The sequence below is a fragment of the Actinacidiphila sp. bgisy167 genome (assembly GCF_057707665.1).
Genome location: NZ_JBYIQP010000007.1, coordinates 1 through 115,343, shown reverse-complemented (window position 1 = coordinate 115,343; position 115,343 = coordinate 1). Strand labels below are relative to the sequence as shown.

At 72.7% G+C, this 115,343-nt stretch carries 90 protein-coding genes, 5 tRNA genes and 2 pseudogenes (1 of these 97 running past the window's edge); 38 read left to right on the top strand and 59 right to left on the bottom strand.

The features are described from left to right. A protein-coding gene (locus AC3ET4_RS04765) for a hypothetical protein (protein WP_431946206.1) crosses the window boundary here: on the bottom strand, window positions 1-39 show its beginning. Its footprint begins 885 nt before the window's first position; 39 of the gene's 924 nt are visible here — the first part of the coding sequence; the start codon lies at window positions 37-39; its stop codon lies off the left edge, out of view. Window positions 40-229: 190 nt separating this feature from the next. Between AC3ET4_RS04765 and AC3ET4_RS04760 the strand changes: the two genes are divergently transcribed. Further along, the gene (locus AC3ET4_RS04760) at window positions 230-1,009 is read left to right on the top strand and encodes an HAD-IIA family hydrolase (protein ID WP_431946204.1); all 780 of its coding nucleotides are present in this window, start codon (window positions 230-232) and stop codon (window positions 1,007-1,009) included. 103 nt (window positions 1,010-1,112) lie between these two features. Here the strand turns inward: AC3ET4_RS04760 and AC3ET4_RS04755 are convergent, their stop codons facing one another. Beyond that, on the bottom strand, window positions 1,113-2,753 hold the full coding sequence (locus AC3ET4_RS04755; RefSeq protein ID WP_431946202.1) for a carboxylesterase/lipase family protein: 1,641 nt from the start codon (window positions 2,751-2,753) through the stop codon (window positions 1,113-1,115). 281 nt (window positions 2,754-3,034) lie between these two features. Here AC3ET4_RS04755 and AC3ET4_RS04750 point away from each other — a divergent pair, with 281 nt between their 5' ends. Beyond that, window positions 3,035-4,051: a helix-turn-helix domain-containing protein gene (locus tag AC3ET4_RS04750; protein WP_431946200.1), complete on the top strand. Its 1,017-nt coding sequence runs from the start codon at window positions 3,035-3,037 to the stop codon at window positions 4,049-4,051. A 127-nt stretch (window positions 4,052-4,178) separates the two neighbouring features. Here AC3ET4_RS04750 and AC3ET4_RS04745 read toward each other — a convergent pair whose 3' ends face one another. Next, complete coding sequence (locus AC3ET4_RS04745; RefSeq protein WP_431946198.1) at window positions 4,179-5,189, bottom strand: hypothetical protein; 1,011 nt, start codon at window positions 5,187-5,189, stop codon at window positions 4,179-4,181. A gap of 55 nt (window positions 5,190-5,244) precedes the next feature. Next, window positions 5,245-6,402 (bottom strand): ROK family transcriptional regulator, encoded by a 1,158-nt coding sequence (locus tag AC3ET4_RS04740; RefSeq protein WP_431946196.1) that lies wholly within the window; start codon window positions 6,400-6,402, stop codon window positions 5,245-5,247. A gap of 55 nt (window positions 6,403-6,457) precedes the next feature. Between AC3ET4_RS04740 and AC3ET4_RS04735 the strand changes: the two genes are divergently transcribed. Further along, the gene (locus tag AC3ET4_RS04735) at window positions 6,458-7,528 is read left to right on the top strand and encodes a Gfo/Idh/MocA family oxidoreductase (protein WP_431946194.1); all 1,071 of its coding nucleotides are present in this window, start codon (window positions 6,458-6,460) and stop codon (window positions 7,526-7,528) included. Between the two features lie 288 nt (window positions 7,529-7,816). Here the strand turns inward: AC3ET4_RS04735 and AC3ET4_RS04730 are convergent. Both AC3ET4_RS04730 and AC3ET4_RS04725 read right to left on the bottom strand, forming a co-directional pair. Further along, window positions 7,817-7,889 (bottom strand) — tRNA-Lys (locus AC3ET4_RS04730). Beyond that, window positions 7,852-8,208: a LuxR C-terminal-related transcriptional regulator gene (locus AC3ET4_RS04725; protein ID WP_431946250.1), complete on the bottom strand. Its 357-nt coding sequence runs from the start codon at window positions 8,206-8,208 to the stop codon at window positions 7,852-7,854. Before AC3ET4_RS04725 ends, AC3ET4_RS04730 begins: the two co-directional genes overlap by 38 nt. Between AC3ET4_RS04725 and AC3ET4_RS04720 the strand changes: the two genes are divergently transcribed. After that, entirely contained in the window at window positions 8,134-8,853 is a 720-nt protein-coding gene (locus tag AC3ET4_RS04720; protein WP_431946192.1) for a hypothetical protein, read from the top strand. The two genes, AC3ET4_RS04725 and AC3ET4_RS04720, sit on opposite strands and share 75 nt — an antisense overlap. 748 nt (window positions 8,854-9,601) lie before the next feature. Then, window positions 9,602-9,674 (top strand) — tRNA-Lys (locus AC3ET4_RS04715). A 74-nt stretch (window positions 9,675-9,748) separates the two neighbouring features. Here the strand turns inward: AC3ET4_RS04715 and AC3ET4_RS04710 are convergent. Beyond that, entirely contained in the window at window positions 9,749-10,504 is a 756-nt protein-coding gene (locus AC3ET4_RS04710; protein ID WP_431946190.1) for an IclR family transcriptional regulator, read from the bottom strand. A 478-nt stretch (window positions 10,505-10,982) separates the two neighbouring features. Between AC3ET4_RS04710 and AC3ET4_RS04705 the strand changes: the two genes are divergently transcribed. Both AC3ET4_RS04705 and AC3ET4_RS04700 read left to right on the top strand, forming a co-directional pair. Then, a complete protein-coding gene (locus tag AC3ET4_RS04705) occupies window positions 10,983-12,467 on the top strand; it encodes an NAD-dependent succinate-semialdehyde dehydrogenase (RefSeq protein WP_431946188.1) in 1,485 nt (494 codons plus the stop codon). Window positions 12,468-12,657: 190 nt separating this feature from the next. Beyond that, the gene (locus AC3ET4_RS04700) at window positions 12,658-13,005 is read left to right on the top strand and encodes a DUF1330 domain-containing protein (RefSeq protein WP_431946186.1); all 348 of its coding nucleotides are present in this window, start codon (window positions 12,658-12,660) and stop codon (window positions 13,003-13,005) included. 63 nt (window positions 13,006-13,068) lie between these two features. Here AC3ET4_RS04700 and AC3ET4_RS04695 read toward each other — a convergent pair whose 3' ends face one another. Next, window positions 13,069-14,160, bottom strand: a complete 1,092-nt coding sequence (locus AC3ET4_RS04695) for an LLM class flavin-dependent oxidoreductase (RefSeq protein ID WP_431946184.1) — start codon at window positions 14,158-14,160, stop codon at window positions 13,069-13,071. A gap of 66 nt (window positions 14,161-14,226) precedes the next feature. Next, window positions 14,227-16,161: a putative bifunctional diguanylate cyclase/phosphodiesterase gene (locus AC3ET4_RS04690; RefSeq protein ID WP_431946182.1), complete on the bottom strand. Its 1,935-nt coding sequence runs from the start codon at window positions 16,159-16,161 to the stop codon at window positions 14,227-14,229. A 360-nt stretch (window positions 16,162-16,521) separates the two neighbouring features. Between AC3ET4_RS04690 and AC3ET4_RS04685 the strand changes: the two genes are divergently transcribed. Together AC3ET4_RS04685 and AC3ET4_RS04680 are read left to right on the top strand one after the other, a co-directional pair. Then, on the top strand, window positions 16,522-17,727 hold the full coding sequence (locus tag AC3ET4_RS04685; RefSeq protein WP_431946180.1) for a M6 family metalloprotease domain-containing protein: 1,206 nt from the start codon (window positions 16,522-16,524) through the stop codon (window positions 17,725-17,727). 4 nt (window positions 17,728-17,731) lie between these two features. Next, a complete protein-coding gene (locus AC3ET4_RS04680) occupies window positions 17,732-18,964 on the top strand; it encodes a M6 family metalloprotease domain-containing protein (protein ID WP_431946178.1) in 1,233 nt (410 codons plus the stop codon). A 316-nt stretch (window positions 18,965-19,280) separates the two neighbouring features. Here AC3ET4_RS04680 and AC3ET4_RS04675 read toward each other — a convergent pair. The 7 genes from AC3ET4_RS04675 to AC3ET4_RS04645 form a co-directional block, all read right to left on the bottom strand. After that, window positions 19,281-19,353: transfer RNA gene (locus tag AC3ET4_RS04675), tRNA-Lys, on the bottom strand. A 53-nt stretch (window positions 19,354-19,406) separates the two neighbouring features. Continuing rightward, complete coding sequence (locus AC3ET4_RS04670; RefSeq protein WP_431946176.1) at window positions 19,407-19,955, bottom strand: bifunctional DNA primase/polymerase; 549 nt, start codon at window positions 19,953-19,955, stop codon at window positions 19,407-19,409. 112 nt (window positions 19,956-20,067) lie between these two features. Then, window positions 20,068-20,439, bottom strand: a complete 372-nt coding sequence (locus AC3ET4_RS04665) for a hypothetical protein (RefSeq protein ID WP_431946174.1) — start codon at window positions 20,437-20,439, stop codon at window positions 20,068-20,070. Between the two features lie 85 nt (window positions 20,440-20,524). Further along, window positions 20,525-21,850 (bottom strand): AAA domain-containing protein, encoded by a 1,326-nt coding sequence (locus tag AC3ET4_RS04660; protein WP_431946172.1) that lies wholly within the window; start codon window positions 21,848-21,850, stop codon window positions 20,525-20,527. Then, window positions 21,847-23,439, bottom strand: coding sequence for a hypothetical protein (locus tag AC3ET4_RS04655; protein WP_431946170.1), 1,593 nt, complete (start codon window positions 23,437-23,439; stop codon window positions 21,847-21,849). The genes AC3ET4_RS04660 and AC3ET4_RS04655 overlap by 4 nt, the downstream gene beginning before the upstream one ends. Continuing rightward, entirely contained in the window at window positions 23,430-24,521 is a 1,092-nt protein-coding gene (locus AC3ET4_RS04650) for a hypothetical protein (RefSeq protein WP_431946248.1), read from the bottom strand. The genes AC3ET4_RS04655 and AC3ET4_RS04650 overlap by 10 nt, the downstream gene beginning before the upstream one ends. Window positions 24,522-24,669: 148 nt before the next feature. Then, window positions 24,670-25,554 carry a phosphatase PAP2 family protein gene (locus AC3ET4_RS04645; RefSeq protein WP_431946168.1) on the bottom strand — a complete coding sequence of 295 codons (885 nt, stop codon included), beginning with the start codon at window positions 25,552-25,554 and terminating at the stop codon, window positions 24,670-24,672. Between the two features lie 261 nt (window positions 25,555-25,815). Here AC3ET4_RS04645 and AC3ET4_RS04640 point away from each other — a divergent pair, with 261 nt between their 5' ends. Next, a complete protein-coding gene (locus tag AC3ET4_RS04640; protein ID WP_431946166.1) occupies window positions 25,816-26,499 on the top strand; it encodes a TetR/AcrR family transcriptional regulator in 684 nt (227 codons plus the stop codon). A 474-nt stretch (window positions 26,500-26,973) separates the two neighbouring features. On the opposite strand, the gene AC3ET4_RS04635 is transcribed toward AC3ET4_RS04640, so the two are convergent. Together AC3ET4_RS04635 and AC3ET4_RS04630 are read right to left on the bottom strand one after the other, a co-directional pair. After that, window positions 26,974-27,837: a spermidine synthase gene (locus AC3ET4_RS04635; protein WP_431946164.1), complete on the bottom strand. Its 864-nt coding sequence runs from the start codon at window positions 27,835-27,837 to the stop codon at window positions 26,974-26,976. A gap of 34 nt (window positions 27,838-27,871) precedes the next feature. After that, a complete protein-coding gene (locus tag AC3ET4_RS04630; RefSeq protein WP_431946162.1) occupies window positions 27,872-28,270 on the bottom strand; it encodes a hypothetical protein in 399 nt (132 codons plus the stop codon). Window positions 28,271-28,448: 178 nt separating this feature from the next. On the opposite strand from AC3ET4_RS04630, the gene AC3ET4_RS04625 reads away from it, so the two are divergent. Further along, on the top strand, window positions 28,449-29,771 hold the full coding sequence (locus AC3ET4_RS04625) for an NsdA family TPR-like regulatory protein (RefSeq protein ID WP_431946160.1): 1,323 nt from the start codon (window positions 28,449-28,451) through the stop codon (window positions 29,769-29,771). Window positions 29,772-29,780: 9 nt separating this feature from the next. Here the strand turns inward: AC3ET4_RS04625 and AC3ET4_RS04620 are convergent. Continuing rightward, window positions 29,781-30,251 (bottom strand): annotated as a pseudogene (locus AC3ET4_RS04620) (SUKH-4 family immunity protein); the annotation flags it as partial. A gap of 358 nt (window positions 30,252-30,609) precedes the next feature. Between AC3ET4_RS04620 and AC3ET4_RS04615 the strand changes: the two are divergent. The 4 genes from AC3ET4_RS04615 (at window position 30,610) to AC3ET4_RS04600 (ending at window position 33,564) form a co-directional block, all read left to right on the top strand. Continuing rightward, window positions 30,610-31,371 carry a GNAT family N-acetyltransferase gene (locus AC3ET4_RS04615; RefSeq protein WP_431946158.1) on the top strand — a complete coding sequence of 254 codons (762 nt, stop codon included), beginning with the start codon at window positions 30,610-30,612 and terminating at the stop codon, window positions 31,369-31,371. Between the two features lie 208 nt (window positions 31,372-31,579). Then, window positions 31,580-32,608, top strand: a complete 1,029-nt coding sequence (locus AC3ET4_RS04610) for a LacI family DNA-binding transcriptional regulator (RefSeq protein ID WP_431946156.1) — start codon at window positions 31,580-31,582, stop codon at window positions 32,606-32,608. 207 nt (window positions 32,609-32,815) lie between these two features. Further along, the gene (locus tag AC3ET4_RS04605) at window positions 32,816-33,004 is read left to right on the top strand and encodes a hypothetical protein (protein ID WP_431946154.1); all 189 of its coding nucleotides are present in this window, start codon (window positions 32,816-32,818) and stop codon (window positions 33,002-33,004) included. A 56-nt stretch (window positions 33,005-33,060) separates the two neighbouring features. Next, the gene (locus tag AC3ET4_RS04600; RefSeq protein ID WP_431946152.1) at window positions 33,061-33,564 is read left to right on the top strand and encodes a pyridoxamine 5'-phosphate oxidase family protein; all 504 of its coding nucleotides are present in this window, start codon (window positions 33,061-33,063) and stop codon (window positions 33,562-33,564) included. A 7-nt stretch (window positions 33,565-33,571) separates the two neighbouring features. On the opposite strand, the gene AC3ET4_RS04595 is transcribed toward AC3ET4_RS04600, so the two are convergent. Then, window positions 33,572-34,345 carry an isocitrate lyase/PEP mutase family protein gene (locus tag AC3ET4_RS04595; protein WP_431946150.1) on the bottom strand — a complete coding sequence of 258 codons (774 nt, stop codon included), beginning with the start codon at window positions 34,343-34,345 and terminating at the stop codon, window positions 33,572-33,574. Window positions 34,346-34,468: 123 nt separating this feature from the next. On the opposite strand from AC3ET4_RS04595, the gene AC3ET4_RS04590 reads away from it, so the two are divergent. Further along, window positions 34,469-34,678 carry a hypothetical protein gene (locus AC3ET4_RS04590; RefSeq protein ID WP_431946148.1) on the top strand — a complete coding sequence of 70 codons (210 nt, stop codon included), beginning with the start codon at window positions 34,469-34,471 and terminating at the stop codon, window positions 34,676-34,678. Between the two features lie 67 nt (window positions 34,679-34,745). After that, a complete protein-coding gene (locus tag AC3ET4_RS04585; protein ID WP_431946146.1) occupies window positions 34,746-35,255 on the top strand; it encodes a flavoprotein in 510 nt (169 codons plus the stop codon). Window positions 35,256-35,427: 172 nt separating this feature from the next. Here the strand turns inward: AC3ET4_RS04585 and AC3ET4_RS04580 are convergent. The 3 genes from AC3ET4_RS04580 to AC3ET4_RS04570 all read right to left on the bottom strand — a co-directional run bounded on the left by AC3ET4_RS04580 (window position 35,428) and on the right by AC3ET4_RS04570 (window position 37,738). After that, a tRNA-His gene (locus AC3ET4_RS04580) sits at window positions 35,428-35,500 on the bottom strand. Between the two features lie 91 nt (window positions 35,501-35,591). Beyond that, window positions 35,592-36,203: an oligoribonuclease gene (orn, locus tag AC3ET4_RS04575; RefSeq protein WP_431946145.1), complete on the bottom strand. Its 612-nt coding sequence runs from the start codon at window positions 36,201-36,203 to the stop codon at window positions 35,592-35,594. Between the two features lie 5 nt (window positions 36,204-36,208). Next, window positions 36,209-37,738: a helix-turn-helix domain-containing protein gene (locus AC3ET4_RS04570; RefSeq protein WP_431946143.1), complete on the bottom strand. Its 1,530-nt coding sequence runs from the start codon at window positions 37,736-37,738 to the stop codon at window positions 36,209-36,211. Between the two features lie 714 nt (window positions 37,739-38,452). Here AC3ET4_RS04570 and AC3ET4_RS04565 point away from each other — a divergent pair. Then, on the top strand, window positions 38,453-38,974 hold the full coding sequence (locus AC3ET4_RS04565) for a universal stress protein (RefSeq protein WP_431946141.1): 522 nt from the start codon (window positions 38,453-38,455) through the stop codon (window positions 38,972-38,974). Between the two features lie 107 nt (window positions 38,975-39,081). Continuing rightward, entirely contained in the window at window positions 39,082-39,678 is a 597-nt protein-coding gene (locus AC3ET4_RS04560) for an acetate uptake transporter (protein WP_431946139.1), read from the top strand. Between the two features lie 81 nt (window positions 39,679-39,759). Here the strand turns inward: AC3ET4_RS04560 and glmS are convergent, their stop codons facing one another. The 6 genes from glmS to AC3ET4_RS04530 form a co-directional block, all read right to left on the bottom strand. Continuing rightward, the gene (glmS, locus tag AC3ET4_RS04555) at window positions 39,760-41,574 is read right to left on the bottom strand and encodes a glutamine--fructose-6-phosphate transaminase (isomerizing) (RefSeq protein WP_431946137.1); all 1,815 of its coding nucleotides are present in this window, start codon (window positions 41,572-41,574) and stop codon (window positions 39,760-39,762) included. A gap of 43 nt (window positions 41,575-41,617) precedes the next feature. Then, window positions 41,618-41,893: a hypothetical protein gene (locus tag AC3ET4_RS04550; protein WP_431946135.1), complete on the bottom strand. Its 276-nt coding sequence runs from the start codon at window positions 41,891-41,893 to the stop codon at window positions 41,618-41,620. Between the two features lie 73 nt (window positions 41,894-41,966). Next, on the bottom strand, window positions 41,967-43,133 hold the full coding sequence (locus AC3ET4_RS04545; protein WP_431946133.1) for an acyl-CoA dehydrogenase family protein: 1,167 nt from the start codon (window positions 43,131-43,133) through the stop codon (window positions 41,967-41,969). A gap of 7 nt (window positions 43,134-43,140) precedes the next feature. Next, entirely contained in the window at window positions 43,141-44,097 is a 957-nt protein-coding gene (locus AC3ET4_RS04540) for a hydroxymethylglutaryl-CoA lyase (protein WP_431946131.1), read from the bottom strand. Then, the gene (locus AC3ET4_RS04535; protein WP_431946129.1) at window positions 44,094-46,091 is read right to left on the bottom strand and encodes an acetyl/propionyl/methylcrotonyl-CoA carboxylase subunit alpha; all 1,998 of its coding nucleotides are present in this window, start codon (window positions 46,089-46,091) and stop codon (window positions 44,094-44,096) included. Before AC3ET4_RS04535 ends, AC3ET4_RS04540 begins: the two co-directional genes overlap by 4 nt. 20 nt (window positions 46,092-46,111) lie before the next feature. Further along, window positions 46,112-47,740: a carboxyl transferase domain-containing protein gene (locus AC3ET4_RS04530; protein ID WP_431946127.1), complete on the bottom strand. Its 1,629-nt coding sequence runs from the start codon at window positions 47,738-47,740 to the stop codon at window positions 46,112-46,114. A 141-nt stretch (window positions 47,741-47,881) separates the two neighbouring features. Here AC3ET4_RS04530 and AC3ET4_RS04525 point away from each other — a divergent pair, with 141 nt between their 5' ends. Genes AC3ET4_RS04525 through AC3ET4_RS04515 form a run of 3 tightly spaced genes read left to right on the top strand, consistent with a single transcriptional unit; the run spans window position 47,882 to window position 50,627 of the window. Then, complete coding sequence (locus tag AC3ET4_RS04525) at window positions 47,882-48,505, top strand: SACE_7040 family transcriptional regulator (protein WP_431946125.1); 624 nt, start codon at window positions 47,882-47,884, stop codon at window positions 48,503-48,505. A gap of 50 nt (window positions 48,506-48,555) precedes the next feature. Continuing rightward, window positions 48,556-49,713, top strand: coding sequence for an acyl-CoA dehydrogenase family protein (locus tag AC3ET4_RS04520; RefSeq protein ID WP_431946123.1), 1,158 nt, complete (start codon window positions 48,556-48,558; stop codon window positions 49,711-49,713). A gap of 32 nt (window positions 49,714-49,745) precedes the next feature. Further along, the gene (locus tag AC3ET4_RS04515) at window positions 49,746-50,627 is read left to right on the top strand and encodes an acyl-CoA thioesterase (protein WP_431946121.1); all 882 of its coding nucleotides are present in this window, start codon (window positions 49,746-49,748) and stop codon (window positions 50,625-50,627) included. Between the two features lie 54 nt (window positions 50,628-50,681). On the opposite strand, the gene AC3ET4_RS04510 is transcribed toward AC3ET4_RS04515, so the two are convergent. After that, a complete protein-coding gene (locus AC3ET4_RS04510; protein WP_431946246.1) occupies window positions 50,682-51,488 on the bottom strand; it encodes a phosphatase in 807 nt (268 codons plus the stop codon). Window positions 51,489-51,945: 457 nt separating this feature from the next. Here AC3ET4_RS04510 and speB point away from each other — a divergent pair, with 457 nt between their 5' ends. Next, window positions 51,946-52,908, top strand: a complete 963-nt coding sequence (gene speB, locus AC3ET4_RS04505) for an agmatinase (protein ID WP_431946119.1) — start codon at window positions 51,946-51,948, stop codon at window positions 52,906-52,908. Between the two features lie 385 nt (window positions 52,909-53,293). Next, the gene (locus tag AC3ET4_RS04500) at window positions 53,294-57,070 is read left to right on the top strand and encodes an ABC transporter ATP-binding protein (RefSeq protein WP_431946244.1); all 3,777 of its coding nucleotides are present in this window, start codon (window positions 53,294-53,296) and stop codon (window positions 57,068-57,070) included. 199 nt (window positions 57,071-57,269) lie between these two features. On the opposite strand, the gene AC3ET4_RS04495 is transcribed toward AC3ET4_RS04500, so the two are convergent. The 5 genes from AC3ET4_RS04495 to AC3ET4_RS04475 all read right to left on the bottom strand — a co-directional run bounded on the left by AC3ET4_RS04495 (window position 57,270) and on the right by AC3ET4_RS04475 (window position 63,005). Next, a complete protein-coding gene (locus AC3ET4_RS04495) occupies window positions 57,270-59,063 on the bottom strand; it encodes a glycoside hydrolase family 3 protein (protein ID WP_431946117.1) in 1,794 nt (597 codons plus the stop codon). Window positions 59,064-59,141: 78 nt separating this feature from the next. After that, complete coding sequence (locus tag AC3ET4_RS04490) at window positions 59,142-60,176, bottom strand: hypothetical protein (protein ID WP_431946115.1); 1,035 nt, start codon at window positions 60,174-60,176, stop codon at window positions 59,142-59,144. A 4-nt stretch (window positions 60,177-60,180) separates the two neighbouring features. Then, window positions 60,181-61,092 carry a LysR family transcriptional regulator gene (locus AC3ET4_RS04485; protein ID WP_431946113.1) on the bottom strand — a complete coding sequence of 304 codons (912 nt, stop codon included), beginning with the start codon at window positions 61,090-61,092 and terminating at the stop codon, window positions 60,181-60,183. A gap of 118 nt (window positions 61,093-61,210) precedes the next feature. Beyond that, on the bottom strand, window positions 61,211-62,005 hold the full coding sequence (locus tag AC3ET4_RS04480; RefSeq protein ID WP_431946111.1) for a sugar phosphate isomerase/epimerase family protein: 795 nt from the start codon (window positions 62,003-62,005) through the stop codon (window positions 61,211-61,213). 556 nt (window positions 62,006-62,561) lie between these two features. Continuing rightward, on the bottom strand, window positions 62,562-63,005 hold the full coding sequence (locus AC3ET4_RS04475) for a DUF937 domain-containing protein (protein ID WP_431946109.1): 444 nt from the start codon (window positions 63,003-63,005) through the stop codon (window positions 62,562-62,564). Between the two features lie 450 nt (window positions 63,006-63,455). Between AC3ET4_RS04475 and gndA the strand changes: the two genes are divergently transcribed. Both gndA and AC3ET4_RS04465 read left to right on the top strand, forming a co-directional pair. Then, a complete protein-coding gene (gene gndA / locus AC3ET4_RS04470) occupies window positions 63,456-64,898 on the top strand; it encodes an NADP-dependent phosphogluconate dehydrogenase (protein WP_431946107.1) in 1,443 nt (480 codons plus the stop codon). A 24-nt stretch (window positions 64,899-64,922) separates the two neighbouring features. Beyond that, window positions 64,923-65,651: an SDR family NAD(P)-dependent oxidoreductase gene (locus tag AC3ET4_RS04465; RefSeq protein ID WP_431946105.1), complete on the top strand. Its 729-nt coding sequence runs from the start codon at window positions 64,923-64,925 to the stop codon at window positions 65,649-65,651. Window positions 65,652-65,842: 191 nt separating this feature from the next. Here AC3ET4_RS04465 and rbsD read toward each other — a convergent pair whose 3' ends face one another. The 5 genes and pseudogenes from rbsD to AC3ET4_RS04440 form a co-directional block, all read right to left on the bottom strand. Further along, window positions 65,843-66,232, bottom strand: a complete 390-nt coding sequence (gene rbsD, locus AC3ET4_RS04460; RefSeq protein WP_431946103.1) for a D-ribose pyranase — start codon at window positions 66,230-66,232, stop codon at window positions 65,843-65,845. Continuing rightward, window positions 66,229-67,131, bottom strand: coding sequence for a ribokinase (rbsK, locus tag AC3ET4_RS04455; protein ID WP_431946100.1), 903 nt, complete (start codon window positions 67,129-67,131; stop codon window positions 66,229-66,231). Before rbsK ends, rbsD begins: the two co-directional genes overlap by 4 nt. Before the next feature lie 40 nt (window positions 67,132-67,171). Continuing rightward, window positions 67,172-69,140 (bottom strand): annotated as a pseudogene (locus AC3ET4_RS04450) (ABC transporter permease/substrate-binding protein). Next, window positions 69,130-70,650, bottom strand: a complete 1,521-nt coding sequence (locus tag AC3ET4_RS04445) for a sugar ABC transporter ATP-binding protein (protein ID WP_431946242.1) — start codon at window positions 70,648-70,650, stop codon at window positions 69,130-69,132. The pseudogene AC3ET4_RS04450 and the gene AC3ET4_RS04445 overlap by 11 nt, the downstream one beginning before the upstream one ends. A gap of 26 nt (window positions 70,651-70,676) precedes the next feature. Continuing rightward, window positions 70,677-71,690, bottom strand: a complete 1,014-nt coding sequence (locus tag AC3ET4_RS04440; RefSeq protein ID WP_431946098.1) for a LacI family DNA-binding transcriptional regulator — start codon at window positions 71,688-71,690, stop codon at window positions 70,677-70,679. 191 nt (window positions 71,691-71,881) lie between these two features. Here AC3ET4_RS04440 and recD2 point away from each other — a divergent pair, with 191 nt between their 5' ends. From recD2 to AC3ET4_RS04425, 3 genes are all read left to right on the top strand, one after another. After that, window positions 71,882-74,101 (top strand): SF1B family DNA helicase RecD2, encoded by a 2,220-nt coding sequence (gene recD2, locus AC3ET4_RS04435; RefSeq protein WP_431946096.1) that lies wholly within the window; start codon window positions 71,882-71,884, stop codon window positions 74,099-74,101. A 131-nt stretch (window positions 74,102-74,232) separates the two neighbouring features. After that, window positions 74,233-75,522 carry a citrate synthase gene (locus AC3ET4_RS04430; protein WP_431946094.1) on the top strand — a complete coding sequence of 430 codons (1,290 nt, stop codon included), beginning with the start codon at window positions 74,233-74,235 and terminating at the stop codon, window positions 75,520-75,522. A gap of 423 nt (window positions 75,523-75,945) precedes the next feature. Beyond that, window positions 75,946-76,692, top strand: coding sequence for an SDR family NAD(P)-dependent oxidoreductase (locus AC3ET4_RS04425; protein ID WP_431946092.1), 747 nt, complete (start codon window positions 75,946-75,948; stop codon window positions 76,690-76,692). A gap of 64 nt (window positions 76,693-76,756) precedes the next feature. On the opposite strand, the gene AC3ET4_RS04420 is transcribed toward AC3ET4_RS04425, so the two are convergent. Then, window positions 76,757-76,960 carry a MarR family transcriptional regulator gene (locus AC3ET4_RS04420; RefSeq protein WP_431946090.1) on the bottom strand — a complete coding sequence of 68 codons (204 nt, stop codon included), beginning with the start codon at window positions 76,958-76,960 and terminating at the stop codon, window positions 76,757-76,759. A 290-nt stretch (window positions 76,961-77,250) separates the two neighbouring features. Here AC3ET4_RS04420 and AC3ET4_RS04415 point away from each other — a divergent pair, with 290 nt between their 5' ends. Together AC3ET4_RS04415 and AC3ET4_RS04410 are read left to right on the top strand one after the other, a co-directional pair. Further along, window positions 77,251-79,272, top strand: a complete 2,022-nt coding sequence (locus AC3ET4_RS04415; protein ID WP_431946088.1) for a M3 family metallopeptidase — start codon at window positions 77,251-77,253, stop codon at window positions 79,270-79,272. 263 nt (window positions 79,273-79,535) lie between these two features. Then, window positions 79,536-80,051, top strand: coding sequence for a hypothetical protein (locus AC3ET4_RS04410; RefSeq protein ID WP_431946086.1), 516 nt, complete (start codon window positions 79,536-79,538; stop codon window positions 80,049-80,051). 295 nt (window positions 80,052-80,346) lie between these two features. On the opposite strand, the gene AC3ET4_RS04405 is transcribed toward AC3ET4_RS04410, so the two are convergent. From AC3ET4_RS04405 to AC3ET4_RS04390, 4 genes are all read right to left on the bottom strand, one after another. After that, a complete protein-coding gene (locus AC3ET4_RS04405) occupies window positions 80,347-81,027 on the bottom strand; it encodes a hemerythrin domain-containing protein (protein WP_431946084.1) in 681 nt (226 codons plus the stop codon). Window positions 81,028-81,449: 422 nt separating this feature from the next. Continuing rightward, a complete protein-coding gene (locus tag AC3ET4_RS04400) occupies window positions 81,450-84,233 on the bottom strand; it encodes an ATP-binding protein (protein ID WP_431946082.1) in 2,784 nt (927 codons plus the stop codon). Between the two features lie 347 nt (window positions 84,234-84,580). Continuing rightward, a complete protein-coding gene (locus tag AC3ET4_RS04395; protein WP_431946080.1) occupies window positions 84,581-86,638 on the bottom strand; it encodes a multicopper oxidase family protein in 2,058 nt (685 codons plus the stop codon). A gap of 1,411 nt (window positions 86,639-88,049) precedes the next feature. Then, a tRNA-Arg gene (locus AC3ET4_RS04390) sits at window positions 88,050-88,122 on the bottom strand. Between the two features lie 322 nt (window positions 88,123-88,444). On the opposite strand from AC3ET4_RS04390, the gene AC3ET4_RS04385 reads away from it, so the two are divergent. From AC3ET4_RS04385 to AC3ET4_RS04355, 7 genes are all read left to right on the top strand, one after another. Further along, window positions 88,445-90,088 (top strand): dynamin family protein, encoded by a 1,644-nt coding sequence (locus AC3ET4_RS04385; protein WP_431946078.1) that lies wholly within the window; start codon window positions 88,445-88,447, stop codon window positions 90,086-90,088. Between the two features lie 4 nt (window positions 90,089-90,092). Next, a complete protein-coding gene (locus AC3ET4_RS04380) occupies window positions 90,093-91,691 on the top strand; it encodes a GTPase (protein ID WP_431946076.1) in 1,599 nt (532 codons plus the stop codon). A gap of 115 nt (window positions 91,692-91,806) precedes the next feature. Next, window positions 91,807-92,253, top strand: a complete 447-nt coding sequence (gene ssb, locus AC3ET4_RS04375) for a single-stranded DNA-binding protein (RefSeq protein WP_431946074.1) — start codon at window positions 91,807-91,809, stop codon at window positions 92,251-92,253. A 233-nt stretch (window positions 92,254-92,486) separates the two neighbouring features. Continuing rightward, window positions 92,487-93,941, top strand: a complete 1,455-nt coding sequence (locus tag AC3ET4_RS04370; protein ID WP_431946072.1) for an LAETG motif-containing sortase-dependent surface protein — start codon at window positions 92,487-92,489, stop codon at window positions 93,939-93,941. Between the two features lie 384 nt (window positions 93,942-94,325). Continuing rightward, the gene (ettA, locus tag AC3ET4_RS04365) at window positions 94,326-95,990 is read left to right on the top strand and encodes an energy-dependent translational throttle protein EttA (RefSeq protein ID WP_431946070.1); all 1,665 of its coding nucleotides are present in this window, start codon (window positions 94,326-94,328) and stop codon (window positions 95,988-95,990) included. Window positions 95,991-95,997: 7 nt separating this feature from the next. Continuing rightward, complete coding sequence (locus AC3ET4_RS04360) at window positions 95,998-96,450, top strand: acyl-CoA thioesterase (protein WP_431946068.1); 453 nt, start codon at window positions 95,998-96,000, stop codon at window positions 96,448-96,450. Beyond that, window positions 96,447-97,142, top strand: coding sequence for a DUF8185 domain-containing protein (locus AC3ET4_RS04355; protein ID WP_431946066.1), 696 nt, complete (start codon window positions 96,447-96,449; stop codon window positions 97,140-97,142). The genes AC3ET4_RS04360 and AC3ET4_RS04355 overlap by 4 nt, the downstream gene beginning before the upstream one ends. A gap of 63 nt (window positions 97,143-97,205) precedes the next feature. On the opposite strand, the gene AC3ET4_RS04350 is transcribed toward AC3ET4_RS04355, so the two are convergent. From AC3ET4_RS04350 to AC3ET4_RS04285, 14 genes are all read right to left on the bottom strand, one after another. Further along, window positions 97,206-97,619, bottom strand: coding sequence for a globin (locus AC3ET4_RS04350; protein ID WP_431946064.1), 414 nt, complete (start codon window positions 97,617-97,619; stop codon window positions 97,206-97,208). A gap of 170 nt (window positions 97,620-97,789) precedes the next feature. Then, window positions 97,790-98,776, bottom strand: a complete 987-nt coding sequence (locus AC3ET4_RS04345; RefSeq protein ID WP_431946062.1) for an FHA domain-containing protein — start codon at window positions 98,774-98,776, stop codon at window positions 97,790-97,792. 53 nt (window positions 98,777-98,829) lie between these two features. Further along, entirely contained in the window at window positions 98,830-100,197 is a 1,368-nt protein-coding gene (locus AC3ET4_RS04340; protein WP_431946060.1) for a vWA domain-containing protein, read from the bottom strand. Between the two features lie 62 nt (window positions 100,198-100,259). Further along, window positions 100,260-101,453: a PP2C family protein-serine/threonine phosphatase gene (locus AC3ET4_RS04335; protein ID WP_431946058.1), complete on the bottom strand. Its 1,194-nt coding sequence runs from the start codon at window positions 101,451-101,453 to the stop codon at window positions 100,260-100,262. A gap of 5 nt (window positions 101,454-101,458) precedes the next feature. Then, complete coding sequence (locus tag AC3ET4_RS04330) at window positions 101,459-104,239, bottom strand: serine/threonine-protein kinase (RefSeq protein WP_431946056.1); 2,781 nt, start codon at window positions 104,237-104,239, stop codon at window positions 101,459-101,461. After that, a complete protein-coding gene (locus AC3ET4_RS04325; protein WP_431946054.1) occupies window positions 104,236-105,492 on the bottom strand; it encodes a hypothetical protein in 1,257 nt (418 codons plus the stop codon). The genes AC3ET4_RS04330 and AC3ET4_RS04325 overlap by 4 nt, the downstream gene beginning before the upstream one ends. 76 nt (window positions 105,493-105,568) lie before the next feature. After that, on the bottom strand, window positions 105,569-106,609 hold the full coding sequence (locus AC3ET4_RS04320) for a glutamate ABC transporter substrate-binding protein (protein WP_431946052.1): 1,041 nt from the start codon (window positions 106,607-106,609) through the stop codon (window positions 105,569-105,571). A 17-nt stretch (window positions 106,610-106,626) separates the two neighbouring features. Next, a complete protein-coding gene (locus AC3ET4_RS04315; RefSeq protein WP_431946050.1) occupies window positions 106,627-107,946 on the bottom strand; it encodes a hypothetical protein in 1,320 nt (439 codons plus the stop codon). Between the two features lie 296 nt (window positions 107,947-108,242). Then, on the bottom strand, window positions 108,243-109,259 hold the full coding sequence (locus tag AC3ET4_RS04310) for an N-acetylglucosamine kinase (RefSeq protein ID WP_431946048.1): 1,017 nt from the start codon (window positions 109,257-109,259) through the stop codon (window positions 108,243-108,245). Beyond that, window positions 109,250-110,512, bottom strand: coding sequence for a 6-phospho-beta-glucosidase (locus tag AC3ET4_RS04305; RefSeq protein WP_488175904.1), 1,263 nt, complete (start codon window positions 110,510-110,512; stop codon window positions 109,250-109,252). The genes AC3ET4_RS04310 and AC3ET4_RS04305 overlap by 10 nt, the downstream gene beginning before the upstream one ends. Further along, window positions 110,509-111,414, bottom strand: a complete 906-nt coding sequence (locus AC3ET4_RS04300; protein ID WP_431946046.1) for a carbohydrate ABC transporter permease — start codon at window positions 111,412-111,414, stop codon at window positions 110,509-110,511. The genes AC3ET4_RS04305 and AC3ET4_RS04300 overlap by 4 nt, the downstream gene beginning before the upstream one ends. 5 nt (window positions 111,415-111,419) lie before the next feature. Next, window positions 111,420-112,367 (bottom strand): carbohydrate ABC transporter permease, encoded by a 948-nt coding sequence (locus tag AC3ET4_RS04295; RefSeq protein WP_431946044.1) that lies wholly within the window; start codon window positions 112,365-112,367, stop codon window positions 111,420-111,422. Next, on the bottom strand, window positions 112,367-113,704 hold the full coding sequence (locus AC3ET4_RS04290; protein ID WP_431946042.1) for an ABC transporter substrate-binding protein: 1,338 nt from the start codon (window positions 113,702-113,704) through the stop codon (window positions 112,367-112,369). The genes AC3ET4_RS04295 and AC3ET4_RS04290 overlap by 1 nt, the downstream gene beginning before the upstream one ends. A gap of 134 nt (window positions 113,705-113,838) precedes the next feature. Further along, complete coding sequence (locus AC3ET4_RS04285; RefSeq protein WP_431946238.1) at window positions 113,839-115,014, bottom strand: ROK family transcriptional regulator; 1,176 nt, start codon at window positions 115,012-115,014, stop codon at window positions 113,839-113,841. Window positions 115,015-115,343: the final 329 nt, after the last annotated feature.

Sequence of the window (115,343 nt, the reverse complement as noted above, 5' to 3'; positions counted from 1 at the left end):
GCACAAGGGAACGCGGGCGGCCCCCATGACTGAGCCCATGATCACTACCTCCACTCACCCGGGCTCATGCCGTCGGATCGGTCGCCCCGGTCCTCCGAAGGTCCCTTCCCGCGCGGGCCCTCGCATGCGGTGGTGCTCCGGACGGGTCGGGAGATCGCCCGGTTCGGGGAACAGGGCGGACAAGGCGCTCCTGTGCACAGGTCACCCGGCCGGACTAGAGTCCGCAGCCATGACAGCACGCAAGCCCATCGAATCCTGGCTCACCGACATGGACGGCGTCCTCATGCACGAGGGCGTCCCGGTGCCCGGCGCCGACGCCTTCATCAAGCGGCTGCGTGACTCGGGCCGTCCGTTCCTCGTCCTGACGAACAACTCGATCTACACCCCTCGCGACCTGGCGGCCCGGCTCAGCCGCATCGGCCTGGACGTGCCGCCCGAGAACATCTGGACCTCGGCGCTGGCCACCGCCCGCTTCCTGGACGACCAGCATCCCGGCGGGACGGCGTACGCCATCGGCGAGGCGGGGCTCACCACCGCCCTGCACGACGCGGGCTATGTGCTGACCGACCACGAGCCGGACTTCGTGATCCTCGGCGAGACCCGGACCTACTCCTTCGAGGCCCTGACCAAGGCGATCCGCCTGATCAACGCCGGCTCCCGGTTCATCGCCACGAACCCCGACAACACCGGGCCCTCGCCCGAGGGGGCGCTGCCGGCCACCGGCTCGGTGGCCGCTCTGATCACGAAGGCGACCGGGAAGGACCCCTACTTCGTCGGGAAGCCGAACCCGCTGATGATGCGCACCGGCCTCAACACCATCGGCGCGCACTCCGAGACCTCCGCCATGATCGGCGACCGCATGGACACCGACGTGCTGGCGGGCCTGGAGGCGGGGATGCAGACCTTCCTGGTGCTGACCGGCCTGACCGAGGCGGGCGACGTCGACCGCTTCCCCTACCGGCCGACCACCGTCGTGAACTCCATCGCTGACCTCGTCGACCTCGTCTGACGAGGTCCGCCCCCGGCCCCGACGGATGGGGGGGCCGGGGGACGTGCGCGCGTCCGCGGGTCGGTGTGCCGTTGGCCCGCCGCTTCGACGGATCTGGCGGGGCTCACCGAGGCAGGCGGTCCCAGAACGAGCAGTGGTGCGCGGTGTACGCGTCGACGGGCCGGATCCCCCCTGGCCCCGGAGCCAGCGACTGCACCGACCGCGCGTGAGGTGACGAAGCGCGGAGCAGCGGCCAAAGCGGGGCGCCGGGGGTGTTCGGGTCGCCGGTGTGCGCGAAGCTGGTCCAGTAGCCGACCATCCGGTCCGCCAGGGCGCGCTGGGTGTCGGTCAGCGGCCGCTCGGTGGGGAAGGCGGAGAACAGGAACGGCATCTCGAACCCGTGCGCCGCACCGTAGGGGAAGTCCGGGTTCGCCGGCAGCCCGGAGAGGACGGGGGCGTTCGGGTCGTCGAACTCGTAGCCGTACAGGGGGAGGCGGGGGGCGTGGGCGGCGATGGCCCGGCCGGCTGCCAGGGTGGTGCAGGTCAGGGACCGGTCGGTGAGCACCGCGGCCCAGGCGAGTGCGGGCGTGGGGTGGTCCGCCGCCGGGTACGCCGCCTCGACGGCCGGGGCCGCGGACCCGAAGGCGTCCACCAGACGGGCCCGGTAGTCGCTCTCGGTCCGGATCGGGAACGCGGCGAGCGACAGGCCGACGAACATCCGCATCTCGTCGTGGTTGGTGCCCTGGAGGACCGGTACGCGGTGGAAGCGTCCCGACGCCAGCGCCTGTTCCGGCGCCTCGGGCAGCAGCGTGTTGCCGTAGGCGGGCCGGTTGAAGGACTGCATCAGCTGCGCGGTGGCGAGACGGTCCGTGCTCTGCCCGCGCAGGCAGGCCAGCTCCTCCTTCTCGCCGCCCATCGCGCAGCCCAGTTGCCGGCCGGCTTCCGCGCCGGCCGCCTGGACGTCGCGCTCTGCGGCGAACGGCTCGTACGCAGGCGTTCCGGGTCCGAGGGCGCCGCGGGGGAAGGACATGAGGCAGGAACCGCTCTGGAGCACGGCCCGCTGGAAGAGCCCGGCAGCGGACGGCGAGGTGAGGTGCGCGCAGATGCCGAGGGCGCCCGCGGACTCACCGAACAGCGTGACCCTGCCCGGATCGCCGCCGAAGTGCTCCGCGTTCGCCCGTACCCAGCGCAGGGCGGCCTGCTGGTCCGCCAGGCCGAACGGAGGGGCGGCGCCCAGGCCGGGGTGGCCGAAGTAACCGAAGATCCCCAGCCGGTAGTTGACCGTGACGACGACCGTGTCACCCCGGACAGCGAGGTCCGCGGCGCTGTAGTCACCGCCGGAACCGCCCAGGAAAGCGCCCCCGTGCAGCCACACCAGCACGGGGCGCTTCTGCCCCGCCGGCTTGCGCGTGGGCGCCGTGACGTTGAGATACAGGCAGTCCTCCGACCCGAGAACCGCGCCCGCACCCGGTTCCGGCATCTGCACGCAGCGCTGAGCCGCCGTCGTCGCGTCCCTGACGCCGTGCCACGCGGCGACGGGCGCCGGGGGACGCCAGCGCAGCGGTCCGGTCGGCGGCGCGGCGTAGGGAACGCCGTCGAAGGTGGCGTACGAGCCGTGCGACACTCCGCGGACCAGGCCGTGGTCGGTCCGTACGACGGGACCGCTCTGCCGCGCGGAGACCGGGGAACGGGATGGTGCGCCGTTCGCCGGTACGGCGGTGGCCGCGATCAGCGCCGCCGCGCAGAGCAGGGGGAGGAACAGCACGCGGAGCAGTGCTCCCGGGCTCGACCGCGGTGCCGGCGCGGCCGGAGACGTGGTCGGGGACGTGGCCGGGGCCGTTGGGGACATGGTCGAGGACATGGAGGTACCCACCGTTCTTCGTCGGAGGGGATCGGACGGGGCCGCACGAGCGGCACGGACCGGTGGGGCCCGCACGAGGCCGGTTCGGCCGTGACGGGGCGCGAGTTGGTCGGGGAGCGGTGCGGGCCGACCCGGTCAGTGCTCACTACGCTAGGAGCTCCCGCGCGCTGGAGGTTCAAGAGACCGTGACGCACGACACATGGAGCATCGGCGAGCTCGCGGCCGGCACGGGGGTCTCGGTGAAGACCCTCCGCTACTACTCCGACAGCGGTCTGCTGCCCGTGGCCGGCCGCAGCGCGGGTGGTCATCGGCGCTACGGTCCCGAGGCGTGGGAGCGGATCCATCTCATCCGGCGCTTACGGGCGCTGGGCACCCCGATCGCCGCCATCACCCAGGTGGTCACCGGCGAGCGCACCCTGGGCGAGTTCGTGACGGCCGAGCTGGAAACGGTGCAGGATCGGCTGACCGAACTGCGCTGGCGCCAGGCCACCCTCGAGTCCCTGGACGACTGCCCGGGCGAGGAACGCCTGCGGCGCCTGGAGGTCCTCTCCCGCGTGCCGCGGCTTCCGCAGGCGCGGCGCACCCTCACCGACCACTGGTACCGCGAGCTGCCCGCGGCCATGCCCAGGCGCCGACTCGACATCATGGTCGCGATGCTGTCGCCCGAGCCGCCGCAGGACCCCGACGCGACCACGGTCCTGGCCTATGCCGAGCTCCATCTGCTCATCTCCACGCCGGGTTTCACCCGCTGGACCCAGGACCACGCCGAGGAGATGAGGGACGCCCCGGCCTTCTACCAGGAGGTCGACGAGGCCGCCGCGCTGACGGCCACCGCTGTGGCCCTGGGTCTGCCACCCGGCCCGGGGGATGCGGTGGACGCCTTCGTGTCCGCCCACGCGAGGGCCCGCCGGGAGGCGGACACCCCCGCATTCCGTGCGCACCTGCATGAGCTGGTGTCGAGGTCGTCCGGCTTCGACCCGCGTCTGGAACGTTATTGGGCGCTGGTCGGCACGGTCACCGGCGGGCGTGTGCTGAACATGACGGTGGCTCACCAGTGGCTGACGGACGGGCTGGCGCTCTCGACCGCCGGCGCGACACCTTCGACGCCTTCGCTTTCGACGGCTTCCATGCCGTCCGTGCCGACGGGCTCGACCGCCGCGGGAGCCCCGTCCAAGAGCGGGAGCCCGGGGAGACGGCGCTGAACGGGGCACGTGGGAGGTCCGGGGTCCGGCGCGGCTCGGCGGCTCGTGTTCCCGGAGGCGGGTCTGCGGGACGTCGAGCACGGGAGCGCGGCGGCCTCGAGACGGGGCCGCCCCCGTTGTGCCCGCCTCACCCCCGGCGGCTGAACCTCAGGGCCGCCCCGCCCATCACCATGAGCACCCCGGCGCCCGTGAGCACCAGCGCGGGCGCCCGGTGCTGGTCGCCCGTGGCGGCGAGGCCCGGGAGGGTGCCGGGGCCGGTCCCGTCGTCCTTGCCCCGCTCGCCCGGGGCGGCTCCCGTTCCGGGACGGGAGCCGCCCCGGCCCGCTTCCGGCCCCGCTTCCGGCCCCGCTCCGGCGCCGGGTCCGGGCCTCGCGCCGGCCCCGGTGCCTGCGGAGGGGCGCGGTGCCGGGGCCGTGCCCGGGTTCTCGCCGGGGCCGGTGCCCGTGCCCCCGTCATTCCCGTCCCCGGCCCCGTCTCCGTCGTCGGGCCGTCGCTCCTCGCCGGTGCGGCCCGGGTCCGGAGGCCGGGGCCCGGCCGCGGCGTCCGGTGACGGCAGGACGTCGAAGTCGTAGCCGGCGGACTCCCCGACCCAGTCGCCGTCCCGGCCGCGGCGCTCCATGACCGTGGCCGACGCCGTGACCGGTCCGGCGGAGGCGGCCGCCGTGAAGCGCAGCCGCAGGGCGATCGCCACCTTGCGCCCCGGAGGCAGCGTGGTGCCGGGCCCGTCCTCGCCGCCCACCACGGCGATGTTCTCGTCGTTGTCCGTGTGCTCGACGGCCACCGGCCGCCATACGCGGTCCGGTGTGCTCCCGGCGCCGGCGACGGGTGCCGGCGCACGGTACTCCAGCCGGATCTGCTCGGCCGCCAGCGCGCGCCCGCGGTCGACGAAGACGAGGACCGGGTGGACGTCCCGCAGCGGATCGTGCGAGGTGTTCTCCAGCTCCACCCGCAACTCCCGGGGCGCGGCTCCCGCCGTGTAGGCGGGGGGGCCGCCCAGCAGCCGGGCGGTGACCGGGAAGGGCTCCGCGGCTGCCGGGGCCGGGGGGACCGCAGCCAGGGCCGCGGCCGCCGTGACGGCAAGACGACTGACGGCCGGAGCGCTGCACCACCTCATGGACAGCGAAGCTCTCACGGTCATCCGCTGATATCACCGCGCGACGCGGCGCCGGCCGGCCGCTCACCCGTACGGGCGGTCAACGCACCGCCGTCTGGCCGAAGAGGGGGGCCAGCGCCAGCAGCGCCGCTCCCTCGGCCACCGCGCGCCGCCCGGCCGGGGCGACGGTGACCGGTACGGTGCGGCCGGCCGCGCGCATCGTGCGCGGGTCCATGGCGGCGGCCACCTCGCGTACGAACAGCCCCGGGTCGGCCAGCACCGTACGGCCGCCGAGCACCACCCGGTCGATGTCCAGCAGGGAGACCAGGTTCGCCGCGCCCACGCCGAGCAGCCGCGCGGCCTCCGCCGTCTCTCCGCGGCCGACGGCGGCCAGGCACAGCGCCTCCAGGCAGCCCCGGTTGCCGCAGGCGCACGGCGGGCCGTCCAGGGCGACGGCCTGGTGGCCGAACTCCCCGGCGCCCGTGCGGGCGCCGCGGTGCAGGGTGCCGTCGAGGACGAGGCCCGCGCCGAGGCCGGTGCCCAGGTGCAGGTAGCCGAAGGAGTCCCCGGCGCCCGGGACCGCCCCCGTGCCGGCGCCTCCCGCGGTCGCTTCGCCTCCGGCGCCCGGCGGGAGCACGGCGAGGGCCGCCGCGTTGGTGTCCTTGTCCAGCACGACCGGCAGCCCGAGGCGTTCGGCCAGCGCGTCGCGCAGCGGGTAGCCGTCCCACCCCGGCAGGCCCGTGACGCGGTGCAGCACCCCCGCGGCGTGGTCGAGCGGGCCCGGGCAGGCGAGCCCGGCGCCCAGCAGAGCGCCCTTGGCGCCGGGCGTCGCGTCGACAGCCGTCCGGACCAGTCCGGCCACCGCCTCCAGTACCTCCTCGGCCGGGCGGCCGAGATCCAGCGGGACGGTCCTGGCGTCCACCACGCCGCCCGCCAAATCGGTGAGCACGACGGTCAGTTCGTCACGGTCCAGGTGCACTCCGGCGGCGAACCGGGCGCGGCGCGCCAGCCGCAGCAGGGTGCGCGGCTTGCCTCCGGTGGGGGCGCCCCGTCCGGCCTCGTCGACCAGCCCGTCGGCACGCAGCCGCGCGGTGATCTTGCTGACGGCCTGGGGGGTGAGCCCGGTGCGCTCGGCCAGCTCCAGACGGCTGATGCCCCTTCCGCCACCGGCCGTCGCCGTCCGCAGCAGGCCCAGCACGAGGGCGGTGTTGTGGCTGCGCAGCGCGGGCAGGTTGGCCCCGGAGTTTCCCCTGTTCACCTCTCCATTGTCGGACTCCCTTGCGCTTTGGCAACAGCGTTGCTTAAGTGGGCGCATGTCTTCCGCACCTCTTCGCGTCGCTCTGGTCGGCTACGGTCTGGCCGGCTCGGTCTTCCACGCCCCGCTGATCGCCACCACCGACGGCCTCGTCCTGGACACCGTCGTCACCGGCAACCCGGAGCGCCAGGCGCAGGCCCGCGCCGAGTACCCGGACGTCCGCCTGGCCGACCGGCCGGACGAGCTGTGGAAGCGCGCCGGCGAGCTGGACCTGGTCGTCGTGGCCTCGCCGAACAGGACCCACGTCCCGCTGGCGACCGCCGCCCTGGAGGCCGGGCTCGCGGTCGTCGTCGACAAGCCGGTCGCCGGCACCGCGGCCGAGGCGCTCGCCCTCGCCGACCTCGCCGACGAGCGCGGTCTGCTGCTCTCGGTCTTCCAGAACCGCCGCTGGGACAACGACTTCCTCACCCTGCGCGGCCTGCTGGAGCGCGGTGAACTGGGCGAGGTGTGGCGCTTCGAGTCCCGTTTCGAGCGGTGGCGGCCCAGCCTCAAGGGCGGCTGGCGCGAGTCCGGCGACCCGGCCGAGGTCGGCGGTCTGCTCTACGACCTCGGCAGCCACCTCGTCGACCAGGCGCTCACCCTCTTCGGGCCGGCCGTCTCGGTGTACGGAGAGCTGGACGCGCGCCGGCCGGGAGCGCAGGTGGACGACGACGCCTTTGTGGCGATCACCCACGCCGGGGGCGTCCGCTCGCACCTGTGGATGAGCGCCACCACCGCGCAGCTCGGCCCCCGCTTCCGGGTGCTCGGCAGCGCCGCCGGATACGTCAAGCACGGCCTGGACCCGCAGGAGGCCGACCTGCGCGACGGCGCCCGCCCGGCGCCCGGCGAGGCGTGGGGCGCGGAACCGGAGGCCGAGTGGGGCGTGCTGGGGGCGGGCGGCGACCTGCGCTCCGTACCGACCCTGCCGGGCGACTACCCCGCGTACTACGCCGCCGTCGCCGCCGCCCTGCGCGACGGCACCGCCCCGCCGGTCACGGCCCGCGAGGCCGCCGCCGCGCTCACCGTCATCGAGGCCGCCGCCGCATCGGCCCGCGAGGGGCGGACCGTACGGCTCACGCCGACGGCATGACGCGCTGAGCCCTGCACCCGAGCCGGGGTGGCGCGAGCCGGCCGGCCCCTGCTCGGCGCCGGTCGCGCGGTGCCGGTGCGCTTCATCGACCTGCCCCCGGACTCGGCCGGGCCCGCCTGCCCGTGCCGGGCGGCGGATCGTGCGCGCGCATGGCCTCCTCGTGAGCCCCGCGTAGAGCTCCCACAACCATCGTTACGGGCCATCTTCGCACCGACTCGACCGGGACGCCGCCCTTGCCGCACACACGAACGAGGGCGCCCCTCCTGGAGGAGGGACGCCCTTTCGCTGTGCGCCGCCAGGGACTCGAACCCCGAACCCGCTGATTAAGAGTCAGCTGCTCTGCCAGTTGAGCTAGCGGCGCTCATCGACAGAGAGGATCCTACCTGACCGGCGGAGGTGCTCTGGACCGCGTCCTCGAGGAGCGCGGGATCATCGTCCAGCCAGCCGAGGCGGACCATCTTGACTCCGGCCTGGAACCGGCTGTCGGCCCCTATCTGCTGCATCAGCTCGGCCACTATCCGCCGCACCGTGCGGTCGGACAGGCCCAGCTTCCGGCCGATGGCCTCGTCCGTCAGGCCCGAGGCGAGCAGCCGTACGACCTCCCGGTGCCGCGCGACGGGCGCGGCGCCGACGTCGTCGGTGAACAGGTCCGAGGCGGCCGCCCAGCAGTGCTCGAACATCTGCCGCAGCACGGCCACCATGGCGGGGCTCCGCAGGACCATGGCGGAGCCCTCGGCCCCGTCGCCGGCCCGCTCGTCGAGGCCCAGGGCCGGCACGACGGCGAGCGTGTGGTCGACGATGATCAGTTTCATGGGCAGCGTCGCGGCCGTCCGGACCTCGCCGCCGTCGTTGGCGTAAGTCCTCAGGTGTGCCCGGACATTCGGCACGGCTGCTGCCGTGGCGAGGTAGATCGAACGTTGCCGGACTCCGCGGTTGAAGAGTTCGCGGTTGCGGTCGTCGGCCTTGAACAGGGGGATCTCCCCCGGCACAGTGGGGTGCATCGAGAGGATCTCGGTCGTGGCGGTACTGGCCCCCTCGTCGAGGATCGCCGCGATCTGCGCGGGCTGGGCGGCGACCTCGATCCGAGCCTCCGCCAAGTGCCTCATGTGCACTGGTTGAAATTCGCCGGCCACCTGGCTGAGCGCCGCGTGGGCGTCCGTGATCGTCCTGACCAGTTCCTCGGTGCGCCGCCGGCTGCCCTCGATGAGCTGGGCCATCGCCGTCGCGGGGGAGTGCACCGACCAGCCGCTACGGGAGGAGGGGAACGCGGTGGTGAGGCCGAGGGCCGCGAGGGTGCGGAGGGCGTCGTCGAGTTCGGCGCGTGACCAGCCGGTGAGTGAACAGACGCTCTCGGGCGTCCAGTCGGCGTCCGCCAGAGCTAGGGCGTACAGTTCCTGCGCTCTGGCGCGCAGGAGGTCGTCGTCGGTCACTGTAGGCACCCCCAATGCTTCACGTCACCCCCGGGCATCGATCAGGTTACGGTGCAGGGCTGCCGTATGGACCCTTCGGGGGTCATCCGGTCCCATGTGTCCGCATAGGGCCATGTCCGAATCCGGAACGGGAAAACTACAGACCAGCGGCTCGTGATCCGACAGAATTCAGTCAGCCGTACGGTTCCTCCAGATCGGAGTAGCTCCCTCGGTCCCGTAAAACCCCAGCTCAACCTACTGGACAGGTCTGCCATGTCATCGATTCGCCGCAACGTCATTCGTGCCGTGGTGGGTGTCGTAGCCACCATTTCATTGGGGCTGATCGGAGCGGCCACAGCGTCCGCTCAGCCCATGCCGGGTGACCTCACCTGGGCGGTTGCCAGCGACCTTACCTGGTGAACCCGGTGGGCAGGCCCCCAAAGACAACATCACCCCCATAGCCACACCCCCTCCCCCCACGCTGATGGGCCCGGCATACCTCCCCCCTCTTGCCGGGCCCATCAGCATGCCCGCGTGCGGAGCGTCGCCGCTCGGGACGCGCGACGGTGCGGGGGCCGGTTCCGGGCCGGATCCGGGCCGGGGCCTCCCGGCCCGGGTGCGTGGTCATGAGCACCCCCTCGGACCCCGTATGATTGTTCTGCACGCGCCGCTAGCTCAACTGGCAGAGCAGCTGACTCTTAATCAGCGGGTTCGGGGTTCGAGTCCCTGGCGGCGCACAGCGAGAGGGCGCCCCTCCTTCGGGAGAGGCGCCCTCGTGCGTGTCCCGGTGGACGCGGTTGCGCCGCAGGCCTCAGAGGGCCAGCGAGAGCAGCACCGGCGCCGCGCGCTCGTTGAGCGTGTCGGCCGCGCCCTTGAGGCGGTGGGCCTGGGTGACGGGTAGCGAGAGGGCGAGGCAGCCGACCGAGGCCCCGACGGTGATCGGGATCGCGGCGCAGACGGTGCCGATCGCGTACTCCTGCAGGTCCAGGGTGGGCGCGCTGGCGGGCTGGCTGTCCAGCTTGGTCAGCAGCACCTTCTCGTTGATCGTGGTCCGGGATGTGAGCCGTACCGTCTTGTGCCGGGACAGGTGGTCCCGGCGTCCGTTGTGGTCGAGCTGGGTGAGCAGGCACTTGCCGACCGCGCTGGCATGGGCGGCGAAGCGGAAGTCCACCCACTCGTTGACCTTGGGCGCCTCCGGGCCGTCCGCGAAGTCGACGATCTTGACCTCGCCGTCGTCGTAGCGGCTGAAGTAGACGGCGGCGCCGACCTCGTCGCGCAGGGCCATGAGGATTCTCTTGATCTTCTCGCCGAGCGCCAGGTCGCGGCTGGCGCTGCCGAGCAGGACGAGCGACTCGCCGACCGCGTACCCACCGCCGGGCAGGGCGTTGAGATAGCGCTCGCGATTGAGCATCGCGAGGAGTCGGCCGAGATAGCCGATGGGCACCCCGATCTCGCGAGCGAGTTGCTCGGCGGTGACGCCGTGCCTGTGTTTGTCCACGGTCTCCAGCACGCGCAGGGCGTGCTGGACGGCGTGGACCGGCGCGACCTGTCGGTACTCAAGCGCCACGGTGTCCCCCTACAGGTGTGACCGTCTGCGTGCTTGCTGCGGCTGCCGGTCGCGGCTGCTGGTCAGGTCAGCCGGCCCGGCAGTCGGGTCGGATTCCACGATAGCCTCAATGTCCTTTGCAGTAGGCGTTGTTGGTGCTTTATGGAGGGCGCCGCACACGTATATGCAGGAACGCGCCACTCTGGCATATGCCTGAGGCATCGCCCAATCTTCGGAAGGGCCGCCGTGCCGGGGCAGCGCGTCCGTTCCGCTCGGCTTCGCGGAGCCGCGACCGTGCTCCGGCGGGAGCGCCTCGCGCCTGCCCCAGTGCGCCCCGCCACGCCTCTGCGCGCCCCCTCGCGCCCCGCCGCGCGAGGGACGGGCCGCACGCCGCGCGCGAGCGCCGCGCCGACCCCGGCGTGCCGGGGGCATCCATGCGAATCTGGTGGGGTACCCGATGTGCGGAACGTCCTCGTGACGCGGGAGGCAGGGAGCTGCCATGAGCGAGAGCACCGAAGGGAACGGCAAGCGCGAGCAGATGGTCGTCGAGCGGGTGCCCAAGGCCCTGCTCGTCGGCGGCCGCTGGCGGCCGGCGAGCGACGGTCGCGAGTACGAGGTGGAGGATCCGTCCACCGCGCGGCCGCTGTGCGCCGTTCCGGACGCCGGCGCCGAGGACGCCGAAGCGGCCATGGACGCCGCGGCCGCCGCGCAGGAGGGATGGGCGGCCACGGCCCCGCGTGAGCGCGGCGAGATCCTGCGCCGGGCCTTCGAACTCATCGTGGAGCGGCAGGACGACCTCGCCCTGCTGATGACCCTGGAGATGGGGAAGCCGGTCGCCGAGTCGCGCGGCGAGGTCCTCTACGCCGCCGAGTTCTTCCGCTGGTTCTCCGAGGAGGCGGTGCGGATCGAGGGCGGCTGGCGCACCGCGCCCGACGGCAACGGCCGCATCTGGGTGATGCGCCGGCCGGTGGGACCGGCGCTGCTGATCACTCCGTGGAACTTCCCCATGGCGATGGGCACCCGCAAGATCGGTCCCGCTGTCGCGGCCGGCTGCACCATGATCGTCAAGCCGGCCCACCAGACGCCGCTGTCCATGCTCGCCCTCGCCGAGATCCTCGGCCAGGCCGGGCTGCCGGACGGGGTGCTCAACGTCCTCACCAGTTCACGGCCCGCGCAGATCAGCGGCCCCCTGACGGAGGACCCACGCCTGCGCAAGCTCTCCTTCACCGGCTCCACGGAGGTCGGACGCAAGCTCATCGAGCTCAGCGCGCGGCAGGTGCTGCGCACCTCCATGGAGCTGGGCGGCAACGCCCCCCTGGTCGTCTGCCGTGACGCCGATCTGGAGAAGGCCGTCGAGGGCGCCGCCATCGCCAAGATGCGCAACATCGGCGAGGCCTGTACGGCCGCCAACCGGATCTACGTCCACCGCGAGCTGGCCGAGGCCTTCACCGGGCGCCTCGCGCAGAAGCTGGGCTCCATGGTCGTCGGCCGCGGCAGCGAGCCGGGCACCCAGGTCGGCCCGCTCATCGACGGGGCGGGCCTGGACAAGGTGGACCGCCTGGTGCGCGACGCCGTCTCGGCCGGCGCCCGCGCCGTCACCGGCGGCGCCCCGCTCTCGGACCGCCCCGGGTACTTCTACCCGCCGACCGTGCTGGCCGACGTGCCGCCGGACGCGGCGATGCTCCGGGAGGAGATCTTCGGCCCGGTCGCGCCGGTCGTCACCTTCGAGGACGACGACGAGGCGATCCGAATGGCCAACGACACCGAGTTCGGCCTCGTCGGCTACGTCTTCACCGAGAGCCTGCGGCGCGGGATCCGGTATGCCGAGGAGCTGGAGACGGGCATGCTCGGACTCAACAAGGGCGTCGTCTCCACGCCGGCGGCGCCCTTCGGTGGAGTCAAGCAGTCCGGGATCGGTCGCGAGGGCGGGGCCGTGGGGATCGACGAGTACCTGGAGACCAGGTATGTGGCGGTCGACGTCTGATCCGGGGCCGCACGGGTCCTCGACGGCCCGTGCCCCCGGCCGGTCTCCGCGCTCTGCCGGCGAACGGGCGGGAAGCAACGGGGAGTTTCCCGGCGACGAGGTCGCCGTGCAGGCCCTTGCCGACGGGCCGTCACCCCTGATCCGTGTGCCATGATCGGCGGGACAGGAGCCCGACCGACCGGAGGACACCATGCCCGCGTACGCCATAGCGCACTTGCAGGAGGCCGCCCCGCACCGCGAGGTCCTCGAGTACATCGAGCGCGTCACCGCCACCTTCGAGCCGCATGGCGGCCGCTTCCTCGTGCACGCCGCCCAGCACGAGGTGAAAGAGGGCAGTTGGCCCGGGCACGTCGTGGTGATCGGCTTCCCCGGGATCGCCGAGGCGAGGGCCTGGTGGGACTCGCCCGCGTACCAGGAGATCGCCCCACTGCGCTCACGGCACATCAGGGGCGACATCATCCTGGTCGAAGGCGTCCCCGAGAACTACGACGCGTCGGCCACCGCCGAGGCCATGCGCGCGAGCCTGCCGACCGAGTAGGCGGAAGCCCGGGCGCGGGCCCAGGCCCGCACACGGCGTAGGCGGTGGAGGCGTCCCGGGTCGTCAGGCGCCGGGCAGGCCGTACGCGTCGGCGATGAGCTCGTAGGAGCGCAGCCGTGTCGAAGGCGTGTGGGCGTTGGCCGTGATCATCAGCTCGTCGGCGCCCGTACGGCGCACCAGCGCGTCCAGGCCGTCCCGTACCGCGTCCGGCGTGCCGTACACCACATTGCCGAGCCAGGCGTCGACGAAGTCCCGTTCGGCCGGGCCGAACTCGTAGGCCGCCGCCTCCTCGGGGGAGGGCAGCAGGCCCGGGCGTCCCATCCGCAGGCGCAGCATGCCCAGGGCGCCGCCGAGCACCTGCAGGTAGGCGTCCTTCTCGTCCTCCGCGGCCAGCGCCGAGACGCCGATCAGGGCGTAGGGCTCGGCGAGCACCTGCGAGGGGCGGAAGTTCCTGCGGTACATCTCCAGTGCGGGTTCGGTGTTGGCCGCGGAGAAGTGGTGTGCGAAGGCGAAAGGTAGTCCCAGCACGGCGGCCAGCCGGGCGCTGAAGGTGCTGGAGCCGAGCAGCCAGATCGGCGGGCGGGCTGCCGACTGCACACCGCCCGGGACGGTGCCCTGCACGGGGCCGGGGATGGCGTGGATGCGGGCGTAGGGGTGGCCGTCGGGGAAGTCGTCGTCCAGGAAGCGGATGAGCTCCGCGAGCTGCTGCGGGAAGTCGTCGGCGCCCTCGTTCAGCCGGTCGGTGCGGCGCAGCGCGGCGGCGGTGGCGCCGTCGGTGCCGGGGGCGCGGCCGAGGCCGAGGTCGACGCGGCCCGGTGCCAGGGCCTCCAGGGTGCCGAACTGCTCGGCGATGACGAGTGGTGCGTGGTTGGGCAGCATGACGCCGCCGGAGCCGAGGCGTATCCGCTCGGTGTGGGCGGCGAGGTGGGCCAGGATCACGGCGGGGGAGGAGGACGCCACCCCGGGCATCGAGTGGTGCTCGGCGACCCAGTAGCGGTGGTAGCCGCGGGCTTCGGCGAGCCGGGCGAGCGCGACCCCGGCGACGAGGGCGTCCCTCGCGGTCAGGCCGCTGCCGACACCCACGAGGTCGAGGACGGAGAGCGGTACGGGTGCGCTGCCGAGGACGGTGCCTCGTATCGGGTCGTTCGTGTCCACGTGCGTGCGTCGCCTCCTGCGCCGGTTCCTCGCCTACGGCAGCGGTCAACCGGATTCCGGCGCGGGCTATTCCCCGGAGCCGGGGGCCGAGCCGCAGCCGTCGCCGGGGCCGGGTCGCAGGTCAGGCCCCCGGTCGGGCCCGGCCTCCGGCCCCGGGTCCGGCCCCGGGTCCGGCCCCGGGCCCTGTCCCGGGCAGGGCCCGGGGACGCGCAGCGCGGCGATCCCCTCGGCCGGCACGGGGCGCGAGTAGAGCCACCCCTGCCCGGTGTCGCAGCCGATCCGGCGCAGCCGTTCCGCCTGCTCGGCGTTCTCCACGCACTCGGCGGTGACGGTGAGCCCGAGCCGGTGCGCGAGTTGCACCAGTGCCTCGACGATCGTCTCGTCGGCCGGGTTGGGGTGCAGGCTGTCACGGAAGCCGTGCACGAAGCTGCCGTCGAGCTTGAGCGCGGAGACCGGGAGACGGCTGAGGTAGGCCAGGTTGGAGTAGCCGGTGCCGAAATCGTCGATGGCGATGCGCACCCCCATCTCCTGCAGGGCGTGCAGGGCCTGCAGCGGGCGGCCGGCCGAGCCCATCACCGCCGATTCGGTGAGCTCCAGTTGCAGCAGTCCGGCCGGCAGCCCGGTGTCGTCGAGGATCTCCGCGACGTCGGCGACCAGGTCGGAGTCCCAGACCTGGCGCACGGCCACGTTGACACTGACGAAGATCGGGTCGTCCGGCCAGTCCTTCTGCCACTGCCGGGCCTGGCGGCACGACTCGGCGAGCACCCAGCGGCCCAGCTGGACGATGGAGCCGTTCTCCTCCGCCAGTGGGATGAACCGGTTCGGCCCGAGCCGCCCGAAGTGCGGGTGCTGCCAGCGCACCAGGGCCTCGACCCCGCGCAGACTGCCGGTGCCGAGCTCCACCAGCGGCTGGTACTCCAGGGCGAACTCCCCGCGCTCCACGGCTTGCCGCAGGGTGCTGGACAGTGCCTGCTTGGTCATCCGGTGTGCGTTGCGCTCCGGGTCGAAGAGCGTCCAGCGGGCCTTGCCGTCGGCCTTGGCCCAGTACAGCGTGGTGTCCGCGGCCTGCATGATGCCCGTGGCGGTGGCGCCGGCGGCCTCGCGTTCTACGACGCCGATGCTGGCCGAGACCGCCAGGCGCTGCCCGGCGAGGTCGAAGGGCGGCTGCAGCGCGGTCAGCAGGGATTCGGCGAGCCCGGTGGCCTGTCCGGTGCCGGTGGAGTCCTCGACGAGGACGGCGAACTCGTCGCCGCCCAGCCGGGCGACGAGCGTCCCGCCCCGCCCGAGGCGGGCCGCGCAGTCCGAGAGCCGGCCGGCGACCGCCTTCAGCAGCCGGTCGCCGACCCGGTGCCCCAGGGTGTCGTTGATCGCCTTGAACCCGTCGAGGTCGAGGTAGCACAGGCCGATCCGGCCGGTGCGGCTCTCGGAGCCCTCCAGCGCGGTGGCCAGCCGCTCGAAGAACAACTGCCGGTTGGGCAGCCGGGTGACCGGGTCGTGCATCCGCAAGTGCCGCAACTGCTCGCGTAGGTCGCGGGTCTCGCCGAGGTCCTCCACGGACATCAGGACGCCGCCGGGCACGGGCACCACGACGACCTCGGCCCAGACCGTGCGCCCGTCCGGTCCGCGTACGGGTCTGGTGCGGCGCAGCTCCCCGCGCCGTCCGCTCAGCACATCCTCGTACTCGGCGTACTCCGGGCTCCGCTCGGGCGGGGGCGCCTCGCCGCCGGCGAGGCCGACCAGCTCCGCCGCGGCGCGGGCGGTGAGCCGCAACGGGTCCGCGCCGAGCAGGGCGCCGAGCGCCGCGTTGGCCTCGCGGACCCGGCCGTCGGCGCCGACCAGTGCCATCGGCAGGCGGGCCAGGGAGAAGGCGGCGCGGTAGTCGCGCACCTCCGATGCCGACCTTTCCGGGGCCGGAGCGTGACGCTCGGTGACCGCCGTACCCGTCGCCTCGGGTTCGAGGTCCGGGCCTCCCGAGGGTCCGCCCACCGCTGGCTCCCGCATAGCTGTCGTCTCGCACACATGGTCGTGGAGTAATCGATGGACCGCCAGGAGGCGGCGTTCATGCTGGAAATGTGCCGATCATAGACGTTGCGGAAATGCCGCGGCCACCGCCGTCGTGGTGATTCTCGGCACGCGCGCCGCGATTTCGATCGTTTGTGAATGGCCGCTGCGCTTCGTTGACCGCTTTCTGTCACCCATCACGCACTGTAGTGATCGGATGGTCATCCGAGCGGCGCAGCATAACAGGGCAAATCCGAGCAAACCATATCAGCGTGATGTGGGTGTCCCGACCCCGTACGGGAGGTCCATGTGCCGCTGTCAGGGCTACCCATACGTGCGCATCGGCGGTTCCGCCGGAGCGTGCACGGGCATGCCCCCGACGGGCTCCGGGCGGTCATCGCCGCTGTCAGCGTCTTCGCGGCCGTCGTCGCGTGGACGCTGGTCACCGGCCCCGCGGCCGGGGGCTCCGACTCCTCGCTGTGCGCCCTCCCGCGCACCCGGGCGCACCACTCCGAGGGCGTCAGCGCCTGGAACGCGGCCTACCCGCGGCCCGACGGCGAGGTTGACGCCCTGATGGTGTTCCTGGCGTTCCCCGACGCCGTTCCCACCCTCAGCCCCGGCGAACTGGCGTCCGACCACTTCCCGGCCACCGCCGACTTCTTCGCCCGGGCCTCGTACGGCTCGTTCCGGTTGCGGCCGCGCCTCCTGCCGTACTGGCTGCGCATGCCCGAGGCCTCCACGGCGTACGGCATCGGCCGGGACTGGCACCCCGACCTGCGCGCCCGCTATCTGCGGGACGCCGTGGTGGCGGCCGACGCGCAGGTGGACTTCTCCCGGTACGGGATCGTCTACCTCGTTGCCGACCCCGACGCACCCGGCGTCGACCCGGACGCGACCAAGGTGGTCAACCTGGGCAGGCCCGTCCGCATCGACGGCGCGGACCTGCACCGCTTCGTCACCGTCTTCGAGGGCCACCCGCCGGACATCAACGTGCTGGCCCATGAGACCGGGCACGCCTTCGACCTGCCCGACCTCTACTACCGGCCGCCGCGCGGCAGCAGCGCCGACTGGGACACCCACGTCGGGGACTGGGACCTCATGGGCAGTCAATTCGGCCTGTCACCCGACTTGTTCGCCTGGCACAAGTGGAAGCTGGGCTGGCTCCGGCCGCCGCAGGTCCGCTGCGTCACCGAGAGCGGCACGCACACCTTCCGCCTGAGCCCCGTCGAACAGCCCGGCGGCACCAAACTGCTGGTGCTGCCCGCGGGACTGGAGGGCGTCGTCGCCATCGAGGCCCGCGCCGCCGTCGGCAACGACCGCCTCACCTGCAGCGAGGGCGTGCTGATGTACCGGGTCCGCGCCGACGTGTCGTCAGGCGACGGCCCCGTCGACGTCATCGACGCCCATCCGGGCAGCGACGGCTGCCAGGAGTCCTCGGTGTACCCGCCGCTCGCCGACGCGCCCCTGCGGGCGGGGGAGACCCACATCCTCGGCCGGTCGGCGCGCGTCCACGTCGTGGGCCGGCACTCCGACGGATCCTGGACCGTCCAGGTCACCCAGGGCTGATGCGATGCGCGGTCCCCGGGCGCTCGCGGTCCTGGCCTCGGTGTTCCTCCTCGCCTCCGGCAGCGCCGCCGTCCCCGAGGGCGCGCCCGCCGCGGCCCCGCCGGCGGACCGTCCCTGCGCGCTGCGTGCCGCCCCCGGCGTGACGATGTCCGAGGGGTTCGGCGGCGCCGACGGCCGTGAGTTCGCCCGGGCCACCGGCGAGGTGCGGGCGCTGACGCTGCTCGTCGACTTCCCCGACAAACCCGCCCCCTACAGCGCCGCCGAGCGCTACAGCGAGTTCTTCCCCGCGGTGCGGCACTGGTTCTACCGCGCCTCGTACGGGAAGCTGCGCTACGTCTCCACGCCGGTGTTGCGCTACCTCCGTATGCCGCGGCCCTTCCACTCCTACGGGATAGGGCGCGGCTACGGCTGGCGCACCCACACGGCCATGATGCGGGACCTGCTGCGCGTCGCCGACCGGACGATCGACTTCTCCGGCTACGACCTGATCAACGTCCTGGTGACACCCAACGCCGGGCCGCCCGCCGAGGAGGCCGTGCTGTCGGTGACCTGGACCGGGGCCTCGGCCGCCACCACCGACGACGGCACCCGCCTGGACCGGGTCTCCCTCGTCTACGGCCACGACCAGTCCGGCGCACGGGTGCTCAGCCACGAGAACGGCCACGCCTTTGGGCTGCCCGACCTGTACTCCGTCGAGGACTTCGTGCGCACCGACGCCCTCGCGGGCCAGTGGGACGGCATGTCGCTGGACTGGGGGCTGCAGGGCGACCTCTTCGCCTGGCACAAGTGGCGGCTGGGCTGGCTGGAGGACTGGCAGGTCGTCTGCGTCCGCGATCCGGGCGCCCGGTCGGTGCATCTGACGCCGGTCGAGGTGGCCGGCGGCCGCAAGGCGGCCGTCATCCCCCTGGGACGGACCCGGGCGTACGTCGTCGAGGCGCGCGCCGCACGCGGCAACGACAACGAGGCCTGCCGCGAGGGAGTGCTGATCTACCAGGTGCGCACCGACGTCGACTCCGGGCACGGACCCGTCACCGTCGAGGACGCCCACCCGCGCACCACCGCCTGCGAGTACAGCAGCGCCACCTTCAACGCGCTCAACGACGCCCCGTTCTCCTCCGGAGAGCGCTTCACCGACCGGGCCCGCGGGCTGACCGTCGACGTCCTCGGCCGGGACCCGCACGACGAGGGCTGGACGGTGCGGATCACGAACGCGCGCCCTCTGTGGGACCGTCCCTGAGGTGCGTCCCGGCGGTGACGGCGGCCTCCCGGAGGGCGGGGTCCGCGGTTCCACCGGATCGGTTCTGCGGTGCCCGGCGTCCGCCGACGGACACCGGGCCAGCCGTGCCTTCGCCCGGTGTCGCGCACGTTCGCCACCGTGTCGTGCGCACCACAGCACCAGCAGCCCCCGCAGCGCCGAGGGCCGGGCCGGCGCGGGAACCGCCGCCGCTCCGTGCGGTCCGGTCCTGCCCTGCGTCCCTTGTCCGAGCCGTCACAGGCGCCCGAAAACGACTGGAGGCCGTTCGTCCTCAGGACGAACGGCCTCCAGTCGTTTGTGCGCCGCCAGGGACTCGAACCCCGAACCCGCTGATTAAGAGTCAGCTGCTCTGCCAGTTGAGCTAGCGGCGCTCGCTGACGTCGTAGACCTTAGCATCCGCTCGCGGGCGGGTGAAAATCGATAATCAACGGTCCTGCGCGCGGGCCGCTCGGACGCAGGCCCACAGAAGGTCACCGGCCGCCGGGAGCCAGGGGCGGCGGGTGTCGGGGGCCACCAGCCAGCGGGAGCGGCCGCTGCCGGTGTCGCCGTAGGGCGGGGGCAGCGCCACCGACTCCCCCGCGCCGTGGCACAGCACCGGCGGCACCGCCACGCCCCACTCGTCCCAGCCCAGCAGCGCGGGGAGGCGTGCGGCGGTGCCCGGTTCGGCGAGCAGCAGCAGCCGTCCGCGCAGCGCGGCCGCCGGGCCGGAGCCGGGGCCCGCGGACCACAGCTCCTCCAGGACCCGGCGCCCGAAGAGGTCCGGCAGGTTCACCACGTCGAAGGCGGTGCCGCAGGGCAGCACGCTGGGCGCCGTGGGCCGTGCGGACCACAGCGCCCGCACGCTGCGCGGGAAGGCGCTGGCGGAGGCGAGCCAGTCGGCCCCGTCGGGGGTGGGGTACTGCGCGTACGGATATGGGTGGGAGGCGGACTCCGGCACGCCCCCCGGCCATGTGTGCCACTGCCGATCACTCATGACACCAACAACTACCGTGAGTGAACGTCGCGCGACGCGACATCGCCGGAAGGCCGGACACACACGCCATGTGTCAGGTACCTTGCCCCGATCGCATATGCCAGGTGCGCCGTCAGGACAGCGCCGCGTCCCCGCCCCGCATCAGGCCCTCGCCGAACTCGATCATCCGCTTGGCGTAGTCCTCCGACCAGCCCGCCTGCTCGCCGATCGCGGCGGGGGTCAGCCGGTCGAAACGCCTGGGGTCGGCGAGCTGGGCCGCGGCTATGGCCTGGAACTCCGTCGCCCGGTCCGCGGCCGCGCGGAAGGCCAGGGTGAGCTCCGAGGCGCGGGACAGCAGCTCCCGGGGGTCCTCGACGGACTCCAGATCGAAGAAGTGCTCCTCGTCCTCGGCCAGGGCGGCCGGCTCGAACAGCAGCTGGGCGGGTTTCAGGCGCGGGGCGGGTTGCTTGCCCGCCGCGCTGTGAGCCGACTGCGGCTCGGACATGAACGTACCTCCAGGATCGTCGCGCCTTCCATTGTCCCGCCTCGCGCAAGAACGCCGCGGCGGTGGCGCGGAACGCCGGCCCGCGCTACGGCCGCCAGGCCACGCGGTGCTCGGACAGGTGGGCCAGGACGGCGTGGTTGGCCTCCCAGCCGTCCGGGAACTTCACCGTCACCCCCAGCTGCACCGGCTCCGTCGAGGGGTGCTCGTCCAGCAGCTCCGAGACCCCCGCCCGGCACACCACGATGCACGCGTGCCGGTGGCGAGAGGCGAGCACGCACAGCCGGCCGGTCTCCAGGTGGAACGCGGTGGCGTCGGGACGCCCCGACAGCGGGTGCAGCACCACGGTCACGTCGAACTCCCGGCCCTGCAGCCGGTTGGCGGTGTCCACGGTGATACCGGTCACACCCAGCTCCGCCAGCGCCGCGCGGACGGCCGCCGCCTGGTCGCGGTGTGCGGTGCCCACCGCGATCCGGTCCGGGCCCACCGGCGCGGTGCCCCGCTCGGAGACCGCCACGCCGCCGCGGTCCAGCAGCCGCCGGACGACCAGCGCGACCGCGCGCACCGCCTCGGGATCGGTCCGCGGGGTGCGCCGCGCGGGCAGCTCCAGCAGGCCCCAGCCGGACACGGCGGCCTCGTCCACCACCCGGTCCACGCCCGAGCCGTCGCCGGGAACGCCGAAGGACAGCCGCCGGTCCCCGTGGCCGGTGCCGCTGCGGAACGGGGTGTACGGGTAGAAGGCGTCCGAGACCAGCGGCGCGGCGGAGGCCGGCAGCCGCCAGGAGACCGGCAGCCGGTGCTGCGGAAGCCCCGGGTTGTGGGCCAGCAAGGTGACCACGGCGCTCGCCGACGGGTCGTAGCTGAGCCCCGCCCACTGCTCGGCGCCGACGACGCTGAACGGGTCGAGCTGGCCGGGGTCGCCGACGAACAGCGCCCGCTCGAACAACCCGGCCACCTGCAGCAGCGCGTCCGAGCGCATCTGGTACGCCTCGTCGACGATGGCGTGCCGCCAGGGCTCCGCGTCCTTCACGTAGGCCCACTTCGCCGCGGTCGCGATCACCACCTTGGCGCCGGTGAGGTCGGCCGCCTTGGTCGACTTCAGCACCGCCTCGTGGCGGTCGAGCCCCCGGTCCGGCGGCGAGTCGCTGCCGTGCAGCCGGCCGATCGGCAGGCCGGGGTCGGCGGTGGCCAGCCGGTCCACCAGATCGTCCACCTGCGCGTTCGTCTGGGCGACCACCATCAGGGACTCGCCCGCCGCGACCAGCTCCCTGGCGGCGCGCACCACCAGCGTGGACTTGCCCGCTCCGGGCGGCGAGTCCACGACGACGCCGCGATGCGTGCCGTGCAGGGTGTCGTGCAGGATCCGGTCGGTCGCGGTGCCGGCCGCCAGGGCGGCGTCGCTCACCGGGCTCACAGATAGTCCTCCGAGGTCAAGGGATCGGGGTGCTCGGCGACGGCGCCCGCCGTCGTGCCGGCCGCTGTGCTCGCCGTCGCGGCCGCCGTCGCGCCTGCGGTCGCGGCGCCCGGAGGCCCGCCGTGCGTCCACGGCGTGTCCTCCGGCTCCGGCAGCCCGGCGCCGCCGCGCGGCGCGTGCTCGAACAACGTCCAGCACACCTCCTCCCCTTCCTCCGGCACCGTGCCGGGGGCGGGGACCTTGCCGCGGCCCATGCCGTTCACCACCCGCAGGAGCACCGCCCCGGGCCCGGCCCACTCCACGAACTGGGCCTGCTGGGTGCGGCCGTCCGGCAGCGCGCGGAAGACCTTCGCGTCCTCGTCCAGATGCGGCCGGTCCTGGGTGAGGACCGTCACCAGCGGACGCGGCTTGGGCACCTTGCCCTCGCTCATCGCCATCTCCACCCGGTCCACCTGGCCCGCGAACGCCTCTCCGGCCAGCCGCCGCCCGGCCATCACCAGCGGGTCGTCGAGTGCCTCCTGGGCTTCCAGCCGCACCTGCGCGGTCTCCCGGCCGGCGAGCTTCTGGGCCGCCGACACGGCGTCGTCGCGGCGGGGCTGGGGCGGTTCCCCGGCGCGCACCCGGTCGCGGTGGGAGGTGTACGACCAGCGGTCGCGCCGCCAGCGGTCCGCGACATGGGCGCCCTCGGGCAGCTCGCGCACCAGGTCCAGGGAGCGCCAGACCGCGTCCCAGGTGGGGCGCATCTGGGCGGCCAGCAGGCGGCGGATCTCCTCCCCGGCGCCGGTGATCCCGGCGTCGTAGCGGGCGATGGCCGGGGCGAGCACGGCGTTGTCGAAGACCGGGTCCGTCGCCGGACCGGCGGGCGGGAACACCAGCAGGCCGTCCGGGCCGCGGTGGGACTCCGCGCGGCGGGCCGCCTCGCTGCCCGTCATGCCCTCCACGGGCGCGTCGATCCAGGCCAGCAGGGCGCCCAGGTGCTGGTCCTCGAGGTTGCTCTGGCCGGTCGCCCAGTGCCGGCCGAGCAGTTCGGTCGCGGACAGCAGCAGCGCGGAGCCGGGGGTGCGGGCGCGCTCCCCGTAGTGGGTCAGCCAGCGGCCGAGCAGCGGCACCCGGGCCGGCACCGGATGCGGTTCGTCGGGGTCGTCCTCGAAGGTGCGGCGGAAGCGCGTGGAGCGCCCGAGCAGACGCACGTACTCCACGGCGGAGGTGTTCGGGACGACGATCTGGGGAGCGTCCGCGCAGACCTCCGACTCCTCCTCGGGCGCCGCCCCCGCCTTGGCACGACCCGCCGGCTCGGTCTCGGTGTCGTCCGCGTAGGACTCCAGGTACGGCAGCACGGCCTGCGCCAGTTCGGCGAGGAAGGCGAAGCGCAGATCGCGGTCGCGCGGCTGCGGCACCGCCAGCAGCCGCGGCTCGTCGCGGTCGGTGCCGACCAGGGCGCCCAGCGGCGCGCCCACCTCGCCCGCGGTGGTCAGCGGGACGAACACCAGGGGACGGTCCGACAGATGGCGGTGGCGCACCGTCGCGAGCGGGGTCGCACGGCCGGTCGCCATGGCCTCCGCCCGGGCCAGCACGGAGATCAGCGACATCCCAGTGCCTCCGCCCGCAGGGCCTGCGCCCGCCGCAGCGCGGCGACCCCGGGATCCGTGAGATCGCCGAGGTCCACATGGTCCGCGACGTCCCGGGAGGGCTCCTCGCCGTCGGAGTCGCCGGAGGCACCGTCCCGTGTGCCCAGCGCCGCAGCCAGCACCTGCTCCACGGTGGTCAACGCGCCCAGCTCCCCGCGCACTCCGCGGCCGAGGACCTCCACCGCGCCGCAGGCCCGGGCCTGTTCGCGGCAGTGGAAGGACAGCTCGCAACTGGCCAGGCACTCGGGCGCGTACGCCGCGGGCAGTCGGTCCACCGCGTCGGCGAGCTCCGCCGGCGGGCGGGTCGCCGTCCGGCCGTCGTCGGCGAGCCGCAGGTCGAAGGTGGTGCCCTCCGGGAGGGAGGCGGCGATCTCCTCGATCCGGGTCAGCCGGGCCAGCTGGCGGCGGGTGACCGACAGCTGCTTGCGGATGTCGACGAACTCGGCGGCGGGCAGGTTGGAGAAGTCCTTCGGGCACACCAGCAGCACCCGGTGCTCCGGGGTGCCGAACCCCAGCCGTTCCAGAGCCAGGACGTAGACCGCGGCCTGGCGGGCCGCGGCGCCGACCTTCACCGAGTCCGCGGAACCGTCCAGGATCGGGAAGGACTTGACCTCCACCACCGTCCACGAGCCGTCCGGCCGCACGGCGATGACGTCCGGCTCGAGGTGGACCGGGGAGTCGGCGACCTCCAGCGCCAGCAGGGGGTGGTCCAGCAGGGTCCACCGTCCCGCCGCGGTCGCCTCCTTGAGCGCGAGGCGGGTGCGGGCCAGCCGGCCCTCGGGGCCCGGGGCGGACAGGTCGGGGAGCACGGCGCGGGTGCCCTCGGGCGCTCCCAGCAGACGCAGCAGCTCGGCGCACCCCTCGGCCTTCACCCGGGCCTCGAAGGCATGGCCGCGCACGAAGGCGAACTGCGACTGCCCGAAAGGAGCGGGGTTGCCGAGCACGCGCGCCACCGCCGCCTTGTCCACGCCGGCGGCGTCCAGCAGCGCCCGGCGCCGGCACCCGGGGTTCGCGGCGAGCGCCGCCAGGGCGCGCGCGTCCATCGGACGCGGCACGGTCGTCGGGCCACGCAGCGCGGCCAACCGCTCTCGCAGATCGTGCGTAGTGCTCACCCGCGCAAGTCTCGCACCCCGCACCGACAACGCGGGCCGCAATGCGGGCGGGCGCAGGTGTGCGGTCCTGCCCGGAGCATCAGTGGCGTGGTTCGACCGCCGTTCCCGGCAGGATCCCCACGTCCGCCGGGGCGACGGCGCGGGAGGTCTCGGCGAACGCGGAGGCCGGCCGCCGCGGGGTAGCGGACCGGGTGGCCACGGCGTCGCGTACGAGGTCCACCACGCGCAGCGCGGGGCGCGTGAGCAGGCATCCGACGCCCATCACGACGATGCCGGCGAGGGCGTCCAGCAGATAGTGGTTGGCGGTGCCCATGACCACGAGGGCGGTGCCGAGGGGATAGAGGACCCCGAGGGCGCGGACGAAGGCGGTGCGTCCGTGGCGCCAGAGCATGATGCCGCACCACAGGGACCAGCCGACGTGCAGGCTCGGCATGGCCGCGTACTGGTTGGTCATCCCGCCGAGCCCGCGCGGCGCGCTCGCGTCGGCGCCCCACCAGCCGTAGGAGCCGTACTCCGCCATGGTGTCGACGAAGCCGTGGCCGGCGGCCAGCAGCCGTGGCGGGGCGGTGGGCAGCAGCGTGAAGCCGATCAGCCCGACGAGGGTGGACACCAGCAGCCATGTGCGGGCGAAGCGGTACGCGGTCGGCCGCCGGCGCCACAGCCAGACCAGCACCAGCGGGGTGGCCAGGTAGTGGAGCGAGGCGTACCAGAAGTCGGCGGGCACCCCGAGCGTCCGGTAGCGGCTGAACACGGAGTTGAGCCAGCGCTCTGGGTCGATGTTGAGCACGTTCTCCAGGCGGAGTATGGCGACGCCGTGGTCGGCTGCCCGGCTCACGTCGCCGCGCACGAGGAGTCGGCCCGCGGTGTAGAGGCCGTAGACGACCGCGATCAGCGGCAGTTCGGTCCACCAGCGAAGCCCGCCCCCGTAGGCGGACGCCCGTGGGGCGGTGATGCTCGTGGTCATCCGGCCGTTCCCCCCCCATTTCTCCCTGTGTGAGTCACATCGGTCTACCGTACGACGTACGCTAGGCAACCTGGACACCGCCCCCGCCTATTCCTCCCTTCGCCTCCGCTTCATCCTGGATTCAGGTGGCCGTGCTTCCTGAGACGTGCGAAATGACGCCCCGCGCCAGGCCCGGGTTGCCCGGAAACACGGGAGAATCAAGAAAACCGCTCGACCTGCCGACCGCTCACGACGATCCCCACGACCGGACACGCATCCCTCATGACTGTCACCCCGCCGGCCCGCTCCCCACGGCGCCGCGTCCCCCGCAACACCCTGAACCCCGACCGCATCCTCGGCGCCGCCGTCGCGCTCCTCGACCGCCGCGGGACCGAGGCCCTCACCATGCGCGCGCTCGCCCAGGAGCTCGGTGTCGGCACGATGGCCGTCTACTCCCACTTCAAGGGCAAGGACGAGATCATCGACGCGGTCAACGAACGGCTGATCGGCGAGATCGAGCTGCCCTCCGGCTCCGGCGCGCCGCGCGAACAGCTCATCGAACTCTGCCTCGGCGTGTACCGGCTGTTCAGCGAGCATCCCTCCGCCCTGCAGCTGCTCACGAGCCGCCCGCTCCGCGGCGACGAGGCCGTCGCCGTCATCGACCGCATGCTCTGCCTGCTGATCGAGGCGGGACTGGAACCTTCCGCTGCCGTGCGCGCCCAGGTGGCGCTGATGCAGTACACGATCGGCGCCTCCCTGTGGGCGGTCCGCCGCAGGCGCGCGGAGTGCGGTGAGGCCGAGGCCGGGCTGCAGGAGAGGATCCGCCGCCGCCTCGCCGACCTGCCGCCGGACAGCTACCCCTCGCTCGCGGGGCTGGCACCCGAACTCGTCACGGCCCAGCAGTCCGGCCGCGCGCAGTACGAGGCCGGGCTCGCCGCGCTGCTGGACGGTCTGCTCCGCACCTGAGGACGCGGCGCCGGGTCCGCGGGCACGCCCTGCCGAGGGCGCGTCCGCGGGCGAGGTCCGTGCACGCCCGCGCGGGGAAGGGCTCCGCTGCCCGCGGCCCCGGATGTCCATGCCCCCTGGGCGTCGGGCCTTCGGCCGCCTCGACATCCCCGCCCCGGATCGTCCACGGCACCTGACGGCACCGCTCCGGCCGAACGGGGGCAGCACCGCGGGCGATTGCAGCCGGAGCCGGTGTGGCGGCCGATCGAGTCGGTCGACGACAGCTGGGGAAGCCGTCAGCGCGCGAACAACGCGGCGGACCGCCTTCGACGGTGTCGCCGTCCGGATCGCCCAGCGCGTCCTCCCGATGCCGCCGCGATCCGGCACAAGCGCAGGACCGGCGCACCGCCCTACGGCCACTGATCGCGTTACGCCACCGGCCGTCACGGTCGGCCGGTGGCCGGCTCGGGCGGGCCGGCCACGCGCCCGACGGCCCTAGCGGAACACCGATTCCGGGGGAGCGGGGGAGGCCGCCGCCGTGGCGTCGGTGACGGCCGCCGCACCACCCGCGAAGGCGTCCAGCTCCCGGCCGTGTTCGACCCGTCCCGGATGGGGGTCCGAGGCCACGCGCCGGGTGAACTCCGCGACGGGCAGCTCGCCGTCCGCGGCCACCAGGATCACGTTGCCGAAGCGCCGCCCGCGCAACACGGCGGGATCCGCCGCCAGGCACGCGTGCGCGAAGCACGCCCGCACCGTCGCGATCTGCGACCGCAGGAAATCCAGCCGCCCCCCGTCCGCCACATTGGCGGCGTACAGCCCGCCGGGCGCCAACGCGCGCCGCGCCTGGGCGAGGAATTCCGTGCTGGTCAGGTGGGCGGGCGTACGAGCGCCGCCGAAGACGTCGGTGATGATCAGGTCCGCCCAGGCCTCCGGGACCTTGGCCAGCCCCTCCCTGGCGTCGCCGCCGCGCACCTTGATGCGCCAGGTGCGGTCCCAGGGCAACTCCCGCCGCACCAGGTCGACCAGCGCGGTGTCCAGCTCCACCACCTGCTGCGTCGAACGCGGCCGGGTCGCCGCGGTGTAGCGGGCCAGGGTCAGTGCGCCGCCGCCGAGGTGCAGCACGCGCAACGGGCGGCCGGGCGGCGCGGCGAGGTCGACGACGTGACCGAGTCTGCGCTGGTAGGAGAAGTCCAGGTACTCCGGGTCGTCGAGGTCGACGTGCGACTGCGGCGCCCCGTCGATCAGCAGCGACCGTCCGCGCGGCCGGTCCCGGTCCGGCACGAGCTCGGCCAGGCCTCCGCCGACCTGCTCGCGTATGCCTTCCGGCGCCTTCGTCGTCCTCGTCCTGCGCGCTGCCATGCCACCCAGTATGGGCGGTGGCCGGCGGGCGGACTCAGAGCCGGTCGGCCAGTTCGATCATCCGGGCCGCCTCACCGAGGGCGTCACGGAGCACCGCCGGGTCCGTCACCGCGCTGTCGTCGCGCGGCGGCACCAGCCAGCCGCTGCCCGCCACCGGCGGCTCCCGCAACTCGCCGGGGACGGTGAACCCGGCGCCCGAGGTCTGCGTACAGGCGCTGCCCGGCAGGTCCCAGCCGTCGGCTGTGCCCGGCGGCACCAGGAAGCCGAGGCTGTCACCTGAGCCGTCGTGCAGCACCGGTCCGAGACCGGTGCGCAGGCGCAGGATGTCCACGGCCTCCAGTCCCTGCCGGGCCGGGACGGTGACCAGATCCCATGGCTCGTCCAACAAGGCGCATCCTCCCTGGGGTCGGACAGTCGGTTGCACGGTGTCCAACGCGCGCGGACGTCAACGGCTACGCCTTTGTGACGCCGTCAGGGGTGGCGTTTCATGGCGAATGGAGGATGAGATATCCCTTTTGTAACTAAACCTTCGGTGCTGGGGCCTTCGCAGCGAGTACGGTCGTCGCGCCGCCACACCGGCACCGCACCGACCGTCCAACGGGAGCCCGGCGATGCAGTCGTCACCTTCCACCCCCAACACGGCCTTCCGGCGCCTGCGCGGAGACCGGTCCCCCGGTGAGTTCGCCGCCGCCGTACGCCGCGCGGGACGGGACATCGGCGAGCAGGTCAGCTGCGACGCCCGCTACATCGGCCGGGTGGAGTCGGGCGAGATCCGCTGCCCCAACTACGCCTACGAGCGGGTCTTCCGGCACATGTTCCCCGGCCGGGACCTCGCCGAGATGGGCTTCGAACCGCGGGAAGTGGTCCGCGGCAGGCGCACACCGGCAGCACCGGCCCCCGGGCCGGCCCAGAACGAGACCGCAACCGACGAGGAGAGCGACGTGCTGCGTCGCGCGTTCATGACCGGCGGCCCGGCCGCCATCGCCACCACCCTGATCCCGGCGCCCGCCGCCGGGGCGAAGACGACGCACAAGGTCGGCAGTTCCCAGGCGCGAGCCGTCCGCGCGGCCGTCCGCGAGATCCGCCTGCACGACGACCGGCACGGCGCCGGCGCGCTCTACCGCCAGGCCGGCCACTCCCTCGGCGCCGCCTACCGCCTCCTCGACGAAGGCACCTACAGCCAGGCCGTCGCCGAGGACCTGATGGGCGGCGCCGGGGAACTCGCCATCTCCGTCGGCTGGCTGGCCCACGACTCGGGGCGCCTCGCCGACGCCCGCTCCTTCTACGGCGAGGCCCTCGCCACCGCCCGCATGGCCGGCGACCGGGCCCTGGAGGCGCACGCCTTCTGCAACGCCTCCTTCCTCGCCCGCGACGCCGGCCGCCCGCGCGAGGCCGTGCGGGCCGCACAGGCCGCCCAGCGGGCCGCGCGCCACCTCGGTTCGCCGCGGCTGCTCTCGCTGCTGGCGCTGCGCGAGGCAGGCGGCTGTGCCGGGCTCGGCGACCGATCCGGCTGCGAACGCGCCCTCGGCCGCGCCCACAGCCTCTTCGGCCGCGGCTCCAGCGCCGCGGACCCGGAGTGGATGACCTTCTACGGCGAGGCCGAACTCGCGGGCCTGGAGGCCCAGTCCTGGTCCGCCCTCGCAGACCACTGCCGAGCGGCCGAACACGCCCGGCGCGCGGTCGACCTGCAGGCGCCGCACTTCACGCGCAACGCCGCGCTGTACACCGCGGAACTCGCGGGCAACCTCGCCTCCGCCCGGCGCGTCGACGAGGCCGCCGACGCCGGCATCCGCGTCCTCGACCTCCTCGGCCGCGTCCAGTCCCCGCGCGTACGGGGCATGCTCTCCTCCGCCGCCCAGACCCTCCAGCCGTACTCCCGGCGCAAGGACGTCGCCGAATTCCTGCGCCGGCAGGCGGAGTCACGGCCGGCGTGAACGGGGCCGCTACGCGGGCAGCGCCTCGCGGACGTGATCCAGCACCCGGCCCCACGTCCCTCCCGGCCGGTTGAGCGAGGTGGGGTCGACGCGGGCGAACAACTCAGCGAGCCGGTGCGCGGCCCCCTCGGGATCCGCCACCTCACCGGCGACCGCGAGATCGTAGCCGGGACGCTCCGTCTCCAGGGCACACAGGAACACCGCGAAGGCGTGGATGATGTCCCGGTTGAGCGGGTAGGACTCGGCCGAGCCGTCGGGCAGTCAGTACACGGTGCCGGTGACGTGGTCCACGGCGATGTCGTCGTAACCGATGACACCCAGCGAGACCCAGTCGGCGGCTGAGGCCGGGAGTCCGGGGTAGTGCTGTGCCAGGTCCGGATAGGCGTCCCCGAGCCTGATCGCGCCCTCGGCGAGACCCTCGTCCGCCTCGAACCAGCCGCCGGGCCGGTCGGGAATCCCGACGTCGGCCAGAAAGGCCCGGGTCGGCTCGTGCCGTACGCCGCCGAGTCACGTGCGACCGGCGCCCGGGCCGGGGGAGGTCGATGTCCTCGTACGGCCAGGGGCGCGCGGGCTCCGGCTCCCCGGACGGGTCTCGTGGCAGCGCCGCCGGCGCATCCCACGTCGGGGCGGCTGCCGCCATGCGTCGACGCCCGAAGACGGGTCCCTCCTCCGCGTCCTCCGGAAACCCCCTGCCGCCGCGCACGATCGCGTCCTCGACCGCGGGCAGGCTCCGCGGCGAGTCCGCGAGCGCGTCCGTCCTGTCCGCGAAGTCCGCGGCCGGGCCGAACAGTTGGATCGCCCCGGGCCGCGGCCCCGGCGCGCCGTCTAGGCTGCCCCCATGACAGGCCCCGAAATGCCGCGGATCCGCGCCTTCGTCGCCGCCTTCGCGCGCCGCCGGGCCGCCCGCACCGTGGAGTTCCCCGGCGGCTTCGCCGCCCTCGACGAGGCCTTCCCGGCCTCGCACGGCGACAACCACCTGGTCCTCGAGGGCGCCGTCGACCCCGAAGCGCTTCCCGCCCTCGCCGACGAGGCCATGGCCCATCTGGCGCACCGCGCGATCACCGTCCTGGACGACGCCATGGGCACCGCCTGCGCCGGGCCCCTGATCCGGGCCGGCTACACGCACTCCACCGAGCTCGTGATGCTGCACACCGGCCCGGTGCCGGAGGGCGGGTCCGCCAAGGAAGTCGGCCTCGACGCCTTCCGCGAGCCCCTCGCGCGACGCTGGCGCGGCTTCCTACCGGAGGCCGACGAGGAGTCCGTCCGGCAGTTGGTCGACCGCCGCGAGGCACGGCGCCGCGGCGCGGACATCGTCCGCTTCATCGGATCGCGGACACCTGAGGGCCAGGTAGCGTCCTGGGCGGACCTCTACGCCGACCGCGCCTCCGGCATCGCCCAGATCGAGGACCTCATCACCTCGGAGGAGCACCTGGGCCGCGGCCACGCCGACGCCGTCCTGGCCACGGCGGTCCGCCAGGCCGCCGACGCGGGCTGCTCCACGCGTTTCCTCATCGCCGACGCGGACGGCTGGCCCCGGCACTGGTACGTGCGCCGCGGCTTCACGGTGATCGGCCGATTCCACAGCTTCGCCCGCCCTTGACCGGCCCCCCTCGTGGGACCAGGGACGCGGGGGGCGGCCGCGGACCGCATCCGGGCGAGGAGGCGCGCCTTCGTGCGGACGACCGTCATACCCTGATTCTGGGAGCGCTCCCATCTCTCATGCCGAAGGCTCTCGACTTCCCGACGAGGAGTCGAGGCAGTAGACGCTAAGTTGGCGCGGTTACCACGACGTGATGGGGAGACCGCAGATGGTGATGGGTCGACGGCGCAGCGGCAGACCGACGCTCGAGGAGGTCGCCGCTCGTGCGGGAGTGGGCCGGGGCACGGTGTCCCGGGTGATCAACGGTTCGCCCCGGGTGAGCGACCATGCCAAGGCCGCGGTCGAGGCCGCCATCGCCGAGCTCGGATACGTCCCCGACCGCGCGGCGCGCGCCCTGGCGGGCAACCGGACGGACGCGATCGCCCTGGTCATCCCGGAGGCGGAGACCAGGCTCTTCGCCGAGCCGTACTTCTCCGGCATCATCCGCGGCGTGGGCGCCGAGCTCGCCGACACCGATATGCAGCTGCTGCTCACCCTGCTGCGGACCCCCAGGGAACGGCAGCGCTTCGCCCAGTACCTCAGCGCCCACCGTGTCGACGGCGTCCTGCTGGTCTCGGTGCACGAGGACGACCCGCTGCCCGACCTGCTGGAGCAGCTGGGGATGCCGGCGGTGCTCAACGGCCGGCGCTCCGACCTGGAGTCGGTGTCGTACGTCGACTGCGACAACGTCGGCGGCGCCCGCTCCGCGGTGGCCCATCTGCTGGGGCTCGGCCGCCGGAACGTGGCGACCGTCAGCGGGCCCCCGGACATGTACGTGGCCCGCTGCCGTCTCGACGGCTACCGCCAGGCGGTCGAGGACGCCGGGCTGGCCGGCGACGACACGCTGATCGAGACCGGCGACTTCACCGAGGAGGGCGGCCGTGCCGCGATGCGGGCGCTGCTGCGGCGACGTCCCGACGTGGACGCGGTCTTCGCCGCCTCGGACGTCATGGCCAGCGGCGCGCTGCAGGTGCTGCGTGAGACGGGCCGGCGCGTGCCCGGTGACGTCGCGCTGATCGGCTTCGACGACTCCGCGATCGCCCGCCACACCGACCCGGCGCTCACCAGCGTGCGGCAGCCGATCGAGGAGATGGGCCGCACCATGGCGCGGGTACTGCTGGAGGAGATCGCGGCGGGCACCGCGACCCGCCGTCACGTGGTGCTGCCTACGGAGCTGGTGCGCCGCGAGTCCGCGTGATCGCCGCCCGGGCCCCGTCCGACGCGGCCCCCGCCCGACCGCCGTTCGGCCGCGGCCTCGGCGCCGGGGGACGCGGCCGCGGCGCCGGAGGACGGGGCCCGGGCGCCGCGAGTGAGCCCCGCCACGTGAGCAGGCTCACGGTGTGACATGGACCCATCGGGGCGTCAACCAGGGCTCTTTGTCATACCTCTCTCCTAAAATCAAGGCATGCCACTGACCGTTCTGGACCGCCGATCCGTCGAAGCCGCCAACGAGGCCATACGACGGTACGTCGCGGGCCGGCGCAGCTGGTCGCGTGCCGAACTGGCCGAGCTGGACCGCCTGCGCGGGATCTGGCAGGCCGCCCGCCAGGGCCGGCAGGACTTCCCGGCGCGCCGCCTGCTGAACGAGGAGTGACCAAGGCCCCGGCATACCCGACAGAGGATGTCGGGTATGCCGGGGAGCATGGCGGCATGACGACCAGCTGGACACACTTCCACACAGCGCAGCCCGGCCTCGCCGAAACCGTGCGCAACCGATTCGGCGGCTACAAGCACCACGTCCTCGGCACCCTCCGTGCCGACGGCTCACCCCGGCTCAGCGGCATCGAGGCCGAGTTCCGGCTCGGCGAACTGTGGTTCGGCATGATGCCCGGCTCCCGCAAGGCTCTCGACCTGCGCCGCGACCCGCGCTTCGCGCTCCACGGCAACCCCGTCCCGGACACCTCCATGGACGGCGGCGACGTGCGGATCTCCGGACGCGCCGTCGAGGTCACCGACCCGGCGGCGGTCACCCGCTTCACCCGCGAAGTGACGGTGCCCGAGGGGCCCTTCCACCTCTTCCGAGCCGACATCGCCGAGGTCGTGCGCACCTATGTCGAGGACGAGGATCTGGTGCTGCAGGTGTGGCGGCCGGGCGGTCCACTGCGGACGATCCGCCGCGGCAGCGACGAATCCCCGCCGCGCACGGAGGTCTGATGAGGAGTCAGTCGACGGGGAAGGGGCTGTCGCCGCGTGCGACGGCGGTGAGGAGCCCGGCGAGATAGCCCTGGACCAGCTGGTGGAGCTGGTGGCCGAAGCTGATCCGCGCCACTCCCAACTCCGCCAGACGGGCCGGCGAGGGCCCGCCGGGCCGGCACAGGACGTTGACCGGGCGGCCGTCCACCGCCTGGACCACGGCCCCGACGGTCGTCCCGCCCAGCGCCCCGATCGGGTAGACGCAGTCCGCGCCAGCCTCCAGATACGTCCGTGCCCGCCCCACCGCGTCCGCGAGCCGTTCCTCGGGGTCGCCCGCTCGGAGGAAGCGGTCGGTCCGGGCGTTGATCACCAACTCCGGGTCGGCCGCGCGCAGGCCGGCGATGTACTCCGCCTGTTGCCCGGCGTCGGCCAGCGACCCCGTGCGGTGGTCGGTGTCCTCCAGGTTGCAGCCGACGGCGCCGGTCGCGGCCAGCCGTTCCGCCAGTTCCGCGGGCGCCATCCCGTAGCCCCGCTCCATGTCGGCCGTCACCGGTACGGGGACGACCCTGGCGATACGGGCGACCGCGGCGAGCATCTCGTCCGCGGGAGCGTCCTCCTCGTCCGCGTACCCCAGGGCCGGCGCCACGGCCGCGCTGCCGGTGGCGACGACCGGGAAGCCCGCGTCGGCCACGGCACGGGCCGAGGCGGCGTCCCAGACGTTCGGCAGGACCAGCGGGTCGCCCGGCACGTGCAGGGCGCGCAGCCGGGCGGCGAGGGCCGTGCGGGAGGGCTCGGTGCTCATGCCCACCACGGTACGAGCGCGGCCCCGCCTCCGCCGGGGGACATGCGGCGGCGGGGCGGACAGGGCTGGGGCCCGGGAGCCGGTTAGGGTGCGCAGCGTGCCGGGGTGTCGCAAGCTGGACACGTGAGCAGCAGCCCGATCGTCGTGTCGCCCGTCCAGGCCGGCGACCCGCCCTTCCGCATCGTGCAGATCGACGGGCAGCCCGTCGGTGTCGCCTACGACCTGCTCGACGTCGTCCGGATCGCCCACGACGTCGGAAGGAAGCACGTCGACTTCGACGACCCCCACGCCGTGCGCTGGCTCGGCGGGGGCAAGTACCACTGGTCCCCGTGAGGATGGCCGGGCGTCCGGTTCCGCGTACGGTTGCGAAAGATCCACTTCCCGCGATTGGGTGGGTCGCATGACTCGGACCCTCTACCTGTTCGCCGGCGCCGCCCCACCCGTCTTCGACGTCGCGCGCGTCATCGAGGACGCCCAGGTGCGCGGCTGGGAGGTCTGTCTCGGACTGACGCCCACGGCGGCCCGCTGGCTGGAGCCGAGCCTGGACGGACTGGCCGCCCTGACCGGCCGCCCGGTGCGACACGAGTACCCACTGCCCGGGCTGCCCGAGGTGTGGCCTCCAGCCGACGTGATCCTGGTGGCCCCGGCCACCTTCAACACGATCAACGGATGGGCCCTGGGCCTCACCGAGACGTTCGTGACCGGTGTCCTCGCCGAGAGCATCGGCAAGCGCGTGCCCGCGGTGGCGATGCCGTCGGTGAGCGCCGCCCTGATGCAGCACCCGCAGTTCGAGCGCTCGCTGGAGACCCTGCGTGCCGCCGGGGTCACGGTGCTGTTCAAAGAGGCCGGGGCCGAGCCCGCGTATCCCTGGCAGCCCGGGCTCGCCGCCGCCGAGGCGGCGGCCGGCTGACGTGATCTTGCGCACCGCAGCCGGGCCGAGCGGTCCGGCTGCGGCTGCCGTCCGCGGGCCCAGGCTCAGGGCCAGGGATCGCAGGGCACCAGCGGCCCCCGGGCTACCGGTGGCCTCCGGGCACACGACGAGGGGCCGGTCCGCTTTCGCGGACCGGCCCCTCGGTCATCAGGGTGAGTGACGGGACTCGAACCCGCGACATCCTGGACCACAACCAGGTGCTCTACCAGCTGAGCTACACCCACCACGACCGGCGCTTCTCACTGCTGCGCACCGGCCGAGAAAAAGTGTACAGGGTCCGGCGGGGTGCTCGCCGCCACGTTTTCCGCGGGTCGATCACTCCGCCGTTTCGGCAGGCAGAACGTACTTCGCGGCGATCGAGCGCGCCGTCTCCGTGTCGGGCCCGGGCTGCGGCACGAAGACCGCCTCGCGGTAGTAGCGCAGCTCCGCGATGGACTCGCGGATGTCGGCGAGGGCGCGGTGGTTGCCGTTCTTCTCCGGGCTGGCGAAGTAGGCGCGCGGGTACCAGCGCCGGGCCAGCTCCTTGATGGAGGAGACGTCGACGATGCGGTAGTGCAGGTGCTGCTCGATGGCGGGCATGTCGCGGGCGAGGAAGCCGCGGTCGGTGGAGACGGAGTTCCCGCACAGCGGCGCCTTGCGGGGCTCGGGCACGTACTGGCGGATGTAGTCCAGGACGAGCTTCTCCGCCTCCTCCAGCGCCACACCGCCGTCGAGCTCCTCGAGCAGTCCGGAGGCGGTGTGCATCGTGCGGACGATCTCCGGCATGCTCTCCAGGGCCTCGGCCGGGGGACGGATGACGATGTCCACCCCCTCACCGAGCACATTGAGCTCCGAGTCGGTGACGAGCGCCGCCACCTCGATCAGAGCGTCCTGGGCCAGGGAGAGCCCGGTCATCTCGCAGTCGATCCACACCATCCGGTCGTTCATACGTCTCACCCTACGGGGCGATCCCGAGGCGCAGGCATAGTCGCGCCACGACCGCGTCCGTCGCGGGCGGACCGGTCACCTCGCGGACGCCGGAGGCCGTGCGGCTCGCGGAGCTCGAAACGGCTCCCGGGCTGCTCCGGGATGCGCGCGGCATAGGGCGGTTCCCCGTCGGTCCGGAGCGCGCCCGGCCCGGTGCCGGAACCCGCAGGGCCCGGGTTCTGCGGGCCCCCGGCGCCCACGCGGTCCGCGAGGGGCAGCGGGCCGCGCCGCGGTGCCAGGACCTGCCCGCCGGCCGCCTCGGCGCCGCGCTTCTCCCGGGCGGCGATTCCGGCGGTGTCCGGCTCGTCCTGAGGACGCCGGGCCCGGTAGGCCGCCCGGTACGAGGCGGGGGAGGCGCCGAGCTGTCGGCGGAAGTGACCGCGCAGCGCGACGGGTGAGCGGAAGCCGCAGCGTGCGGCGACTTCGTCCACGGAGTAGTCGGAGGTCTCCAGCAGCCGCTGCGCCTGCAGCACACGCTGGGTGATCAGCCACTGCAGGGGGGCGCTGCCGGTGAGCGTGCGGAAACGCCGGTCGAAGGTGCGGCGGCTCATGTAGGCGCGGGCGGCCAGGGTCTCCACGTCGAACTGCTCGTGCAGGTGCTCCAGCGCCCAGGCGACGACTTCGGCGAGCGGATCGCCGCCGATCTCCTCGGGTAAAGAGCGGTCGAGGTGGCGGGGCTGGCCGCCCCAGTCGCCGCGGCGCGGCGGCACCACGAGCCGGCGGGCGAGCGCGTTGGCGGCCTCGCCGCCGTGGTCGCTCCGTACGACGTGCAGGCACAGGTCGATGCCCGCGGCGGTGCCGGCGCTGGTGAGGATGTCGCCGTCGTCGACGAACAACTCGCGCGGGTCGACATGGACGGACGGGTAGCGCTTGGCCAGGGTCGGCGCGTACATCCAGTGCGTGGTGGCGGGGCGGCCGTCCAGCAGTCCCGCGGCGGCGAGCACGAAGGCGCCGGTGCACAGCCCGATGATGCGGGCGCCCTCCTCGTGGGCGCGGCGCAGCGCGTCCAGCGCCTCGGCGGGCGGCGGCTGCGAGATCGAGCGCCAGGCGGGCACGACGACCGTGCCGGCGCGTGACAGCGCCTCCAGCCCGTACGGGGCGGTCAACTCCAGGCCGCCGGTGGTGCGCAGCGGGCCGTCCTCGCCGGCGCAGACCAGCAGCCGGTAGCGGGGCACGCCCGCGTCCTGGCGGTCGATGCCGAACACGGACAGGGGGATGGAGCTCTCGAAGATGGGGCCGCCGCTGAACAGCAGTACCGCCACGACCTCCTGACGGCGTCGCGCCGACAACGCCCGTGGCCCGCGGCCCTGCTGGGCGGTGGTGGACGGGCCGTGCCCCACGGAGGCGCTCGCCGGGGCGGCGGACGCCACCGGGGTGACGGACGGTCCCGCGATGTGCGGGACGGCCGGCGAGCCCGCCGGTGCGGACAGTGCGGTGGACATGCCGGCGGCCGACTGGATCTCCGCCATGGTGCCGGTCCTGGACTCCTGTGTCATGGAGCTCAAGCCCCCCTCGGTCGTCTGGTCCTCTCGGTCCTGCACGGGTCCCCCGCTGTCGCCGCTCAAGATCGAATCTACTGGTTCCGCAGTACCCGCAGTGGCAAGTTCACCACCTGCCGGTATGTCGACATGACCACGTGGCGTGAAGCATTCGATCACGAAGCGTTCCCTTCGGGAAGTGCGCCTTCCGGGAGCCGAACCGGCGCACAACGCCCGTGCGCCCCTTCATTCCGCTTCCGTCCCAGGGGTGGCGAAGGTCGCCGATCATGATGCCAAGTGCCGGAACGCACAGGGAAGTTGGCTGAAAATGGCGGGAAGGCCAGTACGCGCCCCTGGTCAGCGCCCCGTCGTACGCCCCGTGAGTGGCCGATGCGCGCGTGCGCCCCCTGTCCGTACGGAGGCCGCTAGGACGATTCCGGATATGGCCGGAGGCGGACAGTGGGAGAGGCCGGGGCGCGGGGTGACTTGTCCGGTTGGTGACGGGACGTTGCGTCGGGCCGTCCGCTCCGGCATTCTCTCGGAAACTCCGGGGTAGGGGGACGCTGTGAGGGCACCTGCACATCTGTGCAGAGGTCTCCGGTCGCCGTACTCTGGAGTCAGCGGGAAGGGCAGCCCCTTACCGGTCGAATCCAGGCCGGTCCCGCGGCCCCCGCAGTGTTGTTGTCCGCCCACTCGGCGCTCCCGGCGCCGACCTTGCCGAGAAACCGCATCATGGCCGGTTACGAGCTCCCCGAGCCCGCCGACGGAAAGCCGCTCGCCGAATCGGCGGCGGTACCCGAGGCGGACTGCGAGCCGCGCTCTTCCTGTGATCCCGCGTTCCGGCACGGCGTGGTCGTCGGTTTTGACGGCTCCGTGTCGAGCGAACGGGCTCTCGCGTACGCCATCGGCATGGCGCGCCGGTCCGGTTCCGCGCTGATCATCGTGCATGTCGCCAACCGGCTCCCGGCGACCGTATGGGCGGGCTGCGAGCCGCCGGTCTTCGTCGACGTCCCCGACCACCGCACCGAGGTGCTCGGCCTGGAACTCGCCTGCGCCGACCACCTGTCGGAGGTGCCGTGGATCCTGGTGGAGCGCGGCGGCGACATTTGCCACGAATTGGAGGAGGTCGGCCGGGAGTACGAGGCCGACGCCATCGTGGTGGGCGGCACGCACGGGATCATCGGCAAGATCTTCGGCTCGGTCGCCGGACGCCTCGCCCGGCGCGCACAGCGGCCTGTCGTGGTCATTCCATAACGATTCGATGCACGATGCCGTGAATCCGTCCATCGCGGGATTGCTTGTGCCCTTGTGAAGGGTATCTCGTCAGCAGTCTCTTCCCTCGTACACGAAGGGGGCCCGCGGTGGACAACGACGTCTCCACGGCACGCACCTCAGGAGCCGGCGCGACGGCTCTGGGATATCTGGCACTCGGCCTGACGCTGATCGCCTTCGGGCTGTTCAGCACCGGCGTCATCGACAACGCCGCGGCGGCGGACACCGCGCGGCTCGCTCTCGTCGTCGGCGGCGTGACGCAATTCGTCGCCGGCATGTGGGAGTTCTACGGAGGCAACGGCTTCACCGGCACCGCCTTCGCCGCACTGGGCGCCTTCTGGGTGACCTGGTCGGCGGGGTCCGGGGCCGGGGCGAGCAGCGAGGCCGCCGGGCTCTTCATGCTCCTGTGGGCGCTGCTGGCGCTCAGCCTGACATTGGCGGCCTGGCAGATGGGCGGGGTGGCGCAGGCGGTCTTCGGGCTGCTGACCCTGGCCACGGCCCTGTCCGGCATCGCGGCTCTCGCCTCCAGCGGCGGCCTCGGCAAGACGGCCGGCTGGGTGGGCCTCGCGGCAGGCGCGGTCGCCTGGTACGGCGGGACCGCGCTGCTCACCAACGCCGCGTGGGGCCGGCGTGCTCTCGCGGACGGCTGGCGGCTGCCCCTGCCGCACCGCGGGTCCGCGGCCTGAACCCCGGGGAGGGCGGAGGCGAGGCACCCCGCGCCCTTCGGCGCGGGGTGCCTCGTCGTCCGCCCGCGGGTCCCCCGGGGCCTACTCGACGGTGACGGACTTCGCGAGGTTCCGCGGCTTGTCGATGTCCCGGCCCAGGGCCAGCGCCGTGTGGTACGCCACCAGCTGGAGCGGGATGCCCATCAGGATCGGGTCGAGCTCGTCCTCGTTCTTGGGGACGACGATCGTGTGGTCGGCCTTCGCCTGCTCCTGGTGCGCGACGGCCAGGATGCGGCCGCTGCGGGCCTTGACCTCCTCCATCGCGGCGCGGTTCTTCTCCAGCAGCGAGTCGTCCGGGACGATCGCGACGGTCGGCATCGCCGGCTCGATCAGGGCCAGCGGGCCGTGCTTGAGCTCGGAGGCCGGGTACGCCTCGGCGTGGATGTAGGAGATCTCCTTCAGCTTCAGCGACGCCTCCAGCGCCACCGGGTAGCCGCGCACCCGGCCGATGAACATCATCGACGTGGCGTCCGCGTACTCGGCCGCCAGCTTCGCGATGTCCTCTTCCCGGGCGAGGATCTCCTGGATCTGCGCGGGCAGCTTCCGCAGTCCCTCGATGATCCGCTTGCCGTCGGCCACCGAGAGGTCCCGGATGCGGCCCAGGTGCAGGGCGAGCAGCGTGAAGGCGACGACGGTGTTGGTGAAGCACTTGGTGGAGACGACGCAGACCTCCGGGCCGGCGTGCACGTACACGCCGCCGTCGGTCTCACGGGCGATCGCGGAGCCCACCACGTTCACCACGCCCAGGACGCGGGCGCCCTTGCGCTTGAGTTCCTGGACGGCCGCCAGGACGTCGTAGGTCTCACCGGACTGCGAGACGGCGACGTAGAGGGTGTCCGGGTCCACGACCGGGTTGCGGTAGCGGAACTCCGAGGCCGGCTCGGAGTCGGCCGGGATACGAGCCAGGCCCTCGATCAGCGAGGCGCCGATCAGACCGGCGTGGTACGAGGTCCCGCAGCCGAGGATTTTCACCCGGCGGATGCCGCGGGCCTCGCGGGCGTCGAGGTTCAGGCCGCCGAGGTGGACGGTGGAGAACTTGTCGTCGATCCGGCCGCGCAGCACGCGGTCGACCGCGTCGGGCTGCTCGCAGATCTCCTTGTGCATGTAGGTGTCGTGGCCGCCCATGTCGTAGGAGGCGGCCTCCCACTCCACGGTCTCGGGGGTGGCCGTGGTGCGGGTGCCCGAGGTCGTGCAGGTGCGGAAGTCGTCGGCTTTGAGGGTGGCCATCTCGCCGTCGTCGAGAGTGACGACCTGGCGGGTGTGGGAGATCAGCGCGGCGACGTCGGAGGCGACGAACATTTCCTTCTCGCCGATGCCGAGGACCACCGGCGAGCCGTTGCGGGCCACGACGATCCGGTCGGGGAAGTCGGCGTGCATGACGGCGATGCCGTAGGTGCCCTCGATGACCTTCAGCGCCTCGCGGACCTTCTCCTCCAGGGACTCGGCCTGGGAGCGGGCGACGAGGTGGGTGATGACCTCGGTGTCGGTCTCCGAGGCGAAGACCACGCCGTCGGCCTCCAGCTTCGCGCGCAGCTCGGAAGCGTTGTCGACGATGCCGTTGTGGACGACGGCGACCCTGCCCTCGGTGTCGAGGTGGGGGTGCGCGTTCTCGTCGCTCGGGGCGCCGTGGGTGGCCCAACGGGTGTGGGCTATGCCGGTGGTCCCGGCGAAGCGCTTGGGGATCCGCGCCTCGAGCTCGCGGACCCGGCCCTTGGCCTTGACGGCCTTGAGCCCCCCGGACCTGCCGGAGATCACGACGCCCGCGGAGTCGTAACCGCGGTACTCCAGCCGCTGCAGGCCCTCCAGCAGCAGCGGGGCGACATCACGCTTCCCGATGTAACCGACGATTCCGCACATGCTTCCGTCCTTTTCCGGTCGCCGAGGCGCCCCGGTCTCGCTGTCAGCCGTAGACGATGCGGCGCAGCTGCCGCAGGGAGTACTCGGGCGGGGCGACCGCCCGGTGCGGCAGCTCGGCCGTGATCCGTTCGAAGATCTCCGTGTTCTGCAGGCCCTTGGCCTGCAGCTCGCGGTGTCGGCGCCGCACGAAGTCCTCGGCCGGCTCGTCGAAGTACGCCAGGACGTCCAGGACGACCCGGGCGGCCTCGCCGTGTTGCAGCGGCGTGGTCCGCACCAGGTGGTCGACAAGATCGTCGTGGGTCGTCCGGCGTTCGAGCACCGGATGATACTGAGGGAGAAGGGACGCTGATCGCAAGATTCCTGCCCGAAATCGGGCAGAGGGAGGGTGAGAACTACGCCGGAAGGCCCAATTCGCGCGCGATCAACATGCGCTGCACCTCGCTGGTGCCCTCGCCGATCTCCAGGATCTTCGAGTCGCGCCACATGCGGGCGACGGGGTACTCGTTCATGAAGCCGTAGCCGCCGTGCACCTGGGTGGCCTCGCGGGCGTTGGTGACCGCGATCTCCGAGGAGTAGAGCTTGGCCATCGCCGCCTCCTTCTTGAAGGGCTCGCCCGCCACCAGCCGCGAGGCGGCGTCACGCCAGGCCAGCCGGGCGGTGTGGGCGCGCGTCTCCATGTCGGCGAGCTTGAAGGCGATGGCCTGGTTGCCGCCGATCGGACGGCCGAACGCCGTGCGCTCCTTGGCGTAGGCGACCGACTCGTCCACGCAGCCCTGGGCCAGCCCTGTGGCCAGCGCCGCGATGGCGATCCGGCCCTCGTCCAGGATGCGCAGGAACTGGGCGTAGCCCCGGCCGCGCTCGCCCAGCAGGTTGGCGGCGGGCACGCGGCAGTCCGCGAAGGACAGCTCCCGGGTGTCGGAGGCGTTCCAGCCCACCTTGCTGTACTTCTTCGACACCGTGAAGCCCGGGGTGCCGGACGGCACGATGATCGAGGAGATCTCCGGGCGGCCGTCCTCCTTGCGCCCGGTGACTGCCGTGACCGTGACCAGGGCGGTGATGTCGGTGCCCGAGTTGGTGATGAAGCTCTTGGTGCCGTTGATCACCCACTCGCCGGTCGCCTCGTCCAGCCGGGCCGTGGTGTGGGTGCCGCCGGCGTCCGAGCCGCAGTCCGGCTCGGTCAGCCCGAAGGCGCCCAGCTGCTCGCCGGAGGTCAGCCGCGGCAGCCATGCGCGCTTCTGCTCCTCGGTGCCGAAGCGGAAGACCGGCATGGCGCCGAGCGAGACCCCCGCCTCCAGGGTGATCGCCACGGAGGAGTCGACCCGGGCGAGCTCCTCGAGGGCGACGCAGAGGGCGAAGTAGTCGCCGCCCATGCCGCCGTACTCCTCGGGGAAGGGCAGCCCGAACAGGCCCATGCGGCCCATCTCGCGGATGATCTCGTAGGGGAACTCGTCGTGCTCGTAGAACTCGCCGATCTTCGGCGCGACGACGTCGTGCGCGAACTGCTCGACCGTGCGGCGCAGTTCCTCGTACTCGGCGGGAAGCCGGTGGGCGGTCGTCATGGCAGGGTCACTCCTGGTGGGAGAGGGCGCGGACGGTACGGGACGGGCTCGGTCGGCCCAACTGCTCCGCCATCCACACGCTGGTGGCGGTGAGGCGGCTGAGATCGACCCCGGTCTCGACGCCGAGGCCGTCGAGCATCCAGACCAGGTCTTCGGTGGCGAGGTTCCCGGTGGCGCTCTTGGCGTACGGGCAGCCGCCGAGGCCGCCGGCGGATGCGTCGACGACGGTCACGCCGCGCCGGAGGGCGGCCAGGGTGTTGGACAGGGCCTGGCCGTAGGTGTCGTGGAAGTGGACGGCGAGTCGTTCGACAGGCACGCCCAGGCCGGTGAGGGCGTCCAGCAGCGCCACGACGTGACCGGGGGTGGCGACGCCGATGGTGTCGCCGAGGCTGAGCTCGTCGCAGCCCAGGTCGTGGAGCCGGCGAGCCACCGCGGCGGCCTGCGCGACGGGCACGGGGCCCTCCCAGGGGTCGCCGAAGCACATCGACAGATAGCCGCGCACCCTCGCTCCCGCCTCCTTGGCGGTGGCGACGACCGGCGCGAACATCTCCAGCGACTCGTCGACCGTGCGGTTGAGGTTGGCCTTCGCGAAGGACTCGGTCGCGCTGCCGAAGACGGCGACCTCGCGCACCCCCAGGGCCAGAGCCCGATCCAGGCCGCGCCGGTTGGGCACCAGCACGGGCAACCGGACGCCGCCGCCGAGATCGTGCAGCAGAGGCATCAGCTGCTCGGCGTCGGCGAGTTGGGGCACCCATGCGGGGTGCACGAAGCTGGTCGCCTCGATCGTGGTCAGCCCGGCGCGGGCCAGGCGGCGCACGAACTCCGCCTTGACCTCGGTGGGCACCGTGGCCCTCTCGTTCTGCAACCCGTCGCGTGCCCCGACCTCGTGGACGCGCACCTGCCGCGGCAGCCCGTCCATCGGCACGGACATGGGCAGACCCGCGGTGCGTTCGACGGCTGTCATGCCACCTCCTCCTGGTGCGGGGTGACGACGACGAGTACCTGGTCCATGGCGACCGTGCCGCCCGGGGTCACGTCGATCTCGGTGACGGTGCCGTCGTGGGGGGCGGTGATGACGTGCTCCATCTTCATCGCCTCCACCACGAGCAGGCTCTGGCCTGCGGTGACCTTGTCGCCCTTGGCGACCTTGACGACGGTCACCGTGCCCGGCATGGGGGCGGCGAGGGTGTCCACGCCGCCCGCGCCCGCGGCGCCGCGCAGCGCGGCTTCGACCGGGTCGTACGGCTGCAGGGCCCAGGAGTCGCCGTCCCTGCCGAACCAGTCGTCCGCGTGCTCGAAGGCATGCGTGACGCCGTCCCATTCGAGGGTGATCCGCTGCCCGGTGCCGGGGAACAGCCGGGCGCTCACCGCGGCGGCCTCGCCGATACGCACCTCGGCCTCCTGGGCTCTGCCGCGGACGCGGACCCGCACGGCCTCGGACCCCGGCACGCGCAGCCAGTGGTCGGTCCAGGCAGGCTGCCCGCCGAGCCGCCAGCCGCTGGGCACGGAGAAGGGATCCCGCCAGCCCCCGTCGGCCGTCGGTTCCAGGGCCGCGTGGCGCAGCAGCGCGCCGGCCGCGTACACCTCGGCGGGGACCTCCGCGGGCACCAGACCCGCGAGCTCCCGGTCGATCAGACCGGTGTCCAGCTCGCCGGAGACGACGTCGGGATGGGCCAGCAGACGGCGCAGGAAACCGGTGTTGGTCTCCAGGCCCAGCACGGTCGTCCGGGCGAGGGCGGCCCGCAGCCGGCGCAGCGCCGTCGGGCGGTCGGGTCCGTGCGCGATGACCTTGGCGAGCATGGGGTCGTAGAACGTGCCGATCTCACTGCCCGTCAGGAGTCCGGAGTCGACGCGCACGCCCTCACCGCCGGGCTCGCCCAGCGCCAGCACGGTGCCCGCCGAGGGCAGGAACGAGCGGGAGGGCACCTCGGCGCAGATCCGGGCCTCGACCGCGTGGCCGGTCAGGGCGACCTCGTCCTGGCCGAAGGAGAGCCGCTCGCCCGCGGCGATCCGCAGCTGCCACTCCACCAGGTCCAGCCCCGTGACCAGTTCGGTGACCGGGTGCTCGACCTGGAGGCGGGTGTTCATCTCCATGAAGCAGTAGGCGGACGGGTCGGCGCCCGGGACGATGAACTCCACGGTGCCCGCGCCGACGTAACCGCAGGACAGCGCGGCCTGGACGGCGGCGGCGCCCATGGCCGCCCGGGTCGCCTCGTCCAGCAGGACCGAGGGGGCCTCCTCGATCACCTTCTGGTGGCGGCGCTGCAGTGAGCATTCGCGTTCGCCGAGGTGCACCACGTTGCCGTGGCCGTCGGCCAGCACCTGGATCTCGATGTGCCGGGGACGGTCGATCCACCGTTCCACCAGGAGGGTGTCGTCCCCGAAGGAGCCGCGCGCCTCGCGCCGGGCGGCGGCGATCTCCTCGGCGAGCAGGTCCGGGTCGCGCACCAGGCGCATGCCCTTGCCGCCGCCGCCGGCGGAGGGCTTGAGCAGCACCGGCGTGCCGATCTCCAGGGCGGCGGCCGTCAACTGCTCGTCGGTGAGCCCGCTCCCGCTGCTGCCCGGCACCACCGGGACCCCGGCCTCGCTGACGGTCTCCTTGGCGCGGATCTTGTCGCCCATGAGCTCTACGGCCCGGGCGGGCGGCCCGACGAAGACGAGACCGGCGTCCGCGCAGGCACGGGCGAAGGCGGGGTTCTCGGCCAGGAAGCCGTAACCGGGGTGCACGGCCTGGGCACCGGTGCGGGCGGCCGCCTCGAGCAGCCGGTCGATCGACAGGTAGCTCTCGGTGGCCGCGGCCGGGCCGATGCGCACGGCGGTGTCGGCCTCGCGGACATGGCGGGCCCCGGCGTCGGCGTCGCTGAAGACGGCGACCGAACGGATCCCGAGCTGCCGCAGGGTGCGGATGACGCGGACGGCGATCTCGCCGCGGTTGGCCACCAGGACGGTGTCGAACATCGCTGACATCTCAGTGCCCCCTACATCCGGAAGACGCCGAAGCCCGGCGCCTGTGGATCGCGTTGCGGAATCGGCGCGTTGGCGCAGGCGGTCAGGGCCAGCCCCAGCACCTGACGGGTCTGCAGGGGGTCGATGACCCCGTCGTCCCACAGCCGTGCCGTCGCGTAGTAGGCGTTGCCCTGCTCCTCGTACCGGGCGCGGATGGGGGCCTTGAAACGCTCCTCTTCCTCCGCCGCCCAGCTGTCGCCGGCCGCCTCGATCTGGTCGCGCTTGACGGTGGCCAGCACCGAGGCCGCCTGCTCACCGCCCATCACGGAGATCTTGGCGTTGGGCCACATCCACAGGAAGCGAGGTGAATAGGCGCGGCCGCACATCGAGTAGTTGCCCGCGCCGTAGGAGCCGCCGACGACCACGGTCAGCTTGGGCACCCGGGTGGTGGCCACCGCGGTGACCATCTTGGCACCGTGCTTGGCGATGCCGCCCGCCTCGTACTGCCGGCCCACCATGAAGCCCGAGATGTTCTGCAGGAAGAGCAACGGGATGCCGCGCTGGTCGCACAGCTCGATGAAGTGCGCGCCCTTCTGGGCGGATTCGGAGAACAGGATGCCGTTGTTGGCGACGATGCCCACGGGGTGGCCGTGGATCCGGGCGAAGCCGGTGACCAGCGTCGTGCCGTACTCGGCCTTGAACTCCGCGAAGCGGCTGCCGTCGACGAGGCGGGCGACGACCTCGCGGACGTCGTAGGGGGTGCGCGGGTCGACCGGGACCGCGCCGTAGAGCCCGGCCGGGTCGACGGCGGGTTCCTCGACGGGCTCGACCGTCCACGGCAGTGCGCCGCGGGCGGGCAGGGTCGCCACGATGCTCCGCACGATGCGCAGCGCGTGGGCGTCGTCCTCGGCCAGGTGGTCGGTGACGCCCGAGGTGCGGGAGTGCACCTCGCCCCCGCCGAGCTCCTCCGCCGTGACCACCTCGCCGGTGGCGGCCTTCACCAGCGGCGGGCCGCCGAGGAAGATCGTGCCCTGGCCGCGGACGATCACCGCCTCGTCGCTCATGGCGGGGACGTAGGCGCCCCCCGCGGTGCAGGAGCCGAGGACGGCGGCGATCTGCGGGATGCCGCGGGCGGAGAGGGTGGCCTGGTTGAAGAAGATCCGCCCGAAGTGGTCGCGGTCGGGGAAGACCTCGTCCTGCTTCGGCAGGAAGGCGCCGCCGGAGTCGACCAGGTAGACGCACGGCAGGCGGTTGTCCAGGGCGATCTCCTGGGCGCGCAGGTGCTTCTTGACCGTCATCGGGTAGTAGGTGCCGCCCTTGACGGTGGCGTCGTTGGCGACGATCACGACCTCGCGGCCGCTGACCCGGCCGATCCCGGCGACGACGCCGGCCGCCGGGGCCTGGCCCTCGTACATGCCGTCGGCGGCCAGCGGGGCGAGCTCCAGGAAGGGCGATCCGGGGTCGAGCAGCCCGTCCACCCGGTCGCGGGGGAGCAGCTTGCCGCGCGCGGTGTGCCGGGCGCGGGCCTTCTCGCCGCCGCCGAGCGCGGCCGCGGCGAGCTTCTCGCGCAGCCGTGCGGAGAGCTCGGCGTGCGCCTTCTCGTTGGCGCGGTAGGCCTCGCTCGCCGGTTCCGCGGCGCTGGCGAGGACGGGTGCTTCCATGTCACGGGCCCCCGGATGAGTTAGCGGTCGTTAACGTGTCCTCCACCACGTTAGCGGTCGTTAACGCGGCTGTCTAGAATGGTAGGACGATGAGATCGCGGGAGGCGTCCGCAGACCGGACGGCTCGCGGAAAGGTGCGGTGTGGAGCCCACAAGGACGGCGGCCAGGGCCGCCAGTGGCAGGCGCGACCAGATCCTGAGGGAGGCAGCTCGGCTCTTCGCCGAGCGCGGGTTCCACGGGGTCGGCGTGGACGAGATAGGGGCGGCCGTCGGCATCAGCGGCCCGGGGCTGTACCGGCACTTCGCGGGCAAGGACGCGATGCTCGCCGAGTTGCTCGTCGGCATCAGCGGCCGGCTGCACGCGGCGGGCCGCATGCGCGTCGCCGAGGCTGACGGCGCAGCCGCCGCCCTGGATGCCCTGGTCCGCGGCCACATCGACTTCGCGCTGGACGACCGGGCGCTGATCATCCTCCACGACCGCGAGCTGGACCGGCTCCGCGACTCCGACCGCAAGCTCGTGCGCCAGTTGCAGCGCCAGTACGTCGAGCAGTGGGTCGCGGTGGTGAGCGAGGTGTACCCCGGGGCGGCCGAGTCCGAGGTCCGGGCGGCCGTGCACGCGGTCTTCGGTCTGCTGAACTCCACCCCGCACCTCGGCTCCCACGGGGGCCTGCCCGGGCGGGCGGCGACCGCGGGGCTGCTGCACCGGCTCGCCCTGGGGGCCTTCGCCGCTCTGGACAGCCCGCACGACCGGGACGTAACTTACTGAGCGCTTGCTTATCGCTCGGTGTGCGGTTCGGTCTGCGAAGGAGGCGCCCAGTGCGTCGCACGGTGTTCAACGAGGACCACGAGGCCTTCCGGGAGATGATCCGGGACTTCATCGCGAGCGAGGTCGTGCCCGTCTACCCCGAGTGGGAGGAGGCTGGGCACCCGCCCCGCGACTTCTACCGGCGCCTGGGCGAGCTGGGCATCTTCGGCATCGAGGTACCCGAGGAGTACGGCGGCGCCGGCGTCACCGGCTGGAAGTTCAGCGCCGTGGTCACCGAGGAGTGCGCCCGCGCAGGCGTCAGCTTCGGCAGCAGCGGCGTGCACACCGGCCTGGTGCTCCCGTACATCCTCGAGTTCGCGAGCGAGGAGCAGAAGAAGCGCTGGCTGCCGGACTTCGTCAGCGGCGAGATGATGACCGCCATCGCCATGACCGAGCCCGGCACCGGTTCGGACCTGGCCGGCATGACCACCACCGCCAGGCTCTCCGAGGACGGCACGCACTACGTCCTCAACGGCGCGAAGACCTTCATCACCGGCGGCGTGGTCGCCGATCGCGTGCTGGTCGTCTGCCGCACCTCGCCCGCCACCCCGGAGGACCGCCGCCACGGCCTGTCGATCCTGGCCGTCGACACCGCGAGCGAGGGCTACGCCGTCGGACGCAAGCTGGAGAAGATCGGCCTGCGAACCTCCGACACCGCGGAGCTGTCCTTCACCGACGTCAAGGTCCCCGTCGCGGACCTGCTGGGAGAGGAGGGCAGGGCCTTCTCCTACCTGGCGCACAATCTGCCGGTCGAGCGCCTCGCGATCGCGGTCGGCTCCTATGCCCAGGCCGACGCCGCCGTCCGCTTCGCCACCCAGTACGTGCGCGACCGCAAGGTCTTCGGGAAGGCCGTCGCCGAGTTCCAGAACACCAAGTTCACGCTCGCCGAGTGCGCCTCCGACGTCGACGCCATGCAGGCCGTCGTCGACCGCGCCCTGGAGGCGCACGAGCAGGGCGACCTCACCGCGGCCGACGCCGCGCGCGCCAAGCTCTTCTGCACCGAGACAGCCGCCAAGGTCATCGATCGCTGCCTCCAACTGCACGGAGGCTACGGCTACATGCTGGAATACCCCATTGCCCGTCTGTACGCGGACAACCGCGTGCACCGCATCTACGGCGGCACCAGTGAGGTCATGAAGACGATCATCGCCAAGTCGATGGGGCTGTGACCGCACCGAGCGCCCGCCCCCGAGAGACACACGTGACCAGCCGCGCACTGCAGTCCCTGCTCGAACTGCTCGACCTGGAACGGATCGAGCAGGACATCTTCCGAGGCGCCAGCCGCCCCGCCGTCGTCCCCCGCGTCTTCGGGGGCCAGGTCGCCGCACAGGCGCTGGTCGCGGCGGGGCGCACGGTCCCGGAGGGACGCGACGCCCACTCCCTGCACGCCTACTTCCTCCGCGTGGGGGATCCGGGCGCGCCGATCGTCTATCAGGTCGACCGCATCCGCGACGGCCGCTCCTTCACCACCCGCCGGGTGGTCGCGGTGCAGCACGGACAGCCGATCTTCCACCTGTCCGCGTCCTTCCAGACGTACGAGGACGGGCTGGACCACCAGGAGCCGATGCCGCCGGCGCCGGATCCGGAGACCCTGCCCACCAGCGAGGAACTGCTGCTCCAGCACCGGGACCGGTTCCCCGGCCCCTCGGTCGTGGAGCGGCTGCTGGAGGCGCGCGCCGCGGTCGACCTGCGCTACGTCGGCGCCCCGCCGTTCCTTGCTGCCGGGAACGGGCCGAGCGAACCCCGTTCCCAGGTGTGGTTCCGCACCAACGGCAAGCTCGCCGACGACCCGCTGCTCCATGTCTGCCTCGCCACCTACGTGTCGGACATGACGCTGCTGGACTCCGTGCTGCTGGCCCACGGGCGCGGTGGCTGGGCGGTGGGCGACGTGGTGGGCGCCAGCCTGGACCACGCCATGTGGTTCCACCGGCCCTTCCGGGCCGACGAATGGCTGCTGTACGACCAGCAGAGCCCCTCCGCCTCCGGCGGACGCGGGCTGGGCACCGCGCGCATCCACACTCAGGACGGACGACTCGCCGTCTCCGTCATCCAGGAGGGCGTCGTCCGGGTCCCGCGGGACTGAGCCTCGGGGCCGCAGTCCCACGGGCACCGGGAGGACGGCGCCCCGGGGCGCCGTCTACGCGCCGGTCAGGCCCGCGGCGTCCAGCAGGTAGGCGGTCATCGGGTCGTAGTGGCGCGGATCGGTGACGTGGTCGTCGAGCGGGACGGTCACCGCGACGGTGCCCTCCGCCTCCGCGAGGAAGAGCGCCGGGTCGTTGCAGTCGGCGAACCCGATCGCGTCGATGCCGCGCTGCCCGGCGCACCCCGCCCAGCCGTGGTCGGCCACGACCAGGTCGGGCAGCGGCCGGCCCTGCGCGGCCAGGGCGTCCAGGACCGCCGCCATCGGGCCGGGGGAGTGGGTGTGCCACAGGGTGGCGCCGCGCTCCAGCATGGCCACGTCGCAGAACTGGAAGACGCCGCCCTCCTCGGTGGACAGCCCACCGGGGATCGCGACGACCTCCGCCCCGGCCTCCCGTACGGCGGCGGCCAGGGTGCGGTGGACGTCCAGCAGGCCGCCGGGGTGGCCGGTGGCGAACAGCACGCGCCGCCCGCCCTCCATGGCCTTGCAGATCATCCGGGCGGCGCGGTCCAGGGCGCCGATCGTCAGTTCGGGGTCGATGGTGTCCTGCCCCTGGAGGTGGCCGGGGTCGGCCACGACCCCGCAGCGCTCGGCCATGACCGCCAGCACCGCCTCCTCGTCCGTCCAGCGGTCGCCGAACTCCAGGCCGAGCCAGTAGTGGCGGTCGCCCTCGGCGAGTCTGCGGTAGTGGGAGCGGTTGTTCTCCCGGGGGGTGGCGACGTCGCCCGCTATGCGCGTGCGTACGAGGTGGTCGGCGAGGGCCTTGCGGGACGGCACGGTGACATGGGGCAGCATGCCCCCCATTGTCACCTGCCGTCGGACGTGCGTGCGGGCGGCCGCCGATCGACGCCGGTCCGTTACCTCGACCCGGGCGCCGGGAGTGGCGTGCACCCACTGGACGCGGACGTCCCGGTCGGCGGTGGACGGTCCCGCGACCTGGCGCAGCCCGAGGTCGGGCAGGGCGAGCAGAGTGGTGAGCGAGATCGGCGGCAGGGGCGGCGCCAGGTCCTGACGCGGGGGAGTCATGTGCGATTCCTCTGTCCGGTCTGGTGAGGGGGGAGGAAACGTACACTTCAGCGCTGCTGCCCGGCCATCTATCGTCACCGCGGGAGAAGCCCGGGGGAGCGGCGGCCGTGCGCCGGACCATCGGCTGTCCGGCCGGGATGCGGACTGCTCTCGACGCGACGCCGCCCCATGCCAGTCGGATAAGGTCACAAAACGAGCAGAAGCTGATAAGGCGCAGGGAAGAAGGCAGTCACCTATGAGCAGCACCGAACCGCGCGGTCCCGTCGACTCCTCCCGCACCCCGCGGTACGCCGGCCCCGCCACGTTCGCGCGGCTCCCGCGCCTCGACGAGGTCGGCAGCGTCGACGTCGCCGTGGTCGGCGTGCCCTTCGACGCCGGCGTCTCCTACCGTCCCGGCGCCCGCTTCGGCGGCAACGCGATCCGGGAGGCCTCCCGCCTGCTGCGTCCGTACAACCCGGCGCAGGACGCCTCGCCCTTCGCGCTCGCCCAGGTCGCGGACGCCGGCGACATCGCCGCCAATCCGTTCGACATCAACGAGGCCGTCGAGACCATCCAGGCCGCCGCCGACGACCTGCTCGACACGGGCGCACGCCTGATGACCCTCGGCGGCGACCACACCATCTCGCTGCCCCTGCTGCGCGCCATGGCCCGCAAGCACGGCCCGGTCGCCCTGCTCCACTTCGACGCCCACCTCGACACCTGGGACACCTACTTCGGGGCCGAGTACACCCACGGCACCCCGTTCCGCCGGGCCGTGGAGGAGGGCGTCCTCGACACCTCGGCCCTCTCCCACGTCGGCACCCGGGGCCCGCTGTACGGCAAGCAGGACCTCACCGACGACGAGAAGATGGGCTTCGGCATCGTCACCTCCGCCGACGTCTACCGGCGTGGCGCCGACGAGGTCGCCCAGCAGCTGCGCGAGCGCATCGGCGGACGCCCCCTCTACATCTCCGTCGACATCGACGTCCTCGACCCGGCCCACGCCCCGGGCACCGGCACCCCCGAGGCCGGCGGCATCACCTCCCGCGAGCTGCTCGAGATCCTGCGCGGTCTGGCCTCCTGCAACCTGGTCTCCGCCGACGTGGTCGAGGTCGCCCCGGCCTACGACCACGCCGAGATCACCAGCGTCGCGGCCTCCCACACCGCGTACGAACTGACCACGATCATGACCCGGCGGATCGCGGCGGACCGCGCCTGAGCGGGCGAGGCGGCGGCGGCCCGGCGCCGGCTCCCCGCCGTCGGGCCGCCGCCCGCCCGTCTCCTCCTGCCGCCTTCCCGCCGCACGCGCGCAGGGGCGGCGGGGAGCGCCACGCGCGTGCGTCACCGCCCTGTTCCCGCCGCTGAAGAAGCGTTTCGGCACCCTTCGTCGTGAGACCCGGGACCGAGCGCTGTCAGACCCTCGTCGTAGTTTTGTCGCGGGAGGATGAAATCAGCGGTGCGGGGTGTTGTGATCCTCCGGCGCAAAGTACGGAACGGGAGGACACCGGGTGGCGACGAGGGGCGAGGAAGCGAAGTCCAGACAGGCCGGGCGCACCGGGCAGTCCGGGGAGGCCGCGCCGGGCGGGGGGTGGCTGCGGCGGTTGATGGGCTACTGCTGGCGCTACCGGGGGAACGTCACTCTCGCGCTGGGCTCCTCGCTCGGTGGCATGGCCGTGATGGCCCTCGTGCCGCTCGTCCCGAAGCTGATCATCGACGACGTCATCGTCAAGCACGACAAGCCGCTCGCGCCCTGGGCGTTCGTGCTGGTCGCTGCGGCGGTCGCGGTCTACCTGCTGACATTCCTGCGTCGTTTCTACGGCGGCAGACTCGCCCTCGACGTCCAGCACGACCTGCGCACCGACATGTTCCACTCGCTCACCCGGCTGGACGGCGCACGCCAGGACGAGCTCAACACCGGTCAGGTCGTCGGCCGGGCCACCAGCGACCTGCAGCTCATCCAGGGCCTGCTCTTCATGGCTCCCATGATGATCGGCAACGTGCTGCTGTTCCTGCTGTCGCTCGTCGTGATGTTCGTGCTCTCGCCGCTGCTCACCGTGATCGCACTCGCCGTCGCGCCCGCCCTGTGGTTCCTGGCCGACCGCAGCCGCAAGCGGCTCTTCCCCGCCACCTGGTACGCCCAGGGCCAGGCCGCCGCCGTCGCCGGCATCGTGGACGGCTCGGTCACCGGTGTTCGCGTCGTCAAGGGCTTCGGCCAGGAGCAGCAGGAGATGTCCAAGCTGCGCGCGGTCAGCGAGCGGCTCTTCGCGGGACGGCTGCGCACCGTCAGGCTCAACGCGCGCTACAGCCCCGCCCTGCAGGCCGTGCCCTCGCTCGGGCAGGTCGGGATGCTGGCGCTCGGCGGCTGGATGGCCGTACAGGGCCAGATCACCCTCGGCACCTTCGTCGCGTTCTCGACCTACCTCGCGCAGCTGACCGGGCCGGTGCGGATGCTCACGATGATGCTCACCGTCGGCCAGCAGGCCCGGGCCGGCGTCGAGCGCGTCACCGAGCTGATCGACACCCGGCCCAGCCTCGAGGAGGGCAGCGAGCAGCTGCCCCCCGAGGCCCCGGCCACCGTCGAGTTCGACCACGTCACCTTCGGCTACGACCGCACCCGCCCCGTGCTGGACGACTTCTCGCTCACCGTCGAGCCCGGCGAGACCGTCGCCGTCGTCGGCGCCTCCGGCAGCGGCAAGTCGACGGTCTCCTTGCTGCTGCCCCGCTTCTACGACGTGACCGGCGGCGCCGTCCGCGTCGGCGGCCACGATGTGCGCGACCTCACCTTCGACTCCCTGCGCGACGCCATCGGGCTCGTGCCGGAGGACAGCTTCCTGTTCTCCGACACCGTGCGCGCCAACATCGCCTACGGCCACCCCGACGCCACCGACGACCAGGTCCTCACCGCGACCCGGCACGCCCAGGCGGACGAGTTCATCAGTGCCCTGCCCGAGGGGTACGACACCGTCGTCGGTGAACAGGGACTCACCCTCTCCGGCGGCCAGCGCCAGCGCGTCGCCCTGGCCCGCGCCATCCTCACCGACCCGCGGCTGCTCGTCCTCGACGACGCGACCTCCGCCGTCGACGCCCGTGTCGAGGCCGAGATCCACGACGCGCTGCGCGAGGTGATGGCGGGCCGCACCACTCTGCTCATCGCCCACCGGCGCTCGACTCTCGCCCTCGCCGACCGGATCGCCGTCCTGGAGGCCGGACGCCTGGTGGACGTGGGCACCCATGAGGAGCTGGAGGCGCGCTGTGCCCTGTACCGGCGTCTGCTCACCGACCCCGACGAGCTCGGCTCGGACGTCGTCACGCACGACCCCGCCGGTGAGGTCGTGCCCCTGACCGACTGGTCCGGCGAGCGCACGGTCGCCGATTCGGCGGCAGGAACCGGCGCCGAGCGGCCCGCCGTGGGCGGCGTGACCCCGGCCCTGTGGCCGCAGGACCGGCGGCACCGGGGCGAGGACACCGGAGGGGCCCAGGCCGGGCCCTCCCCGGCAGCCGTGCGCGGCGGCCCGGGAGGCATGGCCGCGGCCATGGCCGGCATGCCCGCCACCCCGGAGCTGCTGGCCCAGGTGGCGGCACTGCCCCCGGCCCTGGACACCCCGGACGTCGACGAGGAGGCGGCGGCCGCCGTCGAGAAGGACTTCGGTCTGCGCAGTCTGCTGCGCGGCTTCCGGGGACCCCTGCTGCTGAGCCTGGTGTTCGTCGCCGTGGACGCGCTGGCCGGGCTGCTCCTGCCGGTCCTGGTCCGGCACGGCATCGACTCGGGTGTGCGGCAGGCCGCTCTCGGCGCCGTCTGGGCGGCCGCGCTGCTGGGCCTCGTCGTGGTCGCCGCGCAGTGGGTCGCGCAGTGGGGTTCCACGCGCCTGACCGGCCGCACCGGCGAGCGCGTGCTCTACATGCTCCGCGTGAAGATCTTCGCCCACCTGCACCGGCTCGGCCTCGACTTCTACGAGCGCGAGCTGACCGGCCGCATCATGACCCGGATGACGACCGACGTCGACGCGCTGTCGACGTTCCTGCAGACCGGCCTGGTCACCGCGCTGGTCAGCGTGCTCACCTTCCTCGGCATCCTGGTCGCGCTGCTGGTGATCGACGTCGAGCTCGCCCTGATCGTCTTCGCCACCCTGCCCGTGCTGTTCGTCGCCACCTGGGTCTTCCGCCGCAAGTCCGTGAAGGCCTACGAGCTCGCCCGGGAACGGGTCAGCGTCGTCAACGCCGACCTGCAGGAGCACGTCGCCGGCCTCCGCGTCGTGCAGGCCTTCCGCGGCGAGCGCGGCGGCGCCGAGCGGTTCGCCGGCCGCAGCGACGCCTACCGCCAGGCACGGGTGCGCGGCCAGTGGCTGATCTCGGTCTACTTCCCCTTCGTGCAGCTGCTGTCCAGTGTCGCCGCCGCCCTGGTCCTGATCGTCGGCGCCCACCGGATCGGCGTGGGCACCCTCACCGCCGGCGCCCTGGTGGCGTACCTGCTCTACATCGACCTGTTCTTCTCACCGGTCCAGCAGCTCTCCCAGGTCTTCGACGGCTACCAGCAGGCGTCGGTGTCCCTGGGCCGCATCCGCGAGCTGCTGCGCACGCCGACCACCACCCCGCCCGCGAAGTCCCCGCGCGACGTCGGCAGGCTGCGCGGCGAGATCGCCTTCCGAGACGTCCACTTCCGCTACACCGAGGACGGCGCCGAGGCGCTGACCGGGATCGATCTGCGCATCCCCGCGGGCCAGACGGTGGCCTTCGTCGGTGAGACGGGGGCGGGCAAGTCGACTCTGGTCAAGATGGTCGCCCGGTTCTACGACCCGACCTCGGGCGCCGTCCTGGTCGACGGCCAGGACATCCGCGAACTCGACCTGACCGGCTACCGGCAGCGGCTCGGCGTGGTCCCGCAGGAGGCGTACCTCTTCGAGGGGACAGTCCGCGACGCCATCGCCTACGGGCGGATGGACGCGACCGACGCCGAGGTGGAGGCGGCGGCGCGTGCCGTGGGCGCCCACGACATGATCGCCACCCTGGACGGCGGCTATCTGCACACCGTCTCCGAGCGCGGCCGCAACCTCTCCGCCGGGCAGCGGCAGTTGATCGCCCTGGCCCGCGCCGAGCTGGTCGACCCGGACGTCCTGTTGCTCGACGAGGCCACAGCGGCCCTGGATCTGGCCACCGAGGCGCTGGTCAACCAGGCCGCCGACCGGCTCGCCGTCCGCCGCACCACCCTGGTCGTCGCCCACCGGCTCACCACCGCCGCGCGCGCCGACCGGGTCGTCGTCCTCGACCACGGCCGGGTCGTCGAGGACGGCACGCACGAGCAACTCCTCGCCGCCGACGGCCGCTACGCCGAGCTGTGGCGCACCTTCGTCGGCGAGGACGAGAACAGCGAGGCCGTCGTCTAGGACGTCCTCGCGCGGGCAGCCGTAGGCGTAGCCGCAGCACGGCCCGGACCGGTGGTCCGGGCCGCGTACTGCACCGCACCCCATGCCCGAGTGGTGCGGACGCGTGCGGGGCCGACGGGCGCATCGCACGCCCGTCGGCCCCGCCGCCCGCCCGGGCCGGACGGCCGGGACCCGGGAACCGCGACGTCGCGGCGCGTCGTCAATACCCCAGGCCCCAGCCCACGGGGTAGAGGGTTCGTGACGGGGCGTCCGCCGCAGGCACCGCCACCGGGAGCTTCCCGCTGGGCCGTACCTTGCCCGCCAGCACCCGTGCCGCCGCCCGCATCGACACGTCCGTCCAGCCGTAGGCGGCCAGCGCGGCGGCCGGACCGTCGAGCCGGGCGACGTCGTAGGGATTGCGGATCGCGACCTGCACCACCGGCACCCCGGTCGCCACGAGCGCGGCCACCAGCGCGATCTGACCCGTCGACGCCCCGGTGACGTTGTACGTGGCCACCACCACCGCGTCCTTGTCCCGCGCGGCGGCCACTGCCTGGTCGATGACCGCTTGCTCCGGCGCGGTCCCGGTCGGCAGGACGTGCGTGGCGTGACCGAGGCCGGACAAGGTTGTGCCGAGCACTGCTGTGGGCGGGCCGCCGGTGCCCGAGGGCGCGGCCGGGTCGGCCCCGACGACCAGCAGCCGGCTCCGGGCGGGCAGCGGCAGCGCCCCGCTGTTCGCCAGCAGGGTCACGCTGCGTTCGGTGATCCGGTCGGCCTCGGCCAGATGGCCGCGGACACCGACCACCCGGTCCACACCGCGGTGGGTGACGTACGGGTCGTCGAGCAGCCCGCGCCGCGCCTTGAGCGTGAGGATCCGGGTGAGGGACTCGTCGAGGCGTTCCTCGGTGAGCTCACCGGACCTCACGGCGGCCATCACTCCCTGCCAGGCGGTCTCCAGGTCCGGAGGGTTGAGCAGTTGGTCGGCGCCGGCCTTGAGGGCGAGCACCGGGACCCGGTCGTCGCCGTACTTCTGGCGTACGCCCTCCATGCCGAGCGAGTCGGTGACGACCACGCCGTCGTAGCCGAGTTCCTCGCGCAGGATGCCGGTGAGGATCGGCCGGGAGAGTGTGGCGGGGTCGCCGGAGTCGTCGAGGGCGGGCACCAGGATGTGCGCGGTCATGATCGAGTCGATCCCGGCGGCGATCGCGGCGCGGAACGGCGGGGCGTCCAGGCGCCGCCACTCCTCCAGCGAGTGCGTGATGACGGGCAGCTCGAAGTGGCTGTCGGTACCGGTGTCGCCGTGCCCGGGGAAGTGCTTGGCGGTGGCGACGACACCGGCTCGCTGGTATCCCTCCACCTGGGCGGCGACGAGCGCGGCCACGGCCTTCGGGTCGGCGCCGAAGGAGCGCACCCCGATCACGGGGTTGGCGGGGTTGACGTTGACGTCGGCGACCGGCGCGTAGTCCTGGGTGATGCCCATCGCGGCCAGTTCGGCCCCGGCGACGGCCGCGGCCCGCCGGGCGTCCCTGGCGCTGCCGTTCGCGCCGAGCGCCATCGCGCCCGGGAAGAGCGTGGCGGGGGAGCCGATCCGGGCGACGGCGCCGTGCTCCTGGTCGGTGGAGATCAGCAGCGGGATCCGGGAGGCCCGCTGTATGCCGTTGGAGAGGTCGGCGATCTGGTGGGGATCGCGCGTGTTGTGCGCCCACGCGAAGTAGATGATGCCGCCGACGTGGTACTTGGCGATCAGCTCCGCGGCGTTGGAGACCCCGATCTCGGCCTGGTTCGCGGCGACGTCGGCCGGATCGGGGGCGGTGGCCGAATGGCCGTACACCCGCATGACGAAGAGTTGGCCGACCTTCTCCTCGATGCTCATGCGGTCGATGAGGGCGCGGACGCGTGTGTGGTTTGCCGTGGCCGCGCTCGCGGTGCCCGGGACGCCGAGGGCGAGGGCGGTGGAGGCGGCCGCGGCGGCACCGATCACGGTGCGGCGGGACGGTTGGGGACGGCTGTGCATGACGGACTCCTTCCGGCAGGAGGAGGCGGAGCACTGAAAGAAATCTTCGAGCAGACACGCTTAGCCGGAAAATAATTGTCAGTCAATGAGTTGGACACGCGTGGGCACGAGACGGGACGGCACGGCGAGCACCGCGGCGAAGCTCTGGGCCTGGATGCAGCGGATGTGCTCGTCCCCGGTGGGCGCAGCCGAGATCTCCCGCCGGCCGATGGCCAGAGCGGCCCCGGTGGGCCGGCAGCCCGTCAGCACGAAGGCGAAGCGCCGCTCGTCCGTACGCCGCGGCTGCCGCGCCAGTTGCTCGCGCAGCGCGGCCGCCCCCGTGCGGGGCAGACCGGCGAGGAAGGCGTCGAGCTGCCGGGCCGAGGTGACCTCGGCGGCGCGTCGGCCGCCGCCCGGTTCCCGCGTGTCCTCCAGACCGCCGAAGGCCAGCGTGCGCCCCGGAGCCGGCGGATCGGCCAGTGGGTCCGCCTCCTGCGCGAAGCGCGGCCGCTTCGGCATCCGGTCGCGCGGCACCTCGAACACGGTGACGACTCGGTGGGCGGCCAGGCACGGGCCGCCCGGCTGCTGCGCGAGGCCGAGCACCAGCCGGTCGCCGCTGCGGAAGAGCATGGCGTCCTTTGTGCCGGCGCAGCCGGTCGTACGGCTCCAGGCGACCAGGACCGAGCGCGAGAAGTCGGTCCGCGCGGCGCGCTCGGCGATGGCGTCGGCGATCTGCGGTGCCGACGCCATGAAGTAGCCGGGGAAACGGCCCAGGTCGCGCTCGTCGTCGAGGACCGTGTGCACGGCGGGCACCGGGCGCGTCGTCTCGGTGACGTACACACGGCGGGTGGAGAGCATCCCGTTCACCGGCGGGGACGTGGCGAACGCGGCGGTCGGCCCGACGGACGGCGCCCGCTCCGTGCCGACCGGAGCGGTGGCGGTCGCGGAGGCGGAGGGGCCGCCTCCGGCGTTGTCGGCGGGGGCGGCGGCGGGCCGCTGCCGGTCGCAGGCGGCGGTCAGGGCCGTCAGCGACACGGTCAGCAGCGCGACGGCCGTCGCCTTGCGGAGAGGCCCCGGCAGCACGCCGGTCGGACGGAGAGGGGACGGATGCGGTTCCCTGCGGATGGGTGGCATCCGCTCATGGTCCGGCAACGACCCGGGGGTAGTGCTCACGCAACGCCCGGACCGTCTCCGTGATGGCCGGACGTCGCGACGCCCCTGTCCGCCAGAGGGCGTACAGGCGCCGCACGGGCGCCGGCTCCAGCGGCAGCACGACCACGCCGTCCGGCACCGCCCCCCGTCCCAGGCGCGGCATCAGCGCGATCCCCAGCCCGGCGGCCACCAGCGCCAACTGCGTCTGGTACTCGCCGACCTGGAACGCCAGGTCCGCCTCGGCGCCGACCTCCCGCAGGGTCCGCACCAGCCAGTCGTGGCACATGTGCCCGGGCGGCTGGCAGATCCACCGTGCGTCGACGAGGTCCTCGCGGACCAGCGCCCCGCGCGCCGCCAGCGGATGCCCGGCGGGCACCAGGACGTCGCAGTGATCCTCGCCGATGACCACCCGCTCCAGTCCCTCGGGCGCGGGCAGCGGGGTGATGTCCCAGTCGTGCACCACGGCCAGATCGACGACGCCGCGGGAGACAAGGTCCACCGACAGATGGGCGCCCTCCTCCACCAGCCTCGGCTCCAGCGACGGGTGGGCGGCCGTCAGCCCGGCCAGAACCTGGGGGAGCAGGCCGCGCGCGGCGGTCGGGAAGGCGGCCATGGTCAGCCGTCCGGTGGGCCGGCCGCGCCGCTCTTCCAGTGCGACCTCGGCCCGTTCCACGATCGCCATCAGCTCCTGTGCCGTCGCCGCCAGCAGCTCGGCGGCCTCGGTCAGCGCCACGCCGCGGCCCTGCCGCTCCAGGAGCGTCGTACGGGTCTCGCGCTCCAGTTTGGCGATCTGCTGGGAGACGGCGGACGCGGTGTAGCCGAGGGCGGTGGCCGCCGCTCCCACCGATCCGTGCACATGTACCGCGTGCAGCGCCCGCAGCCGGGCCAGATCCAGCATCCGTCCACCTCGCCATCCTGCGCGCCACACGGCAGATCGTTCAGCGTTGCTGAATCCTGCGGGCGCGACGTATTCACCGGTGCTTAAGAGTACGCGCCCAGGTGTCACCGCGCCGCGCTCAGGCCGATTCGTCGAGCAGTCGCAGCATGTGCGCGCGTCCCCGTGACAGCAGCTCCGGCAGCGCTCGCACCTGCGGGTAGCGGCGCTTGTCGTACTCCCAGCACAGCCAGCCGTCCCAGTCCGCCCGGCTGAGCACCTCCACCGTGCCGGCCAGCGGCAGTGCCCCGCCGCCGAGCGGCAGCGGGGTGGTGTCCTGCGCCGAGGAGACGTCCTTGACCTGCACATAGCCCAGGTAGGGGGCGAGCACCGGATAGGTGTGCTCGGGCTGTTCGCCGCCCAGCCACGGGTGCATCACGTCCCAGAGCGCGCCCGTGTGGTGATGTCCCACCAGCCCCAGAATCCGCGCCACGTCCGCGCCCGTCCGGTGCGAGTCATGGGTCTCCACCAGGATCCGCACGCCGGCGTCGGCGGCTTCCGGGGCCACCGCCGCCAGCCGGCGGGCCGCCCGGGTGTCGGCGGGCTCTCCGTCGTCGCCGGCACCGGGCGACACCCGCACATAGGAGGCGCCGAGGTCGGCGGCGAGGCGGACGTGGTCGCGCAGGCCCCGCAGCGCGGGGGCGTCCTCACCTGGCGCGGCCACCTGCACGGAAGAGGCGACTGCCAGGACCGCGACACCGCAGCGGCGGAACTCCGCGGCGAGATCGGCGCGTTGACGTTCCGTCAGTCCGATGTGCGCTGGCTCGTCATGGCCGGCCCGCAGCTCCACACCGTGGTAGCCGTGTTCAGTGGCGAGCCGGACGACCTCCGGCACGGATAGTCCCGGCACCCCGAGGGTCGAGAACGCGAACTTCACTTTTCGGACGCTACAGCACTGGTCGCCGGTCCTGCCCGACGAGAGAGCGGCCGGCGCCGCAGGCGAGCCGCTCCCTGGCGGGCGCGGAACCGGCAGATCCATGGAGCGCCGGACGCCGACCGGAAGGCCGGCCGGAACGGCGCCGGCGTGCTGTTGTGCGTGGCTCCGGATCGGGCGGGTCCACGGGGCAGGCGCAGCAGAAGGGGCCTCTGAGAAATCGCTGAGAATTTCTTCGAGATGCCGTGCAACCATCCCCGCTGCCGGTGTGTCTACCTAGCCGTCAAGACCCCGGAGGGGGGCCTCACAAGGGTCTTGAGTGGGGGAGAGCGTGACGCCCGGAGGGGGCTCGGGGCATCGCGCAGAGGGAGGGGAAACGCAAAAGGGGTCCGGCTCAGCCGGACCCCTTTCGCCGTGTCTGCCCGGCTGAAGCCGACCAGGGTGGACGAGGCGGAACCGGACCGGGGGCCGCCTGAGACCGGTCTCTGTGAGACCGGTCTCGACCGGCGGGACGCGCGAGGCGGGATCGTGCGAGGCCGGACCGGTGGGCCGCCGTCGCTCAGCGCTTCTCTCGGGCCCGCCGGGCCAGCACGGTCGCCATCACGGGGATCACCGCCTCAAGTGCCGCCGAGACTCCTTCGACCGGGAGCCCGGTCCGCTTGGCCACCGCCCGCGCCGCCGGGGCGGCGACCTTGGCCAGCACGGCCGCCAGCACCCCCCGGCCCGGTTCCGGTCCCGTGCCGCCCTGCACCCCGGCGAAGCCGACGGCGGCGGCGGGCAGCGGCTCCGGCTCGTTCGCGGCCTGCTCCATGGCCTGGCACAGCTCCGCTGTGCCGCCGGGTGTCACCGCGTCGTCCGTCAGCACCCCCGTGATCGAGGCCACCGCGCTTCCCACGACCTGCTGAGCCCGCGCGGCTTCGGTCCCGAGCAGCTCGGCGATCTCCCGGAGCCGGTCGTCCCCCAGCTCCTCCAGCACCTCGTCCTTCAGCGGTCGGTCGCTCATGGTCGGGACGCTACGCGTGATCCGCCCGCCCGGCCCGCCGACGGCAGCCGGACGGATGTACGCCCCGGGCGGGGAAGCGCAGGGGCGGTGTCGTGGGCCCCTGACCGGCCCACCATCCCGTGATAGATGTCATACGACATCTATGTGGGTCGGTGGGCAGCCGCCGGAGGAAGTCCGCATGGTCCGCGGGTGGCGCCGGCCGGCCCCGGGGAGGCGATGGCGCAGCGGTCGCACGGTCCGGCGGGAGTCTTCGCAGGTCGGACGGGTGTCGGTGTCCGAACTCCGGCCTGGGGTGACTCGGTCGGTGTGCTCGGGTCCTGTTATTCCCGGGGGGATCCGGGTCCGTGGGTCGCCGCTCCTGGTCGGGTTGTCCGCCGAACAGTGTATTGATTACGTTCGTAATCTAAGCGCCGCGCAAGCGCTTCACCTACGGAATCGAGGGGTCGTTTCATGCATTCGAGTGCACAGGTCGGCGTCACGGGTCTTGCCGTGATGGGCCGTAATCTGGCCCGCAACCTGGCTCGTCACGGTTACGCGGTGGCGGTGCACAACCGCACTCCCGCCCGGACCCTGGCCCTGGTCGGCGACTTCGGCCACGAGGGCGCCTTCATCGCGGCGCAGACCGCGCAGGAGATGGTCGCCGCGCTGCAGCGGCCCCGGCGGCTGATCGTCATGGTGCAGGCCGGACAGGCCACCGACGACGTGATCGCCGAGTACGCGCCGCTGCTCGACCCGGGCGACGTCATCGTCGACGGCGGCAACGCCCACTTCGCCGATACCCGCCGCCGCGAGGCCGCCCTGCGCGAGCGCGGCATCCACTTCCTGGGCACCGGCATCTCCGGCGGCGAGGAAGGCGCCCTGAACGGCCCCAGCATCATGCCCGGCGGCTCGCCTGAGGCCTACCGGCTGCTGGCCCCCGTCCTGACCGACATCGCCGCCACCACCCCCGACGGCACCCCGGCCGTCGCCCACCTCGGCCCCGACGGCGCCGGCCACTTCGTCAAGATGGTCCACAACGGCATCGAGTACGCCGACATGCAACTCATCGCCGAGGCCTACCACCTCCTGCGCCACGCCACCGGATGGCCGCCCGCGCGGATCGCCGACGTCTTCCGCCAGTGGAACACCGGCCGCCTGAACTCCTACCTCATCGAGATCACCGCCGAGGTCCTCGCCCACCACGACGCCGACACCGGCCTGCCCTTCGTCGACGTCATCGCCGACGCCGCCGAGCAGAAGGGCACCGGACGCTGGACCGTGCAGACCGCCCTCGACCTCGGCATCCCCATCTCCGGCATCGCCGAGGCCGTCTTCGCCCGCTCCCTGTCCGGCCACGCCCCCCTGCGCGCCACCGGCGCGACCCTGCCCGGACCTGCCCCCACCCTCCTCGGCCAACGCGACGCCGAACGCTTCACCGGCCAGGTCGAACAGGCCCTGTACGCCTCCAAGGTCATCTCCTACGCCCAGGGCCTGCACCAGATCCAGGCAGCCGCCGACACCTACGGCTGGCACACCGACCTCGCCACCGTCGCCGCCGTATGGCGCGCCGGCTGCATCATCCGCGCCGACTTCCTCGACCGCGTCCGCGACGCCTACACCGCAGACCCCGCCCTGCCCAGTCTGCTCGCCGACCCCGGCTTCGCCCGCGAAGTCGGCGCCGCCCAACTCCCCTGGCGCCTGGTCGTCGCCCACGCCACCCGCGACGGCGTGCCCACCCCCGCCTTCGCCGCCGCCCTGGCCTACTACGACACCCTGCGCACCCCGCGCCTGCCGGCCGCCCTCACCCAGGCCCAGCGCGACTACTTCGGTGCCCACACCTACCGCCGCGCCGACCGCCCCGGCAGCTACCACACCCGCTGGGACACCGACCGCACCGAACACCCCACCACCTGACCGGCCTCCATCGCTGCCGGGCCAGTGCCGGGCCGGAGCCGGTGGTGGACGGTCCCCGGCAATTTCGCACGCGACCAGGCGCGGCTCGAGTCCGCCGCGGCGGACCTCGCGAAACGTTTCGGCGTCCAGGTCTCGGTGCTGAGCGCCGACCTGGCGACGCCGGAGGGCATGCGGAGCGTCGAGGACCGCCTGGCGGCCGACCCCGCCATCGACACGCTGGTGAACAACGCCGGCGCTGCCCTGTTCGGTCCGCTGTCCGCGGCGGACCCCGACCAGTTGGAGTGGCTGATCACACTCAACCTGACCTCCGCCACCAGGCTCGCGGCCGCCGCCGCGAAGGCGTTCTCCGGCCGGGGATCGGGCACGATCGTGAACGTCTCCTCCGCCCTCGCGCTCAACATCCTCCCGGTCGGCGCGGTGTACAGCGGCACCAAGGCGTATGTGATCGCCTTCTCCCAGGCCCTGGCCCAGGAGTTCGCCGGTTCCGGCGTCCGGGTGCAGGTCCTGGTGCCCGGAGCGCTGGAGACGGCGATCTGGGACGGCTCGGGCATCGAACTGGACCAGGTGCCCAAGGAGGCGGTCATGGCCCCCCGCGACGCAGCGCGGGCCGGGCTCGCCGGTCTCGACGCCGGAGAGCTGGTCACGATCCCCTCGCTGCCGGAGCACGCGACGTGGGAGGCGTACGAGAACGCGCGCCAGGAGCTCATCCCGGGTCTGTCCCTCTCCCGGCCCGCCGGCCGCTACGCCCGCTGACCGCGGGGACGGCGACCACGCTCGCCGCCGGAGCCCTGCCGTCCGACGAACCTGCCGGGGCGGATGGCGGGCCTTCGACCCGTCGGCCGGGGCTGCGACCGGGCCGCCCCCTCCTCCGGGCAGCGGGCGGCCGTCACCCAGGCATCACCCCCGTCGCCCCCGCATCACCTCGGATGCGGGGGCGACGTACGTCAGAAGGGCACGCCGCAGCGCAGCATGACGTTGGCGTACGGCCGTGCCTCGCCCGTGCGGACGACGAGGCGGGCCTGCCGGGTGCGGGCCTTGAACTCCTCGTGCGGCACCAGCTCCAGGTCGGGGAACGCCCGGTCGAGCCGGGCGGTCACCTCGGGGTTGTGGTCGCGGACCTCCCTGGCGGCGATCGCCCCTTCCACCACCAGCTCCTCCAGGAGGCCGTCGAGGACCTCGGAGAAGGACGGGGTGCCGGCCCGGAACGCGAGGTCGACGACGATGGGCCCGGGAGGGATCGGCAGCCCCGCGTCGCAGACCACGACCAGGTCGGTGTGGCCGAGCACGGCGAGGGCGCCCGACAGATGGCGGTTGAGGATTCCGGACTTCTTCACAGCTGACCCACTTCTTCGAGGGTGGGGAAGGATTCCTGCGCACCCGGCTTCGTGACGGCCGCGGCGCCCACCCGCACCGCGAACCGCACGGCGGACGCCAGGTCGTCGCCCGCGCCCAGCCGCCATGCCAGCGCCCCCGTGAAGGAGTCGCCGGCACCGGTGGTGTCGACGGCCGACACACGAGGGCTCGGTATGTGTACGGCGCCGTCCGCCGTCGCCGCGAGCGCGCCCGCCGCGCCGAGCGTGACGACCACGGAGCGCGGGCCGAGCGCGAGCAATCCCGCCGCCCACGCCTCGGGGGTGTCCCCGGCCTTCGCGCCGAGCAGGACGCGTGCCTCGTGCTCGTTGACCACGAGGGGGTCGCAGCCGGCCAGCACCTCCGGCGGCAGCGCGGCGGGGGGCGAGGGGTTCAGCACGACCCGCGTGCCGGCCTCCGCGGCCGTCGCCACCGCGGCGGCGACCGACTCCAGGGGGATCTCCAGTTGCAGCGAGACCACCCTGGCGGCCTCCAGCAGCTCGCGTGCCCCGGTCACGTCCTTCGCGGTGAGCCGGGCGTTGGCGCCCGGCGACACCACGATGCTGTTGTCGCCCGAGGGGTCCACGGTGATCAGCGCGACCCCTGTGGGGGCGTCGCCGCTCAGGACACCGGTGGTGTCGACGCCGGCCGACGTCAGCGAGCCGGTGAGCAGCCGCCCGTGGGCGTCGTCGCCGACCCGGGCGAGGAGCGCCGTCCGCGCCCCCAGGCGGGCCGCGGCGACGGCCTGGTTGGCCCCCTTGCCACCCGGGTGGGTGGCGAGGTCCGAGCCGAGGACTGTCTCGCCGGCCGCCGGGCGGCGGTCGACATGGATCACCAGGTCGGCGTTGGCCGACCCCACGACCAGCAGGTCGTAGCCGTGCATCTGCGTGTTCCCTTCGGGGTCGCCGTACCGATGCGGCTCGTCAGGAGGAGAAGTCGGCGACGTTCTTCTCGGTGACGACCTTGACCGGGACCTTCACCAGGTCGTCGAGCTTCTCGCCCTTGGCGGCCTTCACCGCGTTCTGCACGGCCAGCTTGCCGAGCTCCTTCGGCTGCTGGGCCACGGACGCGAAGAGGGTGCCGTTCCTGACCGCGGTGAGGCCGTCGGGGGTGCCGTCGAAGCCGACGACCTTGACCGACGTGCCGGCCTTGTCGCCGAGCGCCTTGACGGCGCCGAGGGCCATCTCGTCGTTCTGGGCGAAGACCCCGGTGACGTCGGAGTGGGCCTGCAGCAGGTTGGTCATGACGTCCAGGCCCTTGGTGCGGTCGAAGTCGGCGGACTGCTGGGCCACCACCTTGATGCCCGGGTAGGCCGTGATGCCCTCGTTGAAGCCCCGGCCGCGCTCGTTGGCCGCGGAGGTGCCCGCGGTGCCCTGAAGGACGACGACAGTGCCCTTGCCGCCCAGCGACTCGGCCAGCGTCTTGGCGGCGAGCCGGCCGCCCTCGACGTTGTCGGAGGCGACGGTGGTGGCGAGCTCGGCCTTGTTGACGCCGCGGTCGGCCGCGACGACGGGGATGCCGGCCTTGTTGGCGGCCTTGACCGCGGGACCGGCCGCGTCGGAGTCCACCGGGTTGACGACGATCGCCTTCACGTTCTGGCTGGTGAAGTTCTGCAGCTGGTTGGCCTGCTGCGAAGCGTCGTTCTGCGCGTCGGTGACGGTCAGGTCGACGCCCTCCTTCTTCGCCTCGGCCTGCGCGCCCGACTTCAGCTGCACGAAGAACGGGTTGTTGAGGGTGGAGACCGAGAGGCCCACCTTGATGTCGGAGGACGAGCCGGAACCGGAGTTGCAGGCGGTGGCGGTGAGCGCCAGGGCGGCGACGGCGACGGTGGTGGCGGAGATGAGCTTCGTGCGCATGGGGGTTCCTTGGTGTGGTGCAGGAAAAAAGGGGGGAAAGGTCGGGGGTCCGGGCGCCGCGTCAGGCGCGGCGGCGCAGGGTGTCGAGCAGGACGGCCAGCGCGATGACCGCGCCGATGACGACCTGCTGCCAGAAGGCGGAGACCGACAGGAGGTTGAGGCCGTTGCGCAGTACGGCGAGGATCAGCGCGCCGATCAGGGTGCCCGACGCCTTGCCGACGCCTCCGGAGAGGCTGGCGCCGCCGATGACGACCGCGGCGATCGCGTCCAGCTCGTAGCCGTTCGCGGCCTGCGGCTGCGCCGAGGCGAGCCGGGAGGCGAGCACGATGCCCGCGACCGCCGCGAAGAGGCCGGACAGAGCGTAGATGACGATCTTCTGGCGCTTGACGCGGATGCCGGAGAGGCGGGCCGCCTCCTCGTTGCCGCCGATCGCGTACATGGCGCGGCCTATGTAGGTGCGGCCGAGGATGATCGCTGTGGCGGCGCCCGCGACGATCATCACCAGGACCGGGACGGGCAGCCAGCCGCCGATGGTGTCGCCCAGGTGGGAGACGGAGTCGGGGAAGGCGATGGGGCTGCCCTGGGAGATGACCAGGGTGAGGCCGCGGCCGATCGAGAGCATGGCGAGGGTCGCGATGAACGGCGGCAGCTTGCCGAAGGAGATCAGCAGGCCGCTCAGCAGACCGCTGGCGACACCCGTGGCGATGGACAGCACGACCGCCAGCCACACCGGCAGACCCGCAGAACTCGCGCTCCAGGCCAGCACCGTCGCCGAGAGCGCCGCGACCGAGCCGACCGACAGGTCGATGCCGGCGGCGACGATCACGAAGGTGGAGCCGAAGGCGAGGATCGCGACGACGGCCGCCTGGACGCCGACGTTGAGCAGGTTCTGCGTGGACAGGAAGTCGCCCGACAGGAACGACAGGGCCACGAGCAGGACCACCAAGGCGCTGAGCGCGCCGTTGTTGAGGAGCACACGGCGTGCCGCGGCGAGGCCGCCCGCGTCCGTACTGCTTTTGAGCGTGTCAGTGGCCACGGGAGCCCTCCACATCCTTCGTTGCTGTAGTCGTGCCGCCCTCGGCTGGCGCTGTGCCGACGGCCAGGGCCATGACGGAGTCCTGGGTGGCCTCGTGCGAGGGAAGTTCACCGGCGATCCGGCCCTGGGACATCACCAGGACGCGGTCGCTCATGCCCAGCACCTCGGGGAGGTCGCTGGAGATCATCAGCACCGCGTGGCCGGAGGCGGTGAGCTGGTTGATGAGCTGGTAGATCTCGACCTTGGCGCCGACGTCGATGCCTCGGGTCGGCTCGTCGAGAATGAGCACCTTGGTGTCGGCCAGCAGCCACTTGCCGATGACGACCTTCTGCTGGTTTCCGCCCGACAGGGTGCGCACGTGCTGGTGCAGCCCGGCCATGCGGACCTTGAGCTGCCCCGAGATCCGATCCGCCGCCTTGCGCTGCCCGGCCCGGTCGACGAACCCGGCGCGCGTCGCACGGCCGAGGGTGACCAGGCCCAGGTTCTCCTGGATGGTGGCGTCCAGCACCAGGCCCTGGCCCTTGCGGTCCTCGGGCACCAGGCCGATGCCCGCGTCCATGGCGGCGTTCACGTCGTGGCGGCGCAAGCGCTTGCCCAGGACCTCGACCGTCCCGGAGTCGTACGGGTCGGCGCCGAAGACCGCGCGGACGACCTCGGTGCGTCCCGCGCCGACGAGTCCGGCCAGGCCGACGACCTCGCCGGCCCGCACCTCGAAGCTCACGCCGTGGAAGACGCCGTCCCGGGTGAGGCCCTCGACCCGCAGCAGGGGCGCGCCCGCCTCGGCGCGCTCGCGCGGGTACTGCTGCTCGATGCTGCGGCCCACCATCAGCCGGACCAGTTCGTCCTCCGGGGTGCTCGCCGGCACCTGGGTGACGCTGCGGCCGTCGCGCAGGACGGTGACGCGGTCGCCGAGGGCGGCGATCTCCTCCAGGTGGTGGGTGATGAAGACGATGCCGACGCCGTCCTCGCGCAGCTTGCGCACGATCCGGAAGAGCTTGTCGACCTCCTCGGTGGTGAGCACCGCGGTCGGCTCGTCCATGATCAGGACGCGTGCCCGCAGACTGAGGGCCTTGGCGATCTCCACCATCTGCAGGCGCGCGATGCCCAGTTCGGAGACCGGGGTCCGCGGGTCGACGTCGATGCCGACCCGGGCCAGCAGCGCGGCGGCGTCCGCGTTCATCTGCTTGCGGTTCACCAGGCCGAGCCGGCGCGGCTGGCGGCCCAGGAAGATGTTCTCGGCGACACTCAGCGCCGGGACGAGGTTGAACTCCTGGTAGATCGTCGCGATGCCCAGCTTCTCGGCGTCCTGGGCACCATGGATGCGCACCTCGCCGCCGTCGACGAGGATCCGTCCCTCGTCGGGGCGGTGGGCGCCGGAGAGCATCTTGATCAGGGTGCTCTTGCCCGCGCCGTTCTCGCCGAGCAGGACGTGCACCTCGCCTCCGCGCAGGTCGAAGTCGACGCCGTCGAGAGCCACCACGCCGGGGAAGACCTTGCGGACGCCCTCCATGCGGAGGAGCTCGGGGCTGCTCGTGCTCAACGGGGGCTCCTTTCGGACGCGCCGCAGGAGCGGCGGACAACGAGACGGGCGGACACGGTGACCGACGGCGCCGGTCTGCCCTCCACCCGGTCGATCAGCGAGCGCACCGCGGCTCGGCCGAGCTCGCCCGTGGGCTGGGCGATCGCGGTGATCGGCGGATCGGTGTGGAGGAACCACGGGATGTCGTCAAAGGCGGCGAGCGCGATGTCGTCGGGCACGCGCATGCCGCGGGCGCGGATCTCGTCCATGGCGCCGAGCGCCATCAGGTTGTCCGCGGCGAAGACCACCTCGGGCGGGACCGGCAGGTCCAGGAACCGGGCGGTGGCCCGGCGGCCGCTGTCGGCCTGGAAGTCGCCCTGGCCGATGTACTCGTCCGGGAGCGGCAGTCCGAAGCCGGCCAGCGCCTGGCGGAAGGCCTGTACGCGCTCGCGGCCCGTGGTGGTCGCGGCGGGGCCCGCGATGATCGCCAGCCGGCGGTGGCCCAGGCCGTGGAGGTGCGCGACCAGGTCGCGCACCGCGTCGCAGCCGTCGGTGCGGACCACCGGGACGTCCTGGCCTATGCCGGGGATCCAGCGGTCGACGAAGACCATCGGGGTGCCGGAGCGCACCGCGTCCTGGATCAGCGGGGAACCGCCGTCGGTGGGACTGACCAGCAGTCCGTCGATGCGGCGGTCCAGCAGCGTGCGGATGTGGTGGTCCTGCTGCTCCGGCCGTTCGTCGGCGTTGCCGATGATCACGCTGTAGCCCAGTGCCCTGGCCTCGTCTTCGACGGAGCGGGCGAGCTCGGTGAAGAAGGGGTTCAGCACGTCGCTGATGACCAGGCCGAGGGTATGGGTCTGGTCGGTGCGCAACGACCGCGCCACCGCGTTGGGCCGGTAGCCGAGCTCGGCCACGGCGGCCAGCACCCGGGTGCGGGTGTCCGGCCGGACCGACGGGTGGTCGTTGAGCACGCGGGAGACCGTTGCGACGGAGACACCGGCGCGTGATGCCACGTCCTTGATGCTCGCCACCCGTCCCACCTCCTCGTGGAATCGATTACAAGAGGGATTGGAATCGATTACATGTCTCAAGGCAAGGGTTCGAAACCGGATCGTTACCTTCCGGTGGCCGATCGGCGAGCGTGTCCACAGGCGACGGCGGCCTGTCGTGGCCGAGCGGTACGGTCGGATCACAACGCAGAACAGGGAAGGTGGCCCGCGCCGTGGGGGAGCTGAGACTGGCCGTCGTCGAGGGCGTCCTCGAGCGGATCACCTACGCCAACGAGGAGAACGGGTACACGGTCGCCCGGGTCGACACCGGCCGCGGCGCCGGCGACCTGCTGACCGTGGTCGGCTCGCTGCTGGGTGCCCAGCCGGGGGAGTCGCTGCGCATGGAGGGGCGTTGGGGCTCCCACCCGCAGTACGGCAAGCAGTTCACCGTGGAGAACTACACCACCGTCCTGCCTGCCACGATCCAGGGCATCCGGCGCTACCTGGGCTCCGGGCTGATCAAGGGCATCGGCCCGCGCATTGCCGAGCGCATCGTCGAGCACTTCGGCACCGACACCCTGGAGGTCATCGAGCGGGAGCCGGCCCGGCTGGTGGAGGTCCCGGGGCTCGGCCCCAAGCGCACCAAGTTGATCGGCGCCGCCTGGGAGGAGCAGAAGGCCATCAAGGAGGTCATGGTCTTCCTCCAGGGCGTCGGCGTGTCCACCTCGATCGCGGTGCGCATCTACAAGGAGTACGGCGACGCGTCGATCTCCGTGGTGAAGAACCAGCCCTACCGGTTGGCGGCCGATGTCTGGGGCATCGGCTTCCTCACCGCGGACCGGATCGCGCAGGCCGTCGGCATACCGCACGACAGCCCCGATCGCGTCAAGGCCGGTCTCCAGTACGCCCTGTCCCAGGCGACCGACGGCGGCAACTGCTTCCTTCCCGAGGAGCGGTTGCTCTCGGACGCCGTGAAGCTGCTCCAGGTGGACACCGGCCTGGTCATCGACTGCCTCGCGGAGCTGGCGGCCGAGGAAGGGGTGGTCGTCGAGCCCGTACCGGCCCCCGACGGCGGGGAGGATCCGGTGCGCGCGGTCTATCTGGTGCCCTTCCACCGGGCGGAGATCTCCCTGGCCGGCTCGGTGCTGCGGTTGCTGCGCGGCGCCGAGGACCGGATGCCCGCCTTCCGCGACGTCGACTGGGACAAGGCGCTGACCTGGCTCGCCGAGCGGACGGGCGCGGATCTCGCCCCCGAGCAGCAGCAGGCGGTGCGGCTGGCGCTCACCGAGAAGGTCGCCGTGCTGACCGGGGGCCCCGGCTGTGGCAAGTCCTTCACGGTGAAGTCCGTGGTGGCCCTGGCGCAGGCGAAGAAGGCCAAGGTGGTGCTGGCCGCGCCCACGGGCCGGGCGGCCAAGCGGCTCGCCGAGCTGACCGGGGCCGAGGCCTCCACCGTCCACCGGCTGCTGGAGCTCAAGCCGGGCGGCGACGCCGCGTACGACAGGGATCGGCCCCTCGACGCCGATCTGGTCGTCGTGGACGAGGCCTCGATGCTCGATCTGCTGCTGGCGAACAAACTGGTCAAGGCCGTGCCGCCAGGGGCGCACCTGCTCTTCGTCGGCGACGTGGACCAACTGCCCAGCGTCGGCGCCGGCGAGGTGCTGCGCGATCTGCTGGCCGAAGGCAGCCCCGTCCCGTCGGTCCGGCTGACCCGCATCTTCCGGCAGGCCCAGCAGTCCGGCGTGGTCACCAACGCCCACCGGATCAACTCCGGAGCGCATCCGGTCACCCAGGGGCTGGACGACTTCTTCCTCTTCGTGGAGGAGGACGGCGAGGAGACGGCACGGCTCACGGTGGACGTGGCGGCCCGGCGCATCCCGCGCCGGTTCGGCCTCGACCCACGCCGCGATGTGCAGGTGCTCGCCCCCATGCACCGCGGCCCCGCGGGCGCCGGCGTGCTGAACGGGCTCCTCCAGCAGGCCGTCACCCCGGCCCGCCCCGATCTGCCGGAGCGGCGCTTCGGCGGCCGCACCTTCCGCGTCGGCGACAAGGTGACCCAGATCAGGAACAACTATGAGAAAGGCGCCAACGGCGTCTTCAATGGAACGGTGGGAGTCGTCACCTCCCTGGACACCGTGGAGCAGCGGCTCACCGTACTGACCGACGAGGACGAGGAGATTCCCTACGACTTCGACGAGCTGGACGAGCTGGCCCACGCCTACGCGGTGACGATCCACCGGTCGCAGGGCAGCGAGTATCCCGCCGTCGTGATCCCTGTCACCACCGGAGCGTGGATGATGCTCCAGCGAAACCTGCTCTATACCGCCGTCACCCGGGCGAAACGACTGGTCGTGCTCGTGGGCTCGCGCAGGGCGATCGGCCAGGCGGTCCGCACCGTCTCCGCAGGCCGACGCTTCACGGCCCTCGACCATCGGCTGGCTCGGGCGGCAAGATAGGCACTCGGTGCCACCATTCGGCCCCCCGACCGACCCCGAGTGCACGCGGCCACGCCAAATGGGGGACAGTAGGGGTAGTCAGGGCACCTGCCAACCTCGAAGAAGAGGCACGACGTCGGTGAGGGAATGACGTGAGCGACAACTCTGTAGTACTGCGGTACGGGGACGGCGAGTACAGCTACCCGGTGGTCGAGGGCACCGTTGGGGACAACGGCTTCGACATCGGCAAGCTGCGCGCCGACACCGGCCTGGTCACCCTGGACAGCGGCTATGGGAACACCGCGGCCTACAAGTCCGCGGTCACCTACCTCGACGGCGAACAGGGAATTCTGCGCTACCGCGGTTACCCCATCGAGCAGATCGCCGAGCGCGGCACCTTCCTGGAGACCGCCTACCTTCTCATCAACGGTGAGCTGCCCACCGTCGACGAGCTCGCCGCCTTCCGCGGCGACATCACGCAGCACACGCTCCTCCACGAGGACGTCAAACGGTTCTTCCAGGGCTTCCCGCGGGACGCGCACCCGATGGCGATGCTGTCCTCCGTGGTCAGCGCGCTGTCCACCTTCTACCAGGACAGCCACAACCCGTTCGACGAGAAGCAGCGCTACCTGTCGACGATCCGGCTCATCGCCAAGCTGCCGACGATCGCCGCGTACGCCTACAAGAAGTCGGTCGGCCACCCCTTCGTCTACCCGCGCAACGACCTCGGCTACGTCGAGAACTTCCTGCGGATGACCTTCGCCGTGCCCGCCGAGGAGTACGAGCTCAACCCGGTCGTCGTCGACGCCCTGGACAAGCTCCTCATCCTCCACGCCGACCACGAGCAGAACTGCTCGACCTCCACCGTCCGCCTGGTCGGCTCCTCGCAGGCCAACCTGTTCGCGTCGATCTCCGCGGGCATCAACGCCCTGTGGGGCCCGCTGCACGGCGGCGCCAACCAGAGCGTGCTGGAGATGCTGGAGGCCATCCAGGCCGACGGCGGTGATGTGGACGCCTTCATCCGCAAGGTGAAGAACAAGGAGGACGGCGTCCGCCTGATGGGCTTCGGCCACCGGGTCTACAAGAGCTTCGACCCCCGGGCCAAGATCATCAAGGCCGCCGCCCACGACGTGCTCTCCGCGCTCGGCAAGTCCGACGAGCTGCTGGACATCGCGCTGAAGCTCGAGGAGCACGCCCTCAGCGACGACTACTTCGTCTCGCGCAACCTGTACCCGAACGTCGATTTCTACACCGGCCTGATCTACCGGGCTATGGGCTTCCCGACCACGATGTTCACGGTGCTCTTCGCGCTCGGCCGGCTGCCCGGCTGGATCGCCCAGTGGCACGAGATGATCACCGAGCCGGGTTCCCGGATCGGCCGTCCGCGCCAGGTCTACACGGGAGTCGTCGAGCGGGACTACGTCCCGGTCGAGGCCCGCTGACCCGGCGTCCCGCGCACAGAGAAACGCCCCGCGCCGAATCCCCCCACGGGTTCGGCACGGGGCGCTTCCGTTTCCCGGAGCGGATCCCCCCACGGGTCCGTACCGGGCGTTCTTTGGGTGCGTTCGCCCAGCCGGGCCAAGCCACCCGGGAGGGCCGCTCAAAGCTCTCCGGGCAGTTCGCCCCGACCTGGCGACCGGGCTGTCCCCCAAAGACAACCCGCTCATCATGTCACCGAGTCCGCCGGGAGCCCGGTGTCTTCTCTCGGTTAGACCCCCTCGTAAACCAAAAGGTTACGTTCCAGCCAGTGTGACCTCGGCCTCGGCTACGCATCTCCTACGCCGTCCGCATCATGGCGGACCCCTGTGTCGGTGACGTACCCGCCGTCCCGTAACGTGCTGTCCCTCCTCGAGGAGCGGAGCGTGATGTCGCAGAACGCAAGTGTGGGCCGGCACGTCGTGGTGACCGGCGGAGGAACGGGCATCGGCCGGTCGGTGGCCACCCTCTTCGCCGAAGCCGGCGACCATGTGACCATCGTCGGCCGGCGCCGCGAGGTGCTGCACGCCACCGCCGACGAGCTGAGCGCCCGCCTGGGCCACGACGTGACCCCGGTCGTCTGCGACCTCGCCGATCCGGACGACGTGGAGGCGGCCCTTGCGCGGCTGCCGCGGCGCATCGACGTCCTGGTCAACAACGCGGGCAGTCGCGAACTCGCGATCGGGGCGGGCCCGCACGGGGTGCTGGCCCGCTGGCGCGGCGACTTCGAGCGCAACGTCCTCACCGCCGTCCTGCTGACCGAATCCGTACGCGACCGGCTCCCGGAGGGCGGCCGGGTCATCACCGTCACCTCGGTGGCCGCGCTGCGCGGCGGGGGCTCCTACGGGGCGTCCAAGGCCGCATTGCACGCCTGGAACCACTCCCTGGCGGCTCAGCTCGGCCCGCGCGGCGTGACCTGCAACATCGTCGCCCCGGGCACCGTGGCGGGCACCGAGTTCTTCGGCGCCCGGCTCGACGCGGCCGAGCTGACCCGCAGGGCGGGCCGGACCCTGGTCGGCCGGGTCGGACGGCCCGAGGACGTCGCCTCGGCGGTGGTCTTCCTGGCGTCCCCGGAGGCCGGCTTCATCACCGGCGAGATCCTGCAGTGCAACGGCGGTGAACTGCTCGGCCGCTGAGCTGCCGGGCCCGGCCCCGCAGCCGCAGCGGCCCGTTCGGGGCCGAGCGGCGGCGGGACCGACATCAACCGAACTCCCGGCGCCCGCGATTCCCGGGGCGCCGGGAACTCCACAGACGGACGGTGTCCGCGTACCAGTACGGCTTGCCGCCCTCCACGACGTCGGGGGGCGGCAAGTGCCCGTGCTTGCGGTACGAGCGCACGGTGTCGACCTGCACCCGGATGTGAGCGGCGATCTCGGCGTACGACCAGAGGGTCCGGTCCGTCATCTCCCACGCACCTCCCATGCGCCGGCCTTGGGGGCGGCCGGCCTCGCCGGGACCAACGACAAACGATCAGGGGCGGAAGGGGCTGTCGATCGTCTGTGACGCGAAGCCCGCGTAACGGTGACAAACGTCGAGGACGCATGACCGACCTTGCTGATAATCGGAGGATTCATCGGGGTGTGGCACCCCGGTAGTCGCCGCTGCGCGTACGGACGCCCGTACGCGCAGCGGCATCCGGTCTCCTGAAGGAAGGACGCGTCCGGTCCGCGGGCGCCGCGCGTAAGGTCGGTGGCGTGACGTCGACGAATCCCTTTTTCAGCCCGAGCACCCTTCCGTACGAGCTGCCGCCGTTCGCGGACATCCGCGAGGAGCACTACCTCCCCGCCTTCGAACAGGGGATGGCCGAGCACCTCGCCGAGACCGAGGCCGTAGCCGCGAACCCCGAGCCGCCGACCTTCGAGAACACGATCGTCGCCCTGGAGCGCTCCGGGGACCTGCTGGACCGCGTGTCGAAGGTCTTCTTCAACCGCGCGAGCTCCGACACCGCTCCCGGCATCCAGGAGATCGAGGCCAAGGTCAACCCCGCCCTCGCCGCCCACGCCGACGCCGTCCACCTGAACGCCGACCTCTACGTCCGCATCAAGGCGCTGTATGCGAGCCGCACGGAACTCGGTCTGGACGCCGAGGCGCTGCGGTTGCTGGAGCGCTACCACACCCGTTTCGTCCGCGCGGGCGCCGAGCTCTCCGAGGAGGGCCGCGAGCGGCTGAAGGCGCTCAACGCGCGGATCGCCGAGGCCTCCACGGCCTTCGAGCAGAACCTGTTCGCCGACACCAAGGCCGCCGCCCTGGTGCTCGACAGCCCCGAGGAGCTGTCGGGGCTCTCCGCCGACGCCGTCGCCGCCGCGGCGGCCAACGCCACCGCCCTCGGCCACGACGGCAAGTACGTCCTCAGCCTGAAGAACTTCTCCAACCAGTCGGAACTGGCCTCGCTCGACGACCGCGCCCTGCGCCGGCGCCTGCTGGAGGCCTCGCTCGGCCGGGGCCTGACCTCCAACGGCGAACTCACCGTCCGGCTCGCCGCACTGCGCGCCGAGCGTGCCGCTCTGCTCGGCTACGAGAACCACGCCGCGTACGTCGTCGCCGACCAGACCGCGGGCACCCCGGAAGCCGTGACGTCCTTGCTGACCCGGCTCGTGCCGCCCGCCGTCGCCAACGCCGAGCGCGAGGCCGCGGCCCTGGCCGCCGCCTCCGGGCTGGAGGACTTCTCCGCCTGGGACTGGGCGTACTGGTCGGAGAAGGTCCGCAAGGCGGAGTTCGACATCGACACCGCGGCGATGCGCCCCTACTTCGAGCTCGACCGGGTGCTGCGGGACGGCGTCTTCCACGCCGCCGGGCAGGTCTACGGACTGAGCTTCACCGAGCGCCCCGATCTCATCGGCTACCACCCCGACGTCCGGGTCTTCGAGGTCTTCAACGCGGACGGCTCCCCCCTCGGCCTCTACCTCGGCGACTTCTTCGCGCGCGCCTCCAAGCGCGGCGGCGCCTGGATGAACAGTCTGGTCGACCAGTCCGCGCTCACCGGCCGCAAGCCCGTCGTGGTCAACAACCTCAATGTCGCCAAGCCCGCCGAGGGCGAGCCCGCGCTGCTCACCTACGACGAGGTGAACACCCTTTTCCACGAGTTCGGCCACGCCCTGCACGGCCTGTTCTCCGACGTCCGGCACCCCTTCTTCTCCGGCACGGCCGTTCCGCGCGACTTCGTCGAGTACCCCTCGCAGGTCAACGAGATGTGGGTGACCCGGCCGGAGGTGCTGGCCCACTACGCCCGCCACCACGAGACCGGTGAGCCCATGCCCGCCGAGCTGGTGGCCCGGATGGAGGACGCGGAGCGCTTCGGGCAGGGCTTCCGCACGGTGGAGTACCTCGCGGCCGCCGTCCTCGACTGGGCCTGGCACACCATCCCGGCCGGACACGACCCCGGCGACGCCGAGGAGTTCGAGGCCGCCGCCCTGAAGGAGGCCGGACTCGCGCTGCCCGCGATCCCGCCGCGCTACCGCAGCACCTACTTCGCGCACATCTTCGCCCACGGCTACAGCGCCGGGTACTACTCGTACATCTGGAGCGAGGTGCTCGACGCCGACACCGTGGAGTGGTTCAAGGAGAACGGCGGCATGCGGCGCGAGAACGGCGACGTCTTCCGCCGCGAACTGCTCTCGCGCGGCGGGAGCGTCGACCCGATGGCGGCGTTCGAGGGCTTCCGCGGCCGGGCGCCGCGCATCGAGCCGCTTCTGGCGCGCCGGGGGCTGACCGGCTGAGCTCCGCGGCGCCTGATCCGGCGCCTTCCCCGGAGCGGGGAGCGTCCGTACGGCCTGCGGACGCTCCCCGGTTCGGGGCGTCTCGGCCAGGCCGGCGGCCTCCGCAAGCCCGGTTGCGTAAACGGATCGAACCCTTGGTCCGGACCTATCAGGAATGATCTATACCGGATAGGTCACGGCCGCATTACAGACAGCTCTTGTCCCTGCGCGCATGGTGAAGCTCTGTCACGGTGTCCTCACATCCGAGCCTCAGGGGGTTCACCATGTCTCAGCAGTCACACGTATCGCCACCGAACCAGTACGCACCGCTTCCGGAACAGGGCCGGAGCCGACCGCCGAAGAAGTCGGGCGCGGGGAAGATGATCGTCGGCGGGGCCGTCGCCGTCGCCGTCATCGGCGGAGGCGTCGCGTACGTCCTCCAGGGCGGGGCCGACAAGGGCGGTTCGGGGGGTGATTCCTCGGTCGTCGCCGAGTCCCCGGCGAGAGGCGCGGGCCAGAAGGCGGATCTGGCGGACGCGAAGATCACCTCGTGCGGCCTCACCGACTTCAGCAAGTTGCCCAATGCCGAGCTGACCATCACCAACCACAGTTCGGCGACCTCCGACTACCAGGTGCACATCGAGTTCCTGAGCACCAACGGAGAGCACCTCGCCCAATCCGTCGCCAACGCGTCCGGCCTGGCCGCGGGGGACAAGGCCGAGACGAGTGCTCAGGGGGCCCAGCCGCTTTCCGGGAAGATCACCTGCAAGGTCACCGAGGTGCTCCGCAAGTCGGGTTGACCCCGGTCGCCCCACCCGGTCGTCGGGGCGGGAGCGCGGTGCCGCCGCCCGCCCTCCGCCGCCCTCGGGCACCGGAGCTCCAGTCCGCGTCCCGGACACCGCGGCTGGGCATCGCGGGCTCCCGCCGGTGGGGCGGGTGTACGAACGACGAACGCGGAAGGCCCGCCCCCGGCAACCGGGAGGAAATTTCCGCTCGGTGCCGGGGCGCGTTACGCCTATCGGTCCGGCGGGCCGGCGGCCCCAGGGCCAACCTGCCGCCGCGACCGCTGCCGCCCGGGGCCGGCCGGTGGCCGCCTCAGGCGCCGATACGCGGAGGCGTGGCGGTGCCGTGGACCCGCTTGGCGTGTGCCGCGTACTTGCGTCGCGCCAGGATGGGGACGAGGAGCCGGACCGGCAGTGGAGCCGACGCGAGGACGCCCTTGAGTACCTGCGGATCGGCTTCGTACGCCGCTACTCCGAGGACCAGGGGCAGGAGGTTCTTCGGAATGGCCGCCATGCCGTGCTCGCCGAGCGCGTGCCACTCCTTCGCGGTGACGTGCTTCTCGACCAGCGGCAGGATCTCCCTCTCCTCCAGCGCCATGTGCTCCTCGAGGACGGTCGCCAGCTGCTGGAACACCTCGGCGAGCGCCGCGCCGCCCTGTCCGGTGGAGCGCCAGCCGGGGAGCAGTCCGGTCGCCTCCTTGTACAGTTCGTCGATCGCGTGGTGCTGCTCCTCCATGGTCGGCACGATCGCCGCGGCCTCAGCGCCTCCGCGCTCCGCCAGCTTGGGCCACAGCAGCAGGTCTTCGCCCTCGTGGTGCCCGTGCAGGAGGTCGCAGATCAGTACGGCATGGGAACCCACGACCTCCGCGCGCTGCGTGTCGCCCGGCCGGACGGACCGAATGAGGTCGGGAAGCAGCCGGAACTCCCGGCGCAGTCCCGCGTGGGCCATGTACATGTCGCGCGTGTCAGCCATGGGTTCGTTGAGGAGTGCCATCTTCTTCTTCCCTAGGTGTCGCGGCAGCGCTCCCGCTACGGGATGCGGCCGGTGTGCATAGGCCGGGCACGTCGTCGTGTACGGCAAGGCAGCCCGGTCGGACTGTGCGGCAGCCCTCGAGGGGATCGCCGAGGTGCGCTCTCCGGCGGGTCGGGTGCGTCGACCGGAACGCGGCCCTGGGGGAAACGCGATAGGCCGCAGCCGCCACAAGATCATGCCGAACCGGTGCCGGCGCGGCATCGGCCAGATGACTCGACCGCGCGGCCCGAGTAGCGGTAACGGAACGGTCTCAGCGCGCCCCTGGGGACAGGACCGGCTCCCGTCCCCGGACACGACGGGCCCCCGGGTCCTCACCCCCTCCGCTCAGGAGCGGGCCGGCCCCAGCCGCCCGCTTCCTGCCGGACGGGAGCACCGCGACGCGGTCACGGCTGGTCCAGGCCGGCCAGGGCGTCGCGCAGCGCGGCGCGGGAGGTGATCCCGAGCTTGGGGAACACCTGGTAGAGATGGCCGCTCACCGTGCGGTGGGAGAGATGGAGCCGCTCGGCGATCTGCTTGTTGGTGAGTCCGGAGGCGGCGAGGTGGGCCACCTCGGATTCCTGCGGTGTGAGCACGGCGGGGCCCCGATGGGGCCGGGCCGTCCAGCCGGCTGCCTTGAGGTGGCGCCCGGCCCGGTCGGCCCACGGGCGCGCGCCGAGCTCCCCGAAGATGTCCAGTGCCGTCACCAGCGTCTTCCTGGCGGCTCTGGTCATCCTCGCTTTCCGCAGCCGTTCGCCGTGGGCGAGGGCCACCCGCGCCCGCTCGAAGGGCCAGTCGTCGGTGCCGGGAAGCGACAGCGTCCGCTCGAACAGTGCCGTCGCCTCGTCCGCCTCCGGGGTCGCCAGGGCCGTGGCCGCGCCGACGAGCAGTGCGAGGCGCGGTGAGATGTCCGCGATCCCGGCTTCCTGAACGGCCCGCACATGGGCGGTCGCCGCTTCCGGGCGGTCGGTGCGCACGGCGGCTTCCACCAGGTCCATCACCACCCAGATCGCGTGCGGGGCGTAGCGCGCCAGCGAGCCGGCCGGGCTGATGGCCTCCGCGTGCCGGAACACGCTCTCGAAGTCCTCCTCCGCGAGCGCTGCCAGCACCCGGATGTGCGCGGCGGCGCTCAACATCTGGCCCGCGCCACGGGAGACCGCCCAGGACGTCATCGCGTCGGCCGTCTCCACAGCGGGGCCGAGGTCACCGCGTGCCGCCGCGACCAGAGCCTTCTCGTACCGGAAATACCAGGTGTAGAAGGGGTTGTCGACCTGCTCCCTCAGCCGGAGCCCCTCGTCGGCCAGCTGGACGGTCTCGTCCCAGCGGCCGGTGTTGAACGCGTCCTGGCACAGCACCGGAAGGACGGCGAGCTTCTTGACGGCCAGGCCCGAGTCCGCCTCCTGCTGCCGTACCCGGCGGGAAGCGTCGCGCACGCGGGACAGCCTGTCCACGTAGACACCAGCGGTGCCGATGCGGACGATGCTCGTCGGGTCGCTCTCCTCGGCCAGTCCGGCCAGCAACTCGTCCAGTGCGCGCAGCGCCGCGCCGCCGGCCCGCGCGGGATCACCGAGTGTCACCGCGGACGCCGTGATCACCGCGGGCACGTCCGGCAGCCGTCCCACGATCCTGTGGAAGTCCTGCCACAGCTCCGGCCGGCCGCCGAAGTGGCACAGGAGAATCAGCAGGTACAGGGCCTCGTCGAGGGCGGGATCATAGGAGTCGTGCCGGTGGAGCACCTGCTCGATGGCGGCCACGATCACTTGGTGGGCCATGTCGATGTCCCCTGTGCCGTTGAGCATCAGGTGGACCGCGGTGGCCGCCGCGTACAGGGAGGCGTGGTCGTCGGTGCCGGCCTGCCGGGCGTCCTCGAGGAGATGGGAGGCGTTGACGAGTTCACCGGTCGCGTCGGCGCCGATGAAGGCCCCTTGGGCGAGCCGGCGGGCGCGGTCGGGCGCCGCGGGGCTCAGGTGCCCGGCTCGCGTGAGGGCCTGGATCGCAGCGAACGAGTCACCGCGTGTGACGGCCGTGTGGGCGCTGCGTTCGAGGAGGGCCGCGACCTCCTCGTCGGGTTCCACCGCCGCTTCGCCCAGATGCCATGCCCGGCGCTCGAGCTGGTCCTCCAGGACGTCGGCGATGGCGCGGTGCGCCGCACGGCGCTCCGCGGTGGTGGAGGCGCCGACGATCGCCGAGCGGATCAAGGGGTGGCGGAAACCCAGGCGATGGCCGTTGTCGTCGAACCGGATCAGGTCGTCCTGTTCGGCGGGGCCCAGGTCGGCCAGCGTCGCCTGGACGGAGGAGTGCCGCCCCGCGCGCTGCAGGACGGCCAGGTCGCCGGTCCCGTCCAGCGCGGCGATCAGGAGCAGACGGCGGGAGGCGGGAGCCAGGCCCGAAAGCCGGGAGACGAAGAGCGCTTCCAGGCGCTGCCCCAGGGGCAGGACATCCGGGAGGCGCTCCAGTGCGGAACGCTGGGGTCCGGTCAGGGCGGTGGGCAGCTCCAGCAGGGCGAGCGGGTTGCCGTGGGCGGTGGTGACCACCCTCTCCAGCACGCTCCAGACCAGGTCCGGGTGCCGCAGGCCGACGAGCCGGCGCGCGGACGACGGGTCCAGGGGCAGCACCTGGTGTTCGGGTATGCCCGCGTGGTCGAGGCCTTCGCCTCGCCCGCGGGCCGCGGCCAGCACGGTGATGCCGGTACCGCTGAGGCGGCGGGCCACCAGGCCGAGGACCACGGCGCTGGCCCGGTCGATCCAGGGCAGGTCGTCCACGATCAGCAGCAACGGCTGGTCCGCGGCCGCGTGCTGCAGCAGCGCCAGGGCGGCGTTGGCGACGACGAGAGTCCGCGGCGGTGAACCCGTACCGAAACCCAGGGCCACCCGCAGTGCCTCGCGGTACACGTCGTCGAGCGCGTCGATCTCCTCAAGGAGCGGGAGAAGCACCTGGTGGAGACCGGAGTACGTCATGCCCGACTCGAACTGCGCGCCTGCCGCCCGCAGGACGCGGACCCCGGCCGCGCAAGCGCGCTGGGCGGCCCTTTCCAGCAGGGCGGTCTTGCCCACCCCCGCCTCGCCCGACAGCAGCAGCGCCCCTGGGGCGTCCGCCGGACGGCGGAGGAGGCCGTCGATCAGTTCGAGTTCCTGATGGCGCCCGACCAGGTTCTCCGCCTCGCAGGTGCGCGAACGGTGATCGTGGTCCACAAGCGACTCTCCATTGCGTGGATTCTTCAGGGTGCGTGGCGCCGGCGCACCCGGGTGGTGCGGTTGCCATGAGGCGCGCCCGGGACGGGCAGAAGGCACCGGGCAGGGCGGCAGAACCGGGCAGGGCGGCCGGGAGCCGCACCGCTGCTCGCGCGCCCGCGGGGCGCGCACTGTCCCGGGTGGCTCTGCCGCCTCTCACCGGGTGCCGGAAACGAGAGCGCCGACCCCGATGCTACTGCTCCGCCCCGGGGCCGGGGCGCTGTGCGCGGCTGCCGTGCGGGTTTGCCGTACGGGGGCAGTTGTGCGGCGGGCCTCCGTACCGGAGGAGGCCCGCCGCGGCGCGTTCGTCAGCCCATCGCGGACATGTCCGAGTGGTCCATCGAACCGTGGTCCATCGGGCCGTGCTCCGCCGGCGGGGCGCCGCCACCGGCCGGCTTGCCCGGGTTGTTCATCATCTTGAGCATCATGTTCTGCAGGGTGAGCACCGGTGCCGGCATGACGACGAAGGGTCGCATCATGCCCTCGTCCTCGTGGTCGAGGATGTGGCAGTGGTACATGAACCGGCCGGTCTCACGACCGAACTGGCCGGCGACCGTGACCATGGAGTTCGGCGTCAGGTTGACGGTGTCCTTCCAGCCCGACTCGCTGGTGGCGACGGGCAGGGGGCTCTTGACGGCGATCGGCGCGGTAGTGCCGCCCAGCGCCGTGTCGAAGGTGGTGCCGTCGACCGCGTGGCGCTCGAGCACCTGGAAGTTCATCAGGTGGATGTGCATCGGGTGCTGGATCTGCTGCTGGACCGGGCCCACGCTGATGAACGTCCACTTCTCCCAGCTCCCGGCAGCGGCGAAGAAGTTGGTGGCGTCCTCGAAGTGCTTGCCCACGACGCGGAAGGTGCGGGTGCCGCCGGGCAGGGCGAGCTGCACGACACCCTTGCCGGTGCCCGTGCCCGCGGGAGCCTCCTGCAACTCCATGATCGTCGGCATGCCCATCGGGTCGAACGAGAGCATGACGAAACGCTCGACGGCGTCCCGCGGTACGTCGGACGCGGTCAGGCGCTTGAACCGCGGGTCCAGCTTCTTCGGCGCCGCGTAGGACCGCTTCCGCTCCTTGCCCACGCGGAACTGCATGACCTGCGGGTACGGCACGCCGGCCGGGGGCACGGGGGTGCCCGCGGGGGCGGGGGGCGCACCGGGAGCGCCGGGCGCGACATTGACGAGCTTGAGCCGCCGGCCGCGGAAGGCCGCGAAGTCGATGACGACGTCAACGCGCTCGGCGGGGGTGAGGGTGAGGCTCTCCTCGACGCTCTGCGGCTTGTCCAGCAGGCCCATGTCGGTGCCGATCACCTGGATCGCGCCCTTGACGGCCTTCCCGCTCTCCTCGTCCACCAGGGCGAGGGTGTAGGCCCGGGCGTTGGAGGCGTTCACCACGCGGAAGCGGTAGGCGGTGGCCTCCACGTCCAGGTAGGGCCACACCCGGCCGTTGACCATGGTGTAGGGGCCTTGGAACTGCACCGCGGCCGTCATTACTCCGGGGATGGACGGACCGACCTGGATCCGCTTCGCGAGGAGCTGTCCGTTGATCCGCCCCTTGCTGTCCGTGTCGAAGTTGACGTCGGCGATGGTCAGCGGAATCTCGTACCGGCCGCGCGGCAGGTCGAGGTGGTCCTCGTTCTCGTCGCGGATGATGTAGTTGCCGAGCAGGCCCGCCATCACGTTGAGCGCCGTCACCGGCATTGCGTGGTCGTGGTAGAAGAGGTGCGCCGCGGCCGTGTCGTTGGTGTACTCGGCGAGCTGCGCGCTGCCCCGGGTCACGCCCGAGTCAGGAGCGCCGTCGGATATCGCGTGCTGCCGGCCACCGTGCAGGTGCACCGAGGTCCAGGCGGTCAGCGCGGCCACCTCGGGCCGCTCCTTCGCGCCCTGGGAACCGGGGGTGTTCAGCGCCAGGAAGCCCGGCGGCGGGCCCTGGGGTTCCACGAAGACGGCCTTGACGGGGGTGGTGCCGGTCAGTTCGTTCCGCCAGGCGAGCCGGAACTTCTGTCCGCGACGGGCCTCGATGGTCGGGCCGGGGAAGTGGCCCTCATAGGTCCACATCCGGGTCGCGGGGAGCTGCGAGTGCAGGCGTATCGGCTTCTCGACGAGGCGGACCTCGGTGGTGCCCCGGCTCGAGGGCTTCAGGGTGGGTGGAATCGGCAGTTCGTCCTTGAACGGGGTCAGTTCGGTCACCTGCGGCTGCGAGGGGCCCTTGAGGTCGTGCCCCTTCCCGCCCGTCAGCCGCGCGGACCCGTCCACCGCGGCCTGGGCCTCGGTGCCCCCGCCGCCCAGCAGGTTCACCCCGCCGTAGGCGGCCACGCCGGCGACGGCGCCTCCCGCGATTCCGAAGAAGGTCCGCCTCTTATGCGCTGCCACTTGCTGTGCACTCCTTGAAGTTCAAATCCGCGACGGCTCGTGCGCCCACCCGTGAGCGCGTCACCCCCCTGTCCGGATGGACCAGTGGGGAGTACGCCGCCATGCAGGGCACCCGTGGAGCGGGATCGCCCCGTCGCTGGCTGCCACCGAAAGCCGCGCTCGGGCAGGGCCCGCGCGGCACCGCCCCGCCGTACGTCGTTCGCGCGGAGGGCGGCGTGGGATCGGTGATGGACGCGCGCTCCGCAGGGAACCGCGTGCCTCGGCCGGACGCCACATGCGCCCGGCGCATGGGTGCGCACCGGGCCCCGGACGCTCGCTACCACGATCGCCATGACGGATCGCACGGCTTTTCGGAGGGCGCGCCGAACACTCGCGCCCTCCGAATCGCTGTAACCCCCGTTACGTGTGGATGCTTCGGCGCGACCGCTTCAAGGCGCGCCTGAAGCACGCGCCCCTAGATCGGCACGCCGAAATCCACAGTGATGAGCCTAGGCAGCGCCGCGTGGCCGGGCATGCGTCATTTGACGTGTGTGGTTCGCGCAGCGTGGCGTCGAATCTCGTGGCCACCGCCGGGAGCCGCCTTGCCGTCCGGCGTGGGGGCGTCTCGCACGGGAGCGCACGTCTCCCGGCCTCGTGGCAGCGGTGTTGAGCGTGTGGTCTGCGCGTACCCACGGCACCAAGCGCCGGTGGAGGCGTTGGGAGGCCGAGTTCACGCGCCCCTGCTGTGGCGAGGGCTGGGGCCCGGGGCAAGCTCCAAGAGGCTTCGCTCCTGCTTCCGTCGCGGGCCGCCGCAGAACTCCGCGTACAGGTCCAACGCCTCGACCTGGTCCCTCTCGGGCGGAGGCGTCACGAGTTGCTGGCCGACTCGGATTCGGCGTGGGGGCAGCGCAGGTGCTGACCGCGCCATAAACCAGGGTGACCAACACCCGGTCGGTGAAACGAGGTCGTGCTTCGGCCCGGGCCCAGGCCGCTGCCCGCGGCTGCCGCCGCGTTGTCGCGGACTCACAGCGCGCGGCCCACGGCCCGGCCGGCTTCTCGGTCAAACCTCCGAGCTGGGCACGGGAGATGCCGGTGAAGGCAGGAGGGACAAGGCCCGCAGGGGCCCATTCCTTCGTCACGCACCGTAGGAACCCGCGCGGCTCTCCCCGCGTTACGGGCCGCCTGGACTCTGTCCTGCCTGCTGGTCGTGGTCCGAGAGCGTTGCCGCGGCGAGCCGCTACTCACCGTAGGCGTTCCGCCCCACATCGTGCGCGCATCGTCGGGCGCAGGACGCTCGACGTGACGGACCGGCTCGGGACGCCGCCGGCCGTCGAATGCCGCAGCCGCGCGCAGCCGCAGGCGTCGCCGTCGGAGACGCCAAACGCCCTGGAGGGGAGTCTCCCTCTGGGGCGTTCGTGCCGGCAGGCATGGGTGCCCCCGGCAGGACTCGAACCTGCGACCAAGCGCTTAGAAGGCGCCTGCTCTATCCACTGAGCTACGGGGGCCGGGCGTTGGCCGCGACCGAACCCGTCCCTTGTGTCGACGGTCCCGTGACCTTGCCGGGGACAAGGATAAGGCGCGGCTGATGTGCGGCCGGTTGCTTCGCCTTCATGACACGTTGTGTAGGTTCGGTGAAGCGGTCTGATAATCGCAGGCAGGTGCGAATGGCGCATCTGTTTCGCGGCCTCAGTCGACGGCTGTTGTGCACTCGTTATGCCGCTGTCTCTTCCGACCCTTCTGTCGCGTTCCGGGCCTTCTTGCGGGCGATAGGCGTGAAGTAGGCGGAATACACTTCAAAAACCCATCAAAATGGGGCATTCTGCCAATGTGGCGATCTTGGATGTACGGCCCGAACTCCTCGACGCGCTGTCGGCCCTGCGCGACCGCGTCGCGGACGCGCGTTTCCCTCTCCCCCTCCCCGGAGCCGAGCGGGCCCGCCGCACACGACAGGAACTGCTGGCGCAGCTCGACGACTATCTGGTGCCCCGGCTGAAAGCCCCCGAAGCGCCGCTGCTGGCCGTGGTGGGCGGTTCGACCGGGGCGGGGAAGTCGACGCTCGTGAACTCGCTGATCGGCCGGCGGGTGAGCGACGCGGGCGTGCTGCGCCCCACGACGCGCACACCGGTGCTGGTGTGCCACCCCCAGGACCGCGCCTGGTTCGCCGACCCCAGGGTGCTGCCCGGCCTCGCCCGCGCCTGGGCGCCGCGCCCCCGGGCCGCCGCCGACGGGAGGGAGCACGCGGACAGGAGCGACGAGGACCGCGAGGCGGAGGAGATCAGGCTGTGGCTGCGCCTGGAGACGGACGACGCGCTGCCGCGCGGGCTCGCCCTCCTGGACGCGCCCGACATCGACTCCCTGGTCTCCCGCAATCGCGAGCTCGCCGCGGAACTGCTCTGCGCGGCCGACATCTGGATTCTGGTGACCACCGCGGCGCGCTATGCCGACGCCGTGCCGTGGCATCTGCTCCGCACGGCCAAGGAGTACGACGTCACTCTGGCCACCGTCCTGGACCGGGTGCCGCACCAGATCGCCGACGAGGTCTCCCAGCACTATGCCGCGCTGCTGACCCGGGCCGGGCTCGGGGACGTGCCCCGGTTCACCGTCCCGGAGCTGCCCGAGTCGGCCGGGGCCGGCGGGCTGCTGCCGCACACCGCCGTGGCGGCGCTCGGCAGCTGGCTCGCGCACTGTGCCGAGGACCCGGCCGCCCGGCACCAGGCGGCGCGGCGCACCGTGTCCGGCGTCCTGCGATCGCTCGGCAACAGGCTCCCGGAACTGGCCGGCGCCTCAGCCGCCCAGCATGCCGCGGCGGTGCGCCTGACCCGTCAGGTGGACGACGCCTACGACGAGGCCGAGTCGCGCGCGCAGGAGGCGGTCCACGCGGGAGCGCTGCTGGCCGGGGAGGCTCTGGCCAGCTGGCGCGGTTACCCCGATTGCGGTCCCGCGGCGCTGCTGGCAGCCCTGGCCGAGAGTCTGGCCGCGCTGCTGAGGACGCAGGTCGCCGCAGCCGACGAACGGACCCTCGACGCGTGGCGCGGTGACCCCGCGGGCGCCGAACTGGTGGAGGACGCGGACCCGGAGGCGGCGTCCGACGACGTCGCCGAGCGGATCGAGGAGGCCGTCGACACCTGGGGATTCACGGTGCGCCGCCTCGCGGACCAGGCGGTGCGCGCGAGCACGGAGGGCGTCGACCCGCAGCACGCGGCGGCGCTGATCGCGGTCGCTGTGCTCGGCGGCCGCAAGGGCACGGTCGCGGGGGAGCGGCTCGCCTCGCTCGTCGGCGCGCACGCGGCGCTGCGTGCGGGCGACCGGGCGCGCGAGGAGCTGGACCGTCTGGTCGCGGACGTGCTCGACGCCGAGCGGGAACTGCGGGTGCTGCCGGTGGACGCACTCGACGTGACGGCGGCCCAGCAGGCGTCGCTGATCGCGGAGCTTTCGGTCGTGCAGAAGTCGTACCAACTCCAGGAGAGGTGATCAGGTGCTCACAGAGCGGGTGGACGCGCTGTCGGAACTGCTCGGGCTGTCGCGCACCCGCGTGAGCCACGAGGCGCTGGACGGGGCCGGGGAGCTGCTGGAACGGGTCGGCGACCGGCGCCGGCTCTCCACCGACCACACGGTGGTGGCGTTGGCCGGGGCGACGGGCAGCGGAAAGTCGTCGCTGTTCAACGCGCTGACGGAACTGGACCTCTCGCGGATCGGGGTGCGCCGACCGACCACCTCGGCGCCGGTCGCCTGCGCATGGGACCCACGTGGGGCCTCGGGGTTGCTGGACCGGCTCGGCATCGGGCCCACGGCGCGGTTCGCCCGCCACAGCCTGCTGGACGAGGGTGCGGAGCGGACGGACGACGGCCCCGCCGGCCTGGTCCTGCTCGACCTGCCGGACCACGACTCGGCGGCGACGGCCCACCGCGAGCAGGTGGACCGGGTGCTGAAACTCGTCGACGTCATCGTGTGGGTGCTCGACCCGGAGAAGTACGCGGACGCCGCCCTCCACGAGCGCTATCTGCGGCCGCTGGCCGGGCACGCCGACGTGACGATCGTCGTCCTCAACCAGATCGACCGGCTCCCGGAGGAGGCCGTCGAGCAGGTCCTCGACGACCTGCGGCGGCTGCTCGACGACGACGGGCTCGCCGTCGGGGAGCACGGAGAGGACGGCGCGATGGTGATGGCCGTCTCGGCACTGAGCGGCGAGGGCGTCCCGGAGCTGAGGGCGGCCATCGGCCAGGTCGTGGCCGAGCGTGCCGCCGCGAGCCGGCGGCTGTCGGCGGACGTCGACGGGCTCGCGGAGCGGCTGCGCCCGCTGTACGTCGCCGAAGGAGTGACGGGGCTGACCGACCGGGCTCGTGAGGACTTCACGGCGAGCCTCGCGTACGCGGTGGGCGCCGCGGCGGCGGGCCGGGCGGCGGAGCGGGCATGGGCCAGGGCCGCCGAGGAGGCGTGCGGCACCCCGTGGCGGCATCTGCGGCGGGTCCGCGGGGCCGGGCCGGACGACGCCGCCCTCCACGGCCGCCGTCCGGAACTGTCGGCGTCGCGCGCGTCGGTCGACGAGGCCGTGCGCGCGGTCGCCGCGGAGGTCGTGGTCGGGTTGCCCGCTCCCTGGGCGCAGGCGGTACGGGAGGCGGCGCGCCGCGGCGGCCGCACGCTCCCGGAGGCACTGGACGCGGCGATGGAGCGGGTGGCGCCGGACGAGCCGCTGCGTCCTCGGTGGTGGTCGGTGGTCGGCACGGCGCAGTGGCTGCTGGCGCTGCTCGCGACGGCCGCGCTGGTCTCGGGGAGCGCGACGGCCGCGGGCGCGCTGCGGCTGCCGTGGTGGCTGCCGCCCGTACTGCTGGCGGTGGGAGCTGTGGGCGGCCCGCTGCTCACCCGGGTGAGCAGGTTCGCCGCCCGCGGCCCGGCCCGCCGGTACGGTCAGGCCGCAGAGCGGCGGATGGCCGATGCGGCGGCCGACTGCGGGCGTGCGCGGGTGTTGGAACCGCTGGCGGCCGAACTGCTGCGTTACCGGGAAGTGCGGGAGCAGTACGGGGTGCTCGCCGGAAACCACTTCAGGGTGACGGAGTTGTCCACAACCAGCCAGTAATCCACAGGTCGAATCCGAAGTCCCCGCCGCGGGCGCGGCGGTCCCATCATGGAGCCATCGCGGGGCCGGCGGCAGGGGGCCGCCCGGCCGGCGACGGCAACGGGGAGCGTCGGCAATGAACGAGACACTGGTCACCGTCGTGGGGAATGTCGCCACCAGGCCGGAATTCCGGACGACGCCCACAGGGGTCCCAGTCGCCAGGTTCCGCCTGGCCGCGACCGCGCGCCGCTGGGACCGGGAACGCGGGGGCTGGTCGGACGGGCACACCAGCTTCTACACGGTGTGGGCCTGGCGGCAGCTGGGGGAGAACGTGGCGGCCTCGGTCGGGGTCGGTGAACCACTGCTCGTCCAGGGACGCCTGAGAGTGCGTGAGGAGGAGCGGGACGGGCAGCGGTATCTCTCGGCCGACGTCGACGCGATCACCTGCGGCCATGACCTGGCGCGGGGCACCTCGGCGTTCCGGCGGGTGTCCGCGAGCCGGCCGGAACTCACGGCCGCGCAGGCCGCCGCGGGCGCAGGAGGGCCGCTCCCCGGCGATCCACTGGCCGCGCTGTCAGGATAAAAACGGACAGCTGATTATTCGGCCCGCGGAAAACGTCGGTGATTTATCGACAATTTCCCGTTCATGCCTACGTGCGGGTAACGATTCCGATTCGAATCTCCGGGCGACGTGTGAATCCCGGCGGCCGCGCCGCGGCGGGTTTCTAGGATTCACCGATACCCCCGGCTTTCTGCGGGGATCCACAGCTGTCGGTGAGGCTGCCCCCACGATCGGCCTCGCCCGGAGGGGAAATCATGTTCACTGCACGGAGGCGGGGAGCTGCCCGTCTTGCCGTCGCGATGGTGGCCTCCGGCCTCCTCGCCGCGGGTTCCATAGCCGTTGCCGGGTCCGCCATCGCGGACGACGCGACCCCCACCGCGCCCGGTGCGACGGCGAAGCTCGACGGTCTGAAGATCTTCGGCCAGGCCGAGATCCACGAGAACGGCAAGACGGAGAAGGTCGGCGCCGGCCTCTTCGAGATGTCCGTCGACGGCGGCGGCACGATCCGTACGTACTGCATCGACCTGCACAACCCGACCCAGAACAACGCCGCCTACAAGGAGGTCTCCTGGGACGAGTCGAGCCTCCATGACAACCGCGACGCCGGCAAGATCAACTGGATTCTGCAGAACTCCTACCCGCAGGTGAACGACCTCGCGGCGCTGCGGAAGAGGGCGGCTCTGTCCGGTCCGCTCACCGACAAGCTCGCCGCCGCCGGCACCCAGGTGGCCATCTGGCGCTTCTCCGACAAGGCCGACGTGACCGCCGTCGACCCCGTCGCCGAGGAGCTGGCGGACTGGCTGGAGGAGAACGCCCTGGACCGGAAGGAGCCCGCCGCATCGCTGGTCCTCGACCCGCCGGCGGTCTCCGGCAAGGCCGGTGACGTGCTCGGCCCGATCAAGGTGCACACCAACGCCTCCACCGTTCAGGTGAGCCCCGCGCCCGGCAACCCCTCCGGCGTCAAGGTCACCGACAAGAACGGCGTCGTGGTCACCTCCGCCGAGGACGGCGACGAGCTCTACTTCGACGTCGCGGCCGGTACGCCCGACGGCATGACCTCGCTGAGCGCCGTCGCCAACACCAAGCTCCCGGTCGGTCGCGCCTTCACAGGCGCCAACAGCACCACGCAGGTCCAGATCCTCGCCGGCTCCAGCGACAGCTCCGTTTCCGCGACCGCGACCGCCACCTGGGCCGCCAAGGGCCCGATCCCGGCAGTCTCCGCCCAGGTCAACTGCGCCAAGGGCGGACTGGACGTGACGGCCGCCAACGAGGGTGACCAGCCGTTCACCTTCGAGCTGAACGGCGCGCCGCACACGGTCGAGGCCGGCAAGTCCGAGACCGTGACGGTGCCCGTGGCCGAGGACCAGCACTACAAGGTCACCATCACCGGCCCCGAGGGCTTCGAGAAGACCTTCGAAGGCGTCCTCGACTGCCAGACCGCCGGCAACGGCGGTGACACCCCGTCCTCCTCGCCGAGCCCCGCCACGGCCGGCGGCTCCTCCGAGGGCGCCGGAGACACCGGGTCCACCACCGGATCCGACGCCGCCGGATCCGCCGCCACCGGCTCCACCACCGGGGGCGACCTCGCCGAGACCGGTTCGAGCAGCGCCACCCCGGTGATCGCCGGCATCGCGATCGCCCTGGTCGTCATAGGCGGCGGCGCGGTCTTCCTGCTCCGCAAGAAGAAGGCGGCTCCCTCCGCTGAGTGAACCGACCCCCGAGGCCGCTCATGAGTGAAGGGGGCGGAGGCCGATGGTTCTCCGCCCCCTTCGCCGCCTCGGGCGGCACCTGCCATCCGCCCGTGGCGACCGAGCTCGGCACGCGGCCGGCGCGGCGCCTGCCGGGCAGCGGCCATAAAAGCGACAAGCCCTGCCCCCACGCCCCGCACGCCCTGCGCCCGTGCCGTCGTCATCCCCGAACCTCTCGTCGCCGGGCTGCGACGGCCGACGCTGACCGGCGACGACAGGTTCGGGGCGGTTCGTACCAGGTCGCAGGCGTGCGGGGCACCGCTCAGGTACTCGTTTCCGCCCGGGGGTAGCGGTACGGCAAGATGGGGTGTATCTGCCCACACATCGAATGCCGGACGGTTTCTCTTGGCTGAGTTCATCTACACCATGCGCAAGACGCGCAAGGCGCACGGCGACAAGGTGATCCTCGACGACGTCACCCTGAACTTCCTGCCCGGCGCGAAGATCGGTGTCGTGGGTCCCAACGGCGCCGGCAAGTCGACGGTGCTCAAGATCATGGCCGGTCTGGAGCAGCCGTCGAACGGTGACGCGTTCCTCTCGCCCGGCTACTCGGTCGGCATCCTGCTGCAGGAGCCCCCGCTGGACGAGTCCAAGACCGTGCTGGAGAACGTCCAGGACGGCGTCGGCCCGGTCAAGGCCAAGCTGGACCGGTTCAACGAGATCGCCGAGCTGATGGCGACCGACTACTCCGACGCGCTCCTCGACGAGATGGGCAAGCTGCAGGAGGAACTCGACCACGCCAACGCCTGGGACCTGGACGCCCAGTTGGAGCAGGCGATGGACGCCCTCGGCTGCCCTCCCGGCGACTGGCCGGTGACCAACCTCTCCGGTGGTGAGAAGCGCCGCGTCGCCCTCTGCAAGCTGCTGCTGGAAGCCCCCGACCTGCTGCTGCTCGACGAGCCCACCAACCACCTGGACGCCGAGTCCGTGCAGTGGCTGGAGCAGCACCTGGCCAAGTACGCGGGCACCGTCGTGGCGATCACCCACGACCGGTACTTCCTGGACAACGTCGCCGAGTGGATCCTCGAGCTCGACCGCGGCCGCGCCTACCCGTACCAGGGCAACTACTCCACCTACCTGGAGACCAAGCAGTCGCGTCTGAAGGTCGAGGGCCAGAAGGACGCCAAGCGCGCCAAGCGGCTCAAGGAAGAGCTGGAGTGGGTCCGCTCCAACGCCAAGGGCCGCCAGGCCAAGTCCAAGGCCCGCCTCGCCCGCTACGAGGAGATGGCCGCCGAAGCCGAGAAGATGCGCAAGCTCGACTTCGAGGAGATCCAGATCCCGCCGGGCCCGCGCCTGGGCAACATCGTGGTCGAGGTCGACAACCTCTCCAAGGCGTTCGGCGACAAGGTCCTCATCGACGACCTGTCCTTCACGCTGCCGCGCAACGGCATCGTGGGCGTCATCGGCCCCAACGGCGCCGGCAAGACCACGCTGTTCAAGATGATCCAGGGTCTGGAGTCCCCCGACTCCGGCACGATCAAGGTCGGCGAGACGGTCAAGATCTCCTACGTGGACCAGACCCGCGCCAACATCGACCCCAAGAAGACGCTCTGGGCGGTCGTGTCGGACGAGCTCGACTACATCAACGTCGGGCAGGTCGAGATGCCGTCTCGCGCGTACGTCAGCGCCTTCGGTTTCAAGGGCCCGGACCAGCAGAAGCCGGCCGGTGTCCTCTCCGGCGGTGAGCGCAACCGCCTCAACCTGGCGCTCACCCTCAAGCAGGGCGGCAACCTGCTGCTCCTCGACGAGCCGACCAACGACCTCGACGTCGAGACCCTGTCCTCGCTGGAGAACGCGCTGCTGGACTTCCCCGGCTGCGCCGTGGTCGTCTCCCACGACCGCTGGTTCCTGGACCGGGTGGCCACGCACATCCTCGCCTACGAGGGCGACTCCAAGTGGTTCTGGTTCGAGGGCAACTTCGAGTCGTACGAGAAGAACAAGGTCGAGCGCCTCGGCCCGGACGCGGCCCGGCCGCACCGCGCCACCTACAAGAAGCTCACCCGGGGCTGAGCGGGAGATGGCCCGGCACATCTACCGCTGCCCGATGCGCTGGTCGGACATGGACGCCTTCAGGCACGTCAACAACGTGGTCTTCCTCCGTTACCTGGAGGAGGCCCGGGTCGACTTCATGTTCCGGCTGGCGCCCGGGGAGGGGAGCGCGTCGTTCACGGGCGGGTCGGTCATCGCCCGCCACGAGATCGACTACCTGCGCCCGCTGGTGCACCGGCACGAGCCGGTGACGGTCGAGACCTGGGTGACCAAGGTGGGAGCCGCGTCGCTGACCCTCGCCTACGAGGTCAAGGACCCGGAGACGGTCTATGTGCGCGCCTCCACGGTCGTGGTGCCCTACGACCTCGAGAAGGGCCGGCCGCGCCGGATCACGGCGGAGGAGCGGTCCTTCCTCGAGGAGTACTACGACGACAGCGCCGGGGCGGCCGCCGGCGCCGAAGAGGGGGCAGTCGCCGCATGACGGCACCCCTGCGCCTCGCCGAGGCCAGGGAGGCGGACGGATTCGCCGCCTTCCTGGCCCGGCTGCTCCGCTGGGACAAGGCCGCCGTCGTCCGGTTGCGCGCCTCGGGCACGGCGCTCGCCGTGTTCGGGCAGCCGCCGTTCGGCGCGGGGGTCCTGGCCGTCCGCACCGCTGAACTGGACGAGGACACCGGCGACCTGGACTCGACCGTCTCCGCGGGTCAGCTGCTCGACGGCATCGACGACGTGACGGGCACGGTCGCGGTGCCCGCCTCCGTCACGGGGCCGGCCTGGACGGGTCTCCTCCCGCCGCGCGGCGGCTGGGAGCGGGTGCGGGGCCTGCCGTCCGAGGAGGACGTACGCGCCGTGGCCGCGGCCGCCGTGACCGAGTTCCGCGACCGCAGTGAGGCGCTGCGGCCCGAGAGCCGCACCCGCGCGGAGCTCGACGCCATCGCCGACGACATCTGGTCCCGGCAGCTCGGCGCCACCGGCCTGCCGCTGCGGGTGGTGCACGCCGCCCACGCGCTGGGCTTCCTCCGGCCGGTGCGCACCCCCGTCCCGGCGCCGCGCGCCACGACCGAGCAGCCTGCGGTGCAGCTGCTCGCCGCAGGCCCGTGGCTGCGGCTGCGCACGCCGTACGGCTCCGTCGCGATACGGCGCGGCCCGCAGGGGCTGTCGGTCAGCCCCGTGTGAACGCCCGGGTGACGGTCGCGTGACGGGTCGGGCGACAGGCGCCGTGCTCCGGCCCTGCGGCCGTCAGCCCGGGGTGTTCACCATTGACGCGGCCGCGTAGACCAGGTAGTCCCACAGCTGGCGCTCGTGGTCGGGCTCCAGACCGAGCTCGTCGACCGCGGTGCGCATGTGGCGCAGCCACGCGTCGTGCGCGGCCCGGTCGACCTGGAACGGCGCGTGGCGCATCCGGAGCCGGGGGTGCCCGCGGTTCTCGCTGTACGTGCGGGGGCCGCCCCAGTACTGCATGAGGAACAGACGCATCCGCTCCTCGGCGGGGCCGAGGTCCTCCTCCGGGTACATGGGGCGCAGGATCGGGTCCTCCGCCACGCCTTCGTAGAAGCGGCGGACGAGCCGCCGGAAGGTCGGCTCGCCGCCGACCGCGTCGAAGAACGTCTGCTGCTCGACGGTGCCCCGCGGGATCTCATTCACGCATCCCATGGTCTCAGACGGCCCGCGGTGTCCGAAGGGGGTCACCGTCGCACGGTGGCCGTACGGCAGACAGCGGCTGTTGCGCCGCCGCGGGCGGCTCGGTGACGGGCAGCACCGTCCGGGCCGCGGGAGCCGCCCGCCGCGGTAGGCGCGGGCCCGCTGACCGGGGCGGGCGGGGTTCAGTCGCGGAGGATCGTGATCGTCGTCCAGGCGCCCACGTGCACGCGGTCGCCGTCCGCCAGCGGGACGGGGACGAAGGGGGTGATGGGCTCCTCGTCGCCGTTAAGGGTGGTGCCGTTGGTGGAGCCCTGGTCCACCAACGACCAGCTGCCGTCGGGCTGCTCCACCAGCAGGGCGTGCTTGTGGGAGACGCCCGGGTCCTCGGGTGCCCGGGACAGGTCGATGTCGGGGGCCTCGCCCGTGCTGTGGCGGCGGCGGCCGACGGCGACCCGCGGTCCCCTCAGCGGTATGCGTCGTTCGGGGCTGTACGAGGGGAAGTACAGCCCGCGTGCCTCGGGGCCGCTGCGGGCCATCATGCCGGTGAAGTACTCCCGGTCGGCGGCGACCACGGCGGTCCAGGTGCGCCGGCCCGACAGCCCGGGCCCGGGGTCCGGCAGCCCGGGCGGGGTGAGCAGGAAGTCGTCCGAGCCGACGGTCACCGACTCCGGGGCCAGGGGCTCCGCCGGGCGGTTGATCTGCGACGGGCGGGACATCTGCGACTCGTGGCGCTGGTACGGCGGCTCGTGGCGCTGGTACGGCGGCCCGTCCGGCGGGTAGCCGGGGGAGGAGGGCGGCGCAGGCGGGACGAAGGTCGTCCCGGCCTGGATGACGAAGTTGTAGCGGCACTCCTCGCAGAACTGGGCGTACCCCTCGCGCGGGGTGCCGCAGTCGGGGCAGGGCTCGGCGGCCGCGGTGGCGTCCGGGACGTAGCCGAGCCCGCCCGTGCCACGGCCGTACCCCGGGTCGTAGGGGGCCTCGTGACCATGGGTGTGGGCGGGGGAGTACCCGCCCGAGTACGGCGGTGGCGGCGGGGACTCGCCCGGCACCGCGTACGGGGACGGCGGCGGGGCGGGAACGGGAGGGGGCGGTGGCGCGGACATGCGTATTCCGCACACCTCGCACCAGTCCTCCGTCGCGGACTGGTGACCGTTCGGGCACGTCGACATGTCGCTGCCTCCCCCTTAGCCCCGCTGTGTCTTAGCCCCGCTGTCCCGCTGCTCTATTTCTTCACACGGACGGTCTTCGACGAACGTGTCTCGAGGGTCATCTCGTCCGCGTCGGTGACCCGGGCCTTGAGCCGCACAGTACCCGTCGCCGCGTCCACCACGTCCACGACCTTGGCCAGCAGCTTGGCGGTGTCCTCGTTGCCGGAGGCGCTGGCCAGTTGCACCGCCCGGCCGAGCTTGGCGGTCGCGGAGTCGAGGTCGCCCTGCTTGCGGGCGTCCAGGCCCTGCTGGATGACCTGGGCCAGCTCCGCCTGCCCGGTGTAGTGGGCGACCTGCGGGTTGATCCGCGTCGAGGCCGCCATGTCGTCCGTCCACACCGCCCGCACCAGCCCCTGGCCCAGCACGCGCGCAGTGCCGTCCGGCTGGGGCTGGACGAGGGAGACCCGGGCCGCCAGCATCTCCTGGCCGACGCCGGCCGCCGGCACCACCACGTTGACGTGGTAGTCGCGCGACTCGTCGCCCCAGGAGCCCGTCGGGTAGTCGCCGGCCCGCGGGGCGGCCTGGACGCGGCGGGCGGTGATGTCCTCGACGCTCGGCGCGACCTGCTTGACGTACCGGATCTCCGCGCCCTGCGGGGTCCACAGGCGCAGGGCGACGTCGGCGACCTCCTTGCCCATGGCGGTCTCCATCATCTGCCGGAAGTCCGCCTCCAGGCCGGAGGGGTCGGCGACGATGTCCACGGTGCCGAGCAGCGCGGAGGCGATCCCGGTCAGCTCCTTGACCTCCCAGTCGGTGCCGACGCCGCGCGCGTCGCAGGTGAAGTGGCCGGCGCAGGATTCCAGTGCGGCCCGCAACTGCTCCGGCTTCTCGTGCTCGTTGCGGCCGTCGGTGAGCAGGATGCCGTGCCGTATGGAGGCATCGGCCGTGGCCAGCAGTCGCTGGGCCAGCCGCAGCCAGGAGCCGATCGCCGTGCCGCCGCCGGACGTCAGCCGGCGCAGCGCCTCCTTGGCCTGGCGCCGGGTGTCGGGGTCCGCGACGGCGAGGCCGCCGTTCGCCGGGTAGACCTCCCTGGCCTGGTGGGTGCCGGCCACCACCGCGAAGGCGACACCGTCGCGGATGGTGTCGATGGCGGCGGCGGTCGCCTCACGGGCGCTGCGCATCTTGGTCGGCGGGTACTCCATGGAGCCCGAGCAGTCCACCATGATCACCACGGCGGCCCCGGCCCCGGTCGCGGCTCCGGGGCCCGGCAGCAGTACCTCGCCGGGCCCGTGGGTGGCCAGGGGCAGTCCGCCGGTGGTGCCGCCCCCGGTCGCGGTCACGGTGACGATCGCGTTGACCTCCCGCCCTCCCTCGGGCAGGAACTCGTTCTGGTAGATGTCGACGGAGAACTGCGGCACGTTCGACTTGGAGAAGTTGGCCATCGGGAGTGCTCCTCGCGCTTGTCCGGCCTTCGGAAGGCAGCGGCAGGGACATCAGGGAGAGTTCACGTGGCAGGGAACGGCAGCACGGCGACGGTGATGTTGTCGTGGCCGCCGCCGTCGATGGCGACCCCGACCAGGCTGCGGGCGCAGTGCAGCGGGCGCGTGCGGGCGTCCGAGGGCACCACGGAGGACAACTCCGCGGCCGATTCGGCGTAGTTCCACAGCCCGTCCGTGCACACCACCACCACACCCGGTTCGCCCGGTTCGAAGGAGGCGGTGTGGGGGTCGAGTTCGACGGCGTCCGCGCCGAGCCAGCCGGTGATGGCGTGGGCCCGCTCGTCCGCGTACGCCTCGGCCTGGGTCATCAGGCCCATCGCCACCATGCGCTCGGCCCAGGAGTCGTCCTCGGTCAGCCGGGAGGCCGGGGCGGAGCGGTCGTCGGGGATCCAGTAGGCGCGGCTGTCCCCGATCCAGCCCACGGTGAAGGCCGTGCCGTAGGCGATCGCGCTGACGCAGGTGCACGCAGGCGCGTTGTGGTGGCGCCGGGCCTCCTCCTCGGGGGTCTCGGCCGCCAGGTCCGTCACCGCCCGGGCGGCCACGAGGAGCGCCTCGCGCATCGCCTCCTCGGGGTGGGAGCCGCGGGACAGGGAGCGCACCAGGGAGGTGCGGGCGGTGCCCGCACCGACCTCCGAGGCGTCGTCGGGACGGTACGCGGAGGACACCCCGTCGCACACCACGGCGACGACGGCGGGTGTGCCGTCGGGCAGTGCCGTCGTGCCCAACGCGAAGGCGTCCTCGTTGCGGTGGTGGCGCAGGCCCCGGTCGGTCACGGCGGCGACGCCGCCGACCTCCTGCTCCTGGTGGTCGCGGGGCCGGGGCTGCGCGTGCCCGCAGTGCCGGCAGTAGCCGTCCGGGTCGATCTCGCCCACGCCGCAGGCCACGCACCGTGGCGAGGCCGTCGGTGGGTCGGATGCGGACACGGCCGCGGCCAGCCGGGGGTCGGTGGTCCGTGACCCGGGCAGGCCGGCGGTTCCCGGGCCGAAGGGGAGGGTGTCGGTGTCCATCCCCGGCGGGGCCGGCTCGTACGACTGCGGCTGACCGCCCGGTGGTTCGGGGGCGGCGGCGGGGTCGGGCGGCGCCAGTTCGTACGCGTCCGGTTGCCGGGGCGCGGACAGGTCGGCGCCGCAGACGCCGCAGAACTTGTCTTCGGGTTCCAGAGGCTCGTTGCACTCCGGGCAAACGGTCTCGTGCGGCATGGCGGTTACACCCACGTCCGGGGGCGGAAGCGGTTGGCGCGCTCCACCAGATCGATCCTTGTGCGGCCCTGGTCGGCGAGCCGGGCCAGTACCCGGTACGAGTGTTCCAGGCCGAAGCGCAGCCCCCGTTCGTCCAGGTCCCGGCCCAGGAGCCCGGGCGTGGCGGATTCCGCCGGCAGGGGGCCGGCCGCGCCCTGCCGCCCGGCCAGCACCCAGTCCAGCGCGCTGCCCAGCACTTCGGTGGCCAACTGCTCGCGCAGCCGCGTGTCGAGGCCCAGCCGCTGCAGGTCCTCCACCTGCCGGGCCGCGGCCCGCAGGTGGTCCAGGAGCGGTTCCCGCGGGGCGCGTCCGCGCAGCCGGGCGCGGACGGCCGCGACCCGTGCGGCGGTGTAGTGGATGGAGGACGCGGGGACCGACTCCAGCGTGGTCACCGCCCCGGCCCGGTCGCCCGTGGTGAGCAGCACACGGGCCAGGCCGAAGGCCGCGCTCACATGGCTCTGGTCGGTGGTCCACACGAGCCGGTAGTACTCGGTGGCGTTGTCCCACTGGCCGAGGACCTCGGCGCAGACGCCCAGCGCCAGCTTGGGAGCGATCTCGCCGGGGAAGGCGTCGTAGACCGCGTCGAAGGACAGCGCCGCGGCGCCGTCGTCGCGGGTGACGAGCGCGGCCAGGCCGCAGTGCCACACCACGCGCCAGTCCTCGGGCAGTTCCTCCCGCAGTCCGCGCAGTTCCTCGAGGGCCGCGGGCGCGTCGTCGCCCTCGAGCCGGGCCCGCACCGTGCGCAGCCTCAGCTCGGGGGACCGCACCGGTGCCGCCTGCAGCGCGGCCACCAGCTCGGACGGCGCGGCGGCCGTGAGCCCGGTCAGGAAAGCGGCGTTGGGGTCGGCGGGGTCGACGTGCGGTACGGGGAGCGAGAGCGCCGCCGCCCGCACGTCGAGCGGCGAGACGGCGGGCCCGGTCGCCGCGGGCGCCGGAGCGGTCCGCTGGGCCGGCATGGTGAACGGGGATTTCGCCGCACCGGTGCCGCGGCCACCGGCGCTGTGCCCACCGGTGCCGCGGCCACCGGCGCTGTGCCCACCGGCGCCGTGGCCACCGGCGCTGTGGCCACCGGTGACGGAGGGCGGCGACGCGGGCAGAGCCGGCGCGTCCGGGGCCGAGGGGGCAAGGGCCGCCGCGGTGCCGCTGCGGCGGCCGCCGGAGCCCTTCTGGCCGCGGTCGCCGAGGGCGGAGGCGTCCTTGGCGGGCGGCAGCAGACCGGTGTCGGGGACCCCGAGTTCCGGGCCGAACAAGGGGGACAGCGCGGGCCGCGGCTTGCCGGTGCCGAGCGCCACGACCTCGCGCAGCACGCCCAGCAGTTGCTCGCTCATCTCCTCCGCCGAGGCGAAGCGCCGACCCGGGTCGGGGTCGGTGGCGCGGACCAGCAGCCGGTAGAAGGACTCGTAGCGGGAGAGGACCTCGATGCCGTCCGGGTCCGGCAGGCTGTCCGCGAACGCGTTCGTGTAGCCCTGGAAGTCGAAGGTGAGCACGGCCAGCGTCCGCGCCACCGTGTAGAGGTCCGAGGCGACGGAGGGGCCGAACTCGGGCACTTCGGGCGCCTGGTAGCCGACCGTGCCGTAGATCGGGCTGTCCAGGTCGTCCATCCTGCGGACGGCGCCCATGTCGATGAGTTCCAGCCGGTCCTCCGTCTGGATGGCGTTGTCGATTTTGAAGTCGCAGTAGAGCAGGTTGCGGCTGTGCAGGTGACCGAGGGCGTCCAGCGCCTCGATGGCGTAGGCGATGGCCTGGTCGACGGGGAGCGGCTCACGTCTGCCGTCGGCGCCTCGGCGTTCGTTGGCGATCTCCTTGAGGGACTTGCCGCCGACGTACTCCATGACGATGTAGCCGTCGAGGGTGCCGCCCCGCGGGTCGAGGTGCTCGACGAAGTTGTAGATCCGCACGATGTTGGGGTGTGCGATCTCGGCGAGGAAGCGGCGCTCGGAGACGGCCGCGGCCAGCGCGTCCTCGTCGCCGGTGTCCAGCAGGCCCTTGAGCACCACCCAGCGGTCGTTGACCGCCCGGTCCACGGCCAGGTAGATCCAGCCCAGCCCGCCGTGCGCCAGGCAGCCCACCACCTGGTACTGCCCGTGCACCACGTCGCCCGCCCGCAGCTTGGGCGTGAACGAGTAGGGGTGGCCGCACTTGGTGCAGAAGCCCTCGGTGCGCCCGGGGCGGTCCCCTCGGCTCCGCCCGACCGGAGCCCCGCAGTCGCCCTTGCTGCAGAACCGCTTCCGCTCGGGGACCTGCGGGTCGCGCAGCACGGCGGCCGCCGGGTCGGGACGGGGGATGGGGGGTACGGCCACCAGGCCGGCGCCCAGCTTGCCGCGCGTGGTCCCGCCGGCGCCCGAGTGCGAACTGCGCACGGAGACGGAGGCGGCGCCGCTCGTGCCGCCGCTCAGGGAACGGGACAGCCGTCCCGACACCGAACGGCGCGAGGAACGGAAGGAAGCGCGGGAGAAGCCCGAGGTCCGGGAGGAGCCCGAAGGCTGTGGGGAGCCCGAGGGCCGTGGGGAGACGCCGGAGCCCGGTCCGGTCCCGGCGGCACCGGACGGCTGTGACGGCTGCGACGGCTGCGACGGATGCGAGGGCTGCGACCGCTGCGAGGCAGGCGGCGACCCCGCCCGCCCGCCCCGGCCGGCGGCCGTCCCCGCCTCGGCGGCGAGCGGCGCCAGCCCGCACGTGTCGCAGAACAACGCGCCGCCCCCCACGTCCTCGATCGTCCCGTCGCAGCCAGGACGCTGACAGCTCATCGTGCATCCCCCCTGTGGTCGGCGGCTTTCGGCTGTCCCGGCACCAGTGCCTCGGCGACGGCCTGCTGATAGCGCAGCAGCGCGTTCTCCGCGGCACGCAGGTCGCACGGCGCGCTCCACAGCAGACGCCGCGCGTGGTCGTACCGCTCCATCAGGAGCGGGTCCTCGGCCATGCCGAGGCGCGCCACCTTGGCCCGATAGGCGTCGAGCCGGCCGCGCAGCTCGGCGCGGACGGCCAGCGGCGCGGTGACCGCGGTCAGCGAGTCGCGGGCGCGCAGCAACTCGTCGTCGGCGCGCTGTTCGAGACCGTCCAGCAGCGGCGACAGCAGGTGCCACTGACCGCTCCTGCGGAGGTCGACGGCGGCGGAGAGCTGTTCCTGCAGCGCGACCGGCGCGCCGCTGACCGCGGGCACCTCCGAGGCCGCGATCTTGGCGAGCACCTCGACGCGGGCGCTGCGTGCCTCGGTGAGGGTGAGGTCGGCGCGCGAGAGGACGTCCCGCAGCCGCGTCAGCCGGTGGTCGGCGTCGTCACGGACGTGCAGGACGGCCTCGACCTCACGCCGTATGTCCTCCAGCGCCCTCCCGGCCCGGTCGTAGCGGCCCGTGTCGGGCCGGCCGCCCGACCAGAAGGCGAGTGGGTCGGAGAGGACCTCGACGCGCAGCACGGCCAGCGAGTCCAGCATTCCGGCGAGGTCGTCGCCCGCGGGATGGGTGCCGGGGCGCACCCCGACGGACTCGGCGAGGGCACGGATGCGGTGCGCCTCCGCGACCAGCAGGTCGATGCGCGCGGGCAGCGCCGACCACACCGCGTCGGCGGCGGACACCACCTCCAGCACCTGCGCGTACCATTCGTTCATCCGTGCCAGCAGCTGCTCCAGACTGAGCCGTTCGCTCAGCCGGGCCGGACCGGTCAGACCCCGTGCGGCCTCCGGCACGGCACCGCCGGAGACGGTGACGCCGCTGCCGCGCAGCAACTCGGTCAGCTCCCGCAGTTCGCTCTGGGTGGGCCAGCGGCGGCGGCCGCGCAGGCCCCGGGCGGTGGCCAGGGCCTCGCTGTAGGCGTCGAAGTGCGCCCACAGCAGGGCTATGGCCTGCTCGGCGGCGGCCCAGCGCTCCTTGGTGGCACCGCTGAGCTCCGCGCCCTCCAGCAGCCTGCGGCCCGAGTGGTCCTGCAGGGCGAGCAGGGTCGCCTCGATCGCGTCCCGCTCGTCCGCGAGCCGGGCCAGGGCGCGGTCGACGTCCTCACGGCTCATCGCCGGTCCCGATGGTCCCGCGACCGCCATCGCACCTTCCTCCCTTCCCCGCCGGTCTCCCGTGCTTCCCGCTGCCCTAGTCCCTGTAGAGCGGCTTCGGCGGCCCGGTGACGCCCGGAAGGTCCGCCTCCAGCCAGCTACGGTATGCCCGCATCCACCGGCTGTCCGGCCCCCCGCCGCGGTAGTCCGCCAGCACCTTGCTGACCCGGCGCACCAGGTCTGTGTCCTGCTCGTTCATCGCCACGCCGTAGTACTCGGTGGTGACCGGGGTGCCCACCAGCCGCACCGCCGGGTCCTGGGCGGCCTGGGCGGCGCCGAGCGCGTTGTCGGTGAACACGGCGTCGGCCTCGCCGAGTTGCAGCTTCACCAGGCAGTCCAGTTGGCTGTCCACGAGGACGACGCGGGGCCGCAGCCGGTCCTTCACCTTCTCCAGTTCGCTCTCGGCCGTGCTGCCCCGCGCGAAGCAGATCCGTTTCCCGCTCACGGAGGAGTCCAACCCCCTGACGGTGGAACCCTGACGGGGGACCAGCAGTTGCTGACCGACCTCGAAGTAGGCGGTGGAGAAGGCGATGTGCCGCTTCCTGATCCGTTCGCAGGTGATGCTCACGGTGCCCACGACCATGTCCACGTCGCGTTCGTTGACGGCGTCGAAGCGCTTGGCCGTCGGCACGCTCTTGTAGACGATGGCGTCCTCGCTGCCGAGGATGTCCTCGGCGATGGCCTTGGCCAGGTCGATGTCGAAACCGACGATCTTCCGGGAGACCGGGTCGCGGTAGCTCCAGCGGTAGCCGTTCTGGTCGACCCCGACGATCAGCTTGCCGCGCTTCCTGATCCGCTCGATCGCCGGACCGCTCGCCGCGGACGGCCGCAGGCTCGCCTCCGGGTGGCCGCCGCAGTCGTCATCGGCCGCGGCGTTCGCCGGCGCGACGGCGGGTGTCCCGGCAGCCGCCGTTCGCGTCTCCGGCTGCTCCGGCCCCGTGCCCTCCCGCGGCGGCAGCACGGCGCCGGCGGCCGCGGCCGCGACCAACGCGGCCGCGACCAACGCGGCCGCGCAGCCCACGGCCGCCCAGCCCCGCACGCGCCGCCCGCCCTCCTCGTGCTCCTTCACACGTCCCATCGGCGGACTCCCCCCGCTCATCGGTACTCCGACAGCCGGCGCCCTATGCCGAGCACCGCGCCCGCGGCGCCGAGCACCGCCAGCAGCGCGGCCCCCGGAACCAGCCCGTCCAGCGCGCCGCGCCCCTCGGCGGCGGCCTGTTCGAACTCGCGCTGCTCGTGGCCGACGGCACGGGCGAGTTCGCTGTCGACCCGGTCGAAGCAGAAGCCGGTGTACTGCTCGGGCCGACTGCCGTCCGCGTACGTGCCGCCGATCGTCTGCGCCACGGCGTCCAGGTAGTCGCCCGCGTCCTCCTTCTCGCGGGCCTCGCCGCGCAGCTCCCACCAGGCCTTCGCGGCCTTCATCGCGGAGGTGACGCTTCCCCGGCCCCGCTCGTCGTCGGCGAGGTGGAGCGCCTGCGCCAGCAGGCCCGTGCGCCCGTCGGCCTCCGTGCCCGCCAGGCCCTGCAACTGCTCGTCGTAGGCCGCGCTGTAGGCGTCCCCGGCGCCGCGGGCCACGAGCGTCAGGTTCTCGTTGCCGCGGGCCTGCAGGGACTGGATCCGGGCCTCGTTGAGGACCTGCAGCGACTGCGCCCCGTGTGTGTGGGAGTCCTCGAGGTGCGCGCGGGCGACGCTGTGCCCCGCGACCAGCCACAGCAGCACCGCGGCGGTGGCCACCGTGCCGGCCAGCATGCCGGGGCTGAGCACCCGTCGGGTCCGCCGGTACGAGCGCCGCTGCGCCCACACCAGCGCGGCGAGCGCGGCGAGGCCGAGCGCCCAGGCGGCCAGCGGACGCCTCCCGGCGTCCTCGTAGTCCGCGTTCAGCCGCGCGGTCTCGAACGTCCACAGCTGCTTGGCGTCCGGAAGGATCTCGTCGCTCATCATCTCGTTGGCGCGCCGCAGGTACGCCCCGCCCACCGGGAAGCCCTGGCGGTTGTTGGCGCGGGCCCGCTCGACCAGGCCGGTGTAGACCGACAGCCGCTCGTTCAGCCGCTCCAGGCGGGCCCGCGCCTGCGTCGAGTCCTGCGAACTGGCCGCCGCCTCCGCGATGTTCCGCGAGGCGATCCGGATGTCACGGGTGTAGCGCTCGCGGTCCTGCTCGGGGTCGTCGCCACCGGCGAGGAAGCCGCCGGCGGCGGTGGCGTCCGCGTCGGCGAGCGAGCGGTAGATGTCCGCCGCGCGGGCGCTCAGCGGCCCGCTGTGCCGGATCACGTCGTCGGCCGCGGCGGCCCGTTCGGTGATCTGCCAGGCCGTCACCGCGCCGAAGGCGACGACGAGCAGGGCCAGCAGCGCCCCGATGATCCGCAGCCGTCCAGGTTCCGTGGTGGCCGCGGCGCGCCACGCGCGCGGCCGTTCCACCCAAGCCCGTGGGCGCCCGCCGCCGGGTGCGGGTGTGTCCGCCCGCACGGTCGGCGACTGCGTCCTCATCGGCGTCCGTGTCACCTGCCGGCCCTCCCCCCGACCCGTTCCCCCGCGCGTACGCGCGACGAGCCCATGACCAGCAGTATGGCCGTCGTCACCGACATCCACCCAGGGATTGGGTGGATCTTGCGGTCCGCACCGCCTGTCTGCCGCCCGCAGGGTCCCCCGCGCACCACCGCCTTGGGAATCACCACGCATGGGTGAGTGTGTTCGGTTCCCCGGCGTACGCCCGGTTATGCCACGGAGCCCACCGTTTCGAGTCGCGCCCGCAGCCGCGTGTGCGCCTCGGCGGGCGCGCCGGTGCGGTCCAGGCCCAATAGTGCGGCGCCGAGGACCGGCGGCGATGTGACGACTTTGGGAGCCGCCTTGGGCGCCGAGACGGCCAGCAGGTAGGTCACGGAGTCCAGCAGCAGCGGATGGCGGGCGGCCAGCACCCCGCCGCCGAGGACGACGTCGGTCTCCTCGTCGAGAAGGCCGAGCCGGCGCAGCGCGACCGTGGCCATCACCACGATCTCCTCGGCCTGCCGTTCCACGATGGCCCGGGCGACCGGGTCGCCGCCTTGCGCGGTGGCGAAGAGCACGGGCGTCAGCTCGTGCTTGCGGGCGAGGGCGATGTGCCCCAGGTGCAGCGCCTCGATCAGTGCGTACATCGAGGTCAGGCCGAAGTGCCCGGGCAGCGTGGCCGCGAGCGCGGTGGCGCCGCCGCGCCCGTCCTCGGCGCGCGCCGCCCACCACAGGGCCTCGTCGGCCAGGCCCGCCCCGCCTCCCCAGTCGCCTGACAGGTGGCCGATGGCGGGGAAGCGCGCCGTACGGCCGTCCGGCAGCATGCCCGCGCAGTTGATGCCCGCGCCGCACACCACGGCGACCCCGCGGGGCTCGTCGACACCGGCGCGCAGCAGAGCGAAGGTGTCGTTGGCGACGCGGGTGCCCTCGCCCCAGCCGCGGGCGTGGACGGCGCTCTCGAGCTGCTGCTCCTCGACGGGCAGGTCGGCGTTGGCCAGGCACGCGGAGACGTGCCGCACCAGCGGCTGCCCGGGGCGCGGGGAGAGGCCGGCGGCGGCGGCCGCCCGCCCGACGATGCGGGCGATCACCTCGACCGCCGCCTCGGTGCCCGTGGTCTGCGGCTGGAACCCGCCGCCGCGGGCGGTGCCGAGCACCGTCCCGTCGGCGGCGACGAGTGCGACGTCGGTCTTGCTGTTGCCCGCGTCGACGGCGAGCACGCCGTCGGCGACGAGAGGGTTCAGGCCCACGCGAGGTGCTCCCTGTTGTGCGCGATCAGACGGTCGGTCAGGGCTTCGGCGTACTCGTACTGGCCGACGAGGGGGTGCGACAGCAGGGCCTTGAAGACCCGGTCGCGTCCGCCGTGCACGGCGGCGGTCAGCGCCAGGTCCTCGTAGGCGGTGACGTTCGCGACCAGCCCGGCGAACAGGGGCTCCAGGGGCGGCACGGGCAGCGGGCGCGTCCCGTTCGCGTCCACGGTGGCCGGGATTTCGATGACCGCGTCGTCGGGGAGGAAGGGGAGGGTTCCGTTGTTGAGGGCGTTGACGACCTGCACGTCGCCGGTGTCCCGCAGCAGGGAGGAGGCGAGGGCCACAGCGGCCTCGGAGTAGTAGGCGCCGCCGCGACGGGCGAGCAGCTCCGGCTTCTCGTCGAGGGTCTCGTCCCCGTACATCTCCAGCAGCTCCGTCTCGATGGCGGCCACCTCGGCGGCCCGGGAGGGCCGGGTGCGCAGCTCCCTCACGACCTCGTCGTGGGCGTAGTAGTAGCGCAGGTAGTAGGAGGGCACCACGCCCAGCCGGTCCAGCACCGCGCGCGGCAGACGGAGGTCGGCGGCGACGGCGTCGCCGTGCTCGGCGAGCAGCTTCGGCAGCACGTCCTCGCCGGCCGGGCCACCGATCCGCACCGCGCGTTCCCAGGTGAGGTGGTTGAGGCCCACATGGTCGAGGTGGACCTGCTCGGGCGCCACGCCGAGCAGCCCGGCGAACTTCCGCTGGAAGCCGATGGCGACGTTGCACAGGCCGACGGCCTTGTGCCCGGCCTGCAGCAGGGCGCGGGTGACGATGCCGACGGGGTTGGTGAAGTCGATGATCCAGGCGTCGGGGGCGGCCCGCCGGACCCGCTCGGCGATGTCCAGCACCACCGGCACCGTGCGCAGCGCCTTGGCGAGTCCCCCCGCGCCGGTCGTCTCCTGGCCGACGCAGCCGCACTCCAGCGGCCATGCCTCGTCCTGCGCCCGGGCGGCCTGGCCGCCGACGCGCAGCTGCAGCAGGACGGCGTCGGCGCCGTGGACGCCCGCGTCCAGGTCCGTGGTGGTGGTCACGGTGCCGGGGTGGCCCTGGCGGGCGAGGATGCGCCGGGCGAGCCCGCCGACCAGTCGCAGCCGGTCCTCGGCGGGGTCGACCAGGACCAGTTCCTCGACCGGAAGGGTCTCCCGCAGACGGGCGAACCCGTCGATGAGTTCGGGGGTGTACGTGGACCCGCCGCCCACGACCGCGAGCTTCAACCTTTGACTCCCGTCAATGTCACGCCTTCGATGAAGGCCTTTTGCGCGAAGAAGAAGACGACGATCACGGGTGCCATGACCAGCACCGTGGCGGCCATCGTCAGGTTCCAGTCAGTGTGGTGCGCGCCCTTGAAGGACTCCAGGCCGTAGCTCAGGGTCCAGGCGGCGGGGTTCTCGCTCGCGTAGATCTGCGGGCCGAAGTAGTCGTTCCAGCAGTAGAAGAACTGGAACAGCGCCGCTGCCGCGATGGCCGGCTTCGCCATCGGCAGCACGACGCGCAGCATCGTGCGCAGTTCGCCGCAGCCGTCGACCTTCGCCGCGTCGGTGTACTCCTTGGGGATGGTGAGCAGGAACTGCCGGAGCAGGAAGATGGTGAAGGCGTCGCCGAAGGCCATCGGGATGATCAGCGGCCACAGGGTGCCGGACAGGTGCAACTGCTTCGCCCAGAACAAGTACATGGGCACGATGACGACCTGCGGGGGCAGCATCATCGTGGCGATCACGAGCATCAGTGACAGATGGCGCCCGCGGAAGCGGAACCTTGCCAGGGCGTAGGCGACCGGCGTGCTGGAGACGACGGTCAGCACCGTCCCGAGGCCCGCGTACAGCAGCGTGTTGCGCCACCAGGTGAGGAAACCGGGGGTGTCCCAGACGGTGGCGAAGTTCCCCCACTCCCAGGTCCTCGGCCACAGGTCGCGGGTGAGGGCCTGGTTGTCGCTCATCACCGCTGTGAGAAGAACGAAGACGAACGGAAGGACGAAGAAGAGCGCGGCGGCGATCCCCAGGGCGTGCACCGCGATCCAGCGCAGTGCCGCCCTGCGGGCGGCCGCGCGCCGGGCGCCGGAGGGGAGGCCGGTGGCGGGCGTCGTGGCGGAAGGGGCGAGGGTGGCGTGAGTGGTCATCGGCGTCAGTCCTCCGCCGTCAGGAAGCCGCTGCGGCGGCGCATCAGGAGCGCGGTGAAGGCCATGGCCAACGCGAAGAGCACGAGGGCGACGACACAGGCCGCACCGGTGTCGAAGCGCTGGAAGCCGAGGTTGTAGACCAGCTGCGGCAGCGTCAGCGTGGACTTGTCCGGGTAGCCGGGCTCGAACTGCTGGCCAGAACCGCCGATGACGCCGCTGGCGACCTTTCCGGCGACCAGGGGCTGCGTGTAGTACTGCATCGTCTGGATCACCCCGGTCACGACGGCGAACATCACGATGGGGGAGATGTTCGGCAGCGTGACGTAGCGGAACCGCGCCCAGGGACCGGCCCCGTCCAGCTCGGCGGCCTCGTACTGCTCCTTGGGCACGTCGAGGAGCGCCGCCATGAAGATGACCATGAGGTCGCCGATGCCCCACAGAGCCAGCAGGGTGAGGGCGGGCTTGGACCAGGACGGGTCGTTGAACCAGCCGGGCGTGGGCAGGCCGGCCGTGTCCAGCAGGTGGTCGACCGGTCCGGTGCCGGGGTTGAGCAGGAAGGCGAAGGCCATCGTCGCGGCGACCGGCGGGGCCAGATAGGGCAGGTAGAACGCGGTGCGGAACAGCCCCGCACCCGTCTTGACCTTCGTGATCAGCAGCCCGATCCCGAGCCCGAACACGACCCGCAGACTGACCATGACCACGACCAGCCACAGGGTGTTGCGCAGGGCCGGCCAGAGATACGGGTAGTCGCCGAAGACGTACGACCAGTTCCTGACGCCGTTCCAGGTCGGCGCCGTGAAGCCGTCGTACTTCATGAAGGAGAAGTAGACGGTCGAGACCAGGGGATAGGCGAAGAAGACGCCGAAGCCGATCACCCAGGGCGACATGAAGGCGAGGGTGCGAAGCGCCTCACGGCGGCGCCTCGCCCTCAGCATCGGGTGGACGGTGGTCATCAGCGGGCCTGCGCGATGTCCTTGTCGACCTGCTCGTCGACGCCCTTGAGGCCGGCGGCCAGGTCGGTCTGCTTGCCCGCCTCATAGGCGTAGCCGAAGTCCTGCAGCGTCAGTTGGTAGGTGCCGCCGTTGACGCTGGCGGGGGTGGTGGTGCTGTGGGGGTTCTGCGCGATCTCCACGAAGGTGCGGAAGTGGGGATCAGCGTCCAGCTCCGGCGACTTCAGGGCCGCAAGCGTGGACGGCACGTTGTGGATGGCGTTGGCGAAGCCCACCACCGCGCGGGTGTCGGTGGTCATGTACTTCACCAGCTCCCAGGCGGCGTTCTTCTTGGCGCTGGTGTTGGCGACGCCGATGATCGTGCCCGACAGGTAGCCCTTGCCGTAGGTGTCGGCCTGGTCGTCCGGCACGGGGAAGGGGGCGACGCCGATCTCGAACGGCACACCGGCCTCCTCGGCCATGCCGGCCCGCCACTCGCCGTCGATGGCCATGGCCACCTGGCCGGTGTGGAAGGGGTTCTTGGCGCCCCACTCGTCACCGAAGGACGACCGGTACTTCTCCAGCTTCCGGTAACCGCCGAGCGCCTTCACCATGTCCTGCTGCCAGGTGAACATGACGGCGAACCCCGGGTCCTTGGCGATGTTCGACCTGCCCTCGGCGTCGAAGTACTCCGCCTCCCACTGTGCGGCCAGGTGCATGGCGGTGGACTCGTAGCCGTGGAAGTTCGGCATGAAGCCGAGTTGACCGTAGGAGTCGCCCTTGCTCTTGGTGAGCTTGACCGCGTCGGCCTTGAACTCCGAGAGCGTCTTCGGCGGGGCGGAGATGCCGGCGGCCCTGAAGGCGTCCTTGTTGTAGTAGAGGCCGTAGGCGTCGCCGAGCAGCGGCAGTGTGCAGCGCTTCCCCTCGAACTGGGTGTACTCCAGCATCGGCTCGGGGAAGGTCGCGGCCGGGTCGATGTCCGACTTCTCCAGGAACGGATCCAGGTCGGCGAAGGCGTTGGAGGAGCAGAACTTTCCGACGTTGTCAGTAGTGAAGGAGGAGACGACGTCGGGGGCGTTGGGACCGCCGGCCCGCAGCGCCTGGTTGATCTTGTCGTCGGTGATGTTGCCCTGCACCTTGACGTGGATGGTGGGGTGGGCCTTCTCGAACGCCTTGACGTTGGCGTCGATGGCCTTCACCTCGCTGGGAGCGGACCAGCCGTGCCAGAAGGTGATGGTCACGTCCTTGGTGGGGTCGTCGCCTGCGGTGGTGTTGGCGGAGCCCGTGCACGCGCTCGTCAACAGGGTCATCGCGGCGGCTGCCGCGACAGCGGCCGCGGCCGTCTTGGTGGTACCGGACACTTCGCTTCCTCCGGGGGACTTCGGGCGGTTCGGGGGTGTGCGAGACCGGCGGAGGGACCCAGGGGGTCCGTCCGCTGTGTGCGGGTGCGAGTGCGGGTGGTGCGGCAGGGGGTGCGGCGGGTGGGCTGTCGCGGTCAGCGCGAGGTGTCGAACACCTCGTCGCGGGTGGTGGCCAGGGCGCTCTGCAGCGCCCCGGAGAGGACGGGGTCGTCCGGTACGCCGCCGAGCACCAGCCGGGGCCGGGGCACGGCCAGTTCGGCCAGTTCGGACTGGACCAGGGAGCGCAGCGGCTCCCCGCCCGCGGCGATCACCCCGCCGGCCAGGACGATCAGCCCGGGATCGAGGACGGTCACCAGCGAGGCCAGCCCGACGGCGAGCCCCGTGGCGAAGCGCCGCAGCAGTTCCGTGTGCGCGTCGCCACCGGAGTCACCGGACTCCGCCGCGGCGGCGAGCAGCGCCGAGGCGCCCTCGGCCTGCGACCCCCGCGGCACGGGCAGTCCCAGCTCCCGCGCGATGCGCAGCACCGCGTTGCAGCCGGCCAGTTCCTGGAAGCCGCCGGCGTTGGCCTTGGCGACGTGCCGGACCAGCGGGGTTCCCGGCACCGGCATGAAGCCGACCTCGCCGGCCCCGCCCGTCCAGCCGCGGTGCAGCCGGCCACCGATCACGATGGCCGCGCCGATGCCCTCCTCGTTCCACAGCAGGACGAAGTCGTCGTGGCCCCGGGCCGCGCCGAGCCGCTGCTCGGCGACGGCGGCGAGGTTCACGTCGTTGTCGTACTCCAGGGGAACGGGCAGGGCGGCGGCCAGTTCGTCCAGGAGGGCGGGGGAGTGCCAGCCGGGCAGGTGGCTGGCGTAGCGCAGCCGGCCGGTGCTGGGGTCGAAGGCGCCCGGGGTGCCGACGACGACCCGGTGCAGGTCGGCCAGGTGCAGTCCGGCGTCCGTGACCGCGCCGTCGACGGCCTGGACGACCTGTTCGACGGCGCCGCCCAGGCCGCGCCGTCCCCGGCCGGGGGTGGCGAGCTCGAAGACGCCGGTCACCCGGCCGGTGATGTCGGCGACGGCGGCGCGGATGCGGTCGGTGGTCACGTCGAGGCCGGCGACGTGCGCGGCCGCGGGGTTGACGGCGTACAGCTGGGCGTTGGGCCCCGGCCGTCCGGCGGTCGTACCGGTGGCGAGGACCAGTCCGGCCGCCTCGAGACGGGCGAGCAGCTGGGAGGCGGTGGGCTTGGACAGACCGGTGAGCTTGCCGATCCGGGTGCGGGAGAGCGGGCCGTGTTCGATGAGAAGGTCGAGAGCGGCGCGGTCGTTCATCGCCCGCAGCACCCGCGGTGTGCCGGGGATGCCGGGCGTTCCCGGGCTCGTGGGGGGACCGGCCACGGTCTCGCCCTCCTCCTTGCGACGGCTCGCGCGTGCCTGATGAGCGCAGTAGTGGTTAGGAAACTTTCCTGTTGGTGTGCGAGCACCGTAGGGGCCCGTGGCCGGAGCGTCAAGGGCCTGTGCCGGGAGGGCGCCGAAGCGTCACCGGCGGCGGGCAGGGAAAAGGGGCGCCGGTCGGTGACCGGCGCCCCTTGGTGGCCGCTGTCCGCTACTTGACGGTGCTCGGCTGGGAAGGCGACGGCGCCGGGGCCAGCGGCTGCGCG

Bases quoted from the DNA above. Each gene is read 5' to 3' on its own strand.
- AC3ET4_RS04760 (WP_431946204.1), top strand. From the start codon at position 230: ATGACAGCACGCAAGCCCATCGAATCCTGGCTCACCGACATGGACGGC.
- AC3ET4_RS04745 (WP_431946198.1), bottom strand. From the start codon at position 5,189: ATGACCGTGAGAGCTTCGCTGTCCATGAGGTGGTGCAGCGCTCCGGCC.
- AC3ET4_RS04735 (WP_431946194.1), top strand. From the start codon at position 6,458: ATGTCTTCCGCACCTCTTCGCGTCGCTCTGGTCGGCTACGGTCTGGCC.
- AC3ET4_RS04725 (WP_431946250.1), bottom strand. From the start codon at position 8,208: ATGTTCGAGCACTGCTGGGCGGCCGCCTCGGACCTGTTCACCGACGAC.
- AC3ET4_RS04705 (WP_431946188.1), top strand. From the start codon at position 10,983: ATGAGCGAGAGCACCGAAGGGAACGGCAAGCGCGAGCAGATGGTCGTC.
- AC3ET4_RS04700 (WP_431946186.1), top strand. From the start codon at position 12,658: ATGCCCGCGTACGCCATAGCGCACTTGCAGGAGGCCGCCCCGCACCGC.
- AC3ET4_RS04690 (WP_431946182.1), bottom strand. From the start codon at position 16,161: ATGCGGGAGCCAGCGGTGGGCGGACCCTCGGGAGGCCCGGACCTCGAA.
- AC3ET4_RS04680 (WP_431946178.1), top strand. From the start codon at position 17,732: ATGCGCGGTCCCCGGGCGCTCGCGGTCCTGGCCTCGGTGTTCCTCCTC.
- AC3ET4_RS04670 (WP_431946176.1), bottom strand. From the start codon at position 19,955: ATGAGTGATCGGCAGTGGCACACATGGCCGGGGGGCGTGCCGGAGTCC.
- AC3ET4_RS04665 (WP_431946174.1), bottom strand. From the start codon at position 20,439: ATGTCCGAGCCGCAGTCGGCTCACAGCGCGGCGGGCAAGCAACCCGCC.
- AC3ET4_RS04655 (WP_431946170.1), bottom strand. From the start codon at position 23,439: ATGTCGCTGATCTCCGTGCTGGCCCGGGCGGAGGCCATGGCGACCGGC.
- AC3ET4_RS04650 (WP_431946248.1), bottom strand. From the start codon at position 24,521: ATGGACGCGCGCGCCCTGGCGGCGCTCGCCGCGAACCCCGGGTGCCGG.
- AC3ET4_RS04645 (WP_431946168.1), bottom strand. From the start codon at position 25,554: ATGACCACGAGCATCACCGCCCCACGGGCGTCCGCCTACGGGGGCGGG.
- AC3ET4_RS04640 (WP_431946166.1), top strand. From the start codon at position 25,816: ATGACTGTCACCCCGCCGGCCCGCTCCCCACGGCGCCGCGTCCCCCGC.
- AC3ET4_RS04635 (WP_431946164.1), bottom strand. From the start codon at position 27,837: ATGGCAGCGCGCAGGACGAGGACGACGAAGGCGCCGGAAGGCATACGC.
- AC3ET4_RS04625 (WP_431946160.1), top strand. From the start codon at position 28,449: ATGCAGTCGTCACCTTCCACCCCCAACACGGCCTTCCGGCGCCTGCGC.
- AC3ET4_RS04615 (WP_431946158.1), top strand. From the start codon at position 30,610: ATGACAGGCCCCGAAATGCCGCGGATCCGCGCCTTCGTCGCCGCCTTC.
- AC3ET4_RS04610 (WP_431946156.1), top strand. From the start codon at position 31,580: ATGGTGATGGGTCGACGGCGCAGCGGCAGACCGACGCTCGAGGAGGTC.
- AC3ET4_RS04605 (WP_431946154.1), top strand. From the start codon at position 32,816: ATGCCACTGACCGTTCTGGACCGCCGATCCGTCGAAGCCGCCAACGAG.
- AC3ET4_RS04600 (WP_431946152.1), top strand. From the start codon at position 33,061: ATGACGACCAGCTGGACACACTTCCACACAGCGCAGCCCGGCCTCGCC.
- AC3ET4_RS04595 (WP_431946150.1), bottom strand. From the start codon at position 34,345: ATGAGCACCGAGCCCTCCCGCACGGCCCTCGCCGCCCGGCTGCGCGCC.
- AC3ET4_RS04585 (WP_431946146.1), top strand. From the start codon at position 34,746: ATGACTCGGACCCTCTACCTGTTCGCCGGCGCCGCCCCACCCGTCTTC.
- orn (WP_431946145.1), bottom strand. From the start codon at position 36,203: ATGAACGACCGGATGGTGTGGATCGACTGCGAGATGACCGGGCTCTCC.
- AC3ET4_RS04570 (WP_431946143.1), bottom strand. From the start codon at position 37,738: ATGACACAGGAGTCCAGGACCGGCACCATGGCGGAGATCCAGTCGGCC.
- AC3ET4_RS04565 (WP_431946141.1), top strand. From the start codon at position 38,453: ATGGCCGGTTACGAGCTCCCCGAGCCCGCCGACGGAAAGCCGCTCGCC.
- glmS (WP_431946137.1), bottom strand. From the start codon at position 41,574: ATGTGCGGAATCGTCGGTTACATCGGGAAGCGTGATGTCGCCCCGCTG.
- AC3ET4_RS04545 (WP_431946133.1), bottom strand. From the start codon at position 43,133: ATGACGACCGCCCACCGGCTTCCCGCCGAGTACGAGGAACTGCGCCGC.
- AC3ET4_RS04540 (WP_431946131.1), bottom strand. From the start codon at position 44,097: ATGACAGCCGTCGAACGCACCGCGGGTCTGCCCATGTCCGTGCCGATG.
- AC3ET4_RS04535 (WP_431946129.1), bottom strand. From the start codon at position 46,091: ATGTTCGACACCGTCCTGGTGGCCAACCGCGGCGAGATCGCCGTCCGC.
- AC3ET4_RS04530 (WP_431946127.1), bottom strand. From the start codon at position 47,740: ATGGAAGCACCCGTCCTCGCCAGCGCCGCGGAACCGGCGAGCGAGGCC.
- AC3ET4_RS04510 (WP_431946246.1), bottom strand. From the start codon at position 51,488: ATGGGGGGCATGCTGCCCCATGTCACCGTGCCGTCCCGCAAGGCCCTC.
- speB (WP_431946119.1), top strand. From the start codon at position 51,946: ATGAGCAGCACCGAACCGCGCGGTCCCGTCGACTCCTCCCGCACCCCG.
- AC3ET4_RS04500 (WP_431946244.1), top strand. From the start codon at position 53,294: ATGGGCTACTGCTGGCGCTACCGGGGGAACGTCACTCTCGCGCTGGGC.
- AC3ET4_RS04495 (WP_431946117.1), bottom strand. From the start codon at position 59,063: ATGCACAGCCGTCCCCAACCGTCCCGCCGCACCGTGATCGGTGCCGCC.
- AC3ET4_RS04490 (WP_431946115.1), bottom strand. From the start codon at position 60,176: ATGCCACCCATCCGCAGGGAACCGCATCCGTCCCCTCTCCGTCCGACC.
- AC3ET4_RS04485 (WP_431946113.1), bottom strand. From the start codon at position 61,092: ATGCTGGATCTGGCCCGGCTGCGGGCGCTGCACGCGGTACATGTGCAC.
- AC3ET4_RS04475 (WP_431946109.1), bottom strand. From the start codon at position 63,005: ATGAGCGACCGACCGCTGAAGGACGAGGTGCTGGAGGAGCTGGGGGAC.
- gndA (WP_431946107.1), top strand. From the start codon at position 63,456: ATGCATTCGAGTGCACAGGTCGGCGTCACGGGTCTTGCCGTGATGGGC.
- rbsK (WP_431946100.1), bottom strand. From the start codon at position 67,131: ATGCACGGCTACGACCTGCTGGTCGTGGGGTCGGCCAACGCCGACCTG.
- AC3ET4_RS04445 (WP_431946242.1), bottom strand. From the start codon at position 70,650: ATGGAGGGCGTCCGCAAGGTCTTCCCCGGCGTGGTGGCTCTCGACGGC.
- AC3ET4_RS04425 (WP_431946092.1), top strand. From the start codon at position 75,946: ATGTCGCAGAACGCAAGTGTGGGCCGGCACGTCGTGGTGACCGGCGGA.
- AC3ET4_RS04420 (WP_431946090.1), bottom strand. From the start codon at position 76,960: ATGACGGACCGGACCCTCTGGTCGTACGCCGAGATCGCCGCTCACATC.
- AC3ET4_RS04410 (WP_431946086.1), top strand. From the start codon at position 79,536: ATGTCTCAGCAGTCACACGTATCGCCACCGAACCAGTACGCACCGCTT.
- AC3ET4_RS04405 (WP_431946084.1), bottom strand. From the start codon at position 81,027: ATGGCACTCCTCAACGAACCCATGGCTGACACGCGCGACATGTACATG.
- ssb (WP_431946074.1), top strand. From the start codon at position 91,807: ATGAACGAGACACTGGTCACCGTCGTGGGGAATGTCGCCACCAGGCCG.
- AC3ET4_RS04370 (WP_431946072.1), top strand. From the start codon at position 92,487: ATGTTCACTGCACGGAGGCGGGGAGCTGCCCGTCTTGCCGTCGCGATG.
- AC3ET4_RS04360 (WP_431946068.1), top strand. From the start codon at position 95,998: ATGGCCCGGCACATCTACCGCTGCCCGATGCGCTGGTCGGACATGGAC.
- AC3ET4_RS04355 (WP_431946066.1), top strand. From the start codon at position 96,447: ATGACGGCACCCCTGCGCCTCGCCGAGGCCAGGGAGGCGGACGGATTC.
- AC3ET4_RS04350 (WP_431946064.1), bottom strand. From the start codon at position 97,619: ATGGGATGCGTGAATGAGATCCCGCGGGGCACCGTCGAGCAGCAGACG.
- AC3ET4_RS04345 (WP_431946062.1), bottom strand. From the start codon at position 98,776: ATGTCGACGTGCCCGAACGGTCACCAGTCCGCGACGGAGGACTGGTGC.
- AC3ET4_RS04340 (WP_431946060.1), bottom strand. From the start codon at position 100,197: ATGGCCAACTTCTCCAAGTCGAACGTGCCGCAGTTCTCCGTCGACATC.
- AC3ET4_RS04335 (WP_431946058.1), bottom strand. From the start codon at position 101,453: ATGCCGCACGAGACCGTTTGCCCGGAGTGCAACGAGCCTCTGGAACCC.
- AC3ET4_RS04330 (WP_431946056.1), bottom strand. From the start codon at position 104,239: ATGAGCTGTCAGCGTCCTGGCTGCGACGGGACGATCGAGGACGTGGGG.
- AC3ET4_RS04325 (WP_431946054.1), bottom strand. From the start codon at position 105,492: ATGAGCCGTGAGGACGTCGACCGCGCCCTGGCCCGGCTCGCGGACGAG.
- AC3ET4_RS04320 (WP_431946052.1), bottom strand. From the start codon at position 106,609: ATGGGACGTGTGAAGGAGCACGAGGAGGGCGGGCGGCGCGTGCGGGGC.
- AC3ET4_RS04300 (WP_431946046.1), bottom strand. From the start codon at position 111,414: ATGACCACTCACGCCACCCTCGCCCCTTCCGCCACGACGCCCGCCACC.
- AC3ET4_RS04295 (WP_431946044.1), bottom strand. From the start codon at position 112,367: ATGACCACCGTCCACCCGATGCTGAGGGCGAGGCGCCGCCGTGAGGCG.
- AC3ET4_RS04285 (WP_431946238.1), bottom strand. From the start codon at position 115,014: ATGAACGACCGCGCCGCTCTCGACCTTCTCATCGAACACGGCCCGCTC.